General features: G+C 73.0%; 97 protein-coding genes, 2 tRNA genes and 1 pseudogene (2 of these 100 running past the window's edge). 45 read left to right on the top strand and 55 right to left on the bottom strand.

The window, feature by feature from the left end; all coding sequences use genetic code 11:
* Together ACFYZR_RS21995 and ACFYZR_RS21990 are read right to left on the bottom strand one after the other, a co-directional pair.
* Positions 1–290: the 5' portion of a hypothetical protein gene (locus ACFYZR_RS21995; RefSeq protein ID WP_391912748.1), read on the bottom strand. 925 nt of this gene lie to the left of the window's left edge; 290 of the gene's 1,215 nt are visible here — the first part of the coding sequence; the start codon lies at positions 288–290; its stop codon lies beyond the left edge, outside the window.
* The gene (locus ACFYZR_RS21990; RefSeq protein WP_391912746.1) at positions 211–1,185 is read right to left on the bottom strand and encodes a phosphatase PAP2 family protein; all 975 of its coding nucleotides are present in this window, start codon (positions 1,183–1,185) and stop codon (positions 211–213) included. The genes ACFYZR_RS21995 and ACFYZR_RS21990 overlap by 80 nt, the downstream gene beginning before the upstream one ends.
* A gap of 267 nt (positions 1,186–1,452) precedes the next feature.
* Between ACFYZR_RS21990 and ACFYZR_RS21985 the strand changes: the two genes are divergently transcribed.
* Positions 1,453–2,046, top strand: a complete 594-nt coding sequence (locus ACFYZR_RS21985) for a histidine phosphatase family protein (protein ID WP_391912744.1) — start codon at positions 1,453–1,455, stop codon at positions 2,044–2,046.
* 263 nt (positions 2,047–2,309) lie between these two features.
* On the opposite strand, the gene ACFYZR_RS21980 is transcribed toward ACFYZR_RS21985, so the two are convergent.
* Positions 2,310–3,689 (bottom strand): tetratricopeptide repeat protein, encoded by a 1,380-nt coding sequence (locus ACFYZR_RS21980; RefSeq protein ID WP_391912742.1) that lies wholly within the window; start codon positions 3,687–3,689, stop codon positions 2,310–2,312.
* Positions 3,690–3,974: 285 nt separating this feature from the next.
* Between ACFYZR_RS21980 and ACFYZR_RS21975 the strand changes: the two genes are divergently transcribed.
* Both ACFYZR_RS21975 and ACFYZR_RS21970 read left to right on the top strand, forming a co-directional pair.
* Positions 3,975–4,433, top strand: coding sequence for a hypothetical protein (locus tag ACFYZR_RS21975; RefSeq protein ID WP_391912918.1), 459 nt, complete (start codon positions 3,975–3,977; stop codon positions 4,431–4,433).
* A 47-nt stretch (positions 4,434–4,480) separates the two neighbouring features.
* Positions 4,481–5,347 carry a spermidine synthase gene (locus ACFYZR_RS21970; protein WP_391912916.1) on the top strand — a complete coding sequence of 289 codons (867 nt, stop codon included), beginning with the start codon at positions 4,481–4,483 and terminating at the stop codon, positions 5,345–5,347.
* Between the two features lie 6 nt (positions 5,348–5,353).
* On the opposite strand, the gene ACFYZR_RS21965 is transcribed toward ACFYZR_RS21970, so the two are convergent.
* The 9 genes from ACFYZR_RS21965 to ACFYZR_RS21925 all read right to left on the bottom strand — a co-directional run bounded on the left by ACFYZR_RS21965 (position 5,354) and on the right by ACFYZR_RS21925 (position 13,124).
* A complete protein-coding gene (locus tag ACFYZR_RS21965) occupies positions 5,354–6,757 on the bottom strand; it encodes a GH1 family beta-glucosidase (RefSeq protein ID WP_391912740.1) in 1,404 nt (467 codons plus the stop codon).
* Between the two features lie 40 nt (positions 6,758–6,797).
* Positions 6,798–7,631: a carbohydrate ABC transporter permease gene (locus ACFYZR_RS21960; protein WP_391912738.1), complete on the bottom strand. Its 834-nt coding sequence runs from the start codon at positions 7,629–7,631 to the stop codon at positions 6,798–6,800.
* 9 nt (positions 7,632–7,640) lie between these two features.
* Entirely contained in the window at positions 7,641–8,618 is a 978-nt protein-coding gene (locus tag ACFYZR_RS21955; protein ID WP_391912736.1) for a carbohydrate ABC transporter permease, read from the bottom strand.
* The gene (locus ACFYZR_RS21950; RefSeq protein WP_391912734.1) at positions 8,615–9,940 is read right to left on the bottom strand and encodes an ABC transporter substrate-binding protein; all 1,326 of its coding nucleotides are present in this window, start codon (positions 9,938–9,940) and stop codon (positions 8,615–8,617) included. The genes ACFYZR_RS21955 and ACFYZR_RS21950 overlap by 4 nt, the downstream gene beginning before the upstream one ends.
* On the bottom strand, positions 9,937–10,146 hold the full coding sequence (locus ACFYZR_RS21945; RefSeq protein ID WP_229350769.1) for a cold-shock protein: 210 nt from the start codon (positions 10,144–10,146) through the stop codon (positions 9,937–9,939). Before ACFYZR_RS21945 ends, ACFYZR_RS21950 begins: the two co-directional genes overlap by 4 nt.
* Positions 10,147–10,294: 148 nt before the next feature.
* Positions 10,295–10,367: transfer RNA gene (locus ACFYZR_RS21940), tRNA-His, on the bottom strand.
* A 107-nt stretch (positions 10,368–10,474) separates the two neighbouring features.
* Positions 10,475–11,080, bottom strand: coding sequence for an oligoribonuclease (gene orn, locus ACFYZR_RS21935; RefSeq protein WP_391912732.1), 606 nt, complete (start codon positions 11,078–11,080; stop codon positions 10,475–10,477).
* Between the two features lie 5 nt (positions 11,081–11,085).
* Positions 11,086–12,423, bottom strand: coding sequence for a helix-turn-helix domain-containing protein (locus ACFYZR_RS21930; protein ID WP_391912730.1), 1,338 nt, complete (start codon positions 12,421–12,423; stop codon positions 11,086–11,088).
* Between the two features lie 368 nt (positions 12,424–12,791).
* Positions 12,792–13,124: a hypothetical protein gene (locus ACFYZR_RS21925; RefSeq protein WP_391912728.1), complete on the bottom strand. Its 333-nt coding sequence runs from the start codon at positions 13,122–13,124 to the stop codon at positions 12,792–12,794.
* A gap of 336 nt (positions 13,125–13,460) precedes the next feature.
* Between ACFYZR_RS21925 and ACFYZR_RS21920 the strand changes: the two genes are divergently transcribed.
* The gene (locus ACFYZR_RS21920) at positions 13,461–13,982 is read left to right on the top strand and encodes a universal stress protein (RefSeq protein ID WP_391912726.1); all 522 of its coding nucleotides are present in this window, start codon (positions 13,461–13,463) and stop codon (positions 13,980–13,982) included.
* Positions 13,983–14,544: 562 nt separating this feature from the next.
* Here the strand turns inward: ACFYZR_RS21920 and glmS are convergent.
* The 7 genes from glmS to ACFYZR_RS21885 all read right to left on the bottom strand — a co-directional run bounded on the left by glmS (position 14,545) and on the right by ACFYZR_RS21885 (position 23,805).
* Positions 14,545–16,365: a glutamine--fructose-6-phosphate transaminase (isomerizing) gene (glmS, locus tag ACFYZR_RS21915; protein WP_391912724.1), complete on the bottom strand. Its 1,821-nt coding sequence runs from the start codon at positions 16,363–16,365 to the stop codon at positions 14,545–14,547.
* A 123-nt stretch (positions 16,366–16,488) separates the two neighbouring features.
* Entirely contained in the window at positions 16,489–16,764 is a 276-nt protein-coding gene (locus ACFYZR_RS21910; protein WP_311611242.1) for a hypothetical protein, read from the bottom strand.
* A gap of 87 nt (positions 16,765–16,851) precedes the next feature.
* Positions 16,852–17,805 carry a DUF4429 domain-containing protein gene (locus tag ACFYZR_RS21905; RefSeq protein WP_391912721.1) on the bottom strand — a complete coding sequence of 318 codons (954 nt, stop codon included), beginning with the start codon at positions 17,803–17,805 and terminating at the stop codon, positions 16,852–16,854.
* A 77-nt stretch (positions 17,806–17,882) separates the two neighbouring features.
* Positions 17,883–19,046 (bottom strand): acyl-CoA dehydrogenase family protein, encoded by a 1,164-nt coding sequence (locus ACFYZR_RS21900; RefSeq protein ID WP_391912914.1) that lies wholly within the window; start codon positions 19,044–19,046, stop codon positions 17,883–17,885.
* Positions 19,047–19,055: 9 nt separating this feature from the next.
* Positions 19,056–19,994, bottom strand: coding sequence for a hydroxymethylglutaryl-CoA lyase (locus ACFYZR_RS21895; RefSeq protein WP_391912719.1), 939 nt, complete (start codon positions 19,992–19,994; stop codon positions 19,056–19,058).
* Entirely contained in the window at positions 19,991–22,165 is a 2,175-nt protein-coding gene (locus tag ACFYZR_RS21890; protein ID WP_391912717.1) for a biotin carboxylase N-terminal domain-containing protein, read from the bottom strand. Before ACFYZR_RS21890 ends, ACFYZR_RS21895 begins: the two co-directional genes overlap by 4 nt.
* Positions 22,166–22,173: 8 nt before the next feature.
* A complete protein-coding gene (locus tag ACFYZR_RS21885; RefSeq protein WP_391912715.1) occupies positions 22,174–23,805 on the bottom strand; it encodes a carboxyl transferase domain-containing protein in 1,632 nt (543 codons plus the stop codon).
* 101 nt (positions 23,806–23,906) lie between these two features.
* Here ACFYZR_RS21885 and ACFYZR_RS21880 point away from each other — a divergent pair, with 101 nt between their 5' ends.
* From ACFYZR_RS21880 to ACFYZR_RS21865, 4 genes are all read left to right on the top strand, one after another.
* Entirely contained in the window at positions 23,907–24,515 is a 609-nt protein-coding gene (locus ACFYZR_RS21880) for a TetR/AcrR family transcriptional regulator (RefSeq protein WP_391912713.1), read from the top strand.
* Between the two features lie 157 nt (positions 24,516–24,672).
* On the top strand, positions 24,673–25,830 hold the full coding sequence (locus tag ACFYZR_RS21875; RefSeq protein WP_391912711.1) for an acyl-CoA dehydrogenase family protein: 1,158 nt from the start codon (positions 24,673–24,675) through the stop codon (positions 25,828–25,830).
* A 46-nt stretch (positions 25,831–25,876) separates the two neighbouring features.
* Positions 25,877–26,782 carry an acyl-CoA thioesterase II gene (gene tesB / locus ACFYZR_RS21870; RefSeq protein WP_391912709.1) on the top strand — a complete coding sequence of 302 codons (906 nt, stop codon included), beginning with the start codon at positions 25,877–25,879 and terminating at the stop codon, positions 26,780–26,782.
* 185 nt (positions 26,783–26,967) lie between these two features.
* Complete coding sequence (locus tag ACFYZR_RS21865) at positions 26,968–27,210, top strand: hypothetical protein (RefSeq protein ID WP_391912707.1); 243 nt, start codon at positions 26,968–26,970, stop codon at positions 27,208–27,210.
* On the opposite strand, the gene ACFYZR_RS21860 is transcribed toward ACFYZR_RS21865, so the two are convergent.
* Positions 27,207–27,992, bottom strand: a complete 786-nt coding sequence (locus ACFYZR_RS21860; RefSeq protein ID WP_391912705.1) for a phosphatase — start codon at positions 27,990–27,992, stop codon at positions 27,207–27,209. The two genes, ACFYZR_RS21865 and ACFYZR_RS21860, sit on opposite strands and share 4 nt — an antisense overlap.
* 186 nt (positions 27,993–28,178) lie before the next feature.
* On the opposite strand from ACFYZR_RS21860, the gene speB reads away from it, so the two are divergent.
* From speB to ACFYZR_RS21840, 4 genes are all read left to right on the top strand, one after another.
* A complete protein-coding gene (speB, locus tag ACFYZR_RS21855; protein WP_391912703.1) occupies positions 28,179–29,150 on the top strand; it encodes an agmatinase in 972 nt (323 codons plus the stop codon).
* Positions 29,151–29,390: 240 nt separating this feature from the next.
* A complete protein-coding gene (gene kdpB / locus ACFYZR_RS21850; protein ID WP_391912701.1) occupies positions 29,391–31,499 on the top strand; it encodes a potassium-transporting ATPase subunit KdpB in 2,109 nt (702 codons plus the stop codon).
* A 165-nt stretch (positions 31,500–31,664) separates the two neighbouring features.
* Positions 31,665–35,435 carry an ABC transporter ATP-binding protein gene (locus ACFYZR_RS21845; RefSeq protein ID WP_391912699.1) on the top strand — a complete coding sequence of 1,257 codons (3,771 nt, stop codon included), beginning with the start codon at positions 31,665–31,667 and terminating at the stop codon, positions 35,433–35,435.
* A 124-nt stretch (positions 35,436–35,559) separates the two neighbouring features.
* Complete coding sequence (locus ACFYZR_RS21840; RefSeq protein WP_391912697.1) at positions 35,560–36,990, top strand: S28 family serine protease; 1,431 nt, start codon at positions 35,560–35,562, stop codon at positions 36,988–36,990.
* Between the two features lie 26 nt (positions 36,991–37,016).
* Here the strand turns inward: ACFYZR_RS21840 and ACFYZR_RS21835 are convergent, their stop codons facing one another.
* From ACFYZR_RS21835 to ACFYZR_RS21825, 3 genes are all read right to left on the bottom strand, one after another.
* Positions 37,017–37,685 (bottom strand): hypothetical protein, encoded by a 669-nt coding sequence (locus tag ACFYZR_RS21835; RefSeq protein ID WP_391912695.1) that lies wholly within the window; start codon positions 37,683–37,685, stop codon positions 37,017–37,019.
* Between the two features lie 301 nt (positions 37,686–37,986).
* Complete coding sequence (locus tag ACFYZR_RS21830) at positions 37,987–38,628, bottom strand: TetR/AcrR family transcriptional regulator (protein WP_391912693.1); 642 nt, start codon at positions 38,626–38,628, stop codon at positions 37,987–37,989.
* Between the two features lie 46 nt (positions 38,629–38,674).
* The gene (locus ACFYZR_RS21825) at positions 38,675–39,580 is read right to left on the bottom strand and encodes a LysR family transcriptional regulator (protein WP_391912691.1); all 906 of its coding nucleotides are present in this window, start codon (positions 39,578–39,580) and stop codon (positions 38,675–38,677) included.
* Positions 39,581–39,678: 98 nt separating this feature from the next.
* On the opposite strand from ACFYZR_RS21825, the pseudogene ACFYZR_RS21820 reads away from it, so the two are divergent.
* Positions 39,679–40,533 (top strand): annotated as a pseudogene (locus ACFYZR_RS21820) (EamA family transporter); the annotation flags it as partial.
* A 28-nt stretch (positions 40,534–40,561) separates the two neighbouring features.
* On the opposite strand, the gene ACFYZR_RS21815 reads toward ACFYZR_RS21820, so the two are convergent.
* The gene (locus tag ACFYZR_RS21815; RefSeq protein ID WP_391912689.1) at positions 40,562–41,368 is read right to left on the bottom strand and encodes a sugar phosphate isomerase/epimerase family protein; all 807 of its coding nucleotides are present in this window, start codon (positions 41,366–41,368) and stop codon (positions 40,562–40,564) included.
* 344 nt (positions 41,369–41,712) lie between these two features.
* On the opposite strand from ACFYZR_RS21815, the gene ACFYZR_RS21810 reads away from it, so the two are divergent.
* The gene (locus tag ACFYZR_RS21810) at positions 41,713–43,941 is read left to right on the top strand and encodes an ATP-dependent RecD-like DNA helicase (protein WP_391912687.1); all 2,229 of its coding nucleotides are present in this window, start codon (positions 41,713–41,715) and stop codon (positions 43,939–43,941) included.
* A gap of 169 nt (positions 43,942–44,110) precedes the next feature.
* The gene (locus ACFYZR_RS21805) at positions 44,111–45,400 is read left to right on the top strand and encodes a citrate synthase (RefSeq protein ID WP_126914237.1); all 1,290 of its coding nucleotides are present in this window, start codon (positions 44,111–44,113) and stop codon (positions 45,398–45,400) included.
* Positions 45,401–45,838: 438 nt separating this feature from the next.
* Here the strand turns inward: ACFYZR_RS21805 and ACFYZR_RS21800 are convergent, their stop codons facing one another.
* The 5 genes from ACFYZR_RS21800 to ACFYZR_RS21780 form a co-directional block, all read right to left on the bottom strand.
* The gene (locus ACFYZR_RS21800) at positions 45,839–46,054 is read right to left on the bottom strand and encodes a heavy-metal-associated domain-containing protein (RefSeq protein ID WP_391912685.1); all 216 of its coding nucleotides are present in this window, start codon (positions 46,052–46,054) and stop codon (positions 45,839–45,841) included.
* Positions 46,055–46,149: 95 nt separating this feature from the next.
* On the bottom strand, positions 46,150–46,356 hold the full coding sequence (locus ACFYZR_RS21795) for a MerR family transcriptional regulator (protein ID WP_391912683.1): 207 nt from the start codon (positions 46,354–46,356) through the stop codon (positions 46,150–46,152).
* A gap of 208 nt (positions 46,357–46,564) precedes the next feature.
* Positions 46,565–47,581, bottom strand: coding sequence for a Gfo/Idh/MocA family oxidoreductase (locus ACFYZR_RS21790; protein ID WP_391912912.1), 1,017 nt, complete (start codon positions 47,579–47,581; stop codon positions 46,565–46,567).
* Between the two features lie 8 nt (positions 47,582–47,589).
* On the bottom strand, positions 47,590–48,621 hold the full coding sequence (locus tag ACFYZR_RS21785) for a Gfo/Idh/MocA family protein (protein ID WP_391912681.1): 1,032 nt from the start codon (positions 48,619–48,621) through the stop codon (positions 47,590–47,592).
* Between the two features lie 104 nt (positions 48,622–48,725).
* The gene (locus ACFYZR_RS21780) at positions 48,726–49,664 is read right to left on the bottom strand and encodes a sugar phosphate isomerase/epimerase family protein (RefSeq protein WP_391912679.1); all 939 of its coding nucleotides are present in this window, start codon (positions 49,662–49,664) and stop codon (positions 48,726–48,728) included.
* 236 nt (positions 49,665–49,900) lie between these two features.
* On the opposite strand from ACFYZR_RS21780, the gene iolC reads away from it, so the two are divergent.
* The 6 genes from iolC (at position 49,901) to ACFYZR_RS21750 (ending at position 58,288) form a co-directional block, all read left to right on the top strand.
* Positions 49,901–50,866 (top strand): 5-dehydro-2-deoxygluconokinase, encoded by a 966-nt coding sequence (gene iolC, locus ACFYZR_RS21775; RefSeq protein ID WP_391912678.1) that lies wholly within the window; start codon positions 49,901–49,903, stop codon positions 50,864–50,866.
* Positions 50,863–51,747 (top strand): deoxyribose-phosphate aldolase, encoded by an 885-nt coding sequence (locus tag ACFYZR_RS21770; protein WP_391912676.1) that lies wholly within the window; start codon positions 50,863–50,865, stop codon positions 51,745–51,747. Before iolC ends, ACFYZR_RS21770 begins: the two co-directional genes overlap by 4 nt.
* A 79-nt stretch (positions 51,748–51,826) precedes the next feature.
* Positions 51,827–52,669 carry a 5-deoxy-glucuronate isomerase gene (gene iolB / locus ACFYZR_RS21765; RefSeq protein WP_391912674.1) on the top strand — a complete coding sequence of 281 codons (843 nt, stop codon included), beginning with the start codon at positions 51,827–51,829 and terminating at the stop codon, positions 52,667–52,669.
* Positions 52,666–54,576, top strand: coding sequence for a 3D-(3,5/4)-trihydroxycyclohexane-1,2-dione acylhydrolase (decyclizing) (gene iolD, locus ACFYZR_RS21760; protein WP_391912672.1), 1,911 nt, complete (start codon positions 52,666–52,668; stop codon positions 54,574–54,576). Before iolB ends, iolD begins: the two co-directional genes overlap by 4 nt.
* Before the next feature lie 20 nt (positions 54,577–54,596).
* The gene (locus ACFYZR_RS21755; RefSeq protein WP_391912670.1) at positions 54,597–56,090 is read left to right on the top strand and encodes a CoA-acylating methylmalonate-semialdehyde dehydrogenase; all 1,494 of its coding nucleotides are present in this window, start codon (positions 54,597–54,599) and stop codon (positions 56,088–56,090) included.
* A 107-nt stretch (positions 56,091–56,197) separates the two neighbouring features.
* A complete protein-coding gene (locus ACFYZR_RS21750) occupies positions 56,198–58,288 on the top strand; it encodes an FUSC family protein (RefSeq protein WP_391912668.1) in 2,091 nt (696 codons plus the stop codon).
* A 23-nt stretch (positions 58,289–58,311) separates the two neighbouring features.
* Here ACFYZR_RS21750 and ACFYZR_RS21745 read toward each other — a convergent pair whose 3' ends face one another.
* Positions 58,312–58,911 (bottom strand): TetR/AcrR family transcriptional regulator, encoded by a 600-nt coding sequence (locus ACFYZR_RS21745; RefSeq protein ID WP_391912666.1) that lies wholly within the window; start codon positions 58,909–58,911, stop codon positions 58,312–58,314.
* A gap of 128 nt (positions 58,912–59,039) precedes the next feature.
* Here ACFYZR_RS21745 and ACFYZR_RS21740 point away from each other — a divergent pair, with 128 nt between their 5' ends.
* From ACFYZR_RS21740 to ACFYZR_RS21710, 7 genes are all read left to right on the top strand, one after another.
* Positions 59,040–60,596, top strand: a complete 1,557-nt coding sequence (locus ACFYZR_RS21740) for a PH domain-containing protein (protein WP_391912664.1) — start codon at positions 59,040–59,042, stop codon at positions 60,594–60,596.
* 112 nt (positions 60,597–60,708) lie between these two features.
* Complete coding sequence (locus tag ACFYZR_RS21735; protein WP_391912662.1) at positions 60,709–62,430, top strand: sigma-70 family RNA polymerase sigma factor; 1,722 nt, start codon at positions 60,709–60,711, stop codon at positions 62,428–62,430.
* 312 nt (positions 62,431–62,742) lie between these two features.
* On the top strand, positions 62,743–64,584 hold the full coding sequence (locus tag ACFYZR_RS21730; RefSeq protein WP_391912660.1) for a lasso peptide isopeptide bond-forming cyclase: 1,842 nt from the start codon (positions 62,743–62,745) through the stop codon (positions 64,582–64,584).
* A gap of 124 nt (positions 64,585–64,708) precedes the next feature.
* Positions 64,709–64,975, top strand: a complete 267-nt coding sequence (locus tag ACFYZR_RS21725; RefSeq protein ID WP_126914220.1) for a lasso peptide biosynthesis PqqD family chaperone — start codon at positions 64,709–64,711, stop codon at positions 64,973–64,975.
* On the top strand, positions 64,972–65,388 hold the full coding sequence (locus ACFYZR_RS21720; RefSeq protein WP_391912658.1) for a lasso peptide biosynthesis B2 protein: 417 nt from the start codon (positions 64,972–64,974) through the stop codon (positions 65,386–65,388). The genes ACFYZR_RS21725 and ACFYZR_RS21720 overlap by 4 nt, the downstream gene beginning before the upstream one ends.
* A 5-nt stretch (positions 65,389–65,393) precedes the next feature.
* Positions 65,394–67,193: an ABC transporter ATP-binding protein gene (locus ACFYZR_RS21715; protein WP_391912655.1), complete on the top strand. Its 1,800-nt coding sequence runs from the start codon at positions 65,394–65,396 to the stop codon at positions 67,191–67,193.
* Between the two features lie 118 nt (positions 67,194–67,311).
* The gene (locus tag ACFYZR_RS21710) at positions 67,312–67,572 is read left to right on the top strand and encodes a Prokaryotic metallothionein (protein WP_189452479.1); all 261 of its coding nucleotides are present in this window, start codon (positions 67,312–67,314) and stop codon (positions 67,570–67,572) included.
* 43 nt (positions 67,573–67,615) lie between these two features.
* Here ACFYZR_RS21710 and ACFYZR_RS21705 read toward each other — a convergent pair whose 3' ends face one another.
* Positions 67,616–68,233, bottom strand: coding sequence for a TMEM175 family protein (locus ACFYZR_RS21705; protein ID WP_391912653.1), 618 nt, complete (start codon positions 68,231–68,233; stop codon positions 67,616–67,618).
* 153 nt (positions 68,234–68,386) lie between these two features.
* Here ACFYZR_RS21705 and ACFYZR_RS21700 point away from each other — a divergent pair, with 153 nt between their 5' ends.
* Both ACFYZR_RS21700 and ACFYZR_RS21695 read left to right on the top strand, forming a co-directional pair.
* Positions 68,387–68,851 (top strand): hypothetical protein, encoded by a 465-nt coding sequence (locus tag ACFYZR_RS21700; protein ID WP_391912651.1) that lies wholly within the window; start codon positions 68,387–68,389, stop codon positions 68,849–68,851.
* Positions 68,848–69,156 carry a transcriptional regulator gene (locus ACFYZR_RS21695; protein ID WP_391912649.1) on the top strand — a complete coding sequence of 103 codons (309 nt, stop codon included), beginning with the start codon at positions 68,848–68,850 and terminating at the stop codon, positions 69,154–69,156. Before ACFYZR_RS21700 ends, ACFYZR_RS21695 begins: the two co-directional genes overlap by 4 nt.
* Before the next feature lies 1 nt (position 69,157).
* Here ACFYZR_RS21695 and ACFYZR_RS21690 read toward each other — a convergent pair whose 3' ends face one another.
* The 3 genes from ACFYZR_RS21690 to ACFYZR_RS21680 are packed head-to-tail and all read right to left on the bottom strand — an operon-like array spanning position 69,158 to position 72,587.
* Positions 69,158–69,913, bottom strand: a complete 756-nt coding sequence (locus ACFYZR_RS21690) for a succinate dehydrogenase/fumarate reductase iron-sulfur subunit (RefSeq protein ID WP_391912647.1) — start codon at positions 69,911–69,913, stop codon at positions 69,158–69,160.
* Positions 69,910–71,856 carry a fumarate reductase/succinate dehydrogenase flavoprotein subunit gene (locus ACFYZR_RS21685; RefSeq protein ID WP_391912645.1) on the bottom strand — a complete coding sequence of 649 codons (1,947 nt, stop codon included), beginning with the start codon at positions 71,854–71,856 and terminating at the stop codon, positions 69,910–69,912. The genes ACFYZR_RS21690 and ACFYZR_RS21685 overlap by 4 nt, the downstream gene beginning before the upstream one ends.
* Before the next feature lie 2 nt (positions 71,857–71,858).
* The gene (locus tag ACFYZR_RS21680) at positions 71,859–72,587 is read right to left on the bottom strand and encodes a succinate dehydrogenase cytochrome b subunit (protein ID WP_391912643.1); all 729 of its coding nucleotides are present in this window, start codon (positions 72,585–72,587) and stop codon (positions 71,859–71,861) included.
* Between the two features lie 87 nt (positions 72,588–72,674).
* Between ACFYZR_RS21680 and ACFYZR_RS21675 the strand changes: the two genes are divergently transcribed.
* Positions 72,675–73,574, top strand: coding sequence for a LysR family transcriptional regulator (locus tag ACFYZR_RS21675; protein ID WP_391912641.1), 900 nt, complete (start codon positions 72,675–72,677; stop codon positions 73,572–73,574).
* A gap of 9 nt (positions 73,575–73,583) precedes the next feature.
* Here the strand turns inward: ACFYZR_RS21675 and crcB (ACFYZR_RS21670) are convergent, their stop codons facing one another.
* From crcB (ACFYZR_RS21670) to ACFYZR_RS21655, 4 genes are read right to left on the bottom strand one after another with little or no spacing between them, the layout of a single operon-like run.
* A complete protein-coding gene (crcB, locus tag ACFYZR_RS21670; protein ID WP_391912639.1) occupies positions 73,584–73,940 on the bottom strand; it encodes a fluoride efflux transporter CrcB in 357 nt (118 codons plus the stop codon).
* Positions 73,937–74,287: a DUF190 domain-containing protein gene (locus ACFYZR_RS21665; RefSeq protein ID WP_391912637.1), complete on the bottom strand. Its 351-nt coding sequence runs from the start codon at positions 74,285–74,287 to the stop codon at positions 73,937–73,939. Before ACFYZR_RS21665 ends, crcB (ACFYZR_RS21670) begins: the two co-directional genes overlap by 4 nt.
* Positions 74,284–74,757 carry a fluoride efflux transporter CrcB gene (crcB, locus tag ACFYZR_RS21660; RefSeq protein WP_391912635.1) on the bottom strand — a complete coding sequence of 158 codons (474 nt, stop codon included), beginning with the start codon at positions 74,755–74,757 and terminating at the stop codon, positions 74,284–74,286. Before crcB (ACFYZR_RS21660) ends, ACFYZR_RS21665 begins: the two co-directional genes overlap by 4 nt.
* Before the next feature lie 14 nt (positions 74,758–74,771).
* Entirely contained in the window at positions 74,772–76,028 is a 1,257-nt protein-coding gene (locus tag ACFYZR_RS21655; RefSeq protein ID WP_391912633.1) for a styrene monooxygenase/indole monooxygenase family protein, read from the bottom strand.
* A gap of 261 nt (positions 76,029–76,289) precedes the next feature.
* Here ACFYZR_RS21655 and ACFYZR_RS21650 point away from each other — a divergent pair, with 261 nt between their 5' ends.
* Positions 76,290–77,270 carry a polyprenyl synthetase family protein gene (locus ACFYZR_RS21650; RefSeq protein WP_391912631.1) on the top strand — a complete coding sequence of 327 codons (981 nt, stop codon included), beginning with the start codon at positions 76,290–76,292 and terminating at the stop codon, positions 77,268–77,270.
* A gap of 107 nt (positions 77,271–77,377) precedes the next feature.
* Here the strand turns inward: ACFYZR_RS21650 and ACFYZR_RS21645 are convergent, their stop codons facing one another.
* A complete protein-coding gene (locus ACFYZR_RS21645) occupies positions 77,378–78,046 on the bottom strand; it encodes a 4'-phosphopantetheinyl transferase (protein ID WP_391912629.1) in 669 nt (222 codons plus the stop codon).
* Positions 78,047–78,272: 226 nt separating this feature from the next.
* On the opposite strand from ACFYZR_RS21645, the gene ACFYZR_RS21640 reads away from it, so the two are divergent.
* The 4 genes from ACFYZR_RS21640 to ACFYZR_RS21625 all read left to right on the top strand — a co-directional run bounded on the left by ACFYZR_RS21640 (position 78,273) and on the right by ACFYZR_RS21625 (position 81,542).
* Positions 78,273–78,512 carry a chaplin gene (locus tag ACFYZR_RS21640; protein WP_391912627.1) on the top strand — a complete coding sequence of 80 codons (240 nt, stop codon included), beginning with the start codon at positions 78,273–78,275 and terminating at the stop codon, positions 78,510–78,512.
* Positions 78,513–78,661: 149 nt separating this feature from the next.
* A complete protein-coding gene (locus tag ACFYZR_RS21635; protein ID WP_391912625.1) occupies positions 78,662–78,901 on the top strand; it encodes a chaplin in 240 nt (79 codons plus the stop codon).
* Positions 78,902–78,983: 82 nt separating this feature from the next.
* Entirely contained in the window at positions 78,984–79,289 is a 306-nt protein-coding gene (locus tag ACFYZR_RS21630; protein WP_391912623.1) for a chaplin, read from the top strand.
* A 159-nt stretch (positions 79,290–79,448) separates the two neighbouring features.
* Positions 79,449–81,542 carry an NB-ARC domain-containing protein gene (locus tag ACFYZR_RS21625; protein ID WP_391912621.1) on the top strand — a complete coding sequence of 698 codons (2,094 nt, stop codon included), beginning with the start codon at positions 79,449–79,451 and terminating at the stop codon, positions 81,540–81,542.
* A 150-nt stretch (positions 81,543–81,692) separates the two neighbouring features.
* Here ACFYZR_RS21625 and ACFYZR_RS21620 read toward each other — a convergent pair whose 3' ends face one another.
* Positions 81,693–83,453, bottom strand: a complete 1,761-nt coding sequence (locus tag ACFYZR_RS21620; protein ID WP_391912619.1) for a hypothetical protein — start codon at positions 83,451–83,453, stop codon at positions 81,693–81,695.
* Positions 83,454–83,609: 156 nt separating this feature from the next.
* On the opposite strand from ACFYZR_RS21620, the gene ACFYZR_RS21615 reads away from it, so the two are divergent.
* Positions 83,610–85,778: a UvrD-helicase domain-containing protein gene (locus ACFYZR_RS21615; RefSeq protein ID WP_391912617.1), complete on the top strand. Its 2,169-nt coding sequence runs from the start codon at positions 83,610–83,612 to the stop codon at positions 85,776–85,778.
* A 70-nt stretch (positions 85,779–85,848) separates the two neighbouring features.
* Positions 85,849–87,063 carry an amidohydrolase family protein gene (locus ACFYZR_RS21610; RefSeq protein WP_391912616.1) on the top strand — a complete coding sequence of 405 codons (1,215 nt, stop codon included), beginning with the start codon at positions 85,849–85,851 and terminating at the stop codon, positions 87,061–87,063.
* Positions 87,064–87,075: 12 nt separating this feature from the next.
* Here the strand turns inward: ACFYZR_RS21610 and ACFYZR_RS21605 are convergent, their stop codons facing one another.
* The 3 genes from ACFYZR_RS21605 to ACFYZR_RS21595 all read right to left on the bottom strand — a co-directional run bounded on the left by ACFYZR_RS21605 (position 87,076) and on the right by ACFYZR_RS21595 (position 89,151).
* Positions 87,076–88,314 carry a DUF6545 domain-containing protein gene (locus ACFYZR_RS21605; protein ID WP_391912614.1) on the bottom strand — a complete coding sequence of 413 codons (1,239 nt, stop codon included), beginning with the start codon at positions 88,312–88,314 and terminating at the stop codon, positions 87,076–87,078.
* On the bottom strand, positions 88,307–88,804 hold the full coding sequence (locus tag ACFYZR_RS21600) for a hypothetical protein (protein ID WP_391912612.1): 498 nt from the start codon (positions 88,802–88,804) through the stop codon (positions 88,307–88,309). Before ACFYZR_RS21600 ends, ACFYZR_RS21605 begins: the two co-directional genes overlap by 8 nt.
* Before the next feature lie 274 nt (positions 88,805–89,078).
* A tRNA-Arg gene (locus ACFYZR_RS21595) sits at positions 89,079–89,151 on the bottom strand.
* Positions 89,152–89,456: 305 nt separating this feature from the next.
* Between ACFYZR_RS21595 and ACFYZR_RS21590 the strand changes: the two genes are divergently transcribed.
* The 7 genes from ACFYZR_RS21590 to ACFYZR_RS21560 all read left to right on the top strand — a co-directional run bounded on the left by ACFYZR_RS21590 (position 89,457) and on the right by ACFYZR_RS21560 (position 98,406).
* Entirely contained in the window at positions 89,457–91,091 is a 1,635-nt protein-coding gene (locus ACFYZR_RS21590; protein WP_391912910.1) for a dynamin family protein, read from the top strand.
* A gap of 5 nt (positions 91,092–91,096) precedes the next feature.
* Positions 91,097–93,130, top strand: a complete 2,034-nt coding sequence (locus ACFYZR_RS21585; protein ID WP_391912610.1) for a GTPase — start codon at positions 91,097–91,099, stop codon at positions 93,128–93,130.
* Positions 93,131–93,270: 140 nt separating this feature from the next.
* The gene (locus ACFYZR_RS21580; protein ID WP_391912608.1) at positions 93,271–93,738 is read left to right on the top strand and encodes a single-stranded DNA-binding protein; all 468 of its coding nucleotides are present in this window, start codon (positions 93,271–93,273) and stop codon (positions 93,736–93,738) included.
* 237 nt (positions 93,739–93,975) lie between these two features.
* Complete coding sequence (locus ACFYZR_RS21575; protein ID WP_391912606.1) at positions 93,976–95,406, top strand: Cys-Gln thioester bond-forming surface protein; 1,431 nt, start codon at positions 93,976–93,978, stop codon at positions 95,404–95,406.
* Between the two features lie 167 nt (positions 95,407–95,573).
* On the top strand, positions 95,574–97,238 hold the full coding sequence (ettA, locus tag ACFYZR_RS21570; RefSeq protein ID WP_391912604.1) for an energy-dependent translational throttle protein EttA: 1,665 nt from the start codon (positions 95,574–95,576) through the stop codon (positions 97,236–97,238).
* 2 nt (positions 97,239–97,240) lie between these two features.
* Positions 97,241–97,681 (top strand): acyl-CoA thioesterase, encoded by a 441-nt coding sequence (locus tag ACFYZR_RS21565; RefSeq protein WP_391912602.1) that lies wholly within the window; start codon positions 97,241–97,243, stop codon positions 97,679–97,681.
* Positions 97,678–98,406, top strand: coding sequence for a hypothetical protein (locus ACFYZR_RS21560; protein ID WP_391912600.1), 729 nt, complete (start codon positions 97,678–97,680; stop codon positions 98,404–98,406). Before ACFYZR_RS21565 ends, ACFYZR_RS21560 begins: the two co-directional genes overlap by 4 nt.
* Before the next feature lie 104 nt (positions 98,407–98,510).
* Here ACFYZR_RS21560 and ACFYZR_RS21555 read toward each other — a convergent pair whose 3' ends face one another.
* From ACFYZR_RS21555 to ACFYZR_RS21500, 12 genes are all read right to left on the bottom strand, one after another.
* Positions 98,511–98,915, bottom strand: a complete 405-nt coding sequence (locus ACFYZR_RS21555) for a globin (protein ID WP_391912598.1) — start codon at positions 98,913–98,915, stop codon at positions 98,511–98,513.
* A 59-nt stretch (positions 98,916–98,974) separates the two neighbouring features.
* On the bottom strand, positions 98,975–99,964 hold the full coding sequence (locus ACFYZR_RS21550) for an FHA domain-containing protein (protein WP_391912596.1): 990 nt from the start codon (positions 99,962–99,964) through the stop codon (positions 98,975–98,977).
* A gap of 37 nt (positions 99,965–100,001) precedes the next feature.
* A complete protein-coding gene (locus ACFYZR_RS21545; protein WP_391912594.1) occupies positions 100,002–101,390 on the bottom strand; it encodes a VWA domain-containing protein in 1,389 nt (462 codons plus the stop codon).
* Positions 101,391–101,510: 120 nt separating this feature from the next.
* Positions 101,511–102,671, bottom strand: coding sequence for a protein phosphatase 2C domain-containing protein (locus tag ACFYZR_RS21540; protein ID WP_391912592.1), 1,161 nt, complete (start codon positions 102,669–102,671; stop codon positions 101,511–101,513).
* Positions 102,672–102,674: 3 nt separating this feature from the next.
* On the bottom strand, positions 102,675–105,761 hold the full coding sequence (locus tag ACFYZR_RS21535; RefSeq protein WP_391912590.1) for a tetratricopeptide repeat protein: 3,087 nt from the start codon (positions 105,759–105,761) through the stop codon (positions 102,675–102,677).
* On the bottom strand, positions 105,751–107,109 hold the full coding sequence (locus ACFYZR_RS21530) for a hypothetical protein (protein WP_391912588.1): 1,359 nt from the start codon (positions 107,107–107,109) through the stop codon (positions 105,751–105,753). Before ACFYZR_RS21530 ends, ACFYZR_RS21535 begins: the two co-directional genes overlap by 11 nt.
* Before the next feature lie 69 nt (positions 107,110–107,178).
* Positions 107,179–108,144 (bottom strand): glutamate ABC transporter substrate-binding protein, encoded by a 966-nt coding sequence (locus tag ACFYZR_RS21525; RefSeq protein WP_391912586.1) that lies wholly within the window; start codon positions 108,142–108,144, stop codon positions 107,179–107,181.
* A gap of 17 nt (positions 108,145–108,161) precedes the next feature.
* The gene (locus tag ACFYZR_RS21520) at positions 108,162–109,490 is read right to left on the bottom strand and encodes a hypothetical protein (protein WP_391912908.1); all 1,329 of its coding nucleotides are present in this window, start codon (positions 109,488–109,490) and stop codon (positions 108,162–108,164) included.
* A 510-nt stretch (positions 109,491–110,000) separates the two neighbouring features.
* The gene (locus ACFYZR_RS21515; RefSeq protein WP_391912584.1) at positions 110,001–110,822 is read right to left on the bottom strand and encodes a tyrosinase family protein; all 822 of its coding nucleotides are present in this window, start codon (positions 110,820–110,822) and stop codon (positions 110,001–110,003) included.
* 68 nt (positions 110,823–110,890) lie between these two features.
* Entirely contained in the window at positions 110,891–111,298 is a 408-nt protein-coding gene (locus ACFYZR_RS21510; protein WP_391912582.1) for a tyrosinase cofactor, read from the bottom strand.
* 472 nt (positions 111,299–111,770) lie between these two features.
* Positions 111,771–112,760, bottom strand: a complete 990-nt coding sequence (locus tag ACFYZR_RS21505) for an N-acetylglucosamine kinase (RefSeq protein WP_391912580.1) — start codon at positions 112,758–112,760, stop codon at positions 111,771–111,773.
* Positions 112,751–113,672 carry the 3' portion of a 6-phospho-beta-glucosidase gene (locus ACFYZR_RS21500; RefSeq protein ID WP_391912578.1) on the bottom strand. 332 nt of this gene lie beyond the right edge of the window, so only the last 922 of its 1,254 coding nucleotides appear in the window; its start codon lies beyond the right edge, outside the window; it ends in the stop codon at positions 112,751–112,753. The genes ACFYZR_RS21505 and ACFYZR_RS21500 overlap by 10 nt, the downstream gene beginning before the upstream one ends.

Raw genomic sequence — 113,672 nt, 5'->3', positions numbered from 1 at the left:
GCCTTGGTGCGGGCCTCGAAGGAATGGCCGCGCACGAACGCGAACTGCGACTGCCCGAACGTCACCGGCGCGCCCACCGCCCGCGCCAGTGCCGCCTTGTCCACCCCCGCCCCGTCGAGCAGGGCGCGGCGGTGACAGCCGGGATTGGTGGCGAGCGCCGCCAGCGCGCGGGCGTCGAGCGGGACGGGCGCGACGGAGGGGCCGCGCAGCTCAGCGAGCCGCTGCCGCAGCGCCGTCGGTGCGGCTGTCCCCGGCCCCGTCCCGGGCCGGCTGTCGGGGGATCTGGTCACTGGCGTCCGCCTCGCGAAGTCTCTCCGGCGCCCCCGGGCGAACCCGGGACGGCGCAGTACCCGCTGTACCCGCCGAAGTCTCGCACCCGGCACTGACATTCGCCGCTGCCACGGCCGTTTCCGCAGGTACCGCAGGCGACGCCGGGACAAGGCGGGCGCGGATCCGCTCGGCGAGCCGCAGCGCCGGACGGGCGAGCAGGAAGCCCGCGCCCATCACGGCGGCGCCGGCGACGGCGTCGAGGAGGTAGTGGTTGGCGGTGCCCATCACCACGAGGGTGATCGCCAGCGGATAGGCGACGCCCGCGACCTTGGACCAGGCCGTGCGGCCGTGCCGCCAGAGCACGACCCCGCACCACAGGGCCCAGCCCACGTGGAGGCTCGGCATGGCCGCGTACTGGTTGGTCAGCCCGCCCAGGCCGCGCGGGGCGCTGGCGTCGCCGCCCCACCAGCCGTACTCGGAGTACTGCCGCATCGTGTCGACGAAACCGAAGGACGGGTCGAGGAGGCGGGGCGGGCAGGTGGGCAGGAGGGTGAAACCGATGAGGCCGATGAGGGTGGAGATCATCAGCCAGGTGCGCATCCGGCGGTAGTGGTCGGGGCGTCGCCTGAAGAGCCAGATGAGGAGCGCGGGGGTGAGGAGGTAGTGGAGGGCCGCGTAGGCGAAGTCGGCGGGTATGCCGATCGCGGAGTGATCGGTGAACAGCCGGTTGAGCGAGGGCTCGATGTCTATTCGGAACGTTTTTTCAAGATCGAGTATCGCCACGCCGTGATCGACGGCCGACTGCACATCGCCTCTGACCAGCAGCCGCCCGGCCGAGTAGAGCCCGTACACCACGGCTATGAGTGGCAGTTCGGTCCACCAGCGCGGCCGCTTCCCCAGTGGTGCGGTGTACATCCGGACGCTCTCCATGTGTTCAGGCGGCCAATAAGCGCAATATGCAACCGTACGGCGTACGCCACATCTCTCGCACACCGCCCCGTGAGTCCACCCGAACCCCGAGGTGCGGGGGTGGAGACGCCGGGAGTGGCCGGAGGGTTGCCCGTTGATGGAGTGAGTGATGATGGAGAGCGAACTCCACCCGTGAACCGAGGTGACCGACTTCACGCCGTTCACCCGGGTCCACGATCACCGCACGCACCTCGTCTCGTAAGGACTCTCGTCATGGCACCGCGCATCCTGCTGGCCCGGCACGGACAGACGGAGTGGTCGCTGTCCGGCAAGCACACCGGCCGCACGGACATCCCCCTGCTCGACGAGGGGCGGCGTGGTGCCAAGCTGCTGGGCGAGCGGCTCCACCGCGCCCCGTGGGACGGCCTGCCGGACGTGGAGGTCAGGACGAGCCCCCTCGTCCGTGCCAAGGAGACCTGTGAGCTGGCCGGCTTCGGCGACCGGGCCACCGAGTGGGACACGCTGATGGAGTGGGACTACGGCGCCTACGAGGGCATGACCCCCGCAGAGATCAAGGCGGGCCGCCCCGACTGGCTGATCTGGCGCGACGGCGTTCCCGAGGGCGAGGCCCGGGCGGAGGTCGCGGCCCGCGCGGACGAGGTCGTGGAGTGGGCCCGCTCGGCCGACCGCGACGTGCTCGTCTTCGCCCACGGCCACATCCTGCGGACCATCGCCGCCCGCTGGATGGGCGAGGACATCTTCTTCGGCTCCCGCATCCGCCTCGACCCCACCTCCCTGTCCATCCTGGGCTGGGCGTACGGTGCGCCGGCGATCGAGCGGTGGAACGACACGGGCCACCTCGCCTGACGGCTCGGTGGATTCACCGGGGGTGCGCCCTCTCCGGGCCCGGGCCGGTTCGGCACCGCCGGGCGCGTAGGCGGAGCGTCCCGCCGCTGCGGCGGAAGGGAGACCCCGGCCCCGCCCCTTCACCGTTTCCCGGGGCGAGCCCCGGCCCCCGAACCGGGGCTGCGCCCCCGGGAAACGGTGAACCCCCACCCCGCCGCGACGGTGATCAGCCACCGCCCCGGAGCTCGGCGGTGCCGAACCGCCTCCAGCCCCAGGGGGCACCCTCAAGCCGGCCGCACGGCCCCCTCGTGCCGGGACAGGAAACCCGCCACCAATGGGTTTGCGGCGTGACGGCGCAACATACGGGCGGTCGACGACAGCATCGTCCTGATGCGGGCCGACTGGACCTGCTCCAGCAGCCCCAGCACCCTCTCCCCGGCCGCGGCCGCCGCGTCCGGGGAACCGCCCCGGGCCAGGTCGCCCGCCAGTTGCGCGGTGTAGAGCGCGATGTTCCGGGCGAAGTGCGGGTCCTGGAGCGCGACCGCCCGCTCCGCGTGGTCCGCCGCGCGGCGCCAGTCGCCCAGGGCGGACCAGCACTGGGACTCCAGGCCCTCCAGCTCCGCCTCGCCGAAGAAGGTCATCCACTCCGGGTCGGCCTCGGCCGCCCCGCGTCCGAAGAGCGTCCGGGCCCGCACCAGCGCCTCCTCGGTCGCCGGCCGGTCGCCCAGCCGCGCCCAGCCGCCCGCCTCCCGCAGGGTCAGCAGGGACATCAGCCGCGCCGACCCCAGCTGCCGGCCCGCCCGCTGCGCGGCCTGCGCGGCGCGGATCGCCTCGCGGGGGCGGGCCGCGTCCCGGGCGAGGAAGGCCATGTTGCAAAAGGCGTGGGTCTCCAGCGCCGGGTCCCCGGCCACGCGCGCGGTGGCCAGGGCCTCCGCGTAGTGGGAACGGGCGTCGGCGAAGCGGCCGGAGTCATGCGCCAGCCAGCCCACGGAGATCGCCAGTTCGCCCGCGCCGGAGTGCAGCCGGTCGGCCACCGACCGCCGTCTGGTCTCCGCGTCCAGCAGCTCGTAAGCCGCCTTCAGAGGGCGCGCGGCGCGCCGGTAGAGCCCGTCCGCGCCGTGCCGGTCGTCGAGCAGCCGGATGTGCCGCACCGCCTGTTCGACGGCGGCGGCCTCGGTCTCCCCCGCGTGGCGCCGGTGCGCCCCGCGCGGGCCGGCGCCCAGGGAGACGGCGGCCACGGCGGCCGTGCCGGAGGTCATGAACGCGCGACGCAACACGTCGCTCTCCTCGCTGCTCTCGGTGGAGCTCTCCGCCGCACCGGAGGAGGTACGGCTTTCGGCGGGGCTCTCGGATGGACCGGGCGGCGCGGAGCCCTTCTTGCGCGCCCCCCTGCCACGCACGGTCTCGCGGGGTGCGAAGCCCATGTCCGCCGGCTCACGGCCGGGGAACATGTGCCGGAACACCCGCTCGTAGGCGTAGTTGGGGCAGCGGATCTCCCCGGACTCCACACGCCCGATGTAGCGCGCGTCGCACGAGACGTGTTCGCCGATCTCCCGGGCCGCACGACGCACGGCAGCCGCGAATTCCCCTGGTGAACGCGGCCCGCGCAACTGCCGGAACGCGAGGTTCGGACGGGGTGACGAGGACGCGTGGGGCGACGCCATGGCCGGACCCTCTCCTGGCGAGCCGCCCCGACGGGCAACCCGCGGGGCGGGCGGCTGTGCTTGCCGTGTGGCGTGATGACCGTACCGGCTGTGGCGATTCCACTACATCCGGTTTGACTACAAAACGGATATCCCACCTGCCATCCGCCATGAACTGCCATCCTTTGCGGCGGCATGGCGCCGTAGCCGTTGACGCGTCCACGCGTTGAACCCGAAGAGCGCGAGCGCGCTCGGCGTGGATCCCGACCTGGACACAGGCGCGGCGATGAGGAGGGGTTTCCCGTGGTGGAGGCCGGAGTGGACATCGGCGGCTCGCGGACGACGGCTCTGCGTAAGCCGCTCCAGGACCACAGCGCGTCCCCGTATCCGCCGCGGGCCGGCACGGACGGCGCCGAGGGGCATCCCTGCGACCTGGTCACGGTCCCCGCGCGCCAGGGCCTGGAGGCCGTCGACATCCTGCGGCTGCGCGACGGAGTGGGCCCCGTCCTCCACGACGGCGACTGCGACACCCTCGGCTTCCTCGTCCCGCCCGGCACGGCCGACGGCTGGGACCTGCCCGGCAGCGCCTGCACCCAGACCTACGGCCGCGGCCTGCGGACGAGCGCCGCCGAGCCCCCCGTCAACGGCACGGGCTGGCTGGTCGCCCCCGACGCCGCCTACGCCTCCGCCACCGACCCCGCCGTGCTGCGCGCCGCCCTCGGCGAGGCCGCCCGCACCATCGAGGCCGTCGACCGCTGTCGTTAGCGGCCCGGACGGGCCCGCCCGCCCGCACCGGCGATACTGGACGGGTGGTGAAGGGCAAGCAGAAGCAAGGGCGCGGACGCGCCGTGGAACCGATATCCGCGCAGGTGGCGGGCGGTCTCGCGGAGCTCGTCCCTGACCGCGACCGGCCCCGTGGCAGCACCCTGCTGATAGACGGGGCCCCGCAGTCCCATGTCGACCTGGACGACCCCGCGTATCTGGACTTCTCCTACCAGCGGCGCCTCGGCCACATCGCCGACCTCGTCGCACCGCCCGGCAAACCCGTCCAGGCCGTCCACCTGGGCGGTGGCGCCTTCACCCTCGCCCGGTACATCGCCGCCACCCGGCCCCGCTCCACCCAGCAGATCATCGAGATAGACGCGCCCCTGGTCCAGTTCATACGGGCCGAGCTGCCGCTGGAGTCGAGCTGGCGCATCCGGGTGCGCGGCACCGACGCCCGGGAAGGGCTCGCCAGGATCCCGGACGGCTGGGCGGACCTGATCATCGCCGACGTCTTCAGCGGCGCCCGCACCCCCGCCCACCTCACCAGCACGGAATTCGTCACCGACGTACGACGGGCCCTGCGCCCCGGCGGCCACTACGCCGCGAACCTCGCCGACGGCCCGCCGCTGGCCCACCTCAAGGCCCAGATAGCGACCGTCCGCACCGTCTTCCCCGAGCTGTGCCTCACCGCCGACCCGGCGGTGCTGCGCGGCCGGCGCTTCGGCAACGCCGTGCTGCTGGCCTCCGACCGCGAACTGCCCATAGCCGAGCTCACCCGCCGGGCGGCCACCGACCCCCACCAGGGCCGGGTCGAACACGGCCGCGCGCTCCTCGACTTCACCGGCGGCGCCGTGCCCGTCACCGACGCGAGCGCCCGGCCCTCGCCCGCCCCGCCGCCCTCCGCCTTCAGCTGAAGTCCTTCAGCTGAAGGACCCTCCCCCGATGGGCAACCGGCCCGTCCGTGCCAGCCGCGCGTACCACCGCGCGCTGGACTTGGGGATACGGGCCAGGGTCGCGTAGTCCACGTACACCGCGCCGAAGCGCTTGCTGTAGCCGTACGCCCACTCGAAATTGTCCAGCAGCGACCAGAGGAAATAGCCCCGGACGTCCGCGCCGTCGCCGAGGGCCCGCAGCACGGCCTCCAGATGGGCGTGCAGATAGGCGATCCGCTCGGGGTCGTCGACCGTGCCGTCGGCGCCGGGCTTGTCGTCGTAGGCGGCGCCGTTCTCGGTGACGATCAGCGGCAGCCCGGGGGCCTCCCGGGCGAACCGCGTCAGCAGGTCGTACAGGCCGGTGGGGTCGACCGCCCAGTCCATCGCGGTGAGCTTGCCCGGCGGCCGGTGGAAGGCCACGCCCCCGGCGCCCGGCCAGGGGGAGGGCTCCCGCAGGCCGGACGCCGGGGGATTGTCAGTGGCGGCTGATACGACTGTGGGTGCGTAGTAGTTGATGCCCAGCGCGTCGAGGGGGTGCCGGATGACGTCCGTGTCGTCGCCGCGTACGAACGACCAGTCCGTGATGGCCGCCGTGTCGGCGAGGAGGTCCTCGGGGTACGCCCCGCGCAGCATGGGCCCGGTGAAGATACGGGTGGCCAGCGCGTCCACCCGCCGCGCCGCGTCCTGATCCCCGGGCGAGGGCGTACGGGCCCGGACGGCGGCGGGGTTGAGCGCCACGGACAGCCGGGCCCGCGGGGGCAGCTCGGCGCGCAGCGCCCGTGCGCCGAGGCCGTGCGCCAGATTGAGGTGGTGCGCGGCCCGCAGCGCGGCCTCGTCGTCCGTACGGCCCGGGGCGTGCACCCCGGCCGCGTAGCCCAGGAAGGCGCTGCACCAGGGCTCGTTGAGGGTGGTCCACAGCTCGACGCGGTCGCCCAGCGCCTCGCCGACGAGCCGGGCGTAGTCGGCGAAGCGGTGGGCGGTGTCGCGCTCGGGCCAGCCGCCCGCGTCCTCCAGCTCCTGCGGCAGGTCCCAGTGATAGAGCGTCAGCACCGGACGGATGCCATGGGCGAGGAGGTCGTCGACGAGCGCCCGGTAGAAGTCGAGCCCGCGCGGCGAGGCCGGGCCCCGGCCGGTGGGCTGGACCCGGGGCCAGGAGACGGAGAAGCGGTACGCGCCCAGGCCCAGCTCCGCCATGAGACGGACGTCCTCGGCACGGCGGTGGTAGTGGTCCGTCGCCGTGTCCCCGGTGTCACCGCCGAGCACCCGTCCCGGCGCCCGGGAGAAGGTGTCCCAGATGGAGGGGGTGCGGCCGTCCTCGGCGGCCGCGCCCTCGACCTGGTAGGCGGCGGTCGCGGCGCCGAAGAGGAAGCCGGGCGGGAAGTCCACGGTCATGTCGCACGCTCCGGAAGGAGAGGGGAGAACGGTGGGGGAGTCAGCCCTTGAGCGCGCCGCGCATGATGCCGCCGACGATCTGCCGCCCGAAGAACGTGAAGGCCAGCAGCAGCGGCAGCGTGCCCAGCAGCGCCCCGGCCATCACCACGGCCTGGTCGGGCACATAGCCGCGGCCGAGCCCGGTGAGGGCCACCTGCACGGTCGGGTTCTCCTGCGTCAGCGCGATGACGGGCCAGAAGAAGTCGTTCCACGCCTGGACGAAGGAGAGCATCCCCAGCACGGCCATCGCGGGCCGGGCGACGGGGAAGACCACGTGCCACACCACGCGCACGCTGCTCGCCCCGTCCACCCGGGCCGCCTCGATCAGCTCGTCGGGCAGCGCCTCGACGAGGTACTGCCGCATGAAGAACACCCCGAAGGCGCTCACCAGCGCCGGCAGGACGACGGCCCGCAGCTGATCGGTCCACCCCAGTCGCGCCACGATCATGAAGAGGGGGACGACGCTCAGCTGCGGCGGCACCATCATCGTGCCGACCGTCAGCAGGAGCAGCGCCCGCCGGAAGCGGAACCGCAGCTTGGCGAAGGCGAAGCCGGCGATCGTGCAGAAGAGCACCGTGCCCAGCGCCACCGTCCCGGCGACCAGCATGGTGTTGGCGAGGGCGAGGCCCATCCGGGCGTCGGTCCACGCCGTGCCGAGATTGGTGAGCAGCCTGCCGCCGAACCACAGCGGCGGCGGGGTGTGCGCCAGCCGGGCGCTGTCGCCGGAAGCGGCCACCGCCGTCCATACGAGCGGGAAGAGCGAGCCGGCGGTGAAGAGCGTCAGGACGGCGTAGGCCAGGGGCCCCGCGCGCAGCTGTCGCCCGGCGATGGTCATGTCGCCCCCTCACCGGTCCTTCCCCAGCCACCGCGCGAGCAGCGCGTTCACGGTGGCGATCAGCAGCAGGAGCAGGAACATCGTCCAGGCGACGGCCGAGGCGCGCCCCAGGTGGTAGTTGAACCAGCCCTGCTCGTAGAGATAGAGCCCCAGGGTCTGGAACTGGTGCGAGGCGCCGCCCTTCTGGCCGCCCGCCCCGCCGAACAGCAGGGGCTCGCCGAAGAGCTGGGTAGCCCCGATGGTGGAGACGACGACGGTGAAGAGGATCGTCGGCCGCAGCGCCGGCACGGTGACGTGCAGGAACTGCCGCGCCCGCGAGGCGCCGTCGAGCGCCGCCGACTCGTAGAGCTCGTCCGGCACGGCCTGCATGGCGGCCAGGTAGATCAGCGCGTTGTAGCCCGTCCACCGCCAGATCACGATCGAGGAGACGGCGCACCGCGAGCTCCAGGTGCCGTTCTGCCAGTCGACCGGCCCGACGCCCGCCGCCTGGAGCGCCCAGTTCACCATCCCGTAGTCCCGCCCGTAGAGCACGACGAAGACGAGCGTGGCGGCGGCGACGGATGTGGCGTACGGGGTCAGCAGGGCGACCCGCCAGAAGGTGGCGGCGCGCAGCCGGTAGTGGAGGAGGTGCGCCAGGCCCAGCGCCATCAGCAGCTGGGGCACGGTCGACAGCACACCGATGGTGAAGGTGTTGCGCAGCGCGTCCCAGAAGAAGTCGTTGCCGAGGAGCCGGGCGTAATTGTGGAGGCCCGCCCACTCCATGCGCTCGGGGGATGTCAGCTCCACGCGGTGCAGCGAGGTCCACCCGGTGTAGAGGAGGGGGAAGAGCCCGAACGCGGCGAAGAAGAGGAAGAACGGGGCCACGAAGGCGTAGGGGCTGTAGCGGAGGTCCCAGCGGTGGAGGCGGCCGCGCGGGTCGTCCCGGCCGCGCCGCCGCTCCCCGGGGGCGCCGGCCGCGCCCTCGACGACCGCGGTCGTGGCGGTCATTCGTCCACCGCGTTCTCGATCTCCCGCTGTGCCGCCCGCCAGCCGTCCCGGGGCGATCTGCCCTGCTGCTCGACCTGGGGGATGCCGACCTCGGTGAACGCGAGCCCGATCTGCTGTTCGCGCGGCCCGAAGAACAGCGTCGGGACGTGCCGGGCCGCCTCCGTGAAGATCCGCCCGATGGGCGCGTCACCGAAGTAGGGATTGCGCGCGTCCCTTACCTCCGGCATGGCGTACGAGGCCGGGGTGGAGGGGATGCCCGCCTGCCGTTCGAACAGCTTGGCCTGCTGGGCGGGGGCCGTCAGCCAGACCGCGAGCTCGGTCGCGGCGGCCCGGTGCCGGGCGGCTCTGGGCACGCCGATGAAGGAGCCGCCCCAGTTGGCCGGCCGGGGCGCGGCGGCCACGTCCCACTGGCCCCGGCCCGCCGGGCCCGACTTCTCCTTGATGTAGCCGAGCATCCAGGGCGGGCAGGCGACGGTGGCGAAGCGGCCGTTGGCGTACGCCTGGTCCCAGGGCTTCTCGAACTGTTTGAGCCGGGCCGTCAGCCCGTCCCGGGCGGCCCGCGTCGCCAGGTCCCAGGAGGCCCGGACGGCGGGGCCGTTCCGGTAGCGGGGGCGGCCCCCGCGGTCGTAGTAGCGCTCGGGGTAGCCGTGCACGGCGGCGTTGTAGAGCCCGGCCGCCGAGTCGGTGAAGACCGTGCCCGCCGGGGCCCGGCTCCGGTAGGCCCGGCCGGCCTCCAGATAGCGCCGCCAGTCCCCGGCCCACAGCCTGCCGACCGCCTCCCGGTCCGTGGGGAGCCCGGCGCGCCGGAAGAGGTCCTTGCGGTAGCAGACGGCGATCGGCCCGATGTCCGTGCCGAGGCCGATGGTCCGGCCGTCGGGGGTGGTGGCCTGCGCCCACTTCCAGGAGAGCCAGTCGTCCCGGTGGACGCCCTTCGCGCGGGACAGGTCCTCGAAGAGGTCGCCCCGCGCGGTGGCCAGCTCATGGACGTTGGCGACCTCCATGGCCTGGATGTCGGCGAGGCCGCTGCCCGCCGCGAGGTGGGTGAGGAGCTGGGGGTAGTAGGCCTCGTTCCGGTCGATCACGGTTTCCTTGATCGTGACGCCCGGGTGGAGCCGTTCGTACTCCGAGTAGAGGCCTGCCTGCTTGTAGCCGAAGACACCGAAGGTGCCGATGGTGATCGTGGTCCGCCGGGTGCTCCGGGCGCCGCCGTCCTCGTCGTCCCGGGCGCAGCCGTCGAGCAGGCTCACTCCGAGGACGAGGACGGCGGCGACGACGAACAGCAGGATCCGCCGGCGGTAGGGGCCGTTCGACCAGGCGGTCACGACTGGAGGACGTTGACGTTCTCCGCCTGCGGCCCCTTCTGTCCCTGGGTGACGTCGTACTCGACCCTGTCGTTCTCGTGCAGCTCCTTGAACCCGGTGCCCTGGACGGCGGAGAAGTGGACGAACACGTCCGGGCCTCCGTCGTCCTGAGTGATGAAGCCGAATCCCTTCTCGGCGTTGAACCACTTCACTGTGCCTGTTGCCATCGGTCATGACCCTTCGTCCGGTACCGGCACATCAGCTTTGCCCGGACGGACGGCCGACGTCTCCCGACCGCCCCCCACGTCACCCCTGGGGACTACAAACAGAAAAGAGCCCGGTCCGCTTCAAGCGGACCGGGCTCTTCCCGATCAGGGTGAGTAACGGGACTCGAACCCGCGACATCCTGGACCACAACCAGGTGCTCTACCAGCTGAGCTATACCCACCATGTCCGGCGTTTGTTTCCGTGTTTCCCACCGGCCGAGAAGAAGTCTACAGGGTCTTTGAGGGTGCTCGCTCCCAGCTTTCGCCGCGCCGGGAGCGAGCTACGTCACTATGCCTGGGCGGACAGGACGTGCTTGGCCGCGATGGCCTTCGCCGTGTCGGAGTCCGGACCGGGCTGGGGGACGAAGATCGCCTCGCGGTAGTAGCGGAGCTCGGCGATCGACTCGCGGATGTCCGACAGCGCCCGGTGGTTGCCGTTCTTCTTGGGGCTGCTGAAGTACGCGCGCGGGAACCAGCGGCGGGCCAGCTCCTTCACCGAGGACACGTCCACGATCCGGTAGTGCAGGTGGCCTTCGAGCGCGGGCATGTCCCGCAGCAGGAAACCGCGGTCGGTGCCGACCGAGTTTCCGCACAGCGGGGCCTTGCCCGGCTCCGGGACGTGCTCGCGGACGTACTCCAGGACCTGCCGCTCGGCGTCCTCGAGGGTCGTCCCGCCGTCCAGCTCCGCGAGCAGCCCGGAGGCCGTGTGCATCTCGCGCACGACCTCGGGCATGGTGGCGAGCGCCTCGGCGGGCGGGCGGACGACGATGTCCACGCCGTCCCCGAGGATGTTCAGCTCAGAGTCGGTGACCAGGGCGGCCACCTCGATGAGCGCGTCGGACGACAGCGAGAGCCCGGTCATCTCGCAGTCGATCCACACCATGCGATCGTTCATACGTCTCACCCTACGGGGCGTTCCCGCTGTCCGGGCAGGCGCGGAGCGTAGAGGTCCGATTCCGGCTTCCCCGGATCCCCCGGCCCCACCCCGTGTCCACCGCCGTGTCCTGGCGAATGGGAGATATGTCCGCTATGTCCACCCGGCGGCGGGGGAGCGCCCAGGGGCGCGCCCGTCATCGCGTGGGCGGGCATCGCCGCACGGCGCATCGCCATCAGCGACGGTTCCCCCGGCCGGGGCTCCAGTGGATCCGGCCGGTCGAACCGGTCGCCGCGCTCCGCGCGCTCGACTCGCTCGCCCCGCTCCGGCCGGTCCACCGGGCCGCCCTGCGGCCGGCGCGCCCGGTAGGCGGCCCGGTAGGCGGCGGGGGAGGACCCCAGCTGCCGGCGGAAGTGGCCGCGCAGGGCCACGGGCGAGCGGAAGCCGCAGCGCCCGGCGACCTCGTCCACGGAGTAGTCCGAGGTCTCCAGGAGCCGCTGGGCCTGGAGCACCCGCTGAGTGATCAGCCACTGCAGCGGGGCGCTCCCGGTGAGCGAGCGGAACCGCCGGTCGAAGGTGCGACGGCTCATATACGCGCGGGCGGCCAGGGTCTCCACGTCGAACTGCTCGTGGAGGTGCTCCAGCGCCCAGGCGACGACCTCGGCCAGCGGGTCGGCGCCGATCTCCTCGGGTAAAGAGCGGTCGAGGTAGCGCTCCTGCCCGCCGGCGCGGCGCGGCGGTACGACGAGCCGGCGGGCCAGGGCCCCCGCGGCGTCGGCGCCGTGGTCGGTGCGGACGATGTGCAGGCACAGGTCGATGCCTGCCGCGGTGCCTGCGGACGTCAGTACGTCGCCGTCGTCCACGAAGAGCTCCCGGGGGTCCACATGGACCGACGGATAGCGCTTCGCGAGCGTGGGCGCGTACATCCAGTGGGTGGTGGCGGGCCTGCCGTCCAGCAGACCCGCGGCGGCCAGTACAAAGGCACCGGTGCACAGCCCGACGATGCGGGCGCCCTCCTCATGGGCCCGGCGCAGTGCGTCGAGCGCGGCGGCGGGTGGCGGCTGGGTGATCGACCGCCAGGCCGGTACGACGACGGTGCCGGCCCTGGAGAGTGCCTCCAGGCCGTACGGTGCGGTCAATTCCAGGCCGCCGGTCGTTCGCAATGGCACATCTTCGCCCGCGCACACCAGCAATCGGTAGCGGGGGACTCCCGCGTCCTGTCGGTCGATGCCGAACACGGAGAGCGGGATGGAGCTTTCGAAGATGGGGCCGCCGCTGAAAAGCAGTACGGCGACGATCTCCCGGCGGCGGCGTCCGGAGAGCTTGCGCGCGGTCTCCGGTACGGTCGTGGAGTCCTGGCTCATGGCGCTAAGCCCCCCTCGGCGGTCGAGTCCTCTCGGTCCTGCACGTTTCCCCTCGGTCCTGAACGGTTCCCCCGCCGGTCATGGCCAAGATCGAATCTACTGCGTCGCTTGGAGACGCGGTGACCAGTTCACCACCCGCCTCTAAATCGACATGACAACTTGGCGTGAAGCGTTCGATCACGAAGCGTTGCACTTGCAGGCTCCGGTGAAAAGTACGCCTCTCGCCCCTGCCCACACTCCTCAGTCGGCAACCGCCCTCAGCGGTTCTTTCCTTGCTGGTCGACCGGCTGATGAGAGGGGTTCCGGCCGAGGTACGAGGTTCGGGCCGAAGTTGGCTGAAAACATATGGGTGCAGCCGTGCGAGGAGGTCAGTCGGCGGGGCTACCGGACCCCTGTCGGCGGGCTCCTCGATGGCTTCCGCCGCCCGTCCGTCCGTGCCGTCCCCGGTGCGGTGCCGCCTGTTCCGCGGACACCTTGGCGGCGGTGCGCTCGGACTGACGCAGGAGTGCGTGGCAGACGCAGGTGAGTGCCACCAGACCGGCGGCCGTGCCGGCCGCGCCGCCGAAGGACTGACCGCACATCAGCAGGACGACCGGGACCAGGGCACAGCTGAAGGACGCCCAGCGGACCACGTCGCTCACCGGATCGGGGGACGGCCCCTCGGGCGTCTCCTCGCGGGCGAAATCATGGGTTCCGGGCACGGAAGGGCTCCCTGCTGGCGGCTGCTGGCGGTACTAACAACGGCCGGTCGGGGGCGTGGGTCACTGGGGAGTGGGTAGCAGGGGGTGTGAGCCCGGGCCATTGCGCTACGCGCCGCGCTCGTGCATGCTCCGGGGAACCGCCCACGGGGCCGCCGGCCCGGCGGGCGGCCTCTGGGCAGGCAGCGACTGTCGCCGTACCCTGGGGGGTAAGCACTTGAAAAGATGAATCCCGGACGGATTTGGCCGTCCAAGATCCATCAGTGGGCGCGCCCCTCGACAACTCCAACCAGTCCACCGCCGATCCCTCGACCAGAGGCTTCCTTCGCCGAGACACCGATGGCCGGTCACGAATTCTCCGAACCCGCGGACCGCAAGCGGATCGCCGATCAGGCGGCGAATCCCGAAGCGGTGGAAGAAACACGTCATTCCTGCGATCCGGCGTTCCGGCACGGCGTCGTGGTGGGCTTCGACGGTTCCATGTCGAGCGAGCGGGCGCTTGCGTATGCAATCGGTATGGCCCGGCGCTCCGGCTCGGGGCTGATCATCGTCCATGTGGCCAACCGGCTGCCGACGACCGTCTGGGCGGGCTGTGAGCCGCCGGTCTTCGTGGACGTCCCCGATCACCGCACGGAGGTCCTGGGCCTGGAGCTGGCCTGTGCCGACCACCTCTCCGAGGTGCCCTGGATCCTGGTGGAGCGCGGCGGGGACATCTGTCACGAACTCGAAGAAGTCGGGCGCGAATACGCCGCCGACGCCATCGTGGTGGGCTCCACCCATGGTCTGGTCGGCCGGATCTTCGGCTCCGTGGCGGGCCGGCTGGCGCGCCGGGCGCAGCGGCCGGTGGTCGTCATCCCGTAAGGGGGCGTCATCCCGTAAGGGGGCGTCATCCCGTAAGGGGGCGTCATCCCGTAAGGGGGCGTCATCCCGTACGGGGTCGTCATCCCGTAAGGGCCGGGCGCGGGCCACCGGTGGTTTCCCGGTGGTGCCATGGACTCCCGGCCACTCCCACGGTGACGCGTGCGGCCTTGTGATGCCGTTGGTGTGAGGGGTGCGGCGGAAACCGACAGGAACTGGCGGAACGTCAACTGCCGTGCGCCGTAGGGGAATGACTCCGCCGATCCCTTGACTTCCCCCGGAATCTACTCGCGCGTAGAGGTGCCGGTGGCATCCCGGACGGGTACAACTCCGGCAGCACGTCCCTCAGGTCGTGCCGCCGGACGGGAGGTGACGGTTCCCGGGGCCGGTGGCATCACCGCCGGTGTGAGGGCGACGCCGGCGCGAAAGGAGGCGGCCCTCCCCGCGCGCGTGGTGGCACGCGTGGGGAGGGCCGTTCTCTCGTACCTGTCGCGGACAGGTGCGGACAGGTCCGAGAGGGTTCGCGGGGCCCGCGGCCGGGCGGCCGGGCGGGCCCGGGGGCGGACTACTCGACGGTGACGGACTTCGCCAGGTTGCGCGGCTTGTCGATGTCGCGGCCCATGGCCTTGGCCGTGTAGTACGCGAAGAGCTGGAGCGGGATGCCCATGAGGATGGCGTCCAGCTCGTCCTCGTTCTTCGGCACCACGATCGTGTGGTCGGCCTTCTCCTGCTCCTGGTGGGCGACGGCGAGGATACGGCCGCTGCGGGCCTTGATCTCCTCGAGCGCGGCGCGGTTCTTCTCCAGCAGCTCGTCGTCCGGCACGATCGCGACGGTCGGCATCGCGGGCTCGATCAGGGCCAGCGGGCCGTGCTTCAGCTCGGAGGCCGGGTAGGCCTCGGCGTGGATGTACGAGACCTCCTTGAGCTTCAGCGAGGCCTCACGGGCCACCGGGTAGCCCCGCACACGGCCGATGAACATCATCGACTTGGCCTCGGCGTACTCCTTGGCCAGCTCCTCGATCTGCGCCTCGTTCGCCAGGATCTCCTCGATCTGGCCGGGCAGCTTGCGCAGGCCCTCGATGATCCGCTTGCCGTCGGCGACGGACAGGTCGCGGGTGCGGCCCAGGTGAAGGGCGAGCAGGCCGAAGGAGACCACCATGTTGGTGAAGCACTTGGTGGAGACGACGCAGACCTCGGGGCCGGCGTGGACGTAGATGCCGCCGTCGGTCTCGCGGGCGATCGCCGAGCCGACCACGTTCACCAGGCCCAGGACGCGGGCGCCCTTGCGCTTGAGCTCCTGGACGGCGGCGAGCACGTCGTAGGTCTCACCGGACTGGGACACCGCGATGTAGAGGGTGTCGGGGTCGACGACCGGGTTGCGGTAGCGGAACTCGGAGGCCGGCTCGGCGTCCGCGGGGATACGGGCCAGCTCCTCGATCATCTGGGCGCCGATCTGGCCGGCGTGGTACGAGGTGCCGCAGCCGAGGATCTTCACCCGGCGCACGGCGCGGGCGTCACGGGCGTCCAGGTTGAGGCCGCCGAGGTGCACGGTGGAGAAGCGGTCGTCGATGCGGCCGCGCAGCGCGCGGTCCACGGCCTCGGCCTGCTCGTGGATCTCCTTGTGCATGTACGTGTCGTGGCCGCCCATGTCGTAGGACTCGGCCTCCCACTCCACGGTGGTCGGCTGGGCGGAGGTGGAGGAGCCCTCGGTGGTGTACGTGCGGTAGTCGTCGGCGCGCAGGGTGGCCATCTCGCCGTCGTCGAGGGTGACGACCTGGCGGGTGTGGGAGACCAGGGCGGCGACGTCGGAGGAGACGAACATCTCCTTCTCGCCTATGCCCAGGACCACGGGGGAGCCGTTGCGGGCGACGACGATGCGGTCCGGGAAGTCGGCGTGGAGGACGGCGATGCCGTACGTGCCCTCGATGTGCTTGACGGCCTCGCGGACCTTCTCCTCCAGCGTGCCGGCCTCGGAGCGGGCGATGAGGTGGGCGAGGACCTCGGTGTCGGTGTCGGAGACGAAGACGAAGCCCTCGGCCGTCAGCTTGGCGCGCAGGTCGGAGGCGTTGTCGATGATGCCGTTGTGGACGACGGCCACCTTCTCCTCGGCGTCGAGGTGGGGGTGGGCGTTGACGTCGTTCGGCGCGCCGTGGGTGGCCCAGCGGGTGTGGGCGATACCGGTGGTGCCGTTGAAGCGCTTGGGCAGCCGGGACTCCAGCTCGCGGACGCGGCCCTTGGCCTTGGCGGACTTCAGGCCGCCGGTCTTGCCGCCGGCGTGCAGGGCGATACCGGCGGAGTCGTAGCCGCGGTACTCCAGGCGCTGCAGACCCTCCAGCAGCAGCGGCGCGACATCACGCTTGCCGATGTATCCGACGATTCCACACATAGGTGACCCTCCCAGGTAAAGCGTTCGTGGTGCCCGGCACTACGGCGGCACTCGGTGGCGGTTGCGAGGACGGAACGGGGCGGTTGTGCGGAGCCGGCCCCGGCCCGTCGACGTCCCGGCGGCTCAGCCGTAGACGATGCGGCGCAGTTGCCGCAGTGAGAGCTCGGGTGGCGCCACCGCGCGGTGCGGCAGCTCCGTCGCGATGCGCTCGAAGATCTCCGCGTTGTTCAGTCCGCCGGACTGAAGCTCGCGGTGGCGGCGACGCACGAATTCCTCGGCCGTCTCGTCGAAGTACGCCAGCACGTCCAGCACCACCCGGGCTGCCTCGCCGCGCTGTAGCGGCGTGCTGCGCACCAGGTGGTCGACCAGGTCGTCATGGGACATGCGGCGTTCGAGCACCCGTCGATAGTGAGGGGAAGTCGAGGCTTTCGCAAGAATCCTGCCCGATATCGGGCAGGAGTGCGGGCGAATGGGAGGGTGAAAGGGTTAGAAACGACGCAGGACGGCCTGTTTCGCCGCGGCGAACTCCTCGTCCGTGAGGATCCCGGTGTGACGCAGCTCACCCAGCTCGCGCAGCCGGCGCAGCAGGGTGTCGTGATCGGCGGCGGGGTCGCCCTGCTCGGGGGCGGCGGGCCCGGCCGGGAGTGTGCCCTCCAGGGCCTTCGGGGCGCCGGGGGCCGGGGCGCCCGGCGGGACGGCGGCGGACTGCGCGGCTCCGGCGGACCGTGCGGTTCCGGCGGCGGAGGGGTGCGGCAGCCGGGCGATCACGGCGGCGGCCACCAGCGCCATCAGCGGGTCCTTCTTGAAGCCGAAGAGCTCGATGGCGTGGGGGTCGTGCTTGGGCGGCGCGTTCGTGGGCGCCTGGGGGACGGTGAAGCGGAGGTAGCCGTTCTCCAGTCCGGCGGAGGGCTGCCACTCCACCGAGGCGATGTCGGCGACGGGCAGGACGCGCGTCCCCGCGGACTTCTTCCCCTCGGCGGTGACCCAGTTCCACTCCAGGCGGACGCGCTCGCCGTCGAAGGAGGCGGTGCCGTCCCCGGCGCTCACCGACAGCGGCACGGCCGGGCCCGGCAGCAGATAGCGGTCGGTGGGGCCGTCCGGCAGCTGCTCCAGCAGCAGGGCGTGGCGCACCTCGTCCACGAAGTACTCCGCGACGCCCGTACGGTCCTGCTCGACCGCGAGCTGATACGGATCCGCTGCTTCCGGAAGTCGGCCGCGGGCGGCCTGGGTCAGCGGGTCGGACCCGTCGCGCAGCCGCAGCCGGAGCCGTCCGCCCCGGCGGGCCGGCTCGAAGGCGACGCCCGCCACCGCGCCCAGTGGAACGGCCAGCTCACCCAGGGTCTGGCGCAGTGGATGCGCTCCCCGCTCCCGGCCCGGCACGATGCGTATCGTGTCGCCGTCGAAGGTCCATGTCCCGTCCTTCTGGAGGATCTCTGCCATGGACGGAATTCTCTCAGCCGGGGCGGGGGCGCGGGGCGGGGAGCGGGGGCGCGGGAGCGGGGGCGTACCGGGGGACGTCAGGCGCCGGGCAGGCCCAGCTCGCGGGCGATCAGCATCCGCTGGACCTCGCTGGTGCCCTCGCCGATCTCCAGGATCTTGGAGTCCCGCCACATCCGGGCCACGGGGTACTCGTTCATAAAGCCGTAGCCGCCGTGGATCTGGGTGGCCTCGCGGGCGTTGGTGACGGCGATCTCGGAGGAGTAGAGCTTGGCCAGCGCCGCCTCCTTCTTGAACGGCTCGCCGTGCACCAGCCGGGACGCGGCGTCGCGCCAGGCGATCCGGGCCGTGTGCGCCCGCATCTCCATGTCGGCGATCTTGAACTGGATGGCCTGGTTGGCGCCGATCGGCCGGCCGAAGGCCTCCCGGGTCCGGGCGTAGCCGACCGACTCGTCGACACAGCCCTGGGCGAGCCCGGTGGCCAGCGCGGAGATCGCGATCCGTCCCTCGTCCAGTATCCGCAGGAACTGGGCGTAGCCGCGGCCCTGTTCGCCCAGCAGATTGGCGGCCGGCACCCGGACGTCGGAGAAGGACAGCTCCCGGGTGTCCGAGGCGTTCCAGCCGACCTTGGAGTAGGGGGCGGCGACCGTGAAGCCGGGGGTGCCGGACGGCACGATGATCGAGGAGATCAGCGGCTTGCCGTTCTCGGTGTGACCGGTGACGGCGGTGACGGTGACCAGGCCGGTGATGTCGGTGCCGGAGTTGGTGATGAAGCACTTGGTGCCGTTGATCACCCACTCGTTCGTCGCCTCGTCGAGGCGGGCCGTGGTGCGGGTGGCCCCGGCGTCGGAACCGCCGTCGGGCTCCGTCAGGCCGAACGCGCCCAGCATCTCGCCGGAACACAGCTTCGGCAGCCACTCGCGCTTCTGCTCCTCCGTGCCGAAACGGAAGATGGGCATCGCGCCCAGTGAGACCCCGGCCTCCAGGGTGATCGCCACGGAGGAGTCCACCCGGGCGAGCTCCTCCAGGACCAGCCCGAGGGCCAGGTAGTCCCCGCCCATGCCGCCGTACTCCTCGGGGAACGGCAGCCCGAACAGGCCCATGCGGCCCATCTCCCGCACGATCTCGTAGGGGAACTCATGGCGCTCGTAGAAGTCGCCGATCTTCGGGGCGACGACCTCGTGGGCGAACTCCTCCACGGTGCGGCGGAGTTCCTCGTGCTCGGGGGAGAGTCGGTGGTCCAGCGACATGGCTCAGGGCTCCTGGTGGGAGAGGGCACGGACGGTGCGGGACGGGCTGGGTCGGCCCAGGTGGCCGGCCATCCAGACGCTGGTGGCGGTGAGACGGCCGAGATCGACCCCGGTGGTGATGCCGAGGCCGTCGAGCATCCAGACGAGGTCTTCGGTGGCGAGATTGCCGGTGGCGCTCTTGGCGTACGGGCAGCCGCCGAGCCCGCCGGCGGAGGCGTCGACCGTGGTCACGCCGTGGCGCAGGGCGGCGAGGGTGTTGGCGAGCGCCTGCCCGTAGGTGTCGTGGAAGTGCACGGCGAGCCGGTCGGTCGCCACCCCCGCCTCGTTGAGCGCGGCGAGCAGTGCCGTGACATGGCCGGGCGTGGCGACGCCGATGGTGTCGCCCAGGCTCAGCTCGTCACAGCCCAGGTCGAGGAGGCGGCGGCTGACACGGACGGTCTGCTCCAGGGGCACGGCCCCCTCCCAGGGGTCGCCGAAGCACATGGAGAGATAGCCGCGCACCCGCAGCCCCGCCTCCCGGGCCGTCGCCACGACGGGGGCGAACATCTCCAGCGACTCGTCGACGGAGCGGTTGAGATTGGCCCGGGCGAAGGACTCGGTGGCGCTGCCGAAGACGGCGATCTCCCGGGCGCCGAGGGCGAGGGCGCGCTCCAGCCCGCGCCGGTTGGGCACGAGCACGGGGAGCCGGGCGGGGACGCCCGCCAGCAGCGGCAGCAGCTCCTCGGCGTCGGCCAGCTGGGGCACCCACTTGGGGTGGACGAAGCTCGTCGCCTCGACGGTGTCCAGGCCGGCGGCGGCCAGCCGGCGGATGAACTCCGCCTTGACCTCGGTCGGGACGGTCGTCTTCTCGTTCTGGAGGCCGTCGCGGGGGCCCACCTCGTGGATCCGCACCCGGGTGGGGAGGGCGGGGTCCGGGACGGCCATGGGCAGTCCGCTGATCATGACTCCTCCAGGGGCGCGGCCGGGGTGCCGTCGGGTGTGACGGCGCCGTCGGGGGTGGCGACGGGGGTGACGACGGCCAGGACCTGGTCCATCGCCACGGTGCTGCCGGGCGTCACATCGAGCTCGGTGACGGTGCCGGCGTGGGGGGCGGCGATGACGTGCTCCATCTTCATCGCCTCCACGACGAGGAGGCTCTGCCCGGCCTCGACCTCGTCCCCGACGGCCGCCTTGACGACGGTGACCGTGCCGGGCATGGGGGCGGTGAGGGTGCCGGCGTGGGCACCGGGGCCGCCGCCGCTCAGGGCTGCCTGGACGGGGTCGTGGGGGAGGAGGTGCCAGGTGTCGCCCTGGTGGGCGAGCCAGGTGCCGCCGTCGGCGGTGTGGGTGACGGTGAGGGTGGTGCCGTCGAGCACGAGGGTGGTTCGCTCCCCAGCCCCGCCCCTTCCCGTGGTGTCGATGTGCGGCTCCGCCGCGTGAGGGGGCAAGCCCCCGGGCCCCCGGGAGGGCAGCAGCTTCGCGCTGCGGGGAGTCGCGGCCTCGTCGCTGAGCAGGAACTCCGTGCCCGCTGCAGTGTCACGCACGCGGACCGTGACCGGGGCGTGCCCCGGGACGCGGAAGTGATGGGGCGTCCAGGCGGCCTCGCCGCCGAGGCGCCAGCCGCTCGGGACCGAGAACGGGTCCACCCATGTGACCGGGGGCCGGGGGGCTTGCCCCCCGTTTCGGGAAGGGGCGGGATCGGGGGACAGCTCCTGCTGGCGCAGCAACCCACCCGCCACGTACACCTCCTCCGGCACCTCCGCCGGGACCAGCGTCGCCGCGTCCCGGTCGACGAGACCCGTGTCGAGCGCTCCCGACACCACGTCGGGGTGGGCCAGCAGCCGCCGCAGGAAGCCCACGTTCGTGTCGACGCCCAGGACGACCGTCTCCGCGAGGGCGGCCCGCAGGCGGCGCAGGGCCGTGGCCCGGTCGGGGCCGTGGGCGATCACCTTCGCGAGCATGGGGTCGTACGACGTGCCGACCGCCGCGCCCGCCATGAGCCCGGAATCCACCCGGATCCCCTCGCCCGCCGGCTCGCGCAGGGCCAGGACCGTGCCCGCCGAGGGCAGGAAGTCGACGCGGTCGCCGCTCACCCGGGCGGTCTCGGCGCAGACGCGCGCCTCCACCGCGTGGCCCGTGAGCGTCACGTCCTCCTGGGCGAAGCCCAGCCGCTCGCCCGCCGCGACCCGGATCTGCCACTCGACCAGGTCCAGCCCGGTGATCAGCTCCGTGACCGGGTGCTCGACCTGGAGCCGGGTGTTCATCTCCATGAAGTAGTACGCGGACGGGTCGCCGCCCGGGACGATGAACTCCACCGTCCCCGCGCCCGTGTAGCCGCAGGAGCGCGCGGCCTGCACGGCGGCCTCGCCCATCGCTGCGCGCGTGGCCTCGTCCAGCAGGACGCTGGGGGCCTCCTCGATGATCTTCTGGTGGCGTCGCTGGAGCGAGCACTCGCGCTCGCCCAGGTGGACGACGCCGCCGTGGCCGTCGGCCAGCACCTGGATCTCGATGTGCCGGGGGCGGTCGACCCAGCGCTCGACGAGCAGGGTGTCGTCGCCGAAGGACCCGCGCGCCTCGCGCCGCGCGGCGGCGATCTCCTCGCCGAGCAGCGCCGCGTCGCGCACCAGCCGCATGCCCTTGCCGCCGCCGCCCGCGGACGGCTTCAGCAGGACCGGCATCCCGATCTTGTGCGCCGCGTCGGCCAGTTCGGCGTCGGTCAGGCCGCTGCCCGACGAGCCCGGCACGACGGGCACGCCCGCCGCCCGGACCGTCTCCTTCGCCCGGATCTTGTCGCCCATCAGCTCGATCGCCCCGGCGGGCGGGCCGATGAAGACGAGCCCCGCGTCCGCGCAGGCGCGGGCGAAGGCGGCGTTCTCCGCGAGGAAGCCGTAGCCGGGGTGGACGGCCTGCGCACCGGTGCGGGCGGCGGCGTCCAGCAGGCGCTCCACGGACAGATAGCTCTCCGCGGCGGCCGCGGGGCCGATGCGCACGGCGGTGTCGGCCTCGCGGACGTGCCGGGCGTCGGCGTCCGCGTCGCTGAACACGGCGACGGACCGGATGCCGAGCGTCCGCAGCGTACGGATGACGCGTACGGCGATCTCGCCCCGGTTGGCGACAAGGACTGTCTCGAACATGCTCCGCCTCACATCCGGAAGACGCCGTAGCCGGGCGCCGCGCCGTCCCTGGCGGGAAGCGGGGCGTTGGCACAGGCGGTCAGGGCCAGGCCCAGCACCTGCCGGGTCTCCAGGGGGTCGATGACTCCGTCGTCCCACAGCCGGGCGGTCGCGTAGTAGGCGTTGCCCTGGGTCTCGTACTGCTCGCGGATCGGCGCCCGGAAGGACTCCTCGTCCTGCGCGCCCCACTCCTCGCCGCGCGCTTCCAGCTGGTCGCGCTTGACGGTGGCGAGGACGGAGGCCGCCTGCTCGCCGCCCATCACCGAGATCTTCGCGTTGGGCCACATCCACAGGAAGCGGGGGGAGTAGGCCCGGCCGCACATGGAGTAGTTGCCCGCGCCGTACGAGCCGCCGATGACGACCGTCAGCTTGGGGACGCGGGTGCAGGCGACGGCCGTGACCATCTTGGCGCCGTGCTTGGCGATGCCGCCCGCCTCGTACTGCCGGCCGACCATGAAGCCGGAGATGTTCTGGAGGAAGAGCAGCGGGATGCCGCGCTGGTCGCACAGCTCGATGAAGTGGGCGCCCTTCTGGGCGGATTCGGAGAAGAGGATGCCGTTGTTGGCGACGATGCCCACCGGGTGGCCGTGGATCCGGGCGAAGCCGGTCACCAGCGTCTGCCCGAACTCCGCCTTGAACTCGGCGAACCGCGAGCCGTCGACGATCCGGGCGATGACCTCGCGCACGTCGTACGGGGTGCGGGAGTCCACCGGGACCGCGCCGTAGAGCCCCGCCGGGTCGGCCTTGGGCTCCTCGGCCGGCTCCACAGCCCACGGCAGCGGGCCGCGCTCGGGGAGCGTCGAGACGATCGTCCGGACGATGCGCAGGGCGTGCTCGTCGTTCTCGGCGAGGTGGTCGGTGACGCCCGACACCTTCGAGTGGACCTCGCCGCCGCCCAGCTCCTCGGCGGTGACGACCTCGCCCGTCGCGGCCTTCACCAGCGGCGGGCCGCCCAGGAAGATCGTGCCCTGGCCGCGCACGATCACGGCCTCGTCGCTCATCGCCGGGACGTAGGCGCCGCCGGCCGTGCAGGAGCCGAGGACCGCCGCGATCTGCGGGATGCCGGCGCCGGACATCCGGGCCTGGTTGTAGAAGATCCGGCCGAAGTGGTCGCGGTCGGGGAAGACCTCGTCCTGCATGGGCAGGAAGGCGCCGCCGGAGTCGACCAGGTACAGGCACGGGAGCCTGTTCTCCAGGGCGATCTCCTGGGCGCGCAGATGCTTCTTGACGGTCATCGGGTAGTACGTGCCGCCCTTGACCGTGGCGTCGTTGGCGACGATCACCGTCTCGCGGCCGGAGACCCGGCCGATGCCCGCGATCACGCCCGCGGCCGGGGCGGACCCGCCGTACATCCCCTCGGCGGCCAGCGGGGCGATCTCCAGGAAGGGCGAGCCGGGATCGAGCAGGGCGTCGACGCGATCGCGCGGCAGCAGCTTCCCGCGCGCGGTGTGCCGCGCTCGGGCCTTCTCGCCGCCGCCCAGCCGGGCGGTGGCGAGCCTGCCGCGCAGCTCCGCCGTCAGCTCGCGATGGGCGGCCTCGTTGGCCCGCCAGGCCTCGGACGCCGGATCCGCGGCGCTCCCCAGCACCGGTGCCTGCTGCATGGACTCGAGCTCCCTTGCTCGGTTAATGAGCGTTAACACAGTGCCTTCAGGTTAACGACCACTAACGCCCGCTGTCTACAATTGACTTTGTGGAAGACGCTGTGAGCACCGCCCGAACGGCCCCGGCCGCCCTCTCCCGCCGGGAGCAGATCCTTCGGGAGGCCGCGCGGCTCTTCGCCGAGCGCGGCTTCCACGGCGTGGGCGTGGACGAGATAGGGGCGGCGGTCGGCATCAGCGGCCCCGGGCTCTACCGCCACTTCGCAGGCAAGGACGCGATGCTCGCCGAGCTGCTGGTGGGCATCAGCGGGCGGCTCCTCACGGGCGGCCGGCAGCGCGTCGCCGAGGCGGCGGAGGCGGGCGCGGCCCCGGCCGAGGTGCTGGACTCGCTCATCGACGGGCACATCGACTTCGCCCTGGACGACCGGGCGCTGATCATCCTCCACGACCGTGAGCTCGGTCAGCTCCGCGAGAGCGACCGCAGTCTGGTGCGACAGCTCCAGCGCCAGTACGTGGAGCTGTGGGTCGGCGTCGTCCGCGAGCTGCACCCGGCCGTCGTCGAGGCCGAGGCCCGCGCCGCCGTCCACGCCGTCTTCGGCCTGCTCAACTCCACCCCCCACCTCGGCCGCCGCGGCGCCCTCCCCGCCCGGACGGCCACGGCCGCGCTGCTGCGCCGTCTGGCGCTGGGCGCGCTCGGCTCCCTGGCGGGCTGACGGGCCCGGTGCGGACCGGGCGTACGGGCAGGCGAGATCACGCCGAACGGATCTGGACAGCCCCGGTGACCGGCCGGTAGCTTCCGCTGAGCAAGCGCTTATACAGCGGGCGCTCGCACCACAGCGAGCGCTGACACAGCCGAGCGGGGAGGCCGCTGTGCGACGCACTGTCTTCACCGAGGACCACGAGGCTTTCCGGCGGACGATCCGCGAGGTCATCGCCGCCGAGGTGGTGCCGCACTTCGACGAGTGGCGCGCGGCGGGGGCCGTCCCCCGCGAGTTCTACAAGAGGCTCGGCGAGCTCGGCGTCTTCGGCATCGAGGTTCCCGAGGAGTACGGCGGCGCGGGACAGAGCTCGTTCAAGTTCCAGGCCGTCGTCACCGAGGAGTGCGCGCGTGCGGGCGTCGGCTTCGGCGCCGCCGGCGCGCACACCGCCCTGTGTCTCCCCTACCTCCTCGAGTACGGCACCGAGGAGCAGAAGCGGCGCTGGCTGCCCGGCTTCGTCTCCGGCGAGCTGATGACCGCCATCGCCATGACCGAGCCCGGCACCGGCTCGGACCTGGCCGGCATGCGGACCACCGCCCGGCTCTCCGAGGACGGCACCCACTACGTCCTCAACGGCGCCAAGACCTTCATCACCGGCGGCGTCCAGGCCGACCGGGTGCTCGTCTGCGCCCGTACCGCCCCCGCCACCGCCGAGGACCGGCGCGGCGGCATCTCCATCCTCGTCGTGGACACCTCCTCGGAGGGCTACGCGGTCGGCCGCATGCTGGAGAAGCTCGGCCTGAAGGCCTCCGACACCGCCGAACTCTCCTTCACCGACGTCAAGGTGCCGGTCGAGGACCTGCTCGGCGAGGAGGGAAAGGCCTTCGGCTATCTCACCCACAACCTCCCCCAGGAGCGGCTCGGCATCGCCGTCGGCGCGTACGCCCAGGCGGCCGCCGCCGTCGCCTTCGCCACGGAGTACGTCCGCGACCGCACGGTCTTCGGGCGGTCGGTGGCCTCGTTCCAGAACACCAAGTTCGTCCTGGCCGACTGCCGTTCCGAGGTGGACGCGATGCAGGCGGTCGTCGACCGGGCCCTGGAAGCGCACGACGCGGGCGAGCTCACCGCCGCCGACGCCGCCTCGGCCAAACTCTTCACCACCGAGCGGGCGGCCGTCGTCGTCGACAAGTGCCTCCAGCTCCACGGTGGTTACGGCTACATGATGGAGTACCCCATCGCCCGCCTGTACGCGGACACCCGCGTCACCCGCATCTACGGCGGCACGAGCGAGGTCATGCGCTCGATCATCGCCAAGTCGATGGGCCTGTAGGGCCCGCCGCGACGGCAGGACACTTTCCTTAAGGACCACCGGCACCATGAGCGAACCCCTCACCACCGAACCTCCCACCCCCCTCGACGAACTCCTCGGCCTGCTCGACCTGGAGCGGATCGAGGAGGACATCTTCCGCGGCACGACCACCCAGCCCGTCCTCGTGCCGCGCGTCTTCGGCGGCCAGGTCGCCGCCCAGGCACTGGTCGCCGCGGGCCGCACGGTCCCGGCCGACCGGCACGCCCATTCCCTGCACTCCTACTTCCTGCGCCCCGGCGATCCGGCGGTGCCCATCGTCTACACCGTCGACCGCATCCGTGACGGCTACTCCTTCACCACCCGCCGCGTCGTCGCCGTCCAGCACGGACAGCCGATCTTCCACCTCTCCGCGTCCTTCCAGACGCACGAGGAGGGGCTCGAGCACCAGGAGCCGATGCCGCCGGCGCCGGACCCCCTCACCCTTCCCACGGCCGCCGAGATGCTGCCGCACTACGCATCTCACCTGGGCGGCCAGGACGTCGTCGAGCGCATCCTGGAGGCGCGCGGCGCGGTCGACCTGCGCTACGCGGAGGAGCCGACGTTCGCCCGCGTGGGCGAGCCGCGCGAGCCCAAGTCGCAGGTTTGGTTCCGGACGAACGGCAAACTGGCGGACGATCCGCTGCTGCACATCTGCCTGGCCACGTACGTCTCCGACATGACGCTCCTGGACTCCGTGCTGCTCGCCCACGGGCGCGGCGGCTGGGCCGTCGGGGACGTCGTCGGCGCGAGCCTGGACCACGCCATGTGGTTCCACCGCCCGTTCCGCGCCGACGAATGGCTGCTCTACGACCAGGAGAGCCCCACCTCCCAGAGCGGCCGGGGCCTGGCGAGGGGCCGCATCTTCACCCAGGACGGGCGGCTGGCGGTGTCGGTGATCCAGGAGGGGCTGATACGAGTTCCTCGCGCTCGATAGCGCACGCCGCCCCGGCCGTGCGCTCGGCTGGGGGTCCGGGGGTCGTCCCCCGGGAAATGCAGCACGCAGGACGGGCGGCTGGCGGTGTCGGTGATCCAGGAGGGGCTGATACGCGTCCCCCGCAGATGACCCGCCCTTTACCCTCAAGGGGTGGATCGAACGGCGATCCGCCGGGAGGGGACCCCATGTCGCGCACGAACACACCCATGCCCAGTGTCCTACGGGCACTTCTGATGGCCGTAGGCGTCACCGTCATCGGCCTCGGCGCGGCGCTGGTGTTCTTCTGGCACAGCCGCATCGTCGACTTCGACGGCTCGTACCGGTGGGCGGCCGTGCTCGCCCTGCGGGCCGGCGAAGCCGCCGCGCTCTACGGCGGCTCCTGGCTGGTCGTCCGCGGCTGGAACGGCGGGCCCCGGCCCCGGACCTAGCCCGCGAGGCCCGCCGTCGCCAGCAGATACGCCGTCATCGGCTCGTAGAAGCGCGGGTCGGCGACGTGGTCGTCCAGCGGCACCGCCACCTGGAGCGTGCCCTCCGCCTCGGCGAGGAAGAGCGCCGGGTCGTTGCAGTCCGCGAAGCCCACGGCGTCGATCCCCCACCGCGCCGCGCAGCCCGCCCAGCCGTGGTCGGCGACGACCAGGTCCGGCAGCGGGCGGCCCGCCTGCCGCAGCCCGTCGAGGACCGCGGCCATGGGCGCGGGGGAGTGGGTGTGCCAGAGCGTCGCCCCGCGTTCGAAGACGGCCACGTCGGCGACCTGGTACACCGAGCCCTCGTCCGCGCGCAGCCCGCTGGGGATGGCGACGATCTCGCAGCCCGCCGCCCGCAGCGCGGCCGCCGTCGTGCGGTGGACGTCCAGCAGCCCGCCCGGGTGCCCGGTGGCGAACAGCACCCGCTGCCGGCCCTCCGCGGCCTTCCGAAGGAACGCGGCCATCCGTTCCAGCGCGGCCACGGTCAGCCGGGGATCGATCGTGTCCTGGCCCGCCCGGTGCTCCAGGTCGTCGCTGACGCCGCAGCGCTCCGCCATGACCGCCAGCACGTCCTGCTCGTCCGTCCAGCGGTCGCCGAACTCCAGCCCGAACCAGTAGTGCCGGTCGCCCTGGGCGAGCTTGCGGTAGTGATCGAGATTGTTCTCGCGGGGGGTGGCGACATTCCCCGCGATACGCGTACGGACGAGGTGATCGATCAGTTCGGCGGGGCTGGGTGGTATCGGCATGGGCTCATTCTCCCCCCGGGATGCGCGATGGACGCCGTGTCCATATGGAGAAGCCGGACCTTCACTTCCGTACATGTGCGGAATCCGCCTCCCTGCCTACCCTCGGGTACGTCCAGACCGTCCGCTCCGACGTTGACGCGACCGTGACCCGTCGGCGCTCCGTCCGTGATCCGAGAGGCCCCCAGCATGAGCACCCCCGCCCCCCGTGAGCCGCGCGGACCCGTCGACTCCTCCCGCATCCCGCGCTACGCCGGCCCCGCCACCTTCGCCCGGCTGCCCCGTCTGGACGAGGTCGGCACCGCCGACGTCGCCGTCGTCGGCGTGCCCTTCGACACCGGCGTCTCCTACCGTCCGGGCGCCCGCTTCGGCGGCAACGCCATCCGTGAGGCCTCGCGCCTGCTGCGCCCGTACAACCCGGCCCAGGACGCCTCGCCCTTCGCCCTCGCGCAGGTCGCGGACGCCGGTGACATCGCCGCGAACCCGTTCAACATCGACGAGGCCGTCGAGACCATCGAGGGCGCGGCCGACGACATCCTGGGCACCGGCGCCCGCATGATGACCCTCGGCGGCGACCACACCATCGCGCTGCCGCTGCTGCGCTCGGTGGCCAAGAAGCACGGCCCCGTCGCCCTGCTGCACTTCGACGCCCACCTGGACACCTGGGACACCTACTTCGGCGCCGAGTACACCCACGGCACGCCGTTCCGCCGGGCCGTCGAGGAGGGCATCCTCGACACCTCCGCGCTCTCCCACGTCGGCACGCGCGGCCCGCTGTACGGCAAGAAGGACCTCACCGACGACGAGAAGATGGGCTTCGGCATCGTCACCTCGGCGGACGTCATGCGCCGCGGCGTCGACGAGATCGCCGACCAGCTGCGCCAGCGCGTCGGCGACCGCCCGCTGTACATCTCCATCGACATCGACGTCCTGGACCCGGCCCACGCGCCCGGCACCGGCACGCCGGAGGCGGGCGGCCTGACCTCCCGCGAGCTGCTGGAGATCATCCGCGGGCTGTCCTCCTGCAACCTGGTCTCCGCCGACCTGGTGGAGGTCGCGCCGGCGTACGACCACGCCGAGATCACCTCGGTCGCGGCGTCGCACGCGGCCTACGAGCTGACGACGATCATGTCGCGGCAGATCGCCGCCGCCCGCGGCTGATCCCCCCCGGGGCCCCGCCCCGGACCTTGTCCTCAAACGCCGGACGGGCTGACTTTTGTCAGCCCGTCCGGCGTTTGAGGACAAGAAACGGTGAAACGGCGGGGCGGGGGGCGTAAAGACCACGTAAGTCCCGGCCCCGGGCGCGACAAAGGCGCGTAAGGGAACGGCCACGGTGTGTGTCCGGGCGGTTGGGTGAAGTGATCGTTCCACCTCGCCGGCCCGTCGAAGGTCACTCCGCTGATGCTGTACCGCGCCCCCGGACAAACCACCCCGCACCGCCACCGCCGCGTCGGCGGCGGGCTCGTCGACCCCAAGCAGCTCGTCGCCTCTCTCCCGGACGCCGTCCGCAAGCTCCACCCCCGGGTGATGGTCCGGCACCCCGTGCTGTTCGTCGTCGAGGTCGGCTCCGTCCTCACCACGCTCTCCGCCGTCCTCGACCCGTCCGTCTTCACCTGGCTGATCAGCGTCTGGCTCTGGCTCACCGTCGTCTTCGCCAATCTCGCCGAGGCCGTCGCCGAGGGCCGGGGCAGGGCCCAGGCCGAGTCGCTGCGGCGCACCCGGGGCACCACCGTGGCCCGGCGGCTGCGCACCTGGCGGGTGAGCATGGACCGCCGCGACTGGGAGGAGGAGCGGGTCCCGGCCGGTGAACTGCGCCCCTACGACTTCGTGGTCGTCGAGGCCGGCGAGACCGTGCCCGGCGACGGCGAGGTCGTCGACGGCGTCGCGGCCGTGGACGAATCGGCGATCACCGGCGAGTCCGCGCCGGTGATCCGCGCGGCCGGCGGCGACCGTGCCGGCGTCACCGGCGGCACCACGGTGCTCTCCGACCGGATCGTCGTACGGATCACCTCCCGCGCCGGCAACACCTTCCTCGACCGCATGATCGCCCTGGTCGAGGGCACCAGCCGGCAGAAGACCCCCAACGAGCTGGCGCTCAACATCCTGCTCGCCTCGCTCACCGTGATCTTCATCCTGGCGGTGGTGTCGCTCCAGCCCATGGCGAGCTGGGCGGGCGCCCCGCAGAGCATCACCGTGCTCGTCGCCCTGCTGGTCACCCTGATCCCCACGACCATCGGCGCGCTGCTCTCCGCCATCGGCATCGCCGGCATGGACCGGCTCGTCCAGCGCAACGTCATCGCGCTGTCGGGCCGGGCCGTCGAGGCGGCGGGCGACGTCAGCACCCTGCTGCTGGACAAGACCGGCACCATCACCCACGGCAACCGGCAGGCCGCCGCCTTCGTCCCCGTCAAGGGCATCACCCACGAGCTCCTCGCCGACGCCGCCCAGCTCTCCTCGCTCGCCGACGAGACCCCGGAGGGCCGCTCCGTCGTGGAGCTCGCCAAGCAGTACGGGATCCAGCACCACAACGGCGACTTCGCCCACGGCCGGTTCGTGCCCTTCTCCGCGCAGACGCGGATGAGCGGGGTGGACTTCTCCTTCGAGGGGGACTTCTGCCGCATCCGCAAGGGCGCCGGGAGCGCGGTCGCCGACTGGGTCGCCCGGCGCGGCGGCCAGGTGCCCGAGGACGCCCACTGGATCGCCGACCACATCGCGTCGGAAGGCGGCACTCCGCTGCTGGTCGCGGTCGAGGACCCGGACGGCATCCGGGTCCTTGGCGCCGTTCATTTGAAGGACGTCGTCAAACCCGGAATCGCCCAGCGATTCGCCGAACTTCGCGCCATGGGCATCAAGACCGTCATGGTCACCGGCGACAACCCGCGCACCGCCAAGGCCATCGCCGCCGAGGCCGGCGTCGACGACTTCATCGCCGAGGCCACCCCCGAGGACAAGCTGGCCCGCATCCGGGCCGAGCAGGCGGGCGGCAACCTCGTCGCGATGACCGGCGACGGCACCAACGACGCCCCCGCCCTCGCCCAGGCCGACGTCGGCGTGGCCATGAACAGCGGCACCGCCGCCGCCAAGGAGGCCGGGAACATGGTCGACCTGGACTCCAACCCCACCAAGCTCATCGAGATCGTCGAGGTGGGAAAGCAGCTGCTGATCACCCGAGGGGCGCTCACCACCTTCTCCATCTGCAACGACGTCGCCAAGTACTTCGCGATCGTCCCCGCCATGTTCGGCGGCGTGGCCGGCTACGAAGGCCTGGAGAAGCTCAACGTCATGGGCCTCCACAGCCCGACCTCCGCCATCGCCTCCGCGATCATCTTCAACGCGCTCGTGATCGTCGCCCTCATCCCGCTCGCCCTGCGCGGCGTGCGCTACGCCCCCTCGTCCGCCCACGCGCTCCTCCGCCGCAACCTCGGCATCTACGGCCTGGGCGGGCTCGTCGCCCCGTTCCTCGGCATCAAGCTCATCGATCTGCTGCTCCAGTTCGTCCCCGGCATGTGACGGGCATACGCCGTACCCGGGCGAAGGGCGCGCGGTAAACGACGTCGCGCGCCCCCTCCGGGCGCCCGAAAGCGTCCCCGTTTCATTGCGGCGGGATGAAATCCGCAGCCCAGAGCGTTGGGGCCTTCCGTCAGAACAGGGAGCGGGAGACAGCGGAGGTCTCGGGTGGCCGCGACGGAATCGACCGGTCAGGGCTGGGCCAGGCGGCTCGCAGGGTACTGCTGGCGCTACCGCGACGCGGTGCTGCTGGCGCTCGGCTCGTCCCTCGCCGGGATGGCCGTCATGGCGCTCGTCCCCCTCATACCCAAGCTCATCATCGACGACGTCATAGGCAGCCACCAGCGCCCCCTCGCCCCCTGGGCGATCCTGCTGATCGTCGCGGCGCTGGTGGTCTACGGCCTCACCTACGTCCGCCGCTACTACGGCGGCCGGCTCGCCCTCGACGTCCAGCACGACCTGCGGACCGAGATGCACGCCGCCATCGCCCGCCTCGACGGCAAACGGCAGGACGAGCTCTCCACCGGCCAGGTCGTCGGCCGGGCCACCAGCGACCTCCAGCTCGTACAGAGCCTGCTGTTCATGTTGCCGATGATGATCGGCAACATCCTCCTCTTCGTCATCTCGCTCGTCGTGATGCTCGTCCTCTCCCCGCTGCTGACCGTCGTCGCGCTCGCCGTGGCACCCGCCCTGTGGCTCCTCGCCCAGCGCAGCCGCGTCAAGGTCTTCCCCGCCACCTGGTACGCCCAGGGCCAGGCCGCCGCCGTCGCGGGCGTCGTGGACGGCGCCGTCACGGGCGTACGCGTCGTCAAGGGCTTCGGCCAGGAGGCCCAGGAGGCCGGCAAGCTCCGCGAGGTGGGCCACCGGCTCTTCGCCGGGCGGATGCGCGCCGTCCGGCTGAACTCCCGCTACACCCCGGCCCTCCAGGCCGTGCCCGCGCTGGGCCAGGTCGCCATGCTCGCCCTCGGCGGCTGGATGGCCACCCGCGGCCAGGTCACCCTCGGCACCTTCGTCGCCTTCTCCACCTACCTCGCCCAGCTCGTCGGCCCGGTACGGATGCTCACCATGGTCCTCACGGTCGGCCAGCAGGCCCGCGCCGGCGTGGAGCGCGTCCTGGAGCTCATCGACACCGAGCCGGCGGTCCAGGAGCGCCCGGACGCGCGCGAACTGCCCGCGGACGCCCCCGCCACCGTCGAGTTCGACGACGTCACCTTCGGCTACGACCCCCGCCGCCCGGTCCTCGACGGGGTCTCCCTGCGCCTCGAGCCCGGCGAGACCGTCGCCGTCGTCGGCGCCTCCGGCAGCGGCAAGTCCACCCTCGCGCTGCTCCTGCCGCGCTTCTACGACGTCACCGGCGGCGCGGTACGCGTCGGCGGCCAGGACGTCCGCGAGCTGACGCTGCCCTCGCTGCGCGCCGCCATCGGGCTCGTACCCGAGGACAGCTTCCTGTTCTCCGACAGCATCCGCGACAACATCGCCTACGGCGTTCCCGACGCCACGGACGAGCAGATCCGCACCGCAGCCCGGGCCGCCCAGGCGGACGGCTTCATCTCCGCGCTGCCCGACGGATACGCCACCAAGGTCGGCGAGCAGGGCCTCACCCTCTCCGGCGGCCAGCGCCAGCGCGTCGCGCTGGCCCGGGCCATCCTCACCGACCCCCGGCTGCTGCTCCTCGACGACGCGACCTCGGCGGTCGACGCCCGGGTGGAGCACGAGATCCACGAGGCGCTGCGCGGGGTCATGGCGGGCCGTACGACCCTGCTGATCGCCCACCGCGCCTCGACCCTCGCCCTGGCCGACCGCATCGCCGTCCTGGACGGCGGACGCCTCGTCGACGTGGGCACGGCGGAGGAGCTGGAGGCGCGCTGCGCGCGCTACCGCGAGCTGCTGACGGACCCCGACGAGCTGGCGGGCGTCCCGCAGGACCCGGCGGGCGCGGCCTTCGGCGGCGAGGCGCTCGCCACCGGGCTCGTGGCGCCCGTAGCCCCGCTCGTCACGGAACCCGTCTCCGAAGCCGAGGAGAAGCGTCGTCCCGTCGACGGCGTCACCCCGCACCTGTGGGTCCGCAAGAACGCCGACGACCCCGCGCGGGAGCACGGCGCGCTCGCCGGGGCGACCGCGACGCCGGAGCTGCTCGCCAAGGTGGCCGCGCTGCCCCCGGCCGACGACACCCCGGACGTCGACGAGGAGCGCGCCGCCCGGGCCGAGGAGTCGTACGGGCTGCGCAAGCTGCTGAACGGCTTCGGGGCGCCGCTGGCGGTGAGCCTGCTGCTGGTGGCCGTCGACGCCCTCGCGGGCCTGCTGCTGCCCGTGCTGATCCGGCACGGCATCGACCAAGGCGTCCAGCGCCTGGCGCTCGGCGCCGTCTGGGCGGCCTCGGGGCTCGCGCTGCTCGTCGTCCTCGGGCAGTGGGCGGCGCAGATCGGCGAGACCCGGCTGACGGGGCGCACGGGCGAGCGCGTCCTCTACTCCCTGCGCGTGAAGATCTTCGCCCAGCTCCAGCGGCTGGGGCTCGACTACTACGAGCGCGAGCTCACCGGCAAGATCATGACGCGGATGACGACGGACATCGACGCCCTGTCGTCGTTCCTCCAGACCGGTCTGGTCACCGCCGTCGTCTCCGTCCTGACCTTCTTCGGCATCCTCGTCGCGCTCGTCGTCATCGACGTCCAGCTGGCCCTGGTGGTCTTCGCCACGCTGCCGCCGCTGGTCCTCGGCACGGTCTTCTTCCGCCGGCAGAGCGTCAAGGCGTACGAGCTGGCCCGTGAGCGCGTCGGTGCCGTCAACGCCGACCTCCAGGAGAGTGTCGCCGGGCTGCGCGTCGTGCAGGCGTTCCGCCGTGAGGAGTCCGGCGCCCGGCGGTTCGCGGACCGCAGCGCCGAGTACCGGCAGGCGCGGGTGCGCGGCCAGTGGCTGATATCGGTGTACTTCCCGTTCGTCCAGCTGCTGTCGTCCGTCGCTGCGGCCGCCGTGCTGATCGTGGGCGCGGGCCGGGTGGGCGACGGGACGCTGACGACGGGCGCCCTGGTGGCGTACCTGCTCTACATCGACCTGTTCTTCGCGCCCGTCCAGCAGCTCTCCCAGGTCTTCGACGGCTACCAGCAGGCGACGGTGTCCCTGGGCCGGGTGCAGGGGCTGCTGCGCGAGCCGACGACGACGCCGGTGGCCGAGCGGCCGCGCGAGGTGCGGGAGCTCAAGGGAGAGGTCGTCTTCGACGACGTCGCCTTCCGCTACGGGGGCGAGAAGGACGAGGCGCTGGCCGGGATACGGCTGACGATCCCCGCCGGGCAGACGGTGGCCTTCGTGGGCGAGACGGGCGCGGGCAAGTCCACGCTCGTGAAGCTGGTCGCGCGGTTCTACGACCCGGTCTCCGGCGCCGTCCTCGTCGACGGCCACGACCTGCGCGACCTGGACCCGGTCTCCTACCGGCACCGCCTGGGCGTCGTCCCCCAGGAGTCGTACCTCTTCCCGGGCACCGTGCGCGACGCGATCGCCTACGGGCGCCCGGACGCGAGCGACGCCGAGGTCGAGGCGGCCGCGCGGGCGGTCGGGGCGCACGAGATGATCGCCACGCTGACCGACGGCTACCTCCACGAGGTCGCCGAGCGCGGCCGCAACCTCTCCGCCGGACAGCGGCAGTTGATCGCCCTGGCCCGCGCCGAGCTGGTGGACCCGGACGTCCTGCTGCTGGACGAGGCCACCGCGGCCCTGGACCTGGCCACCGAGGCGCTGGTGAACCGGGCCACCGACCGGCTGGCCGGGCGCCGTACGACGCTGGTGGTGGCGCACCGCCTGACGACCGCCGCGCGCGCGGACCGCGTGGTGGTCCTGGACCGCGGCCGGGTCGTCGAGGACGGCACCCACGCCCAACTGCTGGCGCTGGACGGGCGGTACGCGGAGCTGTGGCGGTCGTTCACCGGCGAGGCCGTAGCCGCCTGACGCGTCGCCCGGTGCGGGAGGGGAGCCCGGAGAGAGGGAGCAAGGTCACCCTGGGTTGACTCTGGCGTGGCGGATGTTGCCCCCGGTAGGTTCGCGGCGACTTTCGCGAACCAGGGGAGGGCGTATGCGCAAGGCCGTCAGATTCCTGCTGGCGCTGACCATGTCCATCGGGACGGTCGGCGCCGGCAGCACGGTGGCGGGGGCGGCGGGGACCGCCACCGAGCCGGACATCAAGGAACGCGTCCTGAAGATCCCGGGGATGAGTTTCGTCGAGGAGAAGCCCTATGAGGGCTACCGCTACCTCGTGATGAGCTATCAGCAGCCGGTCGACCACCGGAACCCGTCGAAGGGCACCTTCGCCCAGCGGTTCACGCTGCTGCACAAGAACACCGACCGGCCGACGGTCTTCTTCACCTCCGGCTACAACGTCAACACCACTCCGTCGCGCAGCGAGCCGACCCGGATCGTCGACGGCAACCAGGTGTCGATGGAGTACCGCTTCTTCACCCCGTCCCGGCCGCAGCCCGCCGACTGGTCGAAGCTCGACATCTGGCAGGCCGCCAACGACCAGCACCGCCTCTTCGAGGCCCTCAAGCCGGTCTACAACAAGAACTGGCTGGCCACCGGCGGCAGCAAGGGAGGCATGACGGCGACGTACTACCGCCGCTTCTTCCCCAAGGACATGAACGGCACCGTCGCCTACGTCGCGCCCAACGACGTGGTCAACGACGAGGACTCCGCCTACGACCGGTTCTTCGCGACCGTCGGCGACCAGGCCTGCCGCACCCAGCTGAACTCGGTGCAGCGCGAGGCCCTCGTCCGCCGCGGCGAGATCGTCACCCGCTACCAGAAGTGGGCCGACGAGAACAACAAGACCTTCAAGACCGTCGGCAGCGCCGACAAGGCCTACGAGAACGTCGTCATGGACCTGGTGTGGGCGTTCTGGCAGTACCACCTCCAGAGCGACTGCAAGACCGTGCCCGCCACCAAGGCGTCGACGGACGAGCTGTACAAGTTCATCGACGACATCTCCGGCTTCGACGGCTACACCGACCAGGGTCTGGAGCGGTTCACGCCGTACTACTACCAGGCGGGCACCGAACTGGGCTCCCCGAGCCCCAAGTTCGCCAACCTCAAGGGCCTGCTGCGGTACCCCGACAGCTACAAGCCGCGCACCTATGTGCCGCGTGACATCCCGATGAAGTTCCGGCCGGGCGCCATGGCGGACATCGACCGCTGGGTGCGCGAGGAGAGCCGGAACATGCTGTTCGTCTACGGGCAGAACGACCCGTGGAGCTCGGAGCCGTTCCGTCTCGGCCGGAACGCCGCGGCCCGCCACGACTACCGCTTCTACGCGCCGGGCGGCAACCACGGCTCCAACATCTCCCAGCTCGTCGCCGACGAGCGGGCGGTGGCCACGGCCGAGGTGCTGCGCTGGGCGGGCGTCGCGCCCGCGGCCGTCCAGAAGGACGACAAGCAGGCCAAGCCGCTGGCACCCTTCAACGCCAAGCTCGACCAGCAGAGTGTGGAGCGCCAGTCCGCACTGCGGCCGTAGCGGCGTGCAGGCCGTAGCCGCGTGATCTAGAGGCGGCGGGCGCACCCCACGGGGCGCCCGCCGCCCACCTGTACGTACAGGTCCGTCGAGGGCGGGCAGTCGTCGCGCGTGCGCACCGTGGAGTCCACCCGGAACTCCGGCGCGTGGCCCCGCGAGCCGTCGCAGGCCGTCTCCTTCACGACCCCGTGCCGCTCGGTGTACACGCAGTCGCCCGCCACCGTCAGGGGGCCGCCGCCCATGCCCGGGTCGCCCGGGTGCGGCGGGCGCAGATTGCGCATGCAGGCGTAGCCCTCGGGGGCGCTCTCCGACTCCGACGTTCCGGTGTTCACCGCCGTGATGTGCAGTACGAAATCGGTGCTGTCGGGGCAGCGCGGACCGTTCTCCTGCGGGCCGTAGTAGCGGGCGAGAACGCTGGCGGTCGCGCGCTCGTCCGCGCAGTCCAGCTCGGTGAATGCCGTCGTCCGGCCCCGGCCCGCGCACGACCCCTGGCCCAGGAAGGTGGCGCTCCGGCCCGGCTCGGCCCGCTCGGGCGCGGCCTGTCCGGCCGGTCCGCCTTGCCCGCCCTGTTCGGCCTGTATGCCCTGGGTGACGATCTCCGCCCCGGGGCGGCCCTGGAGCTGACAGCCGACGAGCGACCCGGACCCGCACAGCATGGCGAGCGCGAACAGTGCCCTCGGTAGCGCGCGATGGCGCATGATCTCCCCCAACCCACCAACCGAGCGTCCAGAGTTACCCGACGGCCACCGGCGCACGCCAGGCGTGCGGGAGGGTTTGCGGAGGGTGACCGCGCGCCCCGCTCCCGCCCGCCGGCGTCCGCCGCCGGCGCGGTAGAGGGGGTGTCACCGGCGGCGGCGCGCTACCGGCCACAGGCGGCGGAGAGGGAGTGGCCCGCGCCGTCGGTACGGCGGGGCCGGCACCGCTCTGCGGGGACCGGCGGCAGCACGCCCCTTGGACGGGCCGCGCGCCGGAGCGGTTCCGCGCCGTGGCGCGACCGGGCTAGCGGGCCCGGCGTCGCGCCCTGCCGAAGCCGCGCGCCCGGCCGAACCGCACGGGGACGCGCCGGGCCAGCAGCCCCGCGCGGGGCGCGAGCCGCCGCACCATCGAGAAGACCGATTCCGTCCGGGTGCGGTCGGCGTCCAGCACCGTGAAGAGATTCACCCCGAGGTAGAAGACGACGGCGGCGTTGGCCAGATCGCGCGGCGGGGTCATCCGGGCGAGCGGGGTGCCGCCGATGACCCGCTCCAGGGTCTCCTCCATGAACGCCATCCACGGCTCGACCCGCACCCTGATCTCCTCGCGCAGCTCCGGCTTGGCCACGGCCGCCGCGACCAGCTCGGAGAGCAGGGTGATGTGGCCGCCCTCCAGGTCGTCGCGGTAGATGCGGGTGGCCCGCTCGGCGAGCTCCTCCAGCGTGCGCGCGTCCGCGACGGTGGCGGTGTGGCGCGCCATCCGCTCGGCGGAGGAGCGGTCGAGAGCGGCGAACAGCAGGGGGTCGACGCCGCCGAAGTGGTAGAAGACCAACGCCGAGTTGACCCCGGCCTCCTTGGCGATCGTCCGCGCGCTGGCCTTGCCGTAGCCCTGGGTGCGCAGGACCGTGCCCGCAGCGGTGATCAGCCGTTCCTTGGTCTCCACTGACATCCGCCGCCCCCTCGAAGAGCATTCATCATACGTTTTGAGCGGTTGCTCAAAACGATCGGTCCGGCCATTGCTCCCGCAACATGCGCAGCGTTTCGCGGATCGCGGGGCGCCGGGCCGCGCCCTTGCGCCAGTAGGCGAACAGGTGCCGTACGGGCACGGGCTCCAGGGGGAGCGCCACGACTTCCGGGGGCAGCGGGCCGCGCCCGAGCCGGGGGGCCACGGCGATGCCCAGGCCCGCCGCGACGAGCGCGACGTGGGTGTGGTTCTCGGCGGCCTCATAGGCGATGTCCGGCTCGTCACCGGAGGCGCGCAGGGTGCGTACGAACCAGTCGTGGCAGACCGTGCCGGGCGGCTGGCCGACCCAGCGCTGCCCCTCCAGGTCCGCGTGGCACAGCCGGGCGTACCCGGCCAGCGCGTGGCCCCGGGGCACCAGGACGTCGCAGAGGTCGGCGCCGATCCGTATCCGCTCCAGGGCCTCGGGCACGGGCAGCGGCGAGATGTCCCACTCGAACGTCACGGTCAGGTCGAGCACGCCCCGCTCCACGAGCCCCACGGACAGGTGAGGGTCGACCTCGACCAGCCGGGCGTCCAGTGACGGGTGTGCCTGGGCCAGCGCGGCCAGGACGCCGGGCAGCAGCCCGCGCGCGGCCGACGCGAACGCCCCGATCGTCAGCCGGCCCGTCGGCAGCCCGCGCCGCTCCTCCAGCTCGGTCTCCGCCCGTTCGACCAGTGACAGCAGCTCGTGCGCCGTCTGCGCCAGCCGGACCGCCGCGTCGGTCAGCGCGACCCCGCGCCCCCTGCGCTCCAGCAGGGTGGTGCGGGTCTCCCGCTCCAGCTTGGTTATCGACTGCGACACGGCCGAGGGCGTGTAGCCCAGGGCGACGGCGGCCGCGCTGACGGAGCCGTGCACGGAGACGGCGTGCAGCGCGCGCAGCCGGGACAGATCCAGCATGGTCTTCCGACCCCCCATCGGTGGACCCTCATGGTTGAGCGTCACTCATCGTTGAGTACTGCTGAATCCCATCATGAAGAAACGTGTGCTGGTGCTACATGGTCGTCGCACCGGATTCTCGTCACATGCGTCCTCAGCACCTCGCCCTGGCCGTCGCGGTCGCCGCCCTCTGGGGCGTCAACTTCGTCGTCATCCACGTCGGCCTCGACCACTTCCCGCCCCTGCTCTTCTGCGCGCTGCGCTTCCTCGCGGCGGCGGTGCCCGCCGTCTTCTTCGCCGGGCGGCCCCCGGTGAAGTGGCGGTACATCATCGGGGTGGGACTCGCGCTCGGGGTGGGCAAGTTCGGGCTGCTGTTCGTCGGTATGCACGCCGGGATGCCCACCGGGCTGTCCTCGCTGGTGCTCCAGGCCCAGGCGGTCTTCACCGCCCTCTTCGCCGTGCTCGCCCTGGCCGAACGCCCCGGCCGCGTCAGGCTGCTGGGCATGGCCGTGGCCCTTGCGGGCATCGCGGTCGCCGCCGTGGACGAAGGGGCCTCCGGCCCGCTGACCGGCTTCGCCCTGGTCGTGGGCGCGGCTGCCTTCTGGGGCGTGTCCAACGTCCTGACCCGCAAGGCGGCGCCCGCCGACGCCCTGCGCTTCACCGTGTGGATCAGCACCGTCCCGGTGTTGCCGCTGCTGGCGCTGTCGCTGGTGTTCGAGGGCCCGGCAGCCGACGCCGAGGCGCTGCGCTCGCTCGACTGGACCGGCGCCGGCGCCCTGCTGTTCGTCGCCTGGGTGAGCACGGTGCTCGGATTCGGCGCGTGGGGATACCTGCTGCGCACCTACGACGCGTCGGTCGTCGCGCCCTTCTCGCTGCTGGTCCCGGTATTCGGCATGTCCTCGGCGGCGCTGCTGCTGGGCGAGGGCGTGAGCCCGCTGCGCTGGTGCGCGGCGGTGCTGCTGGTGGGCGGCGTTGCCCTCACCTCGCTCGCGGGGCGGTCCTTCACCTCGCTCGCGGGGCGGCGGCGACCAGTCCCCGCAAGTACTCCGCTCCCGCCCCCGCCAGCTGAGGAAAGTCGGCCGACTGCGGATGCCAGCGCTTCTCGTACTCCCAGCTCAGCCAGCCGTCCCAGCCCGCGCGGCTGAGGGCGCGGACGCAGGCGCCCAGGGGCAGCACCCCCGCCCCGAGCGGCAGCGGGGCGGTGTCCTCCGCCGAGGCGACGTCCTTCACCTGCACATAGCCCAGATGGGGGGCCAGCGCCGGGAGGCTGACGGCCGGGTCCTCGCCGCCCAGCCAGGTGTGCAGCAGGTCCCAGAGGGCGCCCACGCTGCGGTGCCCCACGGGCCCCAGCACGCGCACGGCGTCCTGGGCCCGCCGGTGCGAGTCATGGGTCTCCAGCAGCACGCGGACGCCCGTGTCGGCGGCGACCGGGGCGATCGAGCCGAGTCTGCGGGCGGCCGTCGCGTCGGCCTCCGCCGCGGGCTGCCCGCCACCGCCGGGGAACACCCGTACGTACGGCGCCCCGAGGTCCCCGGCCAGCCGGACCAGCTCGGCGAGCTCGGCCAGCACCGGCTCGTCGGGTCCGGGGGCCGCCACCCGGGCGTACCCGGCCACGGCCAGGATCGTCAGGCCCGCGTCCGCGAACTCCATGGCCACCGCGGCCCGCTGCGCGGCGGAGACGCCCGGGTGCACGGGCTCCTCGGGGTGGGCGCGCAGCTCCACGCCGTCGTAACCGCAGGTGGCGGCGAGCCGCACCACGTCGCGGGGCGGCATCCCGGGTACACCGAGGGTCGAAAAGGCCAGCTTCATGCCTCTTGGGCTTCCCCGTCGGGGTGCCGGCAATGCCTCGGCGTCGTCAGGAAGACGGATGTCCGGCGAACAGGGGTTCCCTACGGTAAGTAACGGATGGATAACAGCTTGAAATCGGTGCAACCCTGCGGGGCTTCCGTGGGTCGTATTGGACATCGGGCTTCCCGGGGAGGGATCCGGGGGGATTCGGAGGAAGCCCGTTCAGGGGGGAGCGCGAGGGGCCCGGTCGTCGGACCGGGCCCCTCGAATCACATGCGCCCCAGCGGAAGCGGCCCCGATAGAAGCGGAATGGCGGATATCCACAGGCTCGAACGCCTGTCGGCCCTCGGCGGTACCGTCGGGGCATGGTGCAACTGGCTGTGGTCGAAGGTGTCCTGGAGCGGATCACCTACGCCAACGAGGACAGCGGCTATACGGTCGCGCGCGTCGACACCGGGCGCGGCGGCGGGGACCTCCTCACGGTGGTCGGCTCCCTGCTCGGCGCGCAGCCGGGCGAGTCGCTGCGCATGGAGGGCCGCTGGGGCTCCCACCCGCAGTACGGCAGGCAGTTCACCGTGGAGAACTACACCACCCTCCTGCCCGCCACGATCCAGGGCATTCGCCGCTATCTGGGATCCGGCCTGATCAAGGGCGTCGGGCCGCGCATCGCCGACCGCATCGTCAGCCACTTCGGCACGGACACCCTCGACGTCATCGAGAAGGAGCCCACGCGCCTGATCGAGGTGCCCGGCCTCGGCCCCAAGCGGACCAAGTCGATCGGGGCGGCCTGGGAGGAGCAGAAGGCCATCAAGGAGGTCATGGTCTTCCTCCAGGGTGTCGGCGTCTCCACCTCCATCGCCGTGCGCATCTACAAGCAGTACGGCGACGCCTCCATCTCCGTCGTCCGCGAGGAGCCCTACCGGCTGGCGGCCGACGTGTGGGGCATCGGCTTCCTCACCGCCGACCGCATCGCCCAGTCGGTCGGCATCCCGCACGACAGCCCCGAGCGGGTCAAGGCCGGGCTGCGCCACGCCCTGTCGCAGTCCACGGACCAGGGGCACTGCTTCCTCCCCGAGGAACAACTGATCGCCGAAGCGGTGAAGTTGCTCCAGGTCGACACCGGGCTGGTCATCGAGTGCCTGGCCGAGCTGGCGGAGGACGGGCCGGACGGCGCCGGAGTGGTCCGCGAGACCGTGCCGGGCCCCGACGGCGGGGAGCCGGTCACCGCCGTCTACCTGGTCCCCTTCCACCGCGCGGAGCTCTCCCTCGCCGCCCAGCTGACCCGGCTGCTGAAGGCCCCGGACGACCGCCTGGCGGCCTTCCGGGACGTCCAGTGGGACAAGGCCCTGGCCTGGCTCGCGGGGCGCACGGGAGCCGAGCTGGCGCCCGAGCAGCAGGAGGCGGTCAGGCTCGCGCTCACCAGCAAGGTCGCCGTCCTCACCGGTGGCCCGGGCTGCGGCAAGTCCTTCACCGTCCGGTCCGTGGTGGAGCTGGCCCGGGCCAAGAAGGCCAAGGTGGTGCTGGCCGCGCCCACCGGCCGGGCCGCCAAGCGGCTCGCCGAGCTCACCGGCGCCGAAGCCTCCACCGTCCACCGGCTGCTGGAGCTCAAGCCCGGCGGCGACGCCGCCTACGACCGGGACCGGCCGCTGGACGCCGATCTGGTGGTCGTCGACGAGGCGTCGATGCTGGACCTCCTGCTGGCCAACAAGCTGGTGAAGGCCGTCGCTCCGGGCGCGCATCTGCTGCTGGTCGGCGATGTGGACCAGCTGCCGTCGGTGGGCGCCGGGGAGGTGCTGCGCGACCTCCTGGCCCCCGGCAGCCCCGTCCCGGCGGTCCGGCTCACCCGGATCTTCCGGCAGGCCCAGCAGTCCGGTGTGGTCACCAACGCCCACCGCATCAACTCCGGGGTGCAGCCCATCACTCAGGGCATGACGGACTTCTTCCTCTTCGTCGAGGAGGACACCGAGGAGGCGGGCCGGCTGACGGTGGACGTGGCGGCCCGGCGCATCCCCGCGAGGTTCGGCCTCGACCCGCGCCGCGACATCCAGGTGCTGGCCCCCATGCACCGCGGCCGTGCCGGCGCCGGCACCCTCAACGGGCTGCTCCAGCAGGCCATCACGCCCGCCCGCCCCGACCTGCCCGAGCGCCGTTTCGGCGGCCGGGTCTTCCGCGTCGGCGACAAGGTCACTCAGATCCGCAACAACTACGAGAAGGGCGAGAACGGCGTCTTCAACGGCACGGTCGGGGTCGTCACGGCGCTGGACGAAGTCGAGCAGCGGCTGACCGTCCGCACCGACGAGGACGAGGAGGTCGGCTACGACTTCGACGAGCTCGACGAGCTCGCCCACGCCTACGCGGTGACCATCCACCGCTCCCAGGGCAGCGAGTACCCGGCGGTGGTGATCCCGGTCACCACGAGTGCCTGGATGATGCTTCAGCGCAATCTGCTCTACACCGCCGTCACCAGAGCGAAAAAGCTCGTGGTGCTGGTGGGGTCACGGCGTGCCCTGGGGCAGGCGGTGCGCACGGTCTCGGCGGGGCGGCGCTGTACGGCGCTGGACTTCCGGCTCGCGGAAGGTGGTGTTCGTCTCTGAACGGTTTACCAATCAGGGCGAAGGGGGCAGGATGGGCAGGCTGGGCGGCACTGAGTGCCGTCCTTGGGCCCTATGGCCGACCCCGAGTGCACGTACATCGTCCAAATGGGGGAAGGTAGGGGTAGTCAGGGCACCTCGAAGAAGAGGCACAACGTCGGTGAGGGATGACGTGAGCGACAACTCTGTAGTAGTGCGGTACGGGGACGGCGAGTACAGCTACCCGGTGGTCGACAGCACTGTCGGCGACAAGGGCTTCGACATCGGCAAGCTGCGTGCCCAGACCGGTCTGGTGACCCTGGATTCCGGCTATGGCAACACGGCCGCCTATAAATCCGCGATCACCTACCTCGACGGCGAGCAGGGCATCCTGCGGTACCGCGGGTACCCGATCGAGCAGCTGGCCGAGCGCAGCTCGTTCCTGGAGACCGCGTTCCTGCTGATCAACGGCGAGCTGCCCACCGTCGACGAGCTGGCGACCTTCAAGGGTGAGATCACCCAGCACACGCTGCTGCACGAGGACGTCAAGCGGTTCTTCGACGGCTTCCCGCGCGACGCCCACCCGATGGCCATGCTGTCCTCCGTGGTCAGCGCGCTGTCGACCTTCTACCAGGACAGCCACAACCCGTTCGACGAGAAGCAGCGTCACCTGTCGACGATCCGGCTGCTGGCCAAGCTCCCGACGATCGCGGCGTACGCGTTCAAGAAGTCGATCGGTCACCCGATCGTCTACCCGCGCAACGACCTCGGCTACGTCGAGAACTTCCTGCGCATGACCTTCTCGGTGCCCGCCGCCGAGTTCGAGCTGGACCCGGTTGTCGTCAGCGCCCTGGACAAGCTGCTGATCCTGCACGCCGACCACGAGCAGAACTGCTCCACCTCGACCGTGCGCCTGGTCGGCTCCTCGCAGGCCAACCTCTTCGCGTCGATCTCCGCGGGCATCAACGCCCTGTGGGGCCCGCTGCACGGCGGCGCCAACCAGGCCGTCCTGGAGATGCTGGAGTCCATCCAGGCCTCCGGTGGCGACGTCGACGCCTTCATCCGCAAGGTGAAGAACAAGGAGGACGGCGTCCGCCTGATGGGCTTCGGCCACCGGGTGTACAAGAGCTTCGACCCGCGCGCGAAGATCATCAAGGCCGCCGCCCACGACGTCCTCTCCGCGCTGGGCAAGAGCGACGAGCTGCTCGACATCGCGCTCAAGCTGGAGGAGCACGCGCTCAACGACGACTACTTCGTCTCGCGCAACCTCTACCCGAACGTGGACTTCTACACCGGTCTGATCTACCGGGCCATGGGCTTCCCGTCGGAGATGTTCACCGTGCTCTTCGCGCTCGGCCGGCTGCCCGGCTGGATCGCCCAGTGGCACGAGATGATCAAGGAGCCGGGTTCCCGTATCGGCCGCCCGCGCCAGATCTACACGGGCGTCGTCGAGCGCGACTTCGTCCCCGTCGAGCGCCGCTAGCCGGAAGGCTCCAGGTCATACGGAAGGCGCCCCGCACCGTCAGGTGCGGGGCCCCTTCCGTATGTGGTCGTGCAATGACTTTCGTACGTGGTCGTGCAATGAAAAGCGCCCCGACTCCGATCCCCCCACGGGTCGGAGCGAGGCGCTTCCCTGCCCCGGCGCGGATTCCCCCCACGGGATCCGGCCGGGAGCCGGCGGACGCGATCTGCCGGGACGCGTACGTACGGGAGGGCCGCTCAAAGCTCCCCGGGTACGTGCCCCGGCCACGCGTGGCCGGTTCGTCCCCCAAGACGATCCAGCACTGCCTGGTTAGACCAATGACCCCCCACGATGGTTACCTCCCAATCGCTGTGATCTAGGTCTCCTGGCATAAGGGGCGTAAAAGGGCAAGAGGCTCCTTGTGGCGATTCTGTGAAGGTGCCTCGTACCGAGAGCGGCTCAGGCGCGGCCGGACAGTTCGTATCCGGCCTCGTCCACGGCGGCGCGGACGGCATCGTCGTCCAGCGGGACGGCGGCGGTGATCGTCACCAGGCCGGTGGCGGCCACGGCCTCCACCGAGGTCACACCGGAGATCGCCGAGATCTCCTCGCGCACCGCGGACTCGCAGTGGCCGCAGGTCATGCCGGACACCTTGTAGACGGTGGTGGTGCTCATGGGCGTACTCCTCGGGAGTCGGATGCGCAGGGCTTCTGCCGATGCCTGAACACCTTACCCCCGGGGGGTATGGCGGTGGGTGGGAACCGGCGGAATCAACGATTCTTCGGACGGTGGTCGCGGTAGCCGGGGCGCCGGGTCACCCAGTCACGGATGGTGTCCGCGAACCAGTAGGGCCTGCCGCTCTCATGGAGGTCGGGGGAGGGCAGCAGGCCGTGCTTCCGGTACGAGCGCACGGTGTCGGGCCGCACGCCGATGTGTGCCGCGATCTCCCGGTAGGACCAGAGCCGACGGTCGGTCATCTCTCGCCTCTCCGCCGCGGCGCAGCCACGGAGGGGGGATCCGTCGGGGAGCTGCGGCGCGGCCGTTCTCGGTCGCTTGAGCCTCGCCCCGGGAACGACGGAGAGTGATCATGCGCTCGGGCCTGTCGGGCTTCTGTGACGGAAGGCTCGCGCCGGTGTGACGCTCGTAACAGGAGGGTGACTTGGTAACAGCGGGGGCCCGACGGTGTCAGCCGACGTCGGCCAGGCGGACCGGCCGGGCCTCCCGCCGGGAGACCTCGCACGCCTCGGCGACATGGAGGGCCCGCAGCCCCTCCGCCCCCGGGCAGGGGTTGCCCCCGAGCCCCCGCGCGGCCCGGACGAACGCCGCCAGTTCGGCCCGGAAGGCGTCCTCGAAACGCTCCTGGAAGTCCCTCCAGGGCCGCCGCGGGGCGGCGGGGCCGCCGGGCTCGGCGGAGGTCAGCGGCGCCCGGTCGTCCAGCCCGGCGACCCACTGGTCGCGCTCGCCGGACAGCTCCACACGCACGTCGTAGCCCGCGCCGTTGTACCGGGTCGAGGTGGCCGTGACGAGCGTGCCGTCGTCGAGGGTGAGCAGGGCCGCGGCGGTGTCCACGTCGCCGGCCTCGCGGAAGAAGGCCGCGCCGCCGTTGGCGCCCCGCGCGTACACCTCCGTCACCTCGCGCCCGGTCAGCCACCGGACGGCGTCGAAGTCGTGGACCATGCAGTCGCGGAACAGCCCGCCGGACAGCGGCAGGAAGTCCGCGGGCGGCGGCGCCGCGTCGGAGGTCACGCACCGGATGGTGTGCACCCGCCCCAGCGCCCCCGAGCGCAGCGCCTCGCGCGCGGCCAGGAACCCGGCGTCGAAGCGCCGCTGGAAACCGATCTGGAGCAGCGTGCCCGCCGCCTCCACCTCGCGCAGCGCGGCGATCGTGCCCGCCAGGTCCAGCGCGACGGGCTTCTCGCAGAACGCGGGCAGCCCGGCGCGCGCCGCACGGGTGATCAGGCCCGCGTGGGAGGCGGTCGCGGTGGCGATGACCACGGCGTCCACGCCCGCCGTGGTGAAGACCTCGCCCACCGTGCGGGCGGGGCGGGCGCCCACGGCCTCCGCGCCCACGGCCCCCGCGAGGGCCGCCGCGCGCCCGGGGTCGGCGTCGGCGACGACCAGTTCGGCGACGCCCTCGGTCCCCGCCAGCCGGGCCGCGTGCCGGGAGCCGATCCGCCCGGCGCCGAGCAGCGCGACCCGCAGCCCGCCGCTCATCGCGGCGGGGCGGCGTAGAGGGCGGGGCGCTCGGGGAGGACGACCGGGACGCGTTCGCCGGTCGTCTGGGCCCGTACCGCCGCCTCGCAGACCACGGCGGCCGCGTAGCCGTCCCAGACGCTCGGCCCCGTCGTCCCGCCGCGCCGGACGGCGTCCACCCAGGCCTGGACCTCGCGGTCGTAGGCGTCCTGGAAGCGGGTGCGGAAGTCCTGGGCGATCTCCCCGCCCCACCGCCCGGCGGCGTGGACGGCCGGCCCGCGCTCGTCGCCGATCCGGGCGGTGCCGCGCTCGCCGACGGCCTCGCAGCGCACCTGGTAGCCGAAGCCGCAGTTGACGAAGATCTCGACGTCGACGACCGCGCCGCCCTCGGTCTCGAACAGCACGAGCTGGGGGTCGCTCAGTCCCTCCGGGGCGCCGGACGAGGGGGTGGGGCGCAGCACGGTGACGGCGGTGATCTCCTCGCCCAGCAGCCAGCGGGTGGCGTCGATCTCGTGGACGACCGAGTCGTGGATCGTCATCGGGCTGGTGTAGCCGGGGGGCGTCGAGACGTTGCGGTGGGTGCAGTGGAGCATCAGCGCGCGCCCGAGGTCTCCCGCGTCCAGGAGCGCCTTCAGCCGCTGGTATTCGCTGTCGTAGCGGCGCATGAAGCCGACCTGGACGCGCCGGCGGCCCAGCCGGGTCTCCGCCTCCAGCACCCGGCGCGCGGAGGCGGAGTCCGGGGTGAGGGGTTTCTCGCACAGGACGGGCAGGTCGCGCGCGAACGCCTCCAGCAGGGCCTCCTCGTGGGCGGGCCCGGGGGAGGCGATGAGCACGGCGTCGACGTCGGCCGCGGCCATGGCGGCGGCCGGGTCGGTGTGGGCGGCGCAGCCGTCGACGCGGGCGGCGGCCGCCTCGGCGCGGCGCGGGTCGATGTCGACGACGGCGGTCACCCGCGCCCCGCTGATGGCCTCGTCGAGGCGCCGGACGTGGTCGGCGCCCATTCTGCCGGTGCCGATGACGGCCACGCCGAGCGTTCCGTGTTGCGTCATTGCGTGTTCCTCGGTGCTGGTGCGTGTTGCCTCGGTGCTGGTGCTGGTGCTGGTGCTGGTGCGTGTCGCGCTGGTGGGCGCTGCCTTGGTGCCGGTGGGCGCGGTCACGCGCCGCAGGAGCGCAGGAAGGCGCGGGTGCGTCGGGCGATGGGCAGCGGTTTGTCGGGCGGGCAGGGGTACATGTCCTGCTCGACGATGGCGAAGAGGTCGACGCCGAGCCCCTGGGCGGCCGTCAGCACGGGCTCCAGCGCCGGTACGCCGCGCGGCGGTTCGCACATGACGCCCTGCCGCACGGCCGGGCCGAAGGGCGTGCCCCGCTCGGCTACTTCGGCCAGGATCGCGGGATCCACCTGCTTGAGGTGGAGATAACCGATGCGTTCCCCGTAGGTCTTGATGAGCTTGACGCTGTCGCCGCCGCAGTAGGCGTAGTGCCCGGTGTCCAGGCAGAGGCTCACCAGCGTCGGGTCGGTGGCGTCGAGGAAGCGCTCGACCTGCTCCTCGGTGGCGATGTGGGTGTCGGCGTGGGGGTGGACGACCAGGGAGAGCCCGTAGGCGTCGCGCACCTCGGCCGCGAGCCGTTCCGTCCCGGCGGTCAGCGACCGCCACTGATCGGCCGTCAGCTCCGGGCTCTCCAGGGCCTCGGCGGTCCTGTCGTCCCGCCAGAAGGAGGGAATGGCGACGAGGTGGTTCGCGCCCGTGTCGCGCGCCAGCGCGGCCACGCGGGAGACCTGCTCCCAGGTCTCCTCCCAGACCGCCGGCCCGCGGTGGAGGGCGGTGAAGACCGTGCCCGCCGACACCTTCAGGCCCCGGCTCCCGGTCTCCTCGCGCAACCGGGCGGGGTCGGTGGGGAGGTAGCCGTACGGGCCGAGCTCGATCCACTCGTAGCCCGCCTCGGACACCTCGTCGAGGAAGCGCCGCCAGGGGAGCTGGGCCGGGTCGTCGGCGAACCACACGCCCCAGGAGTCCGGCGCGGAGCCGACCCGGATCCGGTCCAGCGCGGGGGGCGGTGACGGGCTGCGGTCGGGGGTGCGGACGCTGTCCATACGGCGGCTCTCCTCTCGCCGGTCGGCGCTGACCGGGCAAGGGCTGGGGTTGCCCGTAGCCTCCCGGCTGGGCCGGGGAGTGTCAAGACTACGTCCGGACATAAGGATGTAACGTCAATACCTGCCCCATGGGGCGTCGATGGGACGTCCGAATGTAAGGACAAATGCTTGACATGGATGTCCGCGCCCGGCTAGACCTGGGCCCCGGATCGTGCCGACGCGCGGAGGGGAAGACCATGACCGGTCCCTACGACCTCATCACCATGGGCCGGCTCGGGGTGGACCTCTATCCGCTGCGGACCGGGGTATCGCTCGCGGAGGCCGACACCTTCGGGAAGTTCCTCGGCGGCTCGGCCGCCAACGTCGCCGTCGCCGCCGCCCGGCTCGGCCGCCGCACCGCCCTCGTCAGCCGCACCGGCGACGACCCCTTCGGCCGCTACCTCCACGACGAGCTGCGCCGCTTCGGCGTCGACGACCGCTGGGTGACCCCCGTGGCCGCCTACCCCACACCCCTGACCTTCTGCGAGATCCACCCGCCGGACGACTTCCCGCTGTACTTCTACCGCCGCCCCAAGGCCCCCGACCTGGAGATCCACACCGCCGAGCTGGACCTGGCCGCCATCCGCGCCGCCCGGATCTTCTGGATCACCGGTACGGGCCTGAGCGAGGAGCCCAGCCGCGGCGCGACGCTCGCCGCGCTCCAGGCGCGGAAGAGGAATGGGGTCACCGTCTTCGACCTCGACTGGCGGCCGATGTTCTGGCCGGAGGGGCCGTCCGCCGCCCGTCCCCTGTACGAGCGGGCCCTCGCCCACGCGACGGTGGCGGTGGGCAACGCCGAGGAGTGCGAGGTGGCCACGGGGGAACGGGACCCCTACGCGGCGGCGCGGGCGCTCCTCGCGGCCGGGGCCGAACTCGCCGTGGTCAAACGGGGCCCGAAGGGCGTGCTCGCCGTCCACCGCGACGGCACCGTCGCCGAGGCGGCCCCGGTGGAGGTCGAGGTCGTCAACGGCCTCGGCGCCGGCGACGCCTTCGGCGGCGCGCTCTGCCACGGGCTGCTCGCCGGCTGGGACCTGGGGCGGGTGACGCGCTACGCCAACGCCGCCGGGGCCATCGTCGCCTCCCGGCTCGCCTGTTCGTCGGCGATGCCGACGCCGGACGAGGTGACGGACCTGCTGGCCCGTGACGCGGAGGCCGCCCCGTGACCGCCGTCCTCCGCATCGCCGATCTGCCGCGCGTGCGCAGCCGGCACCCCGAGGCCATCGCCGAGGCCGCCGCCCGCCGGGGGCGGCGCCCCCTCGTCGGCGACAGCGGCCGGCTGATGATCGTCGCGGCCGACCACACGGCGCGCGGCGCGCTCGACGTCGGCGGCCGGCCCCTGGTCATGGCCAACCGCGCCGACCTGCTGGAACGCCTGTGCCTGGCCCTCTCCCGCCCCGGCGTCGACGGCGTCCTCGCCACCTCCGACATCCTCGACGACCTGCTGCTCCTCGGCGCGCTGGAGAACAAGGTCGTCATGGGCTCCATGAACCGCGGGGGCCTCGTCGGCGCCGCGTTCGAGATGGACGACCGCTTTACGGGGCCGCGCGCGGACGACCTCGTCCGGCGCGGCTTCGACGCGGGCAAGCTGCTGCTGCGCATCGACCACGACGACCCCGGCTCGCTCGCCACGATGGTCTCCGCCGCCCGTGCCATCGACGACATGGCGGAGCGACGGCTGCCGGTCTTCGTCGAGCCGTTCCTCTCCCGGCGCGTCGGCGGCCGGGTCCGCAACGACCTGAGCGCCGAGGCCGTCACGAAGTCCATCGCCATCGCGTCGGGCCTGGGCGCGACGTCCGCGTACACCTGGCTGAAGGTGCCGGTCACGGACGACGCGGACGCCATGGCCCGGGTGATGGAGACGTCGACGCTCCCGGCGGTCCTGCTGGGCGGCGACGTGGGCGACGACCAGGACGCGATGTACGAGCGGTGGCGGACGGCACTGCGGCTGCCGACGGTGCAGGGGCTGGTGGTGGGGCGGGCGTTGCTCTACCCGGCGGACGGGGACGTGGCGGCGGCCGTGGACACGGCGGTGGGGTTGCTGTGACGTTCCGGTCCGCAGCGGCGACCAGCCACCGCGTACGTGCCCGGCGGTGCCGAAACCCCGTCACCAGACAAGGAACCCCATGACGTACACCCTCGACATCACCCCCGAGACCGCCGGCTGGTCCCACTCCTCCCTCCGCGTCCTCACGCTGCCCCCTTCCGGCACCCACACCTTCGAAACCGCCGACAGCGAATGGATCGTGCTGCCGCTCACCGGCGGCTGCACGGTCCGGACGGAAGGGAAGACCTTCGAACTCCACGGCCGCCCCGGCGTCTTCACCGCCGTCACCGACTTCGCCTACGCCCCCCGCGACGCGCACGTCACGCTGACCTCCCCGGAGGGCGGCCGCTTCGCCCTCGCCGGGGCGCGCTGCGGGCGCCGGCTGCCCGCCCGTTACGGCCCCGCCGAGTCCGTTCCCGTCGAGCTGCGCGGCACGGGCGTCTGCTCCCGGCAGGTCAACAACTTCGCCGCGGCCGACACCTTCGAGTGCGACAGGCTCATCGCCGTCGAGGTCCTCACACCGGGCGGCAACTGGTCGTCCTATCCGCCCCACAAGCACGACGAGCACCTCCCGGGCCGGGAGTCCCGGCTGGAGGAGATCTACTACTTCGAGATCGCCGAGAGCCCCGGCGGCACCCCCGGCCTCGGCTACCAGCGGGTGTCGCCGTCCCACGACGGCGGGACGGACGTCCTCGCCGAGGTCCGCACCGGCGACGCCGTGCTGATCCCCGACGGCTGGCACGGCCCGTCCATCGCCGCGCCCGGCCACGACATGTACTACCTCAATGTGATGGCCGGCCCCGGCCCCGAGCGGGAGTGGCTCATCCGCGACCACCCCGACCACGCCTGGATCCGCGGCACATGGCCGGAACAGTCCACGGACCCGAGGCTTCCGCTCTACCGATCCGGAGGGGACCGATGACCCGACCGCCCCGCCCCACCCGTCGCCCCACCCGCCGCCTCACCGTCGCCCAGGCCCTCGTGGCGTTCCTCGCCCACCAGTACACCGAGCGCGACGGCCGCCGGCAGCGGCTCGTCGCCGCGTGCTGGGGCATCTTCGGCCACGGCAACGTCGCCGGGATCGGGCAGGCCCTGCTGGAGACCGGTGACGAGCTCCCCTACCTCCAGGGCCGCAATGAGCAGGCCATGGTCCACGCGGCCGTCGGCTACGCCCGGCACCGAGACCGGCTCTCCGCCCACGCCGTGACCACCTCCATCGGCCCCGGCGCCACCAACCTCGTCACCGGCGCGGCCCTCGCCACGATCAACCGGATCCCGGTGCTGCTCCTGCCCGGCGACGCCTTCGCCACCCGCCCCGCCGACCCCGTCCTCCAGCAGCTCGAACACCCCGGCGCGGGCGACGTCTCCGTCAACGACTGCCTGCGCCCCATCTCCCGGTACTTCGACCGGATCGTCCGCCCCGAGGCGCTGATCCCCGCCGCGCTCACCGCCATGCGCGTCCTGGCCGACCCCGTGGAGACGGGGGCCGTCACCCTCGCCCTGCCCCAGGACGTCCAGGCCGAGGCGTACGACTGGCCCGAGGAGTTCTTCGCCGACCGCGTCTGGCACGTCCGCCGCCCCGCTCCCGACCCGGCCGAACTGGCGGCGGCCGCACGGGCCGTACGGGAGGCCCGCCGCCCGCTGCTGATCGCGGGCGGCGGCGTCCACCACAGCGAGGCCGAGGACGCCCTGCGCGCCTTCGCCGACGCCACCGGCATCCCCGTCGCCTCCACCCAGGCGGGCAAGGGCTCGCTGCGCCACGACCACCCCTCGGACGTCGGCGGCATCGGCCACACCGGCACGGCCGTCGCCGACGCCCTCGCCCGCGCCGCCGACCTCGTCATCGGCGTCGGCACCCGGTACAGCGACTTCACCACCGCCTCCGCGACCCTCTTCGCCGCCCCGGACGTCCGCTTCGTCAACCTCAACATCGCCCCGTACGACGCCCACAAGCTCGCCGGGCTGCCGCTCGTCGCCGACGCCCGCAGCGGCCTCGAAGCGCTCACGGAGGCCGTCGCCGGATACCGCGTCCCGGACGCGTACGCCAGCGCGTACACCGCCGGGAAGGCCGAGTGGGAGACGGCTGTCGCCCGCGCGTACGCCCCGGACGACGGCCGGGGCGACGGCGCCCGCCCCACCCAGGCCCAGGTGCTCGGCGCGCTGGACTCCGTCGTCGGCGACGAGGACGTGATCGTCAACGCGGCGGGCTCCCTCCCCGGCGATCTCCACAAGCTGTGGCGGACCCGCTCCCGCCGCCAGTACCACCTCGAATACGGCTACTCCTGCATGGGCTACGAGATCCCCGGCGCCATCGGCGTCGCCCTGGCCGACCCCGGCGCGCAGGTATGGGCGCTGGTCGGCGACGGGACGTATCTGATGATGCCCACCGAGCTCGTCACCGCCGTGCAGGAGGGCATCCCCGTCAAGGTGATCCTGGTGCAGAACCACGGCTACGCCTCCATCGGCGGCCTCTCGGAGGCCGTCGGCGGCGAGCGCTTCGGCACCGCCTACCGCTTCCGCGCGCCCGATGGCACGTACACCGGTGCCCCGCTGCCCGTCGACCTGGCCGCCAACGCCGCCTCGCTCGGCATGAGCGTGCTCCGCGCCCGTACCGCCCGCGAGCTGCGCGCCGCGCTGGCCGAGGCGCGCGCGGCCGACCGGCCCACATGTGTCTACGTGGAGACCGAAACGGCCGACACTGTGTCCGGGGCGCCCCCCGCCCAGGCGTGGTGGGATGTGCCCGTCGCCGAGACCGCGACCCGCCCGGCGGCCGTGTCGGCCCGGGAGGAGTACGACCGCAACGCAGCCGCCCGTCGCCGTTACCTTTGACGTAGGAGAGGTCGCAGCAGATGAAGACCGTCAACCACTGGATCGACGGCAAGTCCGTCGAGGGCACCTCCGGCACGTACGGGCCCGTCACCGATCCGGCCACGGGCGCCGTCACCACGCGCGTCGCGTTCGCCACCGCCGAGGAGGTCGACGCGGCGGTGGCCGCCGCCAAGGCCGCCTACGGCACCTGGGGCGGCTCCTCCCTCGCCCAGCGCACGGCGGTGCTCTTCCGCTACCGCGCCCTGCTCGACGCCCACCGCGAGGAACTCGCCCGGCTGATCACCGCCGAGCACGGAAAGGTCCACTCCGACGCCCTCGGCGAGGTCGCGCGCGGCCTGGAGGTCGTGGAGCTGGCCTGCGGCATCGCCCAGCAGCTCAAGGGCGAACTGTCCACGCAGGTGTCCAGCCGGGTGGACGTCTCCGCCATCCGCCAGCCGCTGGGCGTCGTCGCGGGCATCACGCCGTTCAACTTCCCGGCCATGGTGCCGATGTGGATGTTCCCGCTCGCCGTCGCCTGCGGCAACACGTTCGTCCTCAAGCCCAGCGAGAAGGACCCTTCGGCCGCGATCCGCCTCGCGGAGCTCGCCGCCGAGGCCGGGCTGCCGGACGGCGTCCTCAACGTCGTCAACGGCGACCGGATCGCCGTCGACCGGCTCCTGGAGCACCCGGACGTCGCCGCCGTCTCCTTCGTCGGCTCCACGCCCGTCGCCCGGTACATCCACATCACCGCCTCCGCCAACGGCAAGCGCGTCCAGGCCCTCGGCGGCGCCAAGAACCACATGCTGGTGCTGCCCGACGCCGACCTCGACGCCGCCGCGGACGCCGCCGTCTCCGCCGCCTACGGCTCGGCGGGCGAGCGCTGCATGGCGATCTCGGCGGTCGTCGCGGTCGGCGGCACCGGGGACGAACTGGTGGCGAAGATCCGCGAGCGCGCCGAGAAGATCAGGATCGGCCCGGGCGACGACCCCGCCTCGGAGATGGGCCCGCTGATCACCAAGGACCACCGCGACAAGGTCGCCTCCTATGTGCGGGGCGCCGCGGCCCAGGGCGCGGAGGTCGTCCTCGACGGCACGGGCTTCACGGTCCGGGGCTACGAGAACGGCCACTGGATGGGCCTGTCCCTGCTCGACAAGGTGCCCACCGGCGCCGACGCCTACCGCGACGAGATCTTCGGCCCGGTGCTGTGCGTCCTGCGCGCCGGGACGTACGAGGAGGGCCTGGCCCTCATCAACGCCTCGCCGTGGGGCAACGGCACCGCGATCTTCACCCGTGACGGGGGCATGGCCCGCCGCTTCCAACTGGAGGTCGAGGCGGGCATGGTGGGCGTCAACGTGCCCATCCCGGTGCCGGTGGGCTACCACTCCTTCGGCGGCTGGAAGCACTCGCTCTTCGGCGACCACCACATCTACGGGAACGACGGCGTCCGCTTCTACACCCGGGGCAAGGTCGTCACCACCCGCTGGCCGGACCCGGCGGACGGCGGCGTGGACCTGGGCTTCCCACACCACGGGTAGGGCGAGCGGGGGTTCCAGGGGGGCGGCAGCCCCCTAGGAAACGGTGAAAGGGCGGGGTCGGGGCCCACCTCCCGTTCTACCTCGATATGAGACGTAAGCTCAGGATCATGACCTGGGCCAGCGCCCTCAAAAAGACAGCCCGCGCCGGGCTGACCATCGAGCGCGTCACCCTCGAACCGCTCGTGGCCGTCCGCGGCGCCTGCGGCGTGGCGGTCGTCGTCGGCCTGATGCTGGCCTTCGGATCGCCCGCCCTCGCCGTCTCCTCCGCGTTCGGCGCGTTCGCCTCGGGCCTGGCGACCTTCCAGCGCAGCTGGCGGCCCCGCCCCCTGCTCGCGCTGGCGGTCGCGGGCGTACTGGGCCTCAGCACCTTCCTCGGCTACCTCGCCGCCGCCCACCACGCCACCTTCGTCGCACTGCTGGCGGTGTGGACCCTGCTGTCGGGCATGGCCTGGGCCGTCGGCCCGGTGACGGGGTTCGTCGCCACCCAGACGGTCGCGGTCATGCTCGTCACCGTCACCCTGCCCACCTCCGTCGCCGGGGCGGCCGAGCACGCCGCGCTCATCCTCGTGGGCGGCCTGGTGCAGGCGGCGCTCATCGTCCTCTTCCCCATCCGCCCCTGGGGCCGCCAGCGCGACGCCCTCGCGGACGCGCTGGCCGCCGAGGCGGACTACGCGCGCCGGCTGCGCCACGACCCGGTCGCCCGCTTCGACCCCCAGCCGCTGATGGACGCCCGCAGTGCCGCCGAGCTGACCCCGCGCCAGGCCCGCGGCCGGCCCCCGCAACTGGGCGGCCCGCGCGGGGTCGCCGAACGGATCCGGCCGGTGCTCGCCTCCCTCGCCGACCCCCTCGTGGGCGCGCCCCCGGAGGGCCCCGGCCGGGACCGGGCCCGGGAACTGCTGGGCGCCGCCGCCGACGTCCTGGACGCGGTCGCGCGCGCCATCCGCCGGGGCCGGGCCGTGCGGCTGACGCCCGAGACGATGGCCACGCTGGAGGTGCCCGAGTCCGGGCCGCGCCTCGACGGCGCCGCCCGCCGCTCGGCGCTGCGGCTGATGGCGCTGCTGGCCGACGTCGTGGAGGCCGGTGACGAGCCGCTGCGCGCCACCCGGCCGACGACGGCGCCGGAGCGGCGGCATCTGCTGCGGCCCACCATGGCCGGGCTCGTCCCCGTGGGCTGGCGGGCGCTGCGGCGCGAGGCGCGCTGGTCCTCGCCGGTCGGCCGGCACGCGGTGCGGGTGACGACGGTGGCCTGCGGCGGCTATCTGCTCGGCACGGCGCTGCCGCTGGGCCACGGCTACTGGGCGCCGATGACCTCCGTGATGGTGATGCGGCCGGACTTCGCCCAGACCTATGAGCGCGGCGTCGCCCGCTTCGTGGGCACGTTCGTCGGCGTCTGGGCGGGCGCGGGCATCATGGCGCTCACCCATCCGGGGCCCGAGGTCTGCGCGGCGCTGGCCGTGGTGAGCGTGGGGCTGCTGTATCTGCTGATGCGGACGGGCTACACCGTGGTGTCCGCGTGCATCGGCGCGTACATCGTCTTCCTGCTCGGCATCGCGGGGGAGGGCTGGTCGCAGACCGTGCAGGCCAGGCTGGCGCTGACCCTGCTGGGCGGGGTGCTGGCGCTGGCCGCCTACGCGCTGTGGCCCAGCTGGGAGACGCCCCGGCTGCGCGACCGGCTGGCCGACTGGCTCCGTACCAACGGCGACTACGCGCTGGCCGTCCTGGACGCCCACGCCCGGCCGGACAGCCGGAAGCGGCGGGTCCGTGAGGCGTTGCTGGACGCGCGGGCGGCGCGGCTGGAGTGGGAGGAAGCGGCCGCCCGCGCGCTGAAGGAACCCGTGCGCCACCGGGGCATCTCGCGCACCGCGGAGCGGGCGGCCGAGTCGGCGCTGGCCACGCTCGGCCGGGCGGCGATGCTGATGGAGGCCCATCTGCCCGGCCCGGACGCCGAACCGGACGCCGGGGCGGGCGAGTTCGCGGCGGCCCTGCGCGCCGCGCTGCCGGACGCCGTGGCGGCGGTACGGGAGCGGCGGCGGCCGGACTGGTCCGCTCCGCGCGCCGCGCTGGCCGCGTGGGTCGCGCGGGCCGGCGACGAAGGGGTCGCGGTACGGGGCTCGGAGCTGATGCTGGAGGCGCTCGACGAACTGGCCGAGGCCCTCGCGCCGGGCCGGCAGGGGCGGAACAGGGCGGCGCGGCGCTGAGCCGATCTCGCTGTGAGTTCGTGTCAGCGGAACAGCCGGTCCAGATGCGCGTCCACGAGGCGCATCGCCTCCTCGCCCGGCACCACGTCGAGCAGGACGTAGCCGCACAGGCCGTCCACGAGGGCGATCAGCAGCATCGCCTCGGTGTCCGGGTCGCGGTCGGGGGCGACGTCGCCCTCCTCCACCGCGCGCCGGATCTGGCCGGCGAGGAACTCCCGCAGCGCCGGGATGCCCTCCTTGGCGTGCCGGCGCAGCCGCTCGTCGTGGACGGCCCGGACGAAGTAGGCGATCTGCACCAGCTGACCGGTGCGGCTCTTGTCGTCGAGCGGCAGCATCTCCGCGAACGTCTCGCGCAGCAGCGTCCGGGGGGAGGGGGCCGTCCCGGCCAGGGACCCGACGCGGTCGCCGATCCGCCGCGCGGCCAGCTCGCTGATGTGGCCGAGGGCGAAGACGAGCATGTCGTCCTTGGTGCGGAAGTAGTGCTGGAGCTGCCCGAGCGAGATGCCCGCCTCCGCCGCCACGTCGCGCAGGCTCGCGCCGTCCAGCCCGCGCTCGGACGCGATCCGCCACAGGGCTTCGGCGATGCGGTGGCGGCGTTCGTCGTGGTCGACGCGCTTGGGCACGGGGAGGGACGCCTCTCGTCACGGGCCGGCCGTTTACAGGTCAGCTGTATTGCGATAGCTTAGCGCCGGTGCTTGGCAATACGATTGACTTGGAAAAGAGGCGGCTGCTGAGGGCGCCGTGTCACCGCGTGGATCCCCGGGCGCGCCGCTGGTGGACTGCCCGGGCGCTGCTCACCGTGAGCGGGCCGGCGGTGCTGACCGCCGCCGCGCTGTTCGCTCTCTGTTTCCTCTTCTTTCCTGCCGCCGCACCATGGCTGGTGCCACTGGTGGCGGTGGTACTGGTAGCGCCGGCGGTGGCGTACGCGCTGGTCATGCCGGCGCGGCGGTGCCGGACCCACGGGTGGGAGCTGGGGGAGACGGCGCTCTACGCGGTCTCCGGCTGGTTCGGGCGGCGACGCCGGATCGTGCCGCTGTCCCGTGTGGAGTCCGTCGCGCTGCGGCGGGGGCCGCTGCTGCGGCGGTACGGGCTGGCCGTCGTGACCGTCACCACGGGGTCGGCCGCCGGAGCCGTGCGGATCACGGGGGTGTCCGACACGGAGGCCCGGCGGCTGACGGCCCGGCTTGAGGAGGTGGCCTCTCCTCGGGCGACAGCGGTTCCCCGCCCCGGGGAAGGGCATGGTGCCAAGGTTCTCGCTGCCGGAAGCGCGCGCTGGCTGCGGTACGCCCCGCTGACGTTCTGGGTCTGGGGCGGGGTCCTCATCGCGGGCGGTACGACCTGGCGCATCCTCAACGCCCTGCACGTGAAGCCCTGGCGGATCGGGATCCTCCGCCGCCTGTGGGCCGGGTACGGCGCCGGCGCGCCGTGGCTCGCCGGGCTGCTCGGCCTGGCGGCCGTGACGCTGCTGGGCGTGGCGGGGGCGCTGGTGGTCCACGCCGGGACCTGGTGGCGGTACCGGCTGGAGCGCACCCCTTCGGGCGGTCTCGACGTCCGGCGCGGCCTGTTCGCGACAGCGGTCGTCTCCATCGAGGCGGACCGTCTGTGCGGGGTCGCGCTGCGGGAACCGCTGCTGCTGCGCGCGGGCGGCGGGGCGTCCGTACGGGCCGTGGCGGGCGGCCTGGGCGACCTGGAGCGGAACCGCAAGCGGAGCGTCGTACTCCCTCCGGCGCCCCGGGCGGAGGCGCTCCGGGTCTGCGCCGAGGTGCTCGGGACGGATGGGGCGATCGGGGCGGGTGGCGTGCCCGGTGCGGGGGAGTTTTCCGGGGAGCCTGCCGGGGGGCTCCGTCCGGCGCCGAGGGTCGCGTTGCGGCGGCGGCTGGTGAGCGCGCTGGGGTGGGGCGTCCTGCCGGTGGCGCTGGTGCTCGTCGGGCTGGGGTGGCTGCTGGATCTGCCGGTGCTGCTGTGGTGCGCGGCGGGGTGGGCGGTCGCGGCCTCCCCGGTGGTGTGCGCGCTGGCGTGGGACGCCTACCGGGCGCTGGGGTACGCGGTGCGGGGGCGCCATCTGCTCGTACGGTCCGGGACGTTCGGCCGGGAGACGGTGGCCCTCGACCGGAGTTCCGTACAGGGATGGACATTTACCGATACGCCCTTTGCGCTCCGGGCAGATGTGGTCACTCTCACTGCCGCCGTCCCCGCAGGGGAAGACGGATACCGCATACGGGACATGTCGGCGAAGGAGGCCGTCCAGTTTGCGGAATATGCGGCTCCGGGGATCGTTCGTGAGTTCTTGATCCAGACACCCGCCTGAATCACCTGTCGTACATTCGCACCCGACTTTTTTGTTATCTGCCGACCGGCGCCCGGTCTCCCAGGTGTCGGATCGAGCGCCATTCGTGGCGGGTGCGGAAAGAGGTGCGGGCGTGAAGAGTGTGAGCGTGGCCGTGATCGAGGCGGCGCGTGCCGGGGACACGGCGGCACAGGACGAGCTCGTAGCCATCCACCTGCCACTCGTCTACAACATCGTCGGCCGGGCCCTGAACGGCCACGCGGACGTCGACGACGTGGTCCAGGAGACCATGCTCCGGGTGATCAACGGCCTGGACGGGCTGCGGGACGCCGCGAGCTTCCGCTCCTGGCTCGTCGCCATCACCATGAACCAGATACGCAGCCACTGCCGGGAGGAGCGCCCCGAGGCTCCCGTCAGTGGCCTGCAGGAGGTGGTCGGCGAGGTCCCCGACCCCAAGGCCGACTTCGTCGACCTGACCATCGTCCGGCTGGGGCTGGAGGGCCAGCGCAGGGAGGCCGCCGAGGCGACGCGCTGGCTGGACGAAGGGGAGCAGGAGGTCCTGTCCCTGTGGTGGCTGGAGGCCGCCGGCGAGCTGAAGCGCGCCGAGGTCGTCGCCGCGCTCGGGCTGACCCCGCAGCACACCGCCGTCCGGATACAGCGGACGAAGGCGCAGCTGGACGTCGCCCGCGGCGTCGTCCAGGCGCTCGCCGCGCACCCGCGCTGCGAGCGGCTCGGCGAGGTCGTCGCCACATGGGACGGCGTCCCGTCCGCGCTGTGGCGCAAGCGCGTCGCACGGCACGTGCGCGGCTGCGGCCGCTGCTCGGGGGCCCTGTCGGCGCTGGTCCCGGCCGAGGGCCTGCTGGTCGGCCTCGGCCTGGTGCCGGTCGGCGGCGCCCTGCTGGGCTGGTGGAGCGGCGGCGCCGTGGTGCCGGGCGAGCCCGTGGGGTACGCGTCGGCGGCACACCCGGCCTCCTCGCAGGCGACGTCCTCGCACGCCGCCGCGCCGGGCGGCCGGGCGGCCGCTCGACGTGCCGGGGGACACCGGGGCGGCGGACACCGTTCCGGTGGACGTTCCGGCGGTCACCGCGCGGACGGCGGGCGGTCGCGTACGGGCCGGAAGGCCGTGCTCGGCGCGGGCGCCCTCGCCCTGATCGCCGGCGGTGTGCTGGGCGGCGGGTACCTCATGGAGGACTCGCCCGGTACGACCGTCAAGACGCAGGCCGTCGACTCGTCCGGCAATCTGAAGCAGCTGAACGCCCAGGAGCCCATGCCCATCCGGTCCACCCCGTCGCGCTCCGCCTCGCCGAGCGCCTCGGCGTCCGTGTCGGCCTCGGCGAGCGCCTCGCCGAGCGGCTCGGGCAGCCCGTCGCCGTCGGCCAAGGCCTCCGCGTCCCGGGCGGACGAGCCCGCCCCCGAGCGCACGGCCGCCCCGGCCCGTACCCGTGCGCCCAAGCCGCCGTCCTCCGGTGGCGACGGTTCCATGGCCGCGCAGGTGGTGGCCCTGGTCAACGCCGAGCGGGCGAAGGTCGGATGCTCGGCCCTGACCTCCAACAGCCTCCTGGACGCGGCCGCCCAAGGCCACTCCGACGACATGGCGGCCCGGAACTTCTTCGACCACACCAACCCCGACGGCAAGGGCCCGGGCGACCGCATCACCGCGGCCGGTTACCGCTGGAGCACCTACGGCGAGAACATCGCCTACGGGCAGCAGGACCCGGCGTCGGTCATGGACTCGTGGATGCACAGCGACGGCCACCGCAAGAACATCCTCAACTGCTCCTTCAAGGAGATCGGGATCGGCATCAACAAGGCGCCGGGCGGTCCGCGCTGGACCCAGGTGTTCGGCGCGCGCTGAATTCCGCTCGCACAACCCTATGTTGATGGTTGAAGTATGTGGGTGATTGACCGCTGATTTTCAGGTCGCGGTAAATGTCCAGCAAGACCGCGAAGGACGTCCTCGGCGGTCACAACCTCGTCTGAGGCGGCGAAAAGGGGCCCGCCTTCACTGGTCGAGTCCAGTGAAGAATGACCGGTGACGAGCGGGAGGGCCCCCGGAATCGGGGGGTGAGGGCCATGGGTCATTCACCCCCCGATTTTCATTCGTTTCCACCCGTTTTCCGTGCAGTGCCGGAATGCCGCCCGGATCGACGGCCGGAGGTGTTTGTGCATGCACCGCTCCTCGTCCCTTTCCGCCCTGCCCAGCTGGTTCCTCGTCCTGCCCGACACCGCCGCGGAGGCGGTCGCGGAGATCGCGGCGCGGGCCCGCCCCCACGCGCTCCAGAGCGTGCCCCACCCGTCCGGCCGGCCGTGGCTGCTGGGCCGCTGGGACCCGGACGCGTTCACCCTGGGCGAGGCCGGGGACGCCCGGGTGGCGGTCCTGGGCGAGCAGGCGGTGTCCGTCGCCGAGATCACACGGGCCGCCCGGGCCGTGCGGACGGCGGAAACCCTCGACGCGCTCGGCCGGTTCGCCGCCGCCTGGCCGGGAAGCTTCCATCTGCTGGCCCGGGACCCCGGCGGACACGTCCGGATCCAGGGCGGCGTCGTCGGCGTACGACGCGTCTTCCACGCCCGCACGGGCCCGGCCACCGTCGTGGCGGACCGCGCGGACGTGCTGGCCGACCTGCTCGACGCCGGCCTCGACGAGGACCGCCTGGCCGTCCAGCTGCTCGCGATGGGCCTGCTGCACCCCCTGAACTCCCGGCCGGTCTGGCACGAAGTGGAGGCCCTGCCCGGGGGCCACCACCTCACCCTCGGCCCCGACGGCCCGGCCCGGACCCGGCGCTGGTGGACACCGCCGGAGCCGGACGTCCCGCTGGCAGAGGGCGCCGCGCGCCTCGCCGCGGCGCTGGGCGCCGCCGTCGACGTCCGCACCCGTGGCCGCTCCCTGGTCACCTGCGACCTCGGCGGCCTGGACTCCACCGCGGTGTGCTGCCTGGCCGCCCGCGGCGACGCCAAGATCGTCGCCTATACGGCCGCCCTCCGCGACCCCCTCGGCGACGACACCCACTGGGCGCGCCGCACCGTCGACGCCCTGGGCACCGTCGAGCACCACGAGATCCCGGCCGGGCAGGTGCCCCTGACCTTCGACGGTCTCGGCACCTTCGACCAGCTCCTCGACGCCCCCTCCCTCATGACGGTCGACCACAGCCGCCGCATGAGCATCGTGCGGCTGGCCGCCGAGCGCGGCTCGGCCCTCCACCTCACCGGCATCGGCGGGGACGAGGTGCTCAGCGGCGCCTCCGCCCGCCTCCACGCCCTCGCCCTCAGGCACCCGCGCACCGCGCTGCGCCACCTGCGCGGCTACCGCGCCAAGTACCGCTGGCCCCGGGGGCTCGTGCTCCGCCAGCTCCTGGACCGCCGTTCCTATCCGTCCTGGCTGGCGCGGGTCGCCGCGGACCTCACCGAGCCGCCCGCGCCGTCGAACGCGCCGGTGCTGGACTGGTCCGAGCGGCCCCGGATGCCCCACTGGGCGACTCCGGACGCGGTGGCCTCCGTACGCCGCCAGATCCTCGCCGCGGCCCGCACTACGGCACCCCTGGCCCGGGACCACGGCGCGCACCGCGAGCTGGCGACCATGGAGTGCATCTCCCGGTTCGCCCGGCACGTGGGGCAGCTGGCCGGCCCGCTGGGCGTCGTCTGCTCGGCCCCGTACTACGACGACCGCGTCGTCGAGGCGGGCCTGTCGGTGCGGCCGCAGGAGCGGATCACCCCCTGGCGCTACAAGCCGCTGATCGTCGAGGCCACCCGCGGCATCGTCCCCGAGGTCAGCCGCACCCGGGCCACCAAGGCCAACGCGTCCCTGGAGGAGGAGACGGGCCTGCGGGAGCACCGCGCCCGGCTGCTGGACCTGTGCGAGGACTCCCGTCTCGCGCGGCTGGGCCTGATCGACACGGGCGCGCTGCGGGACTGGTGCCTGCGCCCGCTCGAAGTGGAGGTCGAGAGCAGCCTGTTGCACACCACTGTGGCCTGCGAGGTGTGGCTGCGCTCACGGGAATCCATGAGCGGCTGACGCCGAACCGCTGGCGCCGCGAAAACCGCTGACACTGCGAAAACCGTCGGTGTCGTGAACCGTCGGCGTCGTGAACCGCTGACGTCGTGAACCGCTGGGACGGACCGAACCGGAAGGGTGGAACATGTCGCTCCGACTCCGCTCCGGAGTGGTGATGACCGAGACCGACTACGGCATCGCGCTGCTGGATCAGACCACTGGCGAGTACTGGACCCTCAACCCCACCGCCGCGCTCGTCCTGCGGACGCTCCTCGACGGGGAGTCCAGGGGACAGGCCGCCCACGCGCTGGCCGCGCGCTACGACGTGGATCCCGGCGAGGCGGCCCGCGACGTCGAGCGCGTCTACGGCGAACTGCGGTCGGCCAGGCTGCTGTCCGGGACCCGGCCATGACGACCCCGGAGGCGGTTCCGTACCGGCCGGGCTCCGTCCCCCTCACCACCCGCTGGGCCGCCCGCGCCGCCGTCGCCCTCGCCCATCTGCTGGCCACCCAGCCGCCCGGGCGCATCCGCGCGGTCCTGCGCGTGCTCCGGCGCGGGGCCCGGCCCGCGAGCCTCGCCGAGGCGACCGGCGCCAGGGACGCGGTCCTCGCCGTCAGCCTCGCCAGCGGAGGGCAGAAGGGCTGTCTGCCACGGTCCCTCGGCACGGTACTGCTGTGCCGGATGCGTGGCCAGTGGGCCGTGTGGTGCGTGGGAGTTCGGGCCCGGCCGCCCTTCGCGGCACACGCGTGGGTGGAGGCGGAGTCGGTCCTGGTGGGCGAGGGCGCGCCGGCCGACTACTTCCAGCGCTTCTTCACCGTGGAGTGAGTGTCATGGAGACCATGAACGCGCCGGCACCGGCGCGGGAGAGCGTGGACGCGGAGCCCGCGGCGCGGCCGCGGGGCGCGGGCCGCCGGGCCCTGGCCCGGTACCTCCGGCCGCAGCGCGCCGCCATCCTCGGCGGCGCGCTGCTGGGGCTCGCCGGCGGAGCCCTGGGCCTGGCCCAGCCGCTGGCCGCCGAACGCCTGGTGAACGACCTCGAACGGGACCGGACGGCGACCACGGAGGTGATCGTCCTCGGTGTGCTCGTCCTGATGGGCGCGGTCCTCGACGCCCTCGGTCACCTCGTGCTGGAACGGGCGGCCGAACGGCTCGTGTGCACCGCCCGGCGCCGGCTCGCCAGCACGCTGCTCAGGCTGCGCGTCCCCGTCGCCGAGTGCCATGAGCCCGGCGATCTGATATCCCGGGTCACCGCCGACACGACGCTGCTGCGGCAGGTGGCCACACAGGCAATGGCCGCGGCCCTGACCGGCACCGTCATCACCCTCGTCACCGTCGTGATGATGGGGGTGCTGGATCTGGTGCTGCTCGGCGTGACCCTCGCGGTGATCGCGTTCATCAGCCTGAGCAGCGGCCTGGTGATCCCCCGCATCGGCCGCGCCACCCGGCAGACCCAGGAGGCCGTCGGCGGCATGGGCGCCGCCCTGGAACGCGCCTTCGGCGCCTTCCGCACGGTCAAGGCGTCCGGAGCCGAGCAGCGCGAGATCGCCCGCCTGCACGAGGCCGCCGAACGGGCCCGCCGCATGGGAACGCGCGCCGCCTCCTGGGAGGCCGTCTCGGACACCGTCTCCCAGGTGTCCGTGCAGGTCTCCTTCCTGGTGGTCCTCGGCGTGGGCGGGGTGCGCGCCGCCTCCGGGGCGATCGACGTCTCCACCCTCGTGGCCTTCCTGCTCTACCTCTTCTCGCTCGCCCCCCGCATCAACCAGCTCGTGGGCGCCGCGGGCCAGTTCCAGGTGGGAGCCGCGGCCGCCCTGCGGATCAGGGAGGCCGAGGAGATGGCGGTCGAGGACCCCGGCGCCGGGCCGCAGCCGGTCGCGGACGCCGGATGCGGCCCCCGCCCCGCGTCCCTCGCCTTCGACCGGGTGCGCTTCGGCTACCGGCCCGGGCTGCCCGCCGTGCACCGCCGCATCTCCTTCACGGTGCCCGCCCGGGGGCTGACCGCCTTCGTCGGCCCGTCCGGCGCGGGCAAGACCACCGTCTTCTCCCTCATCGAGCGGTTCTACGAACCGGACAGCGGCCGCGTCCTGCTGGACGGCCGGGACATCCGGCACTGGCCCCTGGCCGCACTGCGCGCCGCGATCGGCTACGTCGAGCAGTACGCGCCCGTCCTCGCCGGAACGCTGCGGGAGAACCTCCTCCTGGGCGTCCCGCACGCCACCGACGGGCAGCTCCACGAGGTCCTGCGCCGGGCCCGCCTCGACGACCTGGCCGACCGGCTGCCGGAAGGGCTCGACACGGCCGTAGGCCACCGGGGCAGCATGCTCTCCGGCGGCGAGCGCCAACGCGTCGCGATCGCCCGCGCGTTGCTGCGCAGCCCACGGCTGCTGCTCCTGGACGAGGCCACCTCGCAACTGGACGCGGCCAACGAGGCGGCCCTGCGGGGCACCGTCGCCGACGCGGCCCGGACGATGACGGTGCTGGTCGTCGCCCACCGGCTGTCCACGGTGACCGGCGCGGACCGGATCGTGGTCATGGAGGAGGGCCGCGTCCGTGCCGTGGGCACGCACGCCAAGCTGCTGGCGAGCGACGAGCTGTACGGGCGGCTGGCGGCCACGCAGTTGCTGGCGAACTGAGTGCACACAGCCGCACGCGACACCACCTTCGGGTGAATGGGTTGTTTGTGTTGACGGTGGGGTGCGGTCCTCGCGGGGATCATGCGAGGCGTACCCCTGTATCGAGACGGAGCACGCCATGGCCCAGTGCAACACGTGTGGCAACGACTACTGGCTGGCCTTCGAGGTCAAGACCATCACCGGTGACACCTATACCTTCGACAGCTTCGAGTGCGCGATCAGCAAGCTCGCGCCCAAGTGCGAGCACTGCGAGTCACGCATCATCGGCCACGGCGTCGAGGTCGCGGGCCGCTTCTTCTGCGGGGCGCACTGCGCCCGCGAGGGCGACTCGGGACTGGGAAGCCAGATCCGCGACACGGTGGGGGCGCACCCCGGGTGACGAGGGGTGACGGCCGGGGCCGGCGGGTGGCGCTGAGGAGACGTCAGAGCCTGGCGCGCAGCCAGGGCCAGTAGCGCGGCAGGCCGCGCGCCGGCCAGATCAGCACCCACCACCAGACGGCCACGAGGGGGGCGGCCAGGGCGACCAGGAAGGCGATGAGGGCGATGACGGCGATCGACGCGTTGTCGAACACCTCCCGGGCGACCTGTCGATGGGTGACCTCCGGCCTGCGGAGCGGGCCGGGGGCGCGCAGCCGCAGGGCCATGACGGTCAGCAGCGCGGCCTCGAGGCCGATGGCGCCCGTGTAGATGGCCATGGCCACGGGCGCGCCGCCGTGCTCGCTCAGCAGCCGGGCGGTGAAGGGCAGGAACGCGATGACGGCCAGCAGGGCGAACTCCAGCCGGATCATGGCGCGGTCGAGGGTGGCCATCAGCCGGAAGAGCTTGTGGTGGCCGAGCCAGATCGCCCCGACGAGCACGAAGCTGACGAGGTACGCGAGGACCTTCGGCAGCACATGGCCGAACGCCTGGCCCACCTCCGCGTCGGACAGGCCCTCCGGCACGTGGATCTCCAGGGCCAGCAGCGTGATCGCGATGGCGGTCACGGCGTCGGCGAAGGCGAGCATGCGGTCCATCTCGATGACGTACGAGTCGCGCGCCATGGCCGTCAGCGTAGGGCGGATGCGGGGGCTTGGCATGATATCTGAGGAAAACCGCACGATCGGATGATTTGCCGCTCTCCTGTCGTGCGATGCGTTTCCACAACGGAAAATCGACTGTTGCCGCTCCGGAAACCGTGTGGTTCACTTTCCGGCATGGCAACTGACGCGAACACGCGGTCGTCCCGGCCTCCCATGCCGTCCCGGGAAGGGGCCGTCGAGGCCCTGGCCCTGGCGGAGCAGGCGCAGGTGGCGGTCACGTCCATCACCCCCGGACCGGCCTACAGCGTGAAGCTCTCCCTGGCGCTGGCCGGGGTGTATCTGTCCCATCTTCTCCCCGAGCCGTGGGACATGGTGGGCCTCGTCCTCATGTACGTGGTCATGGTGACCGTCATCGCGGTGCAGTTCCGCTCCAGCGGTGTCCGGCACCGGGTCCAGCCGGGAATGAAGCGGGGCATGCTCGGCGCGGCGGCCCTGGCCTTCGTGGTCTACCTGGCCGCGTTGTACCTGGGCGACCATCAGGGCATGCCGTGGATATGGGCACCGGCGGGTCTGCTGGTGGGAGGGGGCATCCTGGTCATTGACAGGAAGACCCGCAAGAAGGGCATAGCAGCGTCGTGACCGACCCCGAAGACGGTTTCAACGAGACGATCCACGCGCCGAACCGGCTCCGGATCTGCGCCGCGCTCGACGCCGTCGAGGAGATCGAGTTCGCGACCGTCCGCGAGACGCTGGGAGTGAGCCCGTCCGTGCTGAGCAAGCATGTGACGGTGCTGACCGACGCGGGGTACGTCGAGCAGCGGCGGGCCGTGCGCGACACCCGGCAGCGCGTCTGGCTGCGTCTGACCAAGGACGGGCGCGCCGCCTACCGCGCCCACCTCGCCGCCCTCCGGGCGATCGTCAACGCCGGTCTGGGAGACGGCTGAGTCAGCGGCGTCGTCCGGCGCCCTTGAGGGTGGCCCGCAGGTACTCGCGGTTCATCGTCGCGATCGACTGGAGGGGGATGCCCTTGGGGCAGGCCGTGGCGCACTCGCCGGTGTTGGTGCAGCCGCCGAAGCCCTGGTCGTCCATGGCGCCCACCATGTCCAGCACCCGGGACTCGCGCTCCGGGGCGCCCTGCGGGAGGACGTTCAGGTGCACCACCTTCGCCGATGTGAAGAGCATCGCCGAGCCATTGGGGCAGGCGGCCACACAGGCGCCGCAGCCGATGCACTCGGCGTGCTCGAAGGCCAGGTCGGCGACCGGCTTGGGCACCGGCGTGGCGTGGGCCTCGGGCGCGGAGCCGGTGGGTACGGAGACATAGCCGCCGGCGCCTATGACCCGGTCGAAGGCCGAGCGGTCGACGACCAGGTCCTTGACCACGGGGAAGGCGGCGGCCCGCCAGGGCTCGATGTCGACGGTGTCGCCGTCGGAGAAGTGCCGCATATGGAGCTGACAGGTGGTGGTGCGCTCCGGGCCGTGGGCCCGGCCGTTGATGACCATGCCACAGGCGCCGCAGATGCCCTCGCGGCAGTCGTGGTCGAAGGCCACGGGCTCGTCCCCGGCGAGGATCAGCTCCTCGTTGAGGTGGTCGAGCATCTCCAGGAAGGACATGTCCTCGCTGATGCCGCCGACCTCATAGGTGGTCATGGCCCCGGCGTCCTCGGGGGAGCGCTGGCGCCAGATGCGCAGGGTGAGGTTCACGCGTAACTCCGCTGGGTGGGGTGGACGTACTCGAAAAGAAGCTCTTCCTTGTGGAGCACGGGCGGGGTGCCCGTCCCCGTGAACTCCCAGGCCGCCGCGTAGGAGAACTCCTCGTCCGCGCGGGCCGCCTCGCCGTCGGCGGTCTGGCTCTCCTCGCGGAAGTGGCCGCCGCAGGACTCCGTGCGATGGAGGGCGTCGAGGCACATCAGCTCGGCGAGCTCCAGGTAGTCGACGATCCGGTTGGCCTTCTCCAGCGACTGGTTGAGCTCCTCGCCCGTCCCCGGCACCTTGATCCGGCGCCAGAACTCCTCGCGGAGCGCCGGGATGCGGTCCAGGGCCTTGCGCAGGCCGCTGTCGGTGCGGGCCATGCCGCACTCGTCCCACAGCAGTTCGCCCAGCTCACGGTGGAAGGAGTCGGGGGTGCGGTCGCCGTCGTTGGCGAGCAGCCGGCGCAGCCGGGCGGTCACGCCGTCGACGGCCTCCACGACCGCCGGGTGGTCCGTCGGCACCTCGTCGTGGGAATGGCGGGCCAGATAGTCGTTGATGGTGGAAGGGAGGACGAAATAGCCGTCGGCCAGGCCCTGCATCAGGGCGGAGGCACCCAGCCGGTTGGCGCCGTGGTCGGAGAAGTTGGCCTCGCCGATGGCGAAGAGGCCGGGCACGGTGGTCTGGAGGTCGTAGTCCACCCACAGTCCGCCCATCGTGTAGTGGATGGCCGGGTAGATCCGCATGGGGACCTCGTAGGGGTTCTCCGCCGTGATCCGCTCGTACATCTCGAAGAGGTTGCCGTACTTCGTCTCGACGGCCTCGCGGCCCATCCGCGCGATGGCGTCGGCGAAGTCGAGGTAGACGCCCTGGCCGCCCGGGCCGACCCCGCGTCCCTCGTCGCAGACGTTCTTCGCGGCACGGGAGGCGATGTCGCGGGGGACGAGATTGCCGAAGGAGGGATAGATCCGTTCCAGGTAGTAGTCGCGCTCGGATTCGGGGATTTCCCCGGGCGCCCTGGTGTCGCCCTTCGCCTTGGGCACCCAGATGCGGCCGTCGTTGCGCAGCGACTCGCTCATCAGCGTCAGCTTCGACTGGTGGTCGCCGGAGCGCGGGATGCAGGTCGGGTGGATCTGGGTGAAGCAGGGGTTGGCGAAGTACGCGCCGCGCCGGTGGGCACGCCAGACGGCGGTGGCGTTGGAGTTCTTGGCGTTGGTGGAGAGGTGGAAGACATTGCCGTAGCCGCCGCTGGCGAGGACCACCGCGTCGGCGAAGTAGGTGTCGATCCGGCCGGTGAGCAGGTCGCGGGCGATGATGCCGCGCGCCCGGCCGTCGACCACGATCAGGTCGAGCATCTCGGTGCGGGCGTGCATCTCGACGTTGCCGGTGGCGATCTGGCGGCTGAGCGCCTGGTACGCGCCGAGGAGGAGTTGCTGGCCGGTCTGGCCGCGGGCGTAGAAGGTGCGGGAGACCTGGACGCCGCCGAAGGAGCGGGTGTCCAGCAGCCCTCCGTACTCGCGGGCGAAGGGGACGCCCTGGGCCACGCACTGGTCGATGATCTCGACGGAGACCTGGGCGAGCCGGTGGACGTTGGACTCCCGGGCGCGGAAGTCGCCGCCCTTGACGGTGTCGTAGAAGAGGCGGTGGATGGAGTCGCCGTCGTTGCGGTAGTTCTTGGCGGCGTTGATGCCGCCCTGGGCGGCGATGGAGTGGGCGCGGCGCGGGGAGTCCTGGTAGCAGAACTGCACGACGCGATAGCCCTGTTCGGCGAGGGTGGCGCCCGCCGCGCCGCCCGCCAGGCCGGTGCCGACGACGATGACGGTCAGCTTGCGGCGGTTGGCCGGGTTCACCAGCTTCGCCGTGAAGCGGCGGCGGTCCCAGCGTTCGGCGATGGGGCCCTCGGGGGCCTTGGTGTCGGCGATCGGCTCGCCCGTGGCGTACTGCGCGTACTCGGTCATCCTCAGCTCACGACTCCTGTCAGAACACCGATCGGCACGGCGATGAAACCGCAGGTCAGCAGGGCGGCCAGGCCGTTGGCGAGGGTTTTGAGCAGCCGGTCGCGGCGGGCCGATCCCACACCCAGCGTCTGGGCCGCGCTCCAGAAGCCGTGCCGTATGTGGAGCCCGAGGGCGAGCATCGCGACGATGTAGAAGGCGGAGACGTACCACCGGTCGAAGGAGGCGACGAGGTTCTCGTACGTCCGCCCCTCCTGGGCGTTGGGGTTCACGGTGAGGGTGGTGAGGTCGAGGATGTGCCAGACGATGAACAGGCCGAGGATCACCCCGCCCCAGCGCATGGTCCGGGTCGCGTAGCTCGCGCGCCGTCGGTCGCCTCCCCGCCCGCGCCCCTGGTACTTCACCGGGCGCGCCGCGAGGTCCCGGCGGCTGAGCTGGTACGCGGCCACACCGTGGAGGACGACCGCGACGCTCAGCACCACCCGGGCCAGCCACAGGAACCACTTGTGGTGGAGGAACGGTTCACCGATGGTGCGGATCCAGGCCGCGTAGTGGTTGAACTCCCCGGCCCCGAAGAAGACCTTGAGATTGCCCAGCATATGGGCGACCAGATACGCCAGCATGATCACGCCGGTGACCGCCATGACCGCCTTCTTGCCGACGGTCGAGCGCCACACGGAGCCGATGAGGGACGGAGATGACGGAGGTTTCGCCGTCCGGGTCGCCAGTGCCATGCCGTCGACGCTAGGCCGGACGCCCTTGATGCGTCCAAGACATGATGGGGCTCGTTTCCATAGGCTCTTCCTATTTATCGTGGTGAGGTGCAACTCCAGCAGCTCCGCTACTTCGCCACGGTCGCCGAGGTCCGGCACTTCACCCGGGCCGCCGAGGCCCTCCACGTCGCCCAGCCCTCGCTGTCCCAGCAGATCAGGGCGCTGGAGCGGGAGCTGGGCGCCGAGCTCTTCCACCGCGCGCGGGGCAATATCGCCCTGACCGACGCCGGCGAGGCCCTCCTGCCGCTCGCCCGCCGGATCCTCGCCGACACCGAGACCGCCCACCGCGAGGTGCAGGAAGTGGCCCAGCTGAGGCGCGGCCGGGTCCGGCTCGGCGCACCGCCGAGCCTGTGCGCGAGCCTGGTGCCGGACGTGCTGCGCACGTACCACGCCCGGTTCCCCGGCATCGAACTGCACGTCGACGAGGGCGGCTCACGGGATCTGGTGCGCCGCCTGGCCGACGGCGGGCTCGACCTGGCCCTGATCATCACCCCGCTCGGCGTGGGCGCCCCCGCGCTGGAGACGACGGAGGTGCTGCGCGAGGACCTGGTGGTGGTGTCCGCGCCGGACGCGCCCGTGCCCACCCGCCGGAGCCGGATCCGGGTGGGCGAGCTGCGGGAGTTGCCGATGGTGATGTTCCGCAGCGGCTACGACCTGCGCGAGATCACCATTGCCGCCTGCCGGGCCGAGGGCTTCGAGCCGTCCTTCACCGTCGAGGGCGGCGAGATGGACGCCGTGCTCGGCTTCGTCCGGGCCGGGCTGGGCCTGGCCGTCGTCCCCGGCATGGTCGCCGCCCGCTCCGGACTGCGGGTCACCCCCTTCGAGGGCGACCGGATGCGGCGGACCGTTGCCGTCGCCCACCGCAAGGACGCCCCGCCGCCGCGCGCGGCCCGCGAACTGCGCCGGGTGCTGCTGGAACACCTGGAGGCCACGCCGGACGAGGACTGAGGACGAGGGCTATGCCAGCGCCTGCCCCAGTGCCACTCCCGCGAACGCCGCGCCCAGCCCGCACACCACGCTCGCGACCACGTTGAGCACCGCGTACCCCCGTGCCCCGTCCTCGGCCAGCCGCAGGGTCTCGTAGGAGAACGTGGAGTACGTCGTCAGCGCGCCGCACAGGCCCGTGCCCAGCAGCAGCCGCGTCGGCTCGTCCACCGCGCCCGTCAGCACGCCCAGCACCAGACAGCCCACGACGTTCACCGTGAACGTCCCCCAGGGGAACACCGAGTCGTGCCGGGCCTGCACGAAGCGGTCCGTGAGATAGCGCAGCGGTGCGCCGACCATGGCGCCGGCCACCACGAGAAGCCAGTTCACGCGGGCCGCTCCCCGTCACGGCCCCGGTAGGAGACGACCTCCACCCGGTCGAGGGTGACGAGGCCCTCGGCCACCAGCTCCGCCAGTTCCGGGAGGAAGGCCCGTACCCGCTCCTCCGTGTCCACGATCACCACCGCCACCGGCAGGTCCTCGCTCAGCGACAGCAGCCGGGCGGTGTGGACGCGGGAGGAGGCGCCGAAACCCTCGATGCCCCGGAACACGCTCGCGCCGGCCAGCCCGGCGGCGTGTGCCCGGTGGACGATCTCGGAGTACAGGGGCCGGTGGCCGTGGGTGTCGGACTCGCCCACGTACACGGTCAGCCGCAGCGCGCCGCCCTGAAGTCTCATCGTGCCCTCCGCGGGACGAACAGCCGTCGTGTCGCCTTCGCCGCCGCCCATACCGAGGCCAGCGCGATCAGCGGCGTGGCCACCAGATAGGCCAGCCCCTCGGCCGTCCGGCCGTCCGTGACCAGCCGCTGCACATCCACCGCGTAGGTGGAGAACGTCGTGAAACCGCCCAGCACGCCCGTGCCCAGGAACGGCCGGGTCAGCCGGTGGGGGGTGCCGAGCTCGGCGATCGTCACCAGCAGCACCCCGATCAGGGCACAGCCGACCGCGTTGATCAGCAGCGTCGTCCAGGGGAAGGCGGCCGGCGCGGTCGGCCACACCAGCCCCGCGGCGTACCGGGCCGCGGCCCCGAGGCCACCGCCGAGCGACACCGCGACGACGACCGGCCCCTGACCGGCGGAGGCGCGGCGCGGCGGCCGTGTCCCGCTTCCCGTCACCGTCTCCGGTGGTGCCGCGCCCGTGGTGCCCATCAGGCCAGGCTAGCTCAGGGCCGTGCCTCGGACCTGCCCGCGACCGCCGCCAGACACGCCTCCGCCCGGTCGGCGTCCATCAGCCACTCCTGGTAGTCGGCCGGGTCGGCGAAGCCGTTGACGTAGCGGTGGGCCAGCGCCGGGTGCCGGGCGGCCGCCACCAGCACGTCCTCGAAGTGCCGGGGGCGGGCCGCCTCCAGCACCAGGTTGGTGAACGCCGTGGTGTGCCGGGCGTGCTCCCACCAGCCCGCGAACGTCTCGTGCATCCACGCCCGGTCGAAGGGCCGCTCGCCCCGCTCCACGATCGACGTCAGATACCGGTCCGCGCAGCGCGCCGCGTTGTTGGAGCCCTGCCCGGTGATCGGGTCGTTGAGGACCACCGCGTCGGCCATGCCCAGGACGTACGAGCCCGGGGCGACCTCCGCGACCGGGTGGCGCACCACGGGCGTGAGGCTCCCGGTGAGGGCCGCCCCCGGATCCGTCGGCTCGGCGTGCGCGCACAGCTCGTACTCCCACGGCGCGTACGAGCGCAGCAGCTGCCAGGTGCGCTCCAGCGTCGCACCCGGACCGGAAACGTTTTGCCAGCAGTCGAACGGACCGCCCGGATGCCCCTCCCACAGCAGGATCACGCACGGCCCCGAGCCGGTGAGCGCGGGCAGCACGAAGAACTCCCCGGCCCCCGGGAACGCCGACAGCCGCAGGAACGACGGCGGAAGCTCCGGATCCGGCCGCACCCCGTGGACGTACACACAGGCCAGGACGCGCTGCGGCCGCTCGTACGGGCTGTGCCGCTCGTCCCGCCCGAAGACCTCCCCCAACGGGCCGTGCCCCGTGGCCAGCAGGGTCAGCTCATACCCGGCGGCCAGCTCCGGCAGCTCCTCGGCGGCGACCGACCGGTACTCCACCCGCCCCCCGCGCTCCTCGAACAACTCCAGCCACCGCGCCGTCTTCACCCGCTGGTCGACGGACTGGGCGGGCACATCCAGCCGGGCCCCCACGGCCCGCTCCGGCACCCGGACGCCCGGAGGATCGACGGGGCTGATGACCACACCGTCGATCGCCGGGGTCTGCTGGTCCCACAGATTCAGCCCCGCCCGCCGCTCCACGGCGAGGGCCGGACCGTACATCAGCTGGGTGGACAGCACCCGCCCGGCCCGGACCTCCTGGGGAGTCCGGGCCGCGAACACGGTCACGTCGTACCCCTGCTCCCGCAGTCCCAGGGCCAGCTGCAGGCCCGCCTGGCCCGCGCCGACAATCGCGATCCTGCGCATGGTTGCCTCCGAAAAAGCCGGATTCCCGTGGCCCGCCCCCGATGTAACAGGCCTCGGCGCGCCCTGTACAGACGGCACGCGAGGGCCGCGCCGACCGTCACCCGGTGTGCGACGGGCTCGCTGGTTGGCAGGAAACCGGCGCTTCCGCCGGGCCGGGCTGGGCAGTCTTCCGACCGGTCACCCTCCGCCACCGAGAGCGGAGCCGCCGCTCGTCAGGGGCGGTCGAAGGCCGCCACCGGTCCAGGGAGGCAGGGCACCACCATGACGAAACGCCCCCATTCACTGCCGCGCCCCGTGCCGCCCGGCTCGGTGCCGCCGCAGCTCCAGCGCGCGAAGATGCTCGACCGCGTCGAGGAACGGCTGCGCGGCCTGTTCGAGGAGGAGCACCGGCGACGGCGCACCTCCGACGCCCGCGGCGCCGAGCTCATCGAGTCCCTCGCCGAGCTGCTTGCGGCCGGCGGGGACCGGGCCCGGCCCGTCATCTTCCTCACCGGCTACCTCGCGGCCGGCGGCGACCCCGCGGACCGGACGGCCGACATCGCCGTCGACACCGCCGTCGCCCTCGAACTCCTCGACACCTCCACCCTCATCCGCGGCGACGTCCGCGACGACGCGCCCCTGCGCCGGGGCATCCCCACCTTGCACATCGGCCGGGCCGCCGAACACGAGCGCAACGGCTGGGCGGGCGAGTCCCGGCGCTTCGGCGAGTCCACGGCGACCCTCGCCGGCGACCTCGTCCTCGCCCACGCCGACCGGCTAGCGCTGGCGCTGCCCGGCGAGGCCCGGCGGATCTGGGACGAGCTGCGCGTGGAGCGGATCATGGGCTCGTACACACGGGAGGCCATGGCCGCCGAATATCTTGAGGATCCCTGGCCGGGGCGCTGTGTCTCCGGCTGCGACCGCGGCTGCACGGCGGGCTGGTACGCCCTGCGGCACCCGCTGCGCCTGGGCGCGGCGCTCGCGGGCCGGGCGGACCTGGGGCTCTCGTACGATGCGTACGCGCGCCCGCTGCACGCCGCGTGGCGGTTACGGGGCTTCCTCGACGGCGGCCCGGAGTACGGGTGGGACGCCCGGCTGCTGCGGGAGATCCTGCTCGACCCGGAGGAGCGGGACGTCGCCGAGCAGATGATCGAGGAGCTCGTCGACCACGCGTGCAGGAGCGCGGCGGGTCTGTCGCTGGCCACGGGCTGGCACGAGGAACTGGCGTCCTTCGCGGCCAGGGTGGCGGCACAGGACGACTGACGGTGCCGTCCACGGGATGGGGGCGGCGGTGTCGGCGGGATCGCCGGGGGCGGGTGGGCGAAACCCCGCGCCGAAGGCGCGGGGCACCCCGACGGCGGGGCGGCCGGCTAGACGCCGACCGCGATGGCCGTCACGACAAGACCGTCCCGCACGAGCCACCGGCCCTCGAACCCCGACAACCGCCCCCCGGTGGCCGCCCGGAGCGGCTCCGGAGTCAGAATCGTCGCCCTGAAGGTCTTTGCGTCCGCATCGACCTCGAGAATCGCGTCCTGAAAGTCCAGCCACTGCTTCGTCAGCGGAAACCAGGCCTTGTAGACGCTTTCCTTGGCGCTGAACACCAGCCGGTCCCAGCACACCTCGGGCCGCTCCGCGGCGAGCCGGGTCAGCCAGCCCCGTTCCTCGGGGCGCGTCACCAGTTCCCGGACCCCGCCGTTGGGCAGGGGCTCATGGGGTTCCGCGTCCAGTCCGATCGTCAGAATGTCGGTGGCGCGGGCCACCGCCGCCGCGCGATAGCCCGCGCAGTGCGTCATGCTGCCGATCACACCGGAGGGCCACTGGGGCGCGCCGCGCCGGCCGGGCACGATGGCGACGGGCGCGACGCCCAGCCTGCCCAGGGCCGTACGGGCGCAGTTCCGCACCGTGGTGAATTCCCGGCGTCGTTTCTCCACGGCCTTGGCGACCAGCGCCTCCTCCTCGGGGAAGAGCGCGGGCACATCGGCCGGATCGGCGAATGCCTCGGCCGTCTCGATCGGTAAAGGCAGCAGGGTCCCAATCATTTTCGCCCGTCATTCCCCTGGTCGAAGCGGCCGGAGTGTCTGTACGAAAGGAACCCTGCCAGCTCGGCATCCCATGGGGAAACCCCCATTTCTGTTGATCGGCCCACACCCCGGATCACCCGGACGCTTCATCGACGAAACCTTTGCGACCTCCAAACGTTGATCCGGGCTCCCGGCCGTCACCGACCGGGTGCTCGTCCGTACGACCAAGCAAAGGTGTCTCCCCATGTCACGTATCGCCAGGGCAGCAGTCGTCACCGCCGCCGTGGGCGCCACGCTCGCCGGTTTCACCGGCGCCGCTGTCGCCGACGCCGGAGCCAAGGGCGCAGCTGTCGGTTCCCCGGGTGTCGTCTCGGGCAACGTCATCCAGGTTCCGATCCACATCCCGATCAACCTCTGCGGCAACTCGATCGACATCGTCGGCCTGCTCAACGCGGCATCGGGCAACGTCTGCATCAACGGCTGACGTCCGTCCGGCGTGGCTGAACCGTGGCTCCGGGACCCTCCCCGGCCCGAAGCCACAAAGGGTGTGCAATTCCCCGAAGAGGGACCGGGCTCCCGGCCGAACGGGCCGGGAGCCCGTCCTGTACGACCAAGCGAAGGTGTTCTCTCCCCATGCCTCGAATCGTCAAGGTGGCGGCGCTGACCGCTGTCACGGGCGCGACGCTCGCCGGTTTCTCCGGCGGTGCGGCAGCCGACTCCGGAGCCCTCGGCGCGACCGCCGCCTCCCCGGGTGTCGTCTCGGGCAACGTCATCCAGGTCCCGATCCACGTCCCGATCAACCTGTGCGGCTTCCCGATCGACATCGTCGGCTTGCTGAACACGGCCTCCGGAAACGTCTGCGTCAGCGGGTGACGACCGCCATGCGCTGATCCAGGCTCCCGTTCAAGCAAGCCGGGAGTCCATCCTGTACAACCGAACGAAGGTGTTCTCTCTCATGTCACGAATCGTCAAGGCGGTCGCGCTGACCGCCGTCGCGGGTGCCACGCTCGTCGGCTTCGCCGGTGGCGCGGTCGCCGACTCCGGAGCCTTCGGCGCGGCTGCCGGCTCCCCGGGTGTCGTCTCGGGCAACGTCATCCAGGTTCCGATCCAGATCCCGATCAACCTCTGCGGCAACTCGATCGACATCGTCGGTCTGCTGAACCCGACGTTCGGCAACACGTGCATCAACAGCGACATTCACCCCGTCATGCACCACGAGGAATTCGAGGAGCACGAGCACCACGAGCACCGCGGTCACTGATCGTTGGCTCCGGGGCGCTCTCCGTCCCGGAGCCCGTAGTCGTACGCCCTGGCGTCCCCGGCCGTCGGCCGGGGACGCCAGGCGCGTTTCCCGTCCTGTGGGCCAGGGGCGTTCGAACGTAGGATCCTGCCCACGACCGCGGTGGGCCAGGGGGGACGCATGGGCGACGACATCCGGAACGCCATCGAGGGCGGGACGTACCAGGGCCCGGTGATGCAGGGGCGGGACCTCCAGTACCACCAGCACCATCACCACCACACCGCCGTGAAGGCGCGGGCACCCCGTCAGCTGGCCCCGGAACCGGACGTGTTCGTCGACCGCGACCCGTACTTCGCCGAGCTCGAACGCGCCGCCGCCGGCCGCGCCGCGCGGAGCACGCCGCTGATCGTGGCGTTCACCGGCCTCGGCGGCATGGGGAAGACGGCCACCGCCCTGCGCTGGCTGCACCGGTTGCGCCGGCACTTCCCCGGCGGCCAGCTCCAGGCCGACATGAGCCCGCACGGCCACCTGGCGCCGCTCGACCCGTACTCCGTACTCCAGGGTTTCGTCCAGGAACTGGGGACGCGGGCGGACGAGAGACCGGCCGGGCAGGCCGCGCTGGAGGCCCACTACCGCTCGCTGACGGCACGCAGGCCGCTGCTGGTCCTGCTGGACGACGTGGTGAACGTCGGCCAGGTGCGGCCGCTGCTGCCCGCGCACCCCGGCAGCGTGGTCGTCGTCACCAGCCGTATGCCGCTGACCGCGCTGAAGGCCCGTCACCCGAGCATGCTCAGCCTGACACTGGGCAGCCTCGACAGGAAGGCCAGCGCCGAGCTGTTCCGCGCCGTGGCCGGTGAGGAGGCAGTCCCGGGCGCGACCGCCCTGGAGAGCGTGCTCGCCGCCTGCGGCGGCTATCCGCTCGCCGTACGGATCGCCGCGGCGCGCGCGGGCGAGCTGTACGGCTTCGGTGAGGACCCCGCCGAGCTGGCCCGTGAACTCGGCGATCACCGGACCCGCCTGGAGGCGCTCGAAGTGGACGACCTCTCCGTCCCCCAGGTGCTGGGCGCCGTCCACCTGTCCCTGGCCGACGGCCCGGCCGCGCTCTACCGGGCGCTCGGCGCGCACCCGACGCCGGAGTTCTCCCGCGACCTGGTGCGCCGGCTGGCCGGGAACGACACCGACGCGCGCACGCTCGTGAGGGAACGGGTCCTGGAACCGGCCGGGGAGGGGCGGGTGCGCATGCACCGGCTCGTCCACGACCACGCGCGGTCCGTGGGCACGGCGGCGGACGAACCGGCTGTGGACCGTCTGCTGGAGTGGTACCTGCGACGGGCGGCGGCCGTGGAGCGGCTGGTCTCCGACCGCTGGCGGTACGGTCCGGTGTTCGCCGAGCCCGAGGGTGACTCCCATTTCGCGGACGCCGGCGAGGCCCTGGACGCCTTCGAACCCGACCGCGCCAACGCGGTGGCGGCGACGAGGCTGGCCCACGATCTGGGCCGGTACGCCATGGCGTGGCAACTGGCCGAGGCACTGCGCGGGTTCTTCTTCCGGCGCAAGTACCACCGGGACTGGATCGAGGTGTGCGAGCTGGGCCTGAAGGCCGCCGGGGCGTGCGGGGACGACCTGGCGCTGGCCCGTACGCACTACGAGCTGGCCTTCGCCCACGCCGACCGGGGCGACGCGACCGATGCCGGGACCGCCGGCCGCCACTACCGGGAAGCGCTGCGGCTGGCGTCCGCCGCCGAGCACGCCCGCACGGCGTCCTCGGCCCTGGAGGGCCTCGGCCTGCTCGCGCTCCGAGAGGGCGCGGCGGAGGAGGCGGCGGAGCACTTCCGGCAGGCGTTCCGGGCCCTGGACGGCCTCGACCACCCGCGCGGCCGGGCGCTCCTCACCTTCCACCTGGGCCGCGCCCACGCCGCCGGGCACCGCCACCAGGAGGCGGCCGACCTGCTGCTGCGCGCCCGCCGGATGTTCGCGGAACTCCCGGGCCGCCCCGACCGCTTCAACGAGGCCAAGTCCCTCTGGCACCACGCCAGGGCCCGCCTCAGGGCCGACCGCCCGGACGAGGCCCTGCCCGGCCTGGACGAGGCCGTCACCCTGATCGCGGACTGCGGCGCCCCCAAGGAGCAAGCCGACATACTGCTCGACCGAGGCGACCTCCTGGCGACCCAGGGAAGGCGAGCGGAGGCGGAGACGGACTGGCGGGCAGCACTGACCCTGTACGAACAGGCAGGCAGCACGCAGGTGGAAAAGGCAAGGGAACGCCTGGCATAACCCGTTTGTGGGCAATTGTTCCGCAGGGCTGGGGGCACCTCCCAGCGGTAGCTGGGGGAGGGTGGGCACAAACCGACCCACCGGCAGGCACCCGAACGGGGTTCCGGGGCGAAGCCCCGGGAAACGGGAAGGGGCGGGACAGGGGCAAACTCACCCCACCACGCGCAGCACCCCCTCCGCACCCCCGACCCGCACCGAAACGGTCAACTCCGCATCAGCATCCGCCGCAACCACGTAAAGCACCGAAGCCGCCACCCCCAGATCCAGCGCCGCACCCCCCTCCCACCACCCCCGCAACATCCCCCCGTCCCGCGTGACCGCGACGCACCCCGCCGCACCGTCCCGCTCGGGAAACGCCACCAGCCAGCACCCCCCGTGCTCGGCAAACACGCGCTCTGCCGCCGCGCGGTACGTCTCGCGCGGCCCGGGCGCCCTGGCCAGGACAACATCCGCCGCACCGGTCCACCGGCCGTCGGGCTCGCCCTCCGCCACCACCAGGTGGGGATCGGTCAGATGCCCGGTCACCGCCCCCTGGAGCGCGGCGACATAGCGGCGCAGGACGAGCGTCCCGTCCGGCCCCTGCCGAACGTCGGCGTCGACGAACATGGGCGGCGGCACCGGCCCGTACCGCTCCGCGGGGAGCGGCAGCGGCAGGGTGACGGGCCGGGGGACGGCGGGCGAGTCCGGCTCGTCGAGCTCCATGCGCTCGTAGTAGAGGCGGCGCAGCAGTCCGGCCGCCCGCATGGGGCGGGAGGTGACGAGGCCGCCGATCGCGGCGAGCCGCTCGTCGCCGGCCTGGGCAGCGGCCGCGCGGCGCAGCTGGAGCCCGAGCGGTACGTCCGGCGCCACGCGCGGCAGCGCCGCGCCCAGCCGGGCCATGGGCGAACCGGCCGCCACCACCTCGTCGCCGAAGGCGCCCAGCAGGCCGGGCACACCGAGCGCGGCGGCGTAGAGGGTCAGCGATCCGTGGTCACCGATGAAGGCGTCGGCCGCGACCAGCGCCGCCTTCCAGGTGTCGGTCTCGGGCGCGGGCAGGAGGAGCCCGGCCCGCAGGTACGGCGCCAGCCAGGCGCGGAGCTGCCAGCCGCCGTGGCCGTACCAGACGTTGGGGTGGACGGCGGCGAGGACGCGGTACTCGTCGTGCGGCAGCTCGGCCAGGGCCCGGCGGACGAGGTCCATGTTCGCGCCGAGGAGGGAGCGCGGCCCCCAGGTGGAGGTGAGGACGAGCAGCTTCCGGCCGGGTGTCAGGCCGAGGGCGGCGCGGTACTCCGAGCGGAAGGGGAGGCCGGCGCGGAGGTCGTCCATGCACGGGTCGCCGGCGACGACGGAGATGGGCACGGCCTCGGGGCAGCCGCGGCGGAGGCGGTCACGCTGCTCGTCGTGGGAGAGGACGATCGCGGAGGGGATCAGCTTCCCGTCGTGAGTGAGCCATTCCGCATCCAGCCCGAACGCTTCCGGCTTCCGGCTTCCGGCTCCCGGCTCCCGGCTCCCGGCTCCCGGCTCCCGGCGCAAGTTTTTATTGTATCCAGCGCCGTGCGGCGCACCTACAAGTGGTGCGTTGATCTTATGGAGTTCGCCGCCCCGGCTGCTGCTCACCGCGAGGTCGAATTTCTCCCGCTTCGCTTCCTCCCAGGATATCCAAGGGAGTTGGCGCGCGGTCATGAATTCCCGCGTTCCGTTCTCGAACGCCGAGGATCCCGTGCAGGTGAACACCACATGCACCCGGCTGTCGCCCTCGAAGGGCGCGAGCAGGTCCAACAGCCGTGTCGCGGAGGTGATGTTGTGGATGACGCCCAGCACCGTGCGCTCCGGCTCGGCGGTGGTCCACTGCCTCGCGTCGTCCCGCAGCAGGATGTGCGACGGTCGCGACGAACCCCGTGAGGAACCCCGCGACGGCCCCGCGTACGGCATCGGAAGCCTCCTTGTCGATCAGGCGCGTACAGGGCGCGCTCGGCATCCGGCCGACGATACCTCGCTCCCGGGCGCCGGTTCCGCAGCGCAGTACGATCATTACTTTGCGTATATATGCATGTTTCGGGGGAGTAGGTGGTAAGAGGGGGTGGGGGCATGGCGGCTGGGGGATCGGCATCGACCAGGGCCCAGGAGGCCCGGCGGCACGAGCGTGAGCTCCGGGAACAGCTGAGGGCCGCGCAGCGGGAGGCCCGGCGGTGGGAGGCGGCGAGCGAGGGCGAGCGCAAGGTCGCCGCCCAGCTGCTGATGCTCACCGAGCGGGGCTGGCGGCTGCTCGTGGACCGGCGCTGGCCGGGGACGCGGACGGCCAATGTGGACATGCTGCTGATCGGGCCCGGCGGCGTGTTCGTCATCGACGTCAAGAACTGGCGGGCCGCCCCGGAGACCGCCGACGGGCATCTCGTCGCCGCCCGGCAGCGGCGCGACGGCGAGATAGGCAAGCTGCTGGCCGTGACCCGGCTCGCCGAGGCGGCCGTGGCGGAGCTCGGCATGTCGCCCGTGGCGGTCCGGCCGGTCGTGGTCTTCGCCGGCCGCTCGTTCAGCGGCGAGCTGGGCCGGGTGCGGCTGCTCGGGGAGCGCGAGGTGGGGCCGGCGCTGCTGGCGGAGCGGGCCCGGCTCGCCCCGGCCCGGGTGGGGGAGGTCGCCTGCCATCTGGCGCGGGTCTTCCCGGCGTACGAGGGCTCGTCCGTTCCCGCCGAACGCTCCGGCGCGCGCTCGGCGGAGCACGCACCCCAGGAACACACCCCCCAGGAACACGCACCCCAGGAACCGGCCGACGCGCTGTTCGACGTCGAGGGCCTGCGGGACGCGGCTGTCGAGGCCGCCCGCCGGGGCCCGGTCGAGCAGTGGATGACCTTCCTCCACCCCGCCCAGGTCGCACTGGTGCGGCGCAACTGGTCGGGCCCGGCCCGGGTCAGCGGCCCGGCGGGCACGGGGAAGACCGCCGTGGCCCTGCACCGCGCCGCACTCCTCGCGCAGCGCACGACCGGACGCGTGCTGTACGTGACGTTCGCCAGCAATCTGCCGCGGGTCCAGGCCACTTTCCTCAAGACGATGTCCCCGGCCGTCGCCGACCGGGTCGAATTCCGCAGCCTGCATTCCTGGTCGCTGAAATTCCTCGAAGAGCGCGGAATTCCCCACCGGCTGCACGGTGAAGGCGCGCTGACGGCGTTCAACCGGGCCTGGATACACCGCGGCCGCGACAGTCTGCTCGGCGCTCTCGACCCGTCGCCGCGCTATTGGCACGAGGAGGTCGACTGCGTCATCAAGGGCCGGGGCATCACCCGCTTCGAGGAGTACGCCACGCTCAGGCGCCACCGCCGCCGCACCAACCTCCGCCGCCCCCACCGCGAGGCGGTCTGGGCGCTGTACGAGGAGTACGAGCGGGTGCGCGCCGAGCGGGGCGTGCACGACTTCAACGACATCCTCGGCCTCGCCCTGGCCGAGGCCCGCGCCCGGCCCGGACGTTCGCCGTACGCGGCCGTCATCGCCGACGAGGTCCAGGACCTCACGCTCGTCGGGGTGCGGCTGCTGCACGCCCTCGTCGGTGACGCGCCCAACGGCCTGCTGCTGGTCGGCGACGGCCAGCAGGCCGTCTACCCCGGCGGCTTCCGCCTCTCCGACGCCGGGATCGACGTGCGTGGCGACCGCGGCCAGGTCCTGCGCGTCAACTACCGCAACGCCAAGGAGATCCTGGACGCGGCCCTCGCCGTCGTCGCCGAGGACGCCTTCGACGACATCGACGGCACCCGGCTGGCCGGCCTGCGCGACGTGGACCTCACCTACCGGGGCGGCCAGGTCACCCGTGCCGTCCTGCGGACCCCCGCCGAGCTCGACGAGGCCCTGCTCGCCGCCCTGCGCGGCCGCGGCGAGGCCGGCTGGCCCGACTCGGCGGTCCTGTGCCCCACCCGGCGCGAGACCGAGCACTACCAGAGGCTGCTCGCCCGGGCGGGGATCCCGCAGTGCCCCCTGGAGCGCTACGACGGCCGGCCCGTGCCCGGGGTGAAGGTCGGCGGCTACCGCCGCGCCAAGGGGCTGGAGTTCAAACACGTCTACCTGCCGGGTCACACCACGGTCGGCGCCCCCGGGACGGACGCCCCCGGGCCGGACGAGGACGGCATCGCGCTCGAACGCGAGGAGCTCCGGCGCGCCCAGCTGTTCGTCGCCATGACCCGGGCCAGGGACACGCTGTGGCTGGGCTCGGTCGAAGCCGTGGCGAACGGGGTGACCCGGGCGAACCCGGTGTCGCTGCCTGCCCGATTGTGATCTTCTCGTGGTCGTCGGTACGGGCTAGCGTGCGGGGAGACCACCCGTACCGAAACCTGGAGCACAGCTCGTGGACGACTCCCGCTCGGCCATACGCGCCGCACGCCTCTTCGACGGTGAACGGGCCCACAGCGGCCCGGTGCTGGTCCTGGTCGAGAACGGCCTGATCACCGATGTCGACCTCACCGGCGCCAACCCGCCGGAGGGAGTGCCGCTCACGGACCTCGGGGACGCCACGCTGCTGCCGGGCCTGATCGACGCCCACAGCCATCTGGCCTTCGAGGCGGGAGGCGCGACCGAGCACCAGATGTGCCACGACGACGACGTCGCCGTGCTCGCCCGGATGCGCGAGCACGCGACCCGGGCCCTGCGGGCCGGGATCACCACGATCCGGGACCTGGGCGACCGGGGCTATCTGTCGCTGCGGCTGCGCGAGGAGTTCGGTGACGGGACCGCTGGGGGAGTGGCGGGCCCCCGGATCGTCGCGGCCGGCCCGCCCCTGACCCGTACCGGCGGCCACTGCTGGTACCTGGGTGGCGAGGCGGACGGGACGGACGAGGCGGTCGCCGCCGTCGCCGACCGGGCCGGGCACGGCACGGACCTCGTCAAGATCATGGCGACGGGCGGGATGTCCACGACCGGCTCGAACCCCGGCGGCTCCCAGTACACCCTGGCCGAGCTGCGGGCCGTCACCGAGGCCGCGCACGGCCGGGGGCTGCCCGTCGTCGCCCACGCCCACGCGGCGGCGGGCATCGCCGACGCCGTGGCGGCCGGGGCCGACGGCATCGAGCACTGCACGTTCATGACCCCGCAGGGGGTGCGCCTCGACCCCGCGACGGTCGACGCGATGGCCGCCGCCGGCACCTTCGTCGGCTGCACGGTCGTCAAGCCCCGTGCGGGCATGCCCGACGAGGTGCTGCGGACCATCGAGCCCTACTGGGAGAACCAGGCGTACATGCACCGCCGGGGCGTGCGGGTCGTCTGCTGCACCGACGCGGGCATCAACGCGCACAAGCCGCACGACGTGCTCCCCGCGGACCTCGTGTACTTCGCCTCGCAGGTCGCCACGAACACCGAGGCCCTGACGTCGGTCACCTCGCTCGCCGCCGCGTCCTGCGGGCTGGCGGACCGCAAGGGCCGCGTCGCCCCCGGCCACGACGCCGACCTGCTCGCGGTGGCCGGGAACCCCGTGCACGACCTCGGCGCGCTCTCCCGCGTCCGCGCGGTCCACCGCGCGGGACGGCAGGTCGCCGGCGCCCTGCCGACGGAGGTCGGCGCGTCCTGAGCCGACACGCCGTCAGGAGCCGGTGGCCACCGCTGACGGCGCCTCGGGCCGGAAGCCGTCGGCGAAGGAGCCGACCGTACGGGAGCGCAGCGCCCGGTGCAGCCGCAGCATCCGGCGGATCTCGCGGTGCACGGTCGACCTGTCGGCGAGGACCTCCGGCAGCAGGTCCTTGTCGAGCTCCTTGTGGTAGAGCTTCTCCGCTCCGGCCGCCGCCTCCCGCCGGGTCACCTCGATCCAGCAGGCGGTGGCCGCCAGCCGCTGCCGCTGGACGAGGCGCGACTGCCCCGGGCCACCGGAGTACGGCGGGGCGCCCGTCGCCTCCCCGGCCTCGTAGAGGAGCTCCGGCGAAGCCCAGCCGTCGTGGAGGAACGTGATGCTGTCGTGGATCTCGATGACCCGCTGGTGCAGCCGCTCCCAGGCGCTGTCGAACGCCAGCAGGTCCGCCCTCCGCGACGGGGGCGGCACCACGGTGAGTTCGGGCGTCGCGCGCCGCAGCAGCAGCCACAGCCCGTACAGCCGCTGCCGGCGGTACCAGTACAGGGACACCTGCCGCAGCGGCTCCAGCGCGGCCAGCGAGCACCCGAGGGCGACGAGGACGAACCGCGCGAAGGAGCACCAGAATCCGGCCAGCGCGAGTGCCGCCGGGGCCTCCGTGAACCACCGGATGCCGCGGATCGCCAGATAGGGCACCTCCGCGCTGGTGCCCACGGCGAGCGCCAGCACACTGACGCGCAGCACCGGGCTGCGCATCGCGACACCGTGCCGCCAGAAGACCGCGGCCGCCCCCACCGCCGTGATCAGCCCGTACGCGATCCACACCACCGCGTACCCGGCCCACCAGCCGTGCGCCCGCGCCCCGAACCGGTCGGGCGGGGCGGTGACGGCGAAGAAGACGAAGGCGAGCGCCGCCATCGAGGCCGCGCAGACCACCGGCGCCCGGCGCAGCCACGCGGGGACGGTGCGCCCCGCCGCGTCCAGCGCCACCGCGAGCCACCACACGAACGCGAAGTCCGTGAGGGCCACCAGCGCGACGGCGAGCTCTCCGGCCTTGGGCACGCCGGTGACCTCGTCGACCCAGCTGCCCACCTCCGCCTGGATGACCAGCGAGCCGGTCGCCAGCACCGCCAGCGCGAGCCACACCGGCCGCTGAGGCGGCCGGCGCAGCGCGGGTATTCGCAGGACCAGCACGGTCCACGCGATCAGGAGGATGACCCCCCGCAGCGTCTCGACCCACGCGGGAACGTTATGCACGGCCGGCTCCGAGAAGGCTCTCCGCCTGCCGCTCCACCGCGCTGATGCCCTTGGGCCGCATCTGCCCGGCGATCTTCAGCACCAGCGAGGCGAACGTCTCCGCCAGCTCCTCCTCGGCGTCGCTGCACGACTTGCCCTTGGCCCGCCGCCCGTCCGTGCCCGACCCCGACCCCGATCCCGACGCCGGACCGCTCAACACCTCCTGGAGCGCGGTCCCGTGACCCGCGAGCATGTGGCAGATCTCGTGCAGCACGATGTGGTCGCGGTAGTAGCCGGTGGCGGACGAGCGGATGATGATGTGGTCGGTCGCGCCGTCGTCGTACCACATGCCGAACGGCAGGGCCGGCAGGTCGGCGGAGTGGAGCTTCAGGGCCCTTCCCCGGGCCCGCCCCAGCGACTGGCAGAGCTCTTCGACGTCCCATGGCTGGGGCAGTTCGGGAAGCCGGGTGACGAGCTTCCCGGCCATGGCCCGCACGTGCTTATTGGCCACGACGTACCCCCTCCCTCGCGATCGCGGGCACCGTCGGCTCACCCCTCCCCGACCAGGTGCTGCGCTGTCCCCTCGCCGCCACGCGTCATTGCCCCGCTCCCCTTTGTTCACGACTGCTCACGACAACCGGAAGACGGCCCCCCCCAAGCCCCCTGAAACGGGGTCGAGTGTACAGACCGGCGGGCATGCCGACCGGGCCCTGTGGAGAACGGGCAGAGGTGGGGGGAGGAGGGGGGAAGAGGGGGGAGAAGAAACGTCCCGACTGGACGAAGAGCGCCCCCGGCAGGACTCGAACCTGCGGCCAAGTGCTTAGAAGGCACCTGCTCTATCCACTGAGCTACGGGGGCCGGTGTGTACGGCGGTCGCGGACGGCTGAAGCCCCGGGCTCGGTGGTGCCGTGACCTTGCCGGGGACAAGGATAGGGCTCCGCGTACCTCGTCCCGGTTGCTTCACCTCCGTGACACGTTGTGGAGGTTCGGTGAAGCGGTCCTGATAATCGCAGGCAGGTGCGATTTTCGCATCGTTTTTGACGCTGTTGGTACCGGGTGTTGTGTACTCGTTATGCCTGGGCCACATACGCCACGCCTCGCGCGCCATGGCCTATATGTTTCAAAATCACCCCAGAATTGGGCATTCTGCACGTGTGGCGACCTTGGACGTACGGCCCCGACTGCTTGACGCGCTGTCCGCACTGCGTGACCGCGTGGACGCCGCACGCTTCCCGCTCCCCCTCCCCGGCGCCGCCCGCGCCCGCCGTAACCGCGCCGAGCTCCTCGCGCAGCTCGACGACTACTTGGTGCCCCGCCTGTGCGCCCCCGAAGCGCCGTTGCTGGCGGTGGTCGGGGGGTCCACGGGGGCCGGCAAGTCCACCCTGGTCAACTCGCTGGTGGGGCGGAGGGTCACTGAGGCGGGGGTGTTGCGGCCGACAACCCGTACGCCAGTACTGGTCTGCCACCCGGACGACCACCACTGGTTCGCCGGGCCCCGGGTGCTGCCCAGGCTCCAGCGGATCTGGGTGCCCGCGCAGGACGGCGCGTCCGGGGCGTTCGAGGCGGAGGCGGCGGACGAGGACGCCGCGGCCGCCGCGGAACCGGAACCGGCCGAGGACGGGCCGCCCGCCCTGCGGATCGAGACCGACCGCGCCCTGCCGCGCGGGCTGGCGCTGCTGGACGCGCCCGACATCGATTCCCTCGTCGCCGGCAACAGGGAGATCGCCGCCTCCCTGATCTGCGCGGCCGACATCTGGGTGCTCGTCACCACCGCTAAGCGGTACGCCGACGCGGTGCCCTGGCACCTGCTGCGCACGGCCAAGGAGTACGACGTCACCCTCGTCACCGTGCTGGACCGGGTGCCGCACCAGGTGGCCGTCGAGGTGTCCCGGCAGTACGACGCGCTGCTGGAGAACGCGGGCCTGGGCGACGTCCCCCGCTTCACCATCCCCGAACTGCCCGAATCCGCCGACGGCAACGGCCTGCTGCCCGCCACCGCCGTCGCCGGGCTGCGTACCTGGCTCGCCCAGCGCGCCGAGGACCCGGCGGCCCGGCTGGTCGCGACAGCGCGCACCGCGCGCGGAGTGCTCTCCTCGCTGGGATCCCGGCTGCCGGGACTGGCCGGCGCCTCGGCCGTCCAGCACGCGGTGGCCGTACGGACCCTCCAGCGCGTCGAGGACGCGTACGGGCGGGCGGTCGAGCGGGTGCGACGGGAGATCGCGGCGGGGGAGGCACTGGCCGGGGACGCCCTCACCCACTGGCGCGGCTATCCCCACGACAGCACCCCGGACGAACTGCTGACCGCGCTGACCGGTTCCGTCGTCGCGCTGCTGAGCTGCGCCGCCGACGCCGCGGACGAGGAGATCGCCGCGGCCTGCGCCGAGGACCCGGCGGCGGCCGCGACCCTCGCGCCCGCCGACCCCGACGGCGCGCGGGCCAGGATCGGTGTGGCCGTACGCCGTTGGCGGCGCTGCCTGGAGGAGATCGCCGAGGAGGAGGTCCGCGCCGCCGAGCGCGACCGGGGGACCGAGAGCGAACGGACCGCCGCGCTCCTCGCGGCGGAACTGCTGGGCGGCCGCCGGGCGGGCCGGGCCGGCGACAAGCTGGCCGGGACGTTCGGCGCCCAGCGCGCGCTGCGCCTGCGCGACCGCGGGGCCGAGCTGCTGACCCGCTGTCTGGAACAGGTCCTCGACTCCGAACGGGACCGCAGGGCGGCACCCCTGGAGGCCCTGGAGATGACCCCCGATCACCAGGTCGAGCTCATCGCCGCGCTGTCCCTGCTGCAGAAGGAGAGGTGACCGCCATGACCCCCGACGTACCTCCGGGCACCGCCCCGGACGCGGCCCCGGGCACCGCCACCGGCGCGGCCCCGGACCCGGCTCCCGGCCCGGCCCCCGGCTCCGCTCCCGGGAGCGGAGGGGACGGGCGGGGCGGCGGCAACGCCGGCGAGCGCTACTGGTACGACGGCGTGATCGCACGCCGCGTACGCCCCGAGCCCGCCCCGCGCCCCGGGCGTACGACCCCGCCCGTGGACCCGACCTTCTCTCCCGTACCCCGCGTCGCCGCGCCCCCCTCGCCCGTCGGCCTGGCCCTGCGGCCGCGGCTGGACGCCCTGCGCGAGCTGGTCGGGCTGTCGCGGGCGCGGCTGGACCGGCGCACGCTCGCCGAGGCGAGCCGGGTGCTGGAGGAGGCCGCCGCCCGCCACCGCCACTCCCTGGACCTGACGGTGGTCGCCATCGCCGGGGCGACCGGAAGCGGGAAGTCCACCCTGTTCAACGCCCTGGCCCGGGCCCAGCTCTCGGAGGCCGGGGTGCGCCGGCCGACCACCGCGCTGCCCGTCTCCTGCGCCTGGAGCGACCGCGCGGAGGGGCTGCTGGACCGGCTGGGCATCCCGGCCCGCACCCGCCGTACGCCCGTACGCCCCTACGACCCGGCGCTCGGCGGGCTCGTCCTGCTCGACCTGCCGGACCACGACTCGGCGGCCACCGGGCACCGGGAGCAGGTGGACCGGCTGCTGGCGCTGGTGGACGCGGTGATCTGGGTGGTGGACCCGGAGAAGTACGCGGACGCCGTGCTGCACGAGCGCTACCTGCGGCCGCTGGCCGGGTACGCGGAGGTGACATTCGTCGTGCTCAACCAGGTCGACCGGCTCTCCGCCGACGCCGCGGACCAGGTCCTGGACGACCTGCGGCGGCTGCTGGACGAGGACGGGCTGGCGCTCGGCGAGTACGGCGAGCCCGGCGCGGCGGTCATGGCCCTGTCGGCGCTGACCGGGGCCGGCGTGGGCGAACTGCGCGAGGCGCTGGGCGCGTTCGTCGCCCGCCGCAACGCCGCCGAACTGCGGCTGACGGCGGACGTGGACGGCGTGTCGGCGCGGCTGCGCCCGGCGTATGTGACGGACGTACGGCCGGGGCTGACGGAACGGGCGCGGCAGGAGTTCGAGGACCGGCTGGCGGAGGCGGTGGGCGCCCAGGCGGCCGGCCTGGCGGCGGAGCGGGCCTGGCGCCGGGACGCCGAGCGGGCGTGCGGGACGACGTGGACGCGGCTGCGCTACGGCTACGAGCGGTGCAAGGGGTTCCTGGGGCTGGGCTCCGGCGGCCGGTCGGCGCTCGCCGGCGACGGCCACGACACCGGCGGCCGGGACACGGGCGGGCTCGCGGGCGGCGCGTCCGCGCCGCGCCGGACGGCGTCCCGGCCGCTGGTCGAGCAGGCGGTGCGCACGCTGGCGTACGAGGCCTCCGCCGGGCTGCCCGGGCCCTGGGCGCAGGCGGTCCGCGAGGCGGCGGGCCGGGGCGCGGAGGGCCTCGCGGAGGCGCTGGACGGGGTGGCCGCCGCCTCGGCCACGGCCCTGGTGCCGGGCACCCGGCGCGCGGGCGGACCGCCTCCGGGCGGCGTGGCGGGCGCGGACGGCGGCCGGACGGGTGTGTGGCCCACGGACGCGGACGCGGGCCCCGGGCGTACGCGCGGGGGCGCGGGGGCGCGGGTGGTACGGCCCCGGTGGTGGGCGGCGGTCGCGGCGGGGCAGGGCGCGCTGTCGGCATTTCAACTGATGGGGCTGGCGTGGCTGGTGGGGGCGTTCATGGGCGAGTTCGGCGGGCCGTGGTGGGTGCCGGTGGTGCTGATGTCCGGCGGCGGCGTGGGCGGTCCGGTGCTGGCGTGGTGCGGACGGCTGGCGGCGCGGGGGCCGGCGCGGGGGTACGGGCTGGAGACGGAGCACCGGCTGCGGAGCGCGGCGGCGGGCTGCGGGCGGGCCCGGGTGCTGGAGCCGGTGGCGGCGGAGCTGCTGCGGTACCGGGAGGTGCGGGCGCAGTTCGTCATCGCGGCGGGGGACAACTGACATCGCGGTGTCACCCCTGTGAGTGGCGGGGTTTTCCCCATCCGAGGGGTTGTCCACAGCCCTGAGCGGGCTCGGCCGATCACGGCCACCATGGACGCACGGCCCGACGGGGGTCATGAGCGACGGGGGAGGCGTTCAGGGTGAACGAGACACTGGTGACGGTCGTGGGCAACGTGGCCTCGCAGCCCGACTACCGGGAGGCGGCCAACGGCGCGGCGGTCTCGCGCTTCCGGCTGGCGGCGACGGTGCGTCGCTGGGACCGGCAGCGGGAGGAGTGGGCGGACGCCTATACGAGCTTCTACACGGTGTGGGCGTGGCGGACGCTCGCGGCGAACGTGGTGGGCTCGGTGTCGGTCGGCGAACCGCTCATCGTGCAGGGAAAGTTGCGCGTCCAGGATCAGGAGCGCGAGGGAAAGCGCTGGTTCTCGGCGGATATTGACGCCGTGTCCATCGGCCACGACCTCACACGCGGTACGTCTGCGTTCCGCAGAGTGTCACCGGCCAGGCCGCTGCCGATCGAGCCGGTGCGGATGGTGGCCGGGGGCGGCGCCGGGGCGCCCCTCGCCGAGGCCGCGGAAGCGACGGCAACGGCCGTGGCACCCCTCTGAAATGCGGCGTTTGTACCGGCGATTTATCGATAATCCCGGACCGGAAACCTTGCGGTGGTAACGATTCCGATTCGGAACCGCCATCCGAAGGTATGTGCGACTTCCAAGTGATCACCGCTCCCTAAGATCCCCTCCATAGCAACGGGGGCTGCTGAGTTTTGAGTTGCCCTGCGGGGTGCGTCCGCGATGACCCGGAGCCGGTCTCGCGTGAACCGCGCCGCGCCCGAAAGGAAATCCATGAACTCTGTCACGAGACGGGGCGCCGCCCGTCTTGCCGCGGTGGTGCTGACGACCGGGCTGGCCGTCGCCGGCACGGCCGCCACCGCGGGCGCCGCGGCCGCGGACGAGGCGCCGCGGAGCCAGGGCGGCGTATCCGCCACGCTCGGCCGGATCACGGCCGGCGGCCCGGCCGTCCTGCGCGAGGGCCAGGGCCGCAGCGTCCTGGCCGGCCTCTTCGAGATGAAGGTCGACGGCGGCGGAACGCTCCAGACCTACTGCGTCGACATCCGCACCAGCACCGTCGACGGCGCGAAGTACCGGGAGACCGGCTGGCGCGAGTCGTCCCTGCACGCCAACAAGAACGCGGGAAGGATCCGCTGGATCCTGGAGCACTCCTACCCGCAGGTCAACGATCTCAGCGCGCTCGCCAAGGCCTCCGGCGCCGACACCCTCGACGCCAACACCGCCGCCGCGGGCACCCAGGTCGCCATCTGGCGCTACTCGGACGGCGTCGGCGTGGACGCCGGGAACGCCGCGGCCCAGAAGCTCGCCGACTACCTCTACAAGAGCGCGGAGGACACCGAGGAGCCCAAGGCGTCCCTGACGCTCACCCCGCCGGCGGTCTCCGGCAAGGCCGGCGGGCGCGTCGGGCCGGTCACGGTCCGCACCGACGCGGGCAGCGTCACCGTCACCCCCTCCACCGACGCCGCCGGCAAGGGTGTGAAGATCGTCGACAAGGACGGCAAGCCGGTCACCACCACGACCAACGGCACCGAGCTCTACTTCGACGTCCCCGCCGGCACCCCCGACGGCTCCACCACGCTCAGGGCCACGGCCAGCACCAAGGTCCCGGTCGGCCGGGTCTTCGTCGGCGACCACACCAAGACGCAGACCCTGATCCTGGCCGGCTCCAGCGAGAGCACCGTGTCCGCCGGCGCCACGGCGAGCTGGGCCGCCAAGGGCGCGATACCCGCGGTCAGCGCCCAGGTGAACTGCGCCGGGGGCGGTGTGGAGATCACCGCGGTGAACAAGGGCGACCAGCCCTGGACCTTCGACCTGGACGGCAGGAAGCACACCGTCGCGCCCGGCGGCACCGACACCGCGCTGGTGCCGGTCGGCGAGGACCAGCCCTACAAGATCACCGTCACCGGCCCCAACGGTTTCTCGAAGACGTTCTCCGGCATCCTCGACTGCAGGACGGCGACGCCCGTCACCACCGTGAGCGGCCCCGGCAGGCCCACGGCCTCGCCGAGCCCCACCCCGGCGAAGAGCTCCGGCGGCCACGGCGGCGCCGGTGGCCACGGCTCCGCGGGCTCCGTCGGCGGCGACCTCGCCGGCACCGGCGGCAGCACCGCCACGCCCAAGATCGCGGGCCTGGCCATCGTCCTCATCGTGGCCGGCGGCGGCGCCGTCTTCCTCCTCCGCAGGAAGGAGCCGTCCGGCCGGTAGCACGGCCCGGCCCACGACGGCCGGTGACCGAAGGGTTCCCCTCGGTCACCGGCACGTCGCCCACAACGCGTTTCCGCCCAGGGCTTCCCGTACGGCAAGATGGGGTGTATCTGCCCTCACGCGGCGGAGCCGCACATTGGCCCCTCTCGATTGCCGGACGGTTTCTCTTGGCTGAGTACATCTACACCATGCGCAAGACGCGCAAGGCGCACGGCGACAAGGTCATCCTCGATGACGTGACGCTGAGCTTCCTGCCCGGTGCGAAGATCGGTGTGGTCGGCCCCAACGGTGCCGGTAAGTCCACCGTCCTCAAGATCATGGCGGGCCTGGAGCAGCCGTCCAACGGCGACGCGTTCCTGTCGCCCGGCTACAGCGTCGGCATCCTGATGCAGGAGCCGGAGCTCGACGAGAACAAGACCGTGCTGGAGAACGTCCAGGACGGCGTCGCCGCGACCAAGGGCAAGCTCGACCGGTTCAACGAGATCGCCGAGCTGATGGCGACCGACTACTCCGACGCGCTGCTCGACGAGATGGGCAAGCTCCAGGAGGAGCTGGACCACGCCAACGCCTGGGACCTCGACGCCCAGCTGGAGCAGGCCATGGACGCGCTGGGCTGCCCGCCCGCCGACTGGCCGGTCACCAACCTCTCCGGCGGCGAGAAGCGCCGTGTCGCGCTCTGCAAGCTGCTGCTTGAGGCCCCCGACCTGCTGCTCCTCGACGAGCCCACCAACCACCTCGACGCCGAGTCGGTGAACTGGCTGGAGCAGCACCTGGCCAAGTACGCCGGCACCGTCGTGGCGATCACCCACGACCGCTACTTCCTCGACAACGTCGCCGAGTGGATCCTCGAGCTCGACCGCGGCCGCGCCCACCCCTACGAGGGCAACTACTCCACCTACCTGGAGAACAAGGCCGCCCGTCTGAAGGTCGAGGGCCAGAAGGACGCCAAGCGCCAGAAGCGCCTCAAGGAAGAGCTGGAGTGGGTCCGCTCCAACGCCAAGGGCCGCCAGGCCAAGTCCAAGGCGCGCCTCGCCCGTTACGAGGAGATGGCCGCCGAGGCCGACAAGATGCGGAAGCTGGACTTCGAGGAGATCCAGATCCCGCCGGGCCCGCGTCTGGGCAGCGTCGTCGTCGAGGTCGAGAACCTCTCCAAGGCCTTCGGCGACAAGGTCCTCATCGACGACCTGTCCTTCACCCTGCCGCGCAACGGCATCGTCGGTGTCATCGGCCCGAACGGCGCCGGCAAGACCACCCTGTTCAAGATGATCCAGGGCCTGGAGAAGCCGGACTCCGGCACCATCAAGGTCGGCGAGACCGTCAAGATCTCCTACGTCGACCAGAGCCGCGCCAACATCGACCCCAAGAAGACGCTGTGGGCCGTCGTCTCCGACGAGCTGGACTACATCAACGTCGGCCAGGTCGAGATGCCCTCCCGCGCCTATGTCTCCGCGTTCGGCTTCAAGGGCCCGGACCAGCAGAAGCCGGCCGGGGTGCTCTCCGGTGGTGAGCGCAACCGCCTCAACCTGGCGCTGACCCTCAAGCAGGGCGGCAACCTGCTGCTCCTCGACGAGCCCACCAACGACCTCGACGTCGAGACCCTCTCCTCGCTCGAGAACGCCCTGCTGGACTTCCCCGGCGCGGCCGTGGTCGTCTCCCACGACCGCTGGTTCCTGGACCGAGTGGCCACGCACATCCTGGCGTACGAGGGCAACTCCAAGTGGTTCTGGTTCGAGGGCAACTTCGAGTCGTACGAGAAGAACAAGATCGAGCGCCTCGGTGCGGACGCGGCCCGTCCGCACCGCGCCACCTACAAGAAGCTCACCCGGGGCTGACCGTGGCGCGCCACATCTACTCGTGCCCCCTCCGCTGGTCCGACATGGACGCCTACGGCCATGTCAACAACGCGGTCTTCCTGCGCTACCTCGAGGAGGCGCGGATCGACCTCATCCACCAGCTGAAGGCGGGCGCGGGCAAGGAGTCCTTCGTCGACGGGTCCGTCGTGGCCCGTCATGAGATCGACTACCTCCGCCCGCTGGTCCACCGGCCGGAGCCGGTCACCGTCGAGACCTGGGTGACCAAGGTCGGCGCGGCGTCCATGACCGTCTCCTACGAGGTCAAGGACGCCGAGCAGGTCTATGTCCGGGCGTCCACGGTGATCGTCCCGTTCGACTTCGCGAGCGGCCGCCCCCGGCGGATCACCGCCGAGGAGAAGGAACTGCTCAAGTCGTTCGCCGACGAACCCGCCGGGAACTCCGGGGAAGCCGTCGCGGCATGACGCAGCGGCTGTGCTTCGCCGACGCCGGGGAGGCGGCCGACCTGGCCGCCTTCCTGGCCCGGCTGATCCACTACGACCGGGCCGCCGCCGTCCGCCTCCAGGCGGGCGGCGGTGTCCTCGGCATCTTCGGCCGCCCGCCGTCCTTCGAGGTCCTGGCCATCCGCACGGCCCGGCTCGCCGAGCCCGTCGAGCTGGACGTCACCGTTTCGGCGGGACAGCTCGCGGACGCCCTCGACGCCGGTGCCCCGGCGTCCTCCGGGGCGCTGGAGATCACCGTCCCCGAGGCCGTCACCGGACCGCCCTGGGCCGGTGTCCTGCCGCCCCGCGGCGGCTGGCGAAGGGTCGAGGGGTTCCCGGGGGCGGAGGCCGTACGCGGTGCGGTGGCCGCGGCGGTCGCCGAGTTCCGCGCGCGCGACGAGGCGCTGCCCGAGCACCGGCGCACGCGGGCCGAGCGCGACCGTATCGGGCGGGAGATCTGGTCCCGGACGCTCGGGGACACGGGGTTGCCCTTGCGGGCTGTCCATGCCGCGCAGTCCTTGGGCTTTCTGCGGCCCGTGCGGGCCATGGCCGGTGCCGGTCCGGCCGGGGCCGCGGCTTCGGCGCCCGATGCGCCGGTGCTTTTCGCTGCGCGCGGGTGGCTGCGGCTGCGGACGCCTTACGGCTCCGTCGCCGTCAGCGTGGGCACCGGAAGCGGGTTGCGGGACCTTACGGTCACGCCCGCGTAGGGCTGTGTTCCGGGTGCGGGCCGTGGGTGGGTTTGTGCCCACCCTCCCCCAGCTACCGCTGGGAGGTGCCCCCAGCCCTGCGGAACGCCTGCCCACAAACTGTGTCAGCCGTGGGCGTTGACCATGGACGCCGCCGCATAGGTCAGGTAGTTCCAGAGCTGGTGCTCCAGCTCCGGGGCGAGGCCGAGCTCGTCCACCGCGTCCCGCATGTGGCGCAGCCAGGCGTCGTGGGCGGCGCGGTCGACGACGAAGGGCGCGTGCCGCATCCGCAGCCGCGGGTGGCCCCGGTTCTCGCTGTACGTCCGGGGGCCGCCCCAGTACTGCATCAGGAAGAGGACCAGCCGCTCCTCGGCCGGGCCGAGGTCCTCCTCCGGGTACATCGGCCGCAGCAGCGGGTCACCGGCCACCCCCTCGTAGAAGCGGTGGACCAGGCGCCGGAAGGTCTCCTCCCCGCCGACCTGCTCATAGAAGGTCTGCTCGGAAAGCGTGCCGCGCGGAATCTCATTCACGCCTCCATGCTCTCAGACCCCCCGGCCGAGGACCGGAGTCCTACGTCCCTTCCGGCTCCTCAGCCCCGCCGGACCGTGATCGTCGTCCACGCGCCCACGTGCACCCGGTCCCCGTCCCGCAGCGGCACGGGCACATAGGGCTGGATCGGGTCCTCGGAGCCGTTGATCGTCGTGCCGTTGGTGGAGTCCTGGTCGACGACCGCCCAGCCGCCGTCCGGCTGCTGCACCAGCATCGCGTGCTGGTGCGAGACGCCCGGGTCCTCCGGGGGACGCGACAGGTCGATGTCCGGGGACTCCCCGGTGCTGTGCCGGCGCCGGCCGATGGTGACCTGCTGGCCGCCGAGGGGGAAGCGCAGCTCGGGGGAGTAGGCGGGCAGGTTCAGCCCCGCCGCCTCCGGGCCGCTGCGGTTCATCATCGACAGGAAGTACTCCCGGTCGGGCGCGACGACCGCGACCCAGCCCGCCGTCGGCGCGGGCACGCCCGGCTGAGGGGGCACGTGCTGCGGGCCGCTCTCATAGGGCTCGTACGCGTACGGGTTGTGCCCGGCCGACGGCGCCCGGTCGCCCTGGGCGGCGGAGGCCGCGTCCGGCGGGGTCAGCACCCAGTCGTCGTCCTCGCCGAAGGGCGGCGCCAGCGGCTCGGCCGGGCGGTTGATCCGCGACGGCCGGGAACCGGTGTACTCGAAGCTCGGCGGCGACTGGGTGTGCCGGGCGGGAGGCGGCGGCGCCGACTGGAGGGGCTGCGGGGGCGGAGGCGGCGAGGCGTAGGGGTTCGCCGACCGGGTGACGAAGTTGTACCGGCACTCCTCGCAGAAGGGGCCCTGTGCCTCGCGGGGGGTGCGGCACTGCGGACAGAGCTCCGCCTGGACGGTGGCGTCGCCGCCCGGGTAGCCGTAGCCGCCGGTGCCGCCGGGCCCGGGCGGCGCGGTGGGCGGCGGCGGGACGGTGGCCGGGGGACCGGGCGGTGCCGTGGCCGCCGACATCCGGTGGCCGCACACCTCGCACCAGTCCGCTGCCTCCGAAGGATGGCCGTTCGGGCAGGTCGGCATGTCGGTCTCTTCCCCCTCTGGCGGTTGCTTCTCGGCGCTACTTCTTGACGCGGACGGTCTTGGTGGAACGGGTTTCCAGCGTCATCTCGGCCTCCTCCGAGACCTTCGCCTTCAGCCGCACAGTACCGTTCGCCGCGTCCACGACGTCCACCACCTTCGCAAGGAGTTTCGCAGTGTCCGCGTGGCCGGAGCGGCTTGCCAGCTGGACGGCCCGGCCGAGCTTGGCGGTCGCGCCGTCCACGTCCCCCGCCTTGCGCAGGTCCAGGCCCTGCTGGATGGCCTGGGCCAGCTCGGCCTGGCCGGTGTAGTGGGCCACCTGGGGGTTGATGGCCGTCGAGGCCTCCAGGTCGTCCGTCCACACCGCCCGGATCAGGCCCTGGGCCAGAACGTGCGGTGACGAGCCGTCAGGGGTGGGCAGCACCAGCGACGCCCGGGCGGCGAGCATCTCCTGGCCCACATGGGCGCTCGGCACCCGGACGCAGACGTGGTAGTCGCGGGACTCGTCGCCCCACGCGCCCGTCGGGTAGTCGCCGGAGCGCGGCCCGGACTCCTGACGGCGGTCCGTCAGATCCTCCATCGTGGGCGCGACCTGCTTGACGAACACCACCTCGGCGCCCTGCGGTGTCCACAGCCGCAGGGAGACGTCCGCGACCTCCTTGCCCATCACCGCTTCCATCATCCGCGTGAAGTCCTCGGCCAGCCCGGCCGGGTCGGCGACGATGTCGGCGCTGCCCAGCAGGGCGGAGGCGATGCCCGTGACCTCCTTGACCTCCCAGTCCGTCCCCACGCCCCGCGCGTCACAGGTGAACCGGCCCGCGCACGCGTCCAGCGACGCCCGTAGCGCGTCGGGCTCCTCGTGCTCGTTGCGGCCGTCGGTGAGCAGGATGCCGTGACGTATCGCCGCGTCGGACGAGGACAGCAGCCGGTCGGCGAGGCGCAGCCAGGTGCCGATGGCGGTGCCGCCGCCCGGGCTGAGCTTGCGCAGGGCCTCCTTGGCCTGGCCGCGGGTCATGTCGTCGGCTATCGCGAGCCGCCCGCCGGCCGGGTAGACCTCGCGGGCCTGGTGGGTGCCGCCGATGACGGCGAAGGCGACGCCGTCGCGCAGCGCGTCGACGGCGGCGGCCGTGGCCTCGCGGGCGCTGCGCATCTTGGCGGGCGGGTAGTCCATCGAGCCCGAGCAGTCGACCATCAGGACGACGGCGGCGTCCGGGGGGCGGGGGCCGCCGAGCGCGACCGCGCCGGGTGAGGGGGAGGCGGTCGTCAGAGGCGTCTCCCCGGAGCCGGAGCCGGTGCCGGAGCCGCAGCCGGCTCCGGTGGAGGTCACCGTCACGATGGCGTTGACCTCCCGGCCCCCGTCGGGGAGGTTGACGTTCTGGTACACGTCGACGGCGAACCCGGGCACGCCCGGTTTGGCGAAGTGGGCCATCTGATCCGCTCCTTCGTACGTACTCCACGTGGTCGGCACGGGCGTGCGGCGGGGCGGACGAACGGCTCGGCGCCGGAGCCCGGCACCGTGCGTGGATCCCCCCGTGGACACTGCGGCGCGTCAGGCCGATCCTGCCCCTTCGGCCCGGGACGGGAACGGCACCACTGCCACTGTTACGTTGTCGTGGCCCCCTCCGTCCAGAGCGTGGGTCAGCAGACGGCGTGCGCACTCCAACGGCCGGGAGCGGGCGTCGGCGGGCACGACGGACGCCATCTCCTCGGCGGACTCGGCGTAGTTCCACAGGCCGTCGGTACAGACGATCACCACGCCGGGGCGGTCGAGGTGGTACGAGGCGGTGTGCGGCTCGACCTCGTAGGCGTCCGCGCCGAGCCAGCCGGTGATGGCGTGGGCGCGCTCGTCGGCGTAGGCCTCGGCCTCCGACATCAGGCCCGCCGCCACCATCTGGGCGGCCCAGGAGTCGTCCTCGGTGAGCCGCGCGGGCTGCTTGGTGCGGTCGTCGGGCACCCAGTAGGCGCGGCTGTCGCCGACCCAGCCGACGGTCAGCAGGTCGTCGGTGACGACGGCGCTGACGATGGTGCAGGCGGGGGCGTTCTCGTGGCGGTAGTGGCCGTGCTCGCGCGGCTCGCGGCCGGGCGTGGCCAGGGCGGCCACGGCCTCGGCGGCGGCGAGGACCGCCTCGTGCGAGGCCTCCTTGGGGGCGGTGCCCCGGCCCAGGGCCGTCACCAGCGAGTCGTGGGCGGCCTCGACGGCGGCGGCCGACGCCTCGTCGGGGCGGGCCGCGGACGACACGCCGTCGCTGACGACCGCGACGACGGCCGGCGGCCGGCCGGGGAGGTCGGTGGTGGACACGGCGTACGCGTCCTCGTTGCGGTGGTGGCGCAGGCCGCGGTCGGTGACCGCCGCGACGCCTGCCGACTCGTGCTCCATGTGATCCCGTTCGCGCGGCTGTGCATGTCCGCAGTGTTCGCAGTACCCGTCGTTGTCGATCATGCCCGACCGGCAGGCCGCGCAGGGCCCGGCGGGGCCCGCGCCACGCGCCGGCTGCGCGGGTACGCCGGCGGCCGGCGGGGCGGGGCGGTGGTCGTCCGCCTCCCGCGCCGCGGGCGTGTCAGGCCGCCGCCACCCCACCGCCCGTGGGTCGTCGGGCGCGGGCGGCACCGCCGAGAGGTCCACGCCGCAGCCTCCGCAGAAGTTGTCGGCGGGCTCCAGCGGCTCGTGACAGGCGGGGCACGCCGTCAGCTGTGGGGGCAGTTGCGACATCGATCACACCCATGTCCTGGGGCGGTAACGGTTGGCCCGTTCCACCAGTTCGATCCGTTCCTCACCGCGCTGGGCCAGCCGCGCGAGCACCCGGTACGAGCGCTCCAGCCCGAACCGCAGTTCCCGCTCGTCCAGCCCGCTGCCGAGCAGCACGGGCGGTCCCGGGGGCGCGACGGCGGCGCCCGGTGCGCCCTGGCGGCCCGACAGCACCCAGTCCAGCGCGGTGCCGAGCACTTCCGTCGAGAGCCGTTCGCGCCGTACCGCGTCCAGCCCGAGGTCCGTGAGCCCCTCCACCTGGCCGGCGGCGGCCCGCAGGTCGTCCAGCAGCGGCTCCCGGGCCGAGCGCCCGCGCAGCCGGGAGCGCACCGCCGCGACCCGGGCCGCCGTGCAGTGGATGGACGCCGCCGGCACGGACTCCAGGGCCCGCACCGCGCCCTCGCGGTCCCCGGCGGCCAGCCGCACCCGGGCCAGGGCGAACGCCGCGCCGACGAAGCTCGGGTCGGTCGCCCACACCAGGTGGTAGTACTCGGCGGCGTTGTCGAGCTGGCCGAGCACCTCCGCGCACAGCCCGAGGGCCAGCTTGGGCGCCGGCTCCCCGGGGAAGGCGTCGTAGACGGCGTCGAAGGACAGGGCCGCCGTGGTGTGGTCGCCGACGGCGAGGGCGTGGACGCCCCGGTGCCACACGGTGCGCCAGTCGTCGGGGCTCGCGGCCTCCAGCGCCGCGAGCGCCTGGGACGCCGGCCCGTCCTCGCCGAGCTCCAACTGGGCCCGCACCCGCCGCAGCCGCAGCTCCGGCGACTCGGTCGGGGCGGCCTGAAGGGCGGCGTACAGCTCGGCGGGCTGCGAGGCGAGCAGACCCGCGAGGAATCCCGCGTTGGGATCGCCGGGGTCGACGAGCGGGAACGGCAACGCGAGCGCGGCGGCCCGCGCGTCGATCGGCCGCAACGCGGCGGCGACGCCGCCCCCGGCGTTGCCGGGAGCGGCCACGGGTACGCCTCCGCCGGCGGCGGCCGCCGGGGTGGGCACGCCCGCCCCCGGTCCGGTGCCCGCCTGCCCGGCGGTGACGCCGGGCAGGGGCGCCGCCGTGCCGCCCGGGGCGGACACCGCCGGGCCGGCCGTTCCCGGCGGAACGGCCGCGCCCGGGCCTGCCCCGGGCATCGCGCCGAAAGCCGGGGCGGCTGGGGTGCCGCCGATGGGTGGCACGGCGGAGCCGGCCGCGCCCGGCCGGCCCGTGGGGGCCGTGCCGGCGCCTGCCGGGCCGGTGGCCACGGCGGGTCTGACGCCGACGACCGGCACGGCACGTCCGGCGGGCCCGCCGCCCGCCGCCGCGCCGGGCATCCCCGCACCGCCCGTGCCGGCGCCCGTCGGCCCGCCGAACGGTCCGGGGGTGACGCCGAAGGCCGCCCCCACCTGTCCTCCGACGGCTGTCGGTCCGCCGCCCGCGCCCGGCACTCCCGCCGTCCCGGGCGGCGTACCGGCACCCGCGCCGCCCCGACGCCACCGCCGGCCGCCGAGAGGCCAGGCGCGCGACGCCGGGGCACGGCCGCCCAGGGCGGACACATCGCGGTCGCACTCCTCGAAGAGGACCGTGTCCACCACCCGCGGCTCGGGGCCGAAGAGCGTGGACAGCGCGGGGCGCGGGGTGCCCGACTGGAGGGCCACGACCTCCCGGAGGACGCCCGTCAGCTGCTCCGCCATCTCGTCGGCGGAGGCGAACCGCCGGGCCGGGTCCGGGTCGGTGGCCCGCACCAGCAGCCGGTAGAAGGACTCGTAGCGGGTGAAGACCTCGATGTTGTCCGGGGCGGGGAGGCTGTCCACGAAGACGTTCGTGTAGCCCTGGAAGTCGAAGGTGAGCACGGCGAGGGTGCGCGCCACTGTGTACAGGTCGGAGGCGACCGACGCGCCCAGCTCGGCGATCTCCGGGGCCTGGTAGCCGATCGTGCCGTAGATGGGGCTGTCGTGGTCGTCCATCCGCCGCACCGCGCCCATGTCGATCAGCTTCAGGTGGTCCTGCTGCTGGATGGCGTTGTCGACCTTGAAGTCGCAGTACAGCAGATTGCGGCTGTGCAGATGCGCCAGCGCCTCCAGCGCCTCGATGCCGTACGCGCACGCCTGCTCGACCGGCAGCGGGTCGCGGCGCCCGTCGGGGTGGCGGCGCTCGTTGGCGATCTCCTTGAGGGACTTGCCGCCGACGTACTCCATGACGATGTAGCCGTCGAGGCTGCCCGTGCGCTGGTCGAGGTGCTCGACGAAGTTGTAGATGCGGACGATGTTGGAGTGCTCGATCTCCGCGAGGAAGCGCCGCTCGGCGACGGCCGCGGCCAGCGCGTCCTCGTCACCGGTGTCGAGCAGGCCCTTGAGGACCACCCAGCGGTCGGCGACGGCCCGGTCGATGGCCAGGTAGATCCAGCCGAGCCCGCCGTGCGCGAGACAGCCCGCCACCTCGTACTGCCCGCGCACCACATCGCCCGCGCGCAGCTTCGGCACGAAGGAGTACGGGTGGCCGCACTTGGTGCAGTAGCCCTCCGTGCGTCCCGCCCGGTGGGGGCCCGAACGCCCCACGGGCGCACCGCAGTCGCTGCGGCTGCAGAAGCGCTTGCGCTCGGGCACCTCCGGGTTCTCCAGCACCGCCGCCCGGGGGTCGGGGCGCGGTACGCCCGGCATGCTGACCAGGCCCGCGCCCAGCTTGTTGCGGCCGGCGCCGGACGCGACGGACTTCCGGCTGCGCACCGAGACCGACCGCGTCACGACGCCCGCCGTGCCCCCGGACACCGAACGCGACAGCCGCCCCGACACCGACCGGCGGGACCCCGACGAACGCGACGACGAACGCGACGACGAGCCCGAGGACGAACGACCCGAGGACGAACGGGAGGATCCCGAAGAACCCGAGGAGCCGGACGAGCCCGAAGAGCCCGACGAGCCCGACCCCGGACCGCCCGCGTGGGTGATCCCCGTGGCGGGCGAGGCGATCTGCCCGCCCGGCGAGACGACGGGGGCCAGACCGCACGTGTCGCAGTACAGCTCGCCGCCGCCCACGTCCTCGTAGCCGCCCGCGCAGCCCGGGCGCTGGCACTCGTCACCGGTCATGCGTCCCCCCTGTGCCCGTCCCTGTGCCCGTCCTGTGCCCGTCCCTGTGCCCGTCGGTTCCCGAGGCGGCCGGGCCCTGCGGGGCCAGCGCCCCGGCCACGGCCCGCTGATAGCGCAGTACCGCCTGCTCGGCGGCGACGAGATCGCAGGGCGCGCTCCACAGCATGCGGCGCGCCGCGTCGTACCGCTCCACGACCAGACCGTCCTCCGCCAGGCCCAGCCGCGCCGCCTTGGCCTTGTACGCGTCGAGCCGGCCGCGCAGCTCGGCCCGTACGGCCAGGGGGGCCGTGACCGCCGTCAGCGACTCGCGGGCGCGCAGCAACTCCTCTTCGGCGCGCTGCTCCAGGCTCTCCAGGAGTGGGGAGAGCCGGTGCCACGCGGCGCGTCTGCGGTACTCGCCGGCCGTCTCCAGCTGCTCGTAGAGCACGGTCGGCGGGCCGGAGACCACGGGCACCTCATAGGCGGCGATCTTCGACAGGACCTCCATCCGGGCCCGGCGCGCCTCGCCCAGGGTGCGGTCGGCGCGCGAGAGCACGTCGCGCACGCGCATCAGCCGGCGCTCGGCGTCCTGCCGGACGTCGAGGACGGCCTCCACTTCCCGGCGCAGGTCCTCCAGGGCGCGCTCGGCCCGGTCGTAGCGGGCGGTGTCGGGGCGGCCGCCGGGCGCGGAGCCGGGCGGGGCGCCGGTCCAGAAGACGAGCGGATCGGATATCACCTCGGACCGCAGCGCGGCCAGCTCCATGGTGAGGCGCTCCAGGTCGTCGCCCGCGGGGTGCTCGCCCGGCAGGACGCCCACGGAGTGGGCGAGGGAGCGGACGCGCCCCAGCTCGGCGGCGAGCAGGTCGATCCGGGTGGGCAGCGCCGACCAGACGGCGTCGGCGATGACGACCACGTCCAGGGCCTGGGCGTACCAGGAGTTCATCCGCTCGACGAGCTCCATGAGGCTCAGCCGCTCGCTCAGTCTGGCCGCCACGCCCAGGGTCACCATGCCGGCCTGGGGCGGTCCGGCGGGCAGGGTGACGGCGGTGCCGCGCAGCAGGTCGGTCAGCTCGGACAGCTCGCCCGAGGTGGGCCAGCGGCGGCGGCCGCGCAGCTCACGGGCCGCCTCCAGGGCGTCGGTGTAGGCGTCGAAGTACACCCACAGCTGGGTGATGAGCAGCTCGGTGGACTCCCACCGGCTCCTGGTGGTGCCGGTCAGCTCCGCGCCCTCCAGCAGCCGTCGCCCGGCGTGGTCCTGGAGGGCGAGCAGGGAGGACTCGACCGCCTCGTGCTCCGCGCCGAGCCGTGCCAGCGCACGGTCCACCTCCTCGCGGCTCAAGGCCGGCCCGGTGGGCCCCGCGACCACCATCGGTCCCCTCTCCTGTCCCGCGGCCGGTGCCGCGCGCGAACGGTGTGGTGCTTCGGTCCTTCCGTGCCGTCAGTCCCGGTACCGGGGCTCCGGCGGAGCGGTGATCCCCTGGAGGTCGGCCGCCAGCCACTTGCGGTACGCCAGCATCCAGGGGCTCGCCTCACCGCCCCGGCGGTAGTCCTCCAGTACCGCGTTGACCCGGCGTACCAGGTCTTCGTCCTTGAGGTTCATCGCCACGCCGTAGGACTCGGTGGTGAACGGTTTGCCGACCAGTCGCACGGACGGGTCCTGGGCCGCCTGTCCGGCGGCCAGGGCGCTGTCGGTGATCACCGCGTCGACCTGTCCGAGCTGGAGCCGGACCAGGCAGTCGAGCTGATTGGGCACGGTCAGCACGGCCGCGCCGTGCGACTCGTTCTTCAGCTCGCTCTCGCCCGTGGATCCCTTGGCCGTACAGACTTTCTTCCCCTTCAGGCTGTCGTCGAACGCCGTGACCGGTGAGGCCTTGGGGGCCAGCACCTGCTGTCCGGCCTCGAAGTAGGCCGTGGAGAAGGCGACTTGCCGGGCCCGGTCGCAGTTGATCGTCATGGTGCGCGCGATGATGTCCACCTTGCCCTTTTCCAGGGCGGGTATGCGCTGGTTCGTGGGGATCGCCAGGAAGACGACCTTGCCGGGGTCGCCGAGGACGGCCTTGGCGATGGCGTGGACCAGGTCGATGTCGAAGCCGCTGAGCTCGCCGGTGGCGGGGTCGCGGTAGCCCCAGCGGTAGCTGTTCTGGTCGACGCCGGCGATCAGCCGGCCGCGCTCCTTGATGCGCCGGACGGCCGGGCCGTCGGCCGTCGAGGGGCGCAGGCTCGCTTCCGGGGCGACGCACGTCGCGGGCGCGCGTACGGCCGCCGCCGGCGCGGCCGCCGGGGTCCGGGCCGTGGGGCCGGTGGGGCGCGCCGCCGGCAGGACCGCCGCGCCCACGGTCACGGCGAGCGTCCACACGCCGGCCGTCACCGCGGCCCGGGTCCGCGTTCCGCGTCGTCCGTCCATCGCTCGGCCTCCCCGTCTCACCGGTACTCCGACAGCCTGCGGCCGATGCCGAGCACCGCGCCCGTGGCCCCCAGCACGGCCAGGACGGCGGCTCCGGCCGCCAGCCCCGTGAACGCGCCGCGCCCGTCCTCCGCCGCCCGGCGGAAGTCGTCCTCCTCGTGGGTGAGGGCTCCGCGCAGCGCGGATTCCACCTGGTCGAACGATTCGCCAGTGCTGCCCTTGGCGCTGCCCTTCTCCCCGATCACCTTGGCGAGCGCCTGACCGTAGTAACCGCCGACGTCGGCGGCGCGGGCCTCGCCGTGCCGTTGCTGCCACTGTGCGATGTCATGGATCGCCGCCAGCACCGGATCGCGTCCCTTCGCGCCGTCCGCGAGGGCACGGGCCCGGCCCAGCAGGCTGTCCGGGGCGGGCTCGCCGGAGCCGGTGCCGTCGCCGATCAGTTTGCGCATGCCCGCGCGGTAGCTGGCCTCGTAGGCGTCGTCGCCCGCCGGGGTGAGCACGGCGCCCCGCGCCACCAGGGTGAGGCTCTCGTCGCCCCGGGCCTGGAGGGAGGCGATCCGGGCCTCGCTGAGCACCTGGAGGGACCTGGCCCCGTTCTCGTAGGAGTCGGTCAGGTCCGCGCGGGCCAGGGCGTGGCCGACGGTCAGCCACAGCAGGACCACCGCGCCGGCGGCGGTCCCGGCGAGGAGGCCGTGGTTGAACACCCGGTTGGTGCGCAGGAAGGAGCGGCGCTGGGCCCAGCCGAGGGCGCCGAGGGCCACGACGCCGGTGGTGAGGGCCGCCCAGGGCCAGGACTTGGCGTCCGCGTAGTCGGAACGGAGGCGTCCGGTCTCGGCCTCGTAGAGGGCACGGGCGGCCGGCAGCAGATCCTCGCGCATCCGGTCGCTGGCGTAGCGCAGATAGGCGCCGCCCAGGGGCAGGCCCTGCCGGCCCGCCGCGCGGGCCGATTCCACCAGGCCGGTGTAGACGGGGAGTTGCTGATTGAGCCTGGCTATCTGCTCACGGGCGGAGTCGGATCCCCCGGTGTCGGCGGCGGCCTTCACCAGGAGCTCGGAGGCGACGCCGATGTCCTTCTCATAGCGCTGGCGGACGGTACGGGGCTCGTCCCGGCCGGCCAGGAAGCCCGCCGCGGCGGCGGTGTCGGCGTCGGCCAGGGAGCGGTAGATGTCGGCGGCGTCGGTGCTCAGCGGCTGGCTGCGGTCGATGACGGCGTCCGCCGCCGACGACCGGTCGGCGACCTGCCAGGCGGTGACCGCGCCGAAGGCGACCAGCAGCGCGGCCAGGACCGCGCCGATGACGCGGAGTCTGCCGGGCTCCGTCGTGGCGGCGTCGGCGAGCCGCTCCATCCCCTCGCGCCACGCGGTGCGCCGCGTCCCCGTATCCGGCTGCGCTGGTGACACGTGACCTCCCCCTCGGTCGCCGCGGCCCGCTGTCCCCCGGGCGGCGGGGAACGGGTGCCAGGCCAGCAGTATGGCCGCAGGGACTGACAAACACACCGGTTGTGCATCGATCTTGCACGGGTCGTGAGCGTCGCCCGGGTGTCCGTTTCGGCCTTTCACCCCATTTCACGCGGTGGGCGTCTGTTCGGTTCCCGTGGCGGACGGGAGCGCCCGGAAAACGGGGAACGCCGGGGGTGGCGGGGCGGCGGGGCCCGGCCCCCCCCCCCCGCGGGGCCCCGGGGGGGGGGGGGGGCGGGGGGCGCCGGGGGGGGGGGGGGGCGGGGGGGGGGGGGGCGGCCCCCCCCCCCCGGGGGGGGGGGGGGGGGGGCCCGGCCCGGCCCCCCCCCCCACCCCCGGCGTCGCGCGCCGCGGTGGAGAGGCGTCGTCAGCGGACGCGGGTGTCAGCGGTCGTAGGTGTCAGCGGTCGTAGGTGTAGAACTTCGTGTGGTCGAGCATGTCGGCCGGGGTCACGTTGTTCCACGGACGCATGGTGTCCTTGAGGTCCACGACGTTGGTCGTCCCGCCGGTCGGCAGGTAACCCGAGGTGGGGTGCAGGCGCTGCCAGTCGGCCCACAGCTTGTCGATGAAGCAGTGGTGCAGCCAGAAGACCGGGTCGTTGGGGGAGACGCCGGTGGCCATCTGGCCGCCCATCCACACGTGCACGCGGTTGTGGAGGTTGACGCCGCGCCAGCCTTCGAGGTGGTTGCGGAAGCCGTCGGAGGCGCTGTTCCAGGGGGCCATGTCGTAGACGGCCATGGCGAGCACGGAGTCGACCTCGGCGCGGGTGGGCAGCGCGCGGACGCTCGCGCCCATCTCCCGCTGGAGGTAGGGGCGGCTGTCCGCCGAGACGTTGATGTTCCACTGGCCGGTGGAGTACGCGAACGGGCCGGTGGTGACCTGCGCGTCGCGGCTGCGGCCGTTGCCGCCGAGGAAGTCGGCGGCGAAGATCGAGGCCGTGGTGGTGCGGTCGGCGGTCCAGTCCCAGTAGGGGAGCGTCACCGAAGAATCGATTCTCTGGAGCTCCTGCTCGAACTGTATGAGGAAGCGGCGGTGCCAGGGGAGGAAGGACGGCGAACGGTGGCCGACGCGGTCGGTGTCATCGCCGTCGCTCATGATGAACTCGTTGTGCGTCCGCACGAATTCGTCGTACTTGCCGCTCTTCTTCAGCGCCAGCACGGCGTTGACGAAGTTGCGCTTCTCCGTGGCCGTCAGGGTCGCCTGGTTCTTGCGCACTGCCATGGGGGTCTACGTCCTCTCGGGTCGGGGGACCGGCCGTTGTCGGGCCGGGCGGTCGGCAGTCGGCCGGGTCAGGCGGTGGTGATCGGGACGAGCTCGGCGCCCTGGAGCTTCTCGACGGCGGCGCGGGTGAGCGACAGCGGGTCGGCAAAGGTCTGGTAGTGGTTGATGACGCTGATCCAGGTGCCGTCCGCGTTCCGCATGACGTGCAGTTCCTTGCCGTCGATCGTCACGGCGAAGCCGCCGTGGTGGGCCTCGTGGCCTCCGGTGACGGGCGTGCCGACGATGCGCCGGCCCTGGTAGACCTCGTCGAAGGGCTGGGGGCCCATGGAGCCGTGACCGGTGTGGTCCATGCCGGAGTGGTCCATGGGCATGGCGGCGCGGGTCGCCGCCATGGCGGCCGGAGCGGCGAGGGCCGCCCCGGCGACGGCTATCGCGGTGCCGCGCAGGACGACGCGGCGGGTGACGTTCTTCGACATACGTGTATCCCCCCTCGGGATCTGTGGTTCGGGAGCAGGGGCCGTCACGAATGCTCAGCAACGCCCTTTTGGGGTGGGTTGCGGCAGTTCTTTGTCGTATTTCGTGATCAATCCATGCGTGGCGGGATGCTTGCACGATCTTGAAGAGGGGGAGAAATGGTTGACCCGAATACGGACATTGGGTATATGAATGGTCAACCAGTGGAAGGGGAGGAATTTCTGGCCAATCCCGCTATTGACGCGGGTGTCAGGAACTCCGCCGGGCCACAGCGATTCCGCGCGAAGGATTTACGGCGGACGGCCCCGCGTGGTGACGTCTCTCACGACGTGAACATGACGCGAACACGGCGCCGCGCCGTGGATTCCGGCCAGGAAGGCGGGAGTCCACGGCGCGGTTTCCGCCGTTCTCGTTCTGTCGGTTCCGTCAGCCAGGCCGGTTCCGTCGGTCAGGCCGGTTCCGGGGCGGCAGGCGCTACGCGAAGTGCTCCCGCAGTCGGGCGTGAGCGGCGGCCGGCGCCCCGAGGTGGTCCAGGGCCAGCAGCGCCGCCCCCAGCACCGGCGGCGCGGTCACGACGCGGGGCACGGCCCGGGGCGCCCGCCCCGCCAGCCCCGTGACGACGCGCTCGTGCAGCAGCGGATGGCGGGCCGCGAGAACCCCGCCGCCCAGCACCACCGGCACCGCCGCGTCGAGCAGCCCCAGCCGCTCCAGGGCGGCCGAGGCCAGGGCGACCACCTCGTCGGCCTGCCGCGCCACGATCGCCCCGGCCACCGCGTCACCGGCGGCGGCCACGGCGAAGAGCACCGGCGCCAGCTCGTGCCGGCGCTCCCGCTCGATCCGCCCCAGGTGGAGGGCCTCGACCAGCTCCGGCATCGTGGACAGCCCGAAGTGGGCCGGGAGTTCCCGCGCGAGGGCCGTCGGCCCGCCGCGCCCGTCCGCCGCCCGCGCCGCCCACCACACCGCCTCCTCGGCCAGGTGCGCCCCGCCGCCCCAGTCGCCCGAGATCCGCCCGACGGCGGCGAACCGGGCGACCCGCCCCCCGGGCGCCAGCCCCGAGCAGTTGATCCCCGCCCCGCACACGACGGCGACACCCGCCGGCTCCTCGTCGGACAGCCCCGCGCGCAACAGCGCGAAGGTGTCGTTGGCGACCCGGACGCGCGGACCCGCCGCCGGATCGCCCGCCGGCCGGTTGCGCCGGGCGATGGCCTCCGCCAGCTCCGCCTCCTCCACGGGGAAGTCGGCGCCCGCCAGGCAGGCCGAGAAGAGACGGACGCCCGCCGGGCGGGGGAGCCCGGCCAGCGCCTCGGCGACGGCCGCCTGGAGGGTGTCCACGGCGCGTTCGACCCCCGTCGACTGCGGCCGGAAGCCGCCGCCCCGGGCCCGGGCGGCCACCGCGCCGTCCGGGCCGAGGACGGCCACGTCGGTCTTGCTGCCGCCCGCGTCGATCGCCACGATCACGCCCACGCCAGGTGCTCCCGGTTGTGGTGGAGGAGGGCGTCCGTCAGCTTCTCCGCCCGGTCGGTCTGGCCGACGAGCGGATGGGCGAGGAGTGCCGCGAAGACCCGGTCCCGGCCGCCCTTGAGGGCCGCCTCCAGCGCCAGGTGCTCATAGGCCGTCACATGCGCGACCAGCCCGGCGTGCAGCGGCTCCAGCGGCCGTACGGGCAGGGGGCGCGCCCCGGCCGCGTCCACCGCCGCGGGCACCTCGACGACGGCGTCGTCGGGGAGGAAGGGCAGCGTGCCGTTGTTGAGCGTGTTGACCACCTGGACGGGCCCGGAGCCGGTCAGCAGCGACGACGTCAGCGCCACGGCGGCCTCCGAGTAGAACGCCCCGCCGCGCTTCGCCAGCAGCTCCGGCTTGTGGTCCAGCGCCGGGTCGGCGTACATCTCCAGCAGCTCGCGCTCCATCGCCGCGACCTCGGCCGCCCGCGAGGGCTTCGTCCGCAGTTCCTCGACGACCGCGTCGTGCTCGTAGAAGTAGCGCAGGTAGTACGAGGGGACGACGCCCAGCCGGTCCAGCAGCGGGCGCGGCATCCGCAGGTCCGCCGCGATCGCCTCGCCGTGCTCCGCGAGCAGCGCGGGCAGGACGTCCCGGCCGCCGACGCGCACCTCGCGCTCCCAGGTGAGGTGGTTCAGGCCGACGTGGTCCAGCTCGACCTCGCCGGGCGCCACTCCGAGCAGGGCGGCGAACTTCCGCTGGAAGCCGATGGCCACGTTGCACAGCCCGACAGCGCGGTGCCCGGCGGTCAGCAGGGCGCGGGTGACGATCCCGACGGGGTTGGTGAAGTCCACGATCCAGGCGGCGGGGTTGCGGCGGCGCACCCGCTCGGCGATGTCCAGCACCACCGGGACTGTCCGCAGCGCCTTGGCGAGGCCG

The sequence above is a fragment of the Streptomyces sp. NPDC001678 genome (assembly GCF_042892945.1).
In the GTDB taxonomy this organism is placed as follows: domain Bacteria; phylum Actinomycetota; class Actinomycetes; order Streptomycetales; family Streptomycetaceae; genus Streptomyces.
The sequence above is the reverse complement of the archived record's forward strand: the minus strand, read 5'-3'. Positions and strand labels throughout refer to the sequence as shown.

What these genes read in the sequence shown, in the direction of transcription:
- iolC (WP_391912678.1), top strand. Translation starts at nt 49,901, where the DNA reads ATGACCGGTCCCTACGACCTCATCACCATGGGCCGGCTCGGGGTGGAC.
- ACFYZR_RS21700 (WP_391912651.1), top strand. Translation starts at nt 68,387, where the DNA reads ATGGCAACTGACGCGAACACGCGGTCGTCCCGGCCTCCCATGCCGTCC.
- ACFYZR_RS21520 (WP_391912908.1), bottom strand. Translation starts at nt 109,490, where the DNA reads ATGGAGCGGCTCGCCGACGCCGCCACGACGGAGCCCGGCAGACTCCGC.
- ACFYZR_RS21635 (WP_391912625.1), top strand. Translation starts at nt 78,662, where the DNA reads ATGCCTCGAATCGTCAAGGTGGCGGCGCTGACCGCTGTCACGGGCGCG.
- crcB (WP_391912635.1), bottom strand. Translation starts at nt 74,757, where the DNA reads ATGGGCACCACGGGCGCGGCACCACCGGAGACGGTGACGGGAAGCGGG.
- ACFYZR_RS21955 (WP_391912736.1), bottom strand. Translation starts at nt 8,618, where the DNA reads ATGACCGCCACGACCGCGGTCGTCGAGGGCGCGGCCGGCGCCCCCGGG.
- ACFYZR_RS21510 (WP_391912582.1), bottom strand. Translation starts at nt 111,298, where the DNA reads ATGTCGAAGAACGTCACCCGCCGCGTCGTCCTGCGCGGCACCGCGATA.
- ACFYZR_RS21535 (WP_391912590.1), bottom strand. Translation starts at nt 105,761, where the DNA reads ATGACCGGTGACGAGTGCCAGCGCCCGGGCTGCGCGGGCGGCTACGAG.
- ACFYZR_RS21620 (WP_391912619.1), bottom strand. Translation starts at nt 83,453, where the DNA reads ATGCCGTACGCGGGGCCGTCGCGGGGTTCCTCACGGGGTTCGTCGCGA.
- ACFYZR_RS21560 (WP_391912600.1), top strand. Translation starts at nt 97,678, where the DNA reads ATGACGCAGCGGCTGTGCTTCGCCGACGCCGGGGAGGCGGCCGACCTG.
- ACFYZR_RS21965 (WP_391912740.1), bottom strand. Translation starts at nt 6,757, where the DNA reads ATGACCGTGGACTTCCCGCCCGGCTTCCTCTTCGGCGCCGCGACCGCC.
- ACFYZR_RS21650 (WP_391912631.1), top strand. Translation starts at nt 76,290, where the DNA reads ATGACGAAACGCCCCCATTCACTGCCGCGCCCCGTGCCGCCCGGCTCG.
- ACFYZR_RS21895 (WP_391912719.1), bottom strand. Translation starts at nt 19,994, where the DNA reads ATGATCAGCGGACTGCCCATGGCCGTCCCGGACCCCGCCCTCCCCACC.
- ACFYZR_RS21730 (WP_391912660.1), top strand. Translation starts at nt 62,743, where the DNA reads ATGCACCGCTCCTCGTCCCTTTCCGCCCTGCCCAGCTGGTTCCTCGTC.
- glmS (WP_391912724.1), bottom strand. Translation starts at nt 16,365, where the DNA reads ATGTGTGGAATCGTCGGATACATCGGCAAGCGTGATGTCGCGCCGCTG.
- ACFYZR_RS21525 (WP_391912586.1), bottom strand. Translation starts at nt 108,144, where the DNA reads ATGGACGGACGACGCGGAACGCGGACCCGGGCCGCGGTGACGGCCGGC.
- ACFYZR_RS21835 (WP_391912695.1), bottom strand. Translation starts at nt 37,685, where the DNA reads ATGCGCCATCGCGCGCTACCGAGGGCACTGTTCGCGCTCGCCATGCTG.
- ACFYZR_RS21755 (WP_391912670.1), top strand. Translation starts at nt 54,597, where the DNA reads ATGAAGACCGTCAACCACTGGATCGACGGCAAGTCCGTCGAGGGCACC.
- ACFYZR_RS21825 (WP_391912691.1), bottom strand. Translation starts at nt 39,580, where the DNA reads ATGCTGGATCTGTCCCGGCTGCGCGCGCTGCACGCCGTCTCCGTGCAC.
- ACFYZR_RS21980 (WP_391912742.1), bottom strand. Translation starts at nt 3,689, where the DNA reads ATGGCGTCGCCCCACGCGTCCTCGTCACCCCGTCCGAACCTCGCGTTC.
- ACFYZR_RS21685 (WP_391912645.1), bottom strand. Translation starts at nt 71,856, where the DNA reads ATGACCGAGTACGCGCAGTACGCCACGGGCGAGCCGATCGCCGACACC.
- ACFYZR_RS21960 (WP_391912738.1), bottom strand. Translation starts at nt 7,631, where the DNA reads ATGACCATCGCCGGGCGACAGCTGCGCGCGGGGCCCCTGGCCTACGCC.
- ACFYZR_RS21655 (WP_391912633.1), bottom strand. Translation starts at nt 76,028, where the DNA reads ATGCGCAGGATCGCGATTGTCGGCGCGGGCCAGGCGGGCCTGCAGCTG.
- kdpB (WP_391912701.1), top strand. Translation starts at nt 29,391, where the DNA reads ATGCTGTACCGCGCCCCCGGACAAACCACCCCGCACCGCCACCGCCGC.
- iolB (WP_391912674.1), top strand. Translation starts at nt 51,827, where the DNA reads ATGACGTACACCCTCGACATCACCCCCGAGACCGCCGGCTGGTCCCAC.
- ACFYZR_RS21585 (WP_391912610.1), top strand. Translation starts at nt 91,097, where the DNA reads ATGACCCCCGACGTACCTCCGGGCACCGCCCCGGACGCGGCCCCGGGC.
- ACFYZR_RS21750 (WP_391912668.1), top strand. Translation starts at nt 56,198, where the DNA reads ATGACCTGGGCCAGCGCCCTCAAAAAGACAGCCCGCGCCGGGCTGACC.
- ACFYZR_RS21640 (WP_391912627.1), top strand. Translation starts at nt 78,273, where the DNA reads ATGTCACGTATCGCCAGGGCAGCAGTCGTCACCGCCGCCGTGGGCGCC.
- ACFYZR_RS21545 (WP_391912594.1), bottom strand. Translation starts at nt 101,390, where the DNA reads ATGGCCCACTTCGCCAAACCGGGCGTGCCCGGGTTCGCCGTCGACGTG.
- ACFYZR_RS21615 (WP_391912617.1), top strand. Translation starts at nt 83,610, where the DNA reads ATGGCGGCTGGGGGATCGGCATCGACCAGGGCCCAGGAGGCCCGGCGG.
- ACFYZR_RS21885 (WP_391912715.1), bottom strand. Translation starts at nt 23,805, where the DNA reads ATGCAGCAGGCACCGGTGCTGGGGAGCGCCGCGGATCCGGCGTCCGAG.
- ACFYZR_RS21815 (WP_391912689.1), bottom strand. Translation starts at nt 41,368, where the DNA reads ATGAAGCTGGCCTTTTCGACCCTCGGTGTACCCGGGATGCCGCCCCGC.
- ACFYZR_RS21550 (WP_391912596.1), bottom strand. Translation starts at nt 99,964, where the DNA reads ATGCCGACCTGCCCGAACGGCCATCCTTCGGAGGCAGCGGACTGGTGC.
- ACFYZR_RS21630 (WP_391912623.1), top strand. Translation starts at nt 78,984, where the DNA reads ATGTCACGAATCGTCAAGGCGGTCGCGCTGACCGCCGTCGCGGGTGCC.
- ACFYZR_RS21680 (WP_391912643.1), bottom strand. Translation starts at nt 72,587, where the DNA reads ATGGCACTGGCGACCCGGACGGCGAAACCTCCGTCATCTCCGTCCCTC.
- ACFYZR_RS21720 (WP_391912658.1), top strand. Translation starts at nt 64,972, where the DNA reads ATGACGACCCCGGAGGCGGTTCCGTACCGGCCGGGCTCCGTCCCCCTC.
- ACFYZR_RS21890 (WP_391912717.1), bottom strand. Translation starts at nt 22,165, where the DNA reads ATGTTCGAGACAGTCCTTGTCGCCAACCGGGGCGAGATCGCCGTACGC.
- ACFYZR_RS21540 (WP_391912592.1), bottom strand. Translation starts at nt 102,671, where the DNA reads ATGTCGCAACTGCCCCCACAGCTGACGGCGTGCCCCGCCTGTCACGAG.
- ACFYZR_RS21645 (WP_391912629.1), bottom strand. Translation starts at nt 78,046, where the DNA reads ATGATTGGGACCCTGCTGCCTTTACCGATCGAGACGGCCGAGGCATTC.
- ACFYZR_RS21840 (WP_391912697.1), top strand. Translation starts at nt 35,560, where the DNA reads ATGCGCAAGGCCGTCAGATTCCTGCTGGCGCTGACCATGTCCATCGGG.
- ACFYZR_RS21865 (WP_391912707.1), top strand. Translation starts at nt 26,968, where the DNA reads ATGTCGCGCACGAACACACCCATGCCCAGTGTCCTACGGGCACTTCTG.
- ACFYZR_RS21985 (WP_391912744.1), top strand. Translation starts at nt 1,453, where the DNA reads ATGGCACCGCGCATCCTGCTGGCCCGGCACGGACAGACGGAGTGGTCG.
- ACFYZR_RS21575 (WP_391912606.1), top strand. Translation starts at nt 93,976, where the DNA reads ATGAACTCTGTCACGAGACGGGGCGCCGCCCGTCTTGCCGCGGTGGTG.
- ACFYZR_RS21725 (WP_126914220.1), top strand. Translation starts at nt 64,709, where the DNA reads ATGTCGCTCCGACTCCGCTCCGGAGTGGTGATGACCGAGACCGACTAC.
- ACFYZR_RS21530 (WP_391912588.1), bottom strand. Translation starts at nt 107,109, where the DNA reads ATGGTGGTCGCGGGGCCCACCGGGCCGGCCTTGAGCCGCGAGGAGGTG.
- ACFYZR_RS21860 (WP_391912705.1), bottom strand. Translation starts at nt 27,992, where the DNA reads ATGCCGATACCACCCAGCCCCGCCGAACTGATCGATCACCTCGTCCGT.
- ACFYZR_RS21830 (WP_391912693.1), bottom strand. Translation starts at nt 38,628, where the DNA reads ATGTCAGTGGAGACCAAGGAACGGCTGATCACCGCTGCGGGCACGGTC.
- ACFYZR_RS21800 (WP_391912685.1), bottom strand. Translation starts at nt 46,054, where the DNA reads ATGAGCACCACCACCGTCTACAAGGTGTCCGGCATGACCTGCGGCCAC.
- ACFYZR_RS21990 (WP_391912746.1), bottom strand. Translation starts at nt 1,185, where the DNA reads ATGTACACCGCACCACTGGGGAAGCGGCCGCGCTGGTGGACCGAACTG.
- ACFYZR_RS21905 (WP_391912721.1), bottom strand. Translation starts at nt 17,805, where the DNA reads ATGGCAGAGATCCTCCAGAAGGACGGGACATGGACCTTCGACGGCGAC.
- ACFYZR_RS21930 (WP_391912730.1), bottom strand. Translation starts at nt 12,423, where the DNA reads ATGAGCCAGGACTCCACGACCGTACCGGAGACCGCGCGCAAGCTCTCC.
- ACFYZR_RS21625 (WP_391912621.1), top strand. Translation starts at nt 79,449, where the DNA reads ATGGGCGACGACATCCGGAACGCCATCGAGGGCGGGACGTACCAGGGC.
- ACFYZR_RS21785 (WP_391912681.1), bottom strand. Translation starts at nt 48,621, where the DNA reads ATGACGCAACACGGAACGCTCGGCGTGGCCGTCATCGGCACCGGCAGA.
- ACFYZR_RS21795 (WP_391912683.1), bottom strand. Translation starts at nt 46,356, where the DNA reads ATGACCGACCGTCGGCTCTGGTCCTACCGGGAGATCGCGGCACACATC.
- ACFYZR_RS21945 (WP_229350769.1), bottom strand. Translation starts at nt 10,146, where the DNA reads ATGGCAACAGGCACAGTGAAGTGGTTCAACGCCGAGAAGGGATTCGGC.
- tesB (WP_391912709.1), top strand. Translation starts at nt 25,877, where the DNA reads ATGAGCGAACCCCTCACCACCGAACCTCCCACCCCCCTCGACGAACTC.
- ACFYZR_RS21810 (WP_391912687.1), top strand. Translation starts at nt 41,713, where the DNA reads ATGGTGCAACTGGCTGTGGTCGAAGGTGTCCTGGAGCGGATCACCTAC.
- ACFYZR_RS21715 (WP_391912655.1), top strand. Translation starts at nt 65,394, where the DNA reads ATGGAGACCATGAACGCGCCGGCACCGGCGCGGGAGAGCGTGGACGCG.
- orn (WP_391912732.1), bottom strand. Translation starts at nt 11,080, where the DNA reads ATGAACGATCGCATGGTGTGGATCGACTGCGAGATGACCGGGCTCTCG.
- iolD (WP_391912672.1), top strand. Translation starts at nt 52,666, where the DNA reads ATGACCCGACCGCCCCGCCCCACCCGTCGCCCCACCCGCCGCCTCACC.
- ACFYZR_RS21920 (WP_391912726.1), top strand. Translation starts at nt 13,461, where the DNA reads ATGGCCGGTCACGAATTCTCCGAACCCGCGGACCGCAAGCGGATCGCC.
- ACFYZR_RS21705 (WP_391912653.1), bottom strand. Translation starts at nt 68,233, where the DNA reads ATGGCGCGCGACTCGTACGTCATCGAGATGGACCGCATGCTCGCCTTC.
- speB (WP_391912703.1), top strand. Translation starts at nt 28,179, where the DNA reads ATGAGCACCCCCGCCCCCCGTGAGCCGCGCGGACCCGTCGACTCCTCC.
- ACFYZR_RS21515 (WP_391912584.1), bottom strand. Translation starts at nt 110,822, where the DNA reads ATGGCAGTGCGCAAGAACCAGGCGACCCTGACGGCCACGGAGAAGCGC.
- ACFYZR_RS21665 (WP_391912637.1), bottom strand. Translation starts at nt 74,287, where the DNA reads ATGAGACTTCAGGGCGGCGCGCTGCGGCTGACCGTGTACGTGGGCGAG.
- ACFYZR_RS21780 (WP_391912679.1), bottom strand. Translation starts at nt 49,664, where the DNA reads ATGGACAGCGTCCGCACCCCCGACCGCAGCCCGTCACCGCCCCCCGCG.
- ACFYZR_RS21710 (WP_189452479.1), top strand. Translation starts at nt 67,312, where the DNA reads ATGGCCCAGTGCAACACGTGTGGCAACGACTACTGGCTGGCCTTCGAG.